The following is a 115,343-nucleotide window of genomic DNA, read 5'->3' as shown; positions in this document are numbered from 1 at the left end:
GGATACGTGAACGGCAACGTGGTACCGGTCGCGATGGGAGGAAGCTGGCCGTACAGATCCCCGCCCCGAGCGAACACCTCTCCGCCGAGCCGGTAGACGTCGAGATCCAGTCGATAATGCTCACCCAACGTTCGCAGCCCGGGAAACCCGTTGAGATGGAAGAGCACACCGACCGCCGCCGCGACGACAACGACGACCCTGCTCGACGCCACCGCCCAACGCGGCCACCGGCGTCGCGTCGGGCCGGCAGGCTCCGACGCTTCGGCGACCGGACGGTTGGTGTCGGACGAAGTCACAACGTTCCCTTTCAGGGCTTGTTCGGCTCGGTTCTGCGGTGTGTGGGGGACGTGCCGGGGCACGCGCTAGGGTGAGCCGCGTGCGCTACTTCTACGACACAGAGTTCATCGAGGATGGTCGCACAATCGAGTTGGTGTCGATCGGTGTGGTGTCGGAGGACGGTCGCGAGTTCTATGCGGTGTCCTCCGAGTTCGACCCCGAGCGGGCGGGCCGGTGGGTCCGGCGCAACGTCTTACCCAAGCTGCCACCGTACTCGTCGCCGTTGTGGATGAGCCGATCCCGAATTCGCGACGAACTGCTCGAATTCCTCGTTCCGCACTACGGTGCCGAGGTCGAATTATGGGCATGGGTGGCGGCGTACGACCACGTGGCGCTCTGCCAGCTGTGGGGATCGATGACCGAATTGCCGCGTTCCCTGCCTCGATTCACCCGTGAGCTCCGTCAGCACTGGGAGGATCGCGGCAGTCCCGAGCTTCCCGCGGTGCCCGACGACGCCCACGATGCCCTGGCCGACGCGCGCCACAATCTGGCCAAGTTCCAGGCGATCGAGGAGTACTCGTACCGCGGTTGAACACCCGTTGTCCTGCGGTGACGGCGGTACGAATATCCTGTAGCGGTGAACTGGACTGTCGACGTACCCATCGATCGCTTGCCCGACCTGCCGCCGCTGTCTCCGACACTGCGCACTCGATTGGACGACGCGTTGGCCAAGCCGGCTGCGCAGCAGCCGCAGTGGGATCCCGAGCAGGCCGGCGAGATGCGCAAGGTGCTCGAGAGCGTTCCGCCGATCACCGTCGCAGGTGAGGTCGAGGCGCTGTCGGACAAGCTCGCTGCCGTCGCCCGCGGCGAGGCGTTTCTGCTTCAGGGTGGCGACTGCGCCGAGACGTTCGTCGACAACACCGAACCGCACATCAAGGGCAACATTCGCACGCTGCTGCAGATGGCCGTCGTACTCACCTACGGGGCGAGCATGCCGGTGGTCAAGGTCGCGCGCATCGCCGGCCAGTACGCCAAGCCTCGCTCGTCGAACATCGATGCGCTCGGCCTGCAGTCCTACCGCGGCGACATGATCAACTCGCTGGTGGCCGACGAGAGCGTGCGCGGCCACGATCCGTCACGGCTGGTGCGCGCTTACGCCAACGCGAGTGCGGCGATGAACCTGGTTCGGGCACTGACCGGAGCCGGGATGGCGGACCTGCACAAGGTGCACGACTGGAACCGTGAATTCGTCGCGCAGTCACCCGCCGGAGCACGCTACGAGGCGTTGGCCGGGGAGATCGACCGCGGCCTGCGGTTCATGGACGCCTGTGGCGTCTCCGACCCCAATCTGCACACCGCCCAGATCTTCGCGAGCCACGAAGCACTCGTCCTCGACTACGAACGCGCGATGCTGCGGCTCGACAACACCGACGATCACCCCAAGCTCTACGATCTGTCGGCTCACTTCCTGTGGATCGGCGACCGCACTCGCCAGCTCGACGGCGCGCACATCGCGCTCGCCGAACTGATCTCGAACCCGATCGGGCTCAAGATCGGACCCACCACGACCCCCGAGATGGCCGTCGAATACGTCGAGCGCCTCGACCCGACCAACAAGCCGGGCCGCCTGACGCTGATCTCGCGCATGGGCAACGGCAAGGTTCGGGACATCCTGCCCGCCATCATCGAGAAGGTGCAGGCCACCGGACACCAGGTGATCTGGCAGTGCGACCCGATGCACGGCAACACACACGAGGCGTCCACCGGATACAAGACCCGGCATTTCGACCGCATCGTCGACGAGGTGCAGGGCTTCTTCGAGGTGCACAACGGCCTCGGCACCCATCCGGGCGGAATCCACGTCGAGCTGACCGGTGACGACGTCACCGAATGCCTCGGCGGAGCCCAGGACATCTCTGATCTCGACCTGGCCGGGCGCTACGAAACTGCCTGCGACCCGCGACTGAACACTCAGCAGAGCATCGAGCTGGCATTCCTCGTCGCCGAGATGCTTCGCGGCTGATCGCCGGCACCGCCCTGGCGGGTCAGGGCAGCGGTGGTCAGGGCAGTGAGACGACCATGACCTCGGAGTCCGGTTCCACCCGTGAACCGGCTCCGGGGCTCTGGGAGATGACCAACGAGCCGTCCGTGTCGACCACCTGACGAACATCGATCGTCAGTCCCAGCGAGTCCAGAGTCGTGCGTGCGGATCCCACCGAACGGCCGAGGAGCGACGGCACGGTGACTGCCGTCGACACGTCGAGGACGGCGGTGGTGCCGGACTTGACGGTCTGGCCGGCCTTCGGATTCGTGCCGATCGCTTTTCCGCCGTCGGTGTCCTCGTCGAACGTCTCGCGGACCTCGTCGACGGTGATGCCGACCGATTCGAGAGTCGTCCGTGCCTGATCGACGCTCTGTCCGCGGACGTCGGGAACCTGCACCGGCGGTGCACCTTTGCTGCGCAGCACGGTGACTGCGGCACCGGTGTTCAACACCGTTCCCGGCGGGGGATCGAGCGCCGCGACGCCGCCGATCGGTGCGGTGGTGCTGAATGCCTCGCCGCCGTCGACCGGGGTGAAGGTTCTGTCGCGCAATTGCTGCTGCATGTCTTCGACGGAGGCGTCGGAGTCGATGGAGGGGACGGTCGGGCTGCCCAGTGAGACGAGCAGGAAGACGGTGTCGCCCTTGGCGATTCGGGAACCACCGACGGGGTCGGTGCCGATGAGCAGATCGGTCGAGACGGTGTCGGAGTACGTTCCCCGAACCGTCGCTTCCAAGCCCGACGCTTCGATCGCGCTCGTGGCACCGGTGGTGTCGAGACCGTCGACCATCGGAACTGCGGTGTATCGGCCCGAGCCCATCCACCAGCCGCCGAAACCGACCAACACGGCCAGCAGTGCAACGACCACCAACCAGACGACGATGGCCCGCCGGGACCGTTGGCGATCGGCGGCGAAATCGGGAAATTCGTAGTGTCGCCGGCCCAGGGGTGCCGCCGGCTGCGGGTCGTCCGGTTGCGGTTCGTACTCGATTTCGCGGGATGTCGGTGACGTGACCACTCGGGTGTGGTGCACGCCGTCGGGCGGCGGTACCGGGGGAGCGCTCTGCACCACCTGGGTGCGGGTGGGCGGCTGTCGATCGCCGGCGACTGTCGTCGGTGCGCCCGCAGCCGCCGAGCTCAGGTGCTGTGCCGAACGCTGAGGAGTGGGCACCCGGTACGCGGGAAGTGCCAGCGCCGACGCGGCAGTGCGCAGCGCGCGGGCCATGTCGTCGGCGTTGCGGTATCGGTGTTCCGGGTCGCGGACGGTGGCGTGTTGGACCACGTCGTCGAACTGTGGTGGCACGCCTGCGATGAGGGTCGACGGGAGCGGAACGTCGTTGTCGATGCGCTGGTAGGCGATGGACAGGGATGTGTCGCCGGTGAACGGGGTGCGTCCGGTGAGCAGCTCGAACAGTACGACTCCGACGCCGTAGACGTCGCTGCTCGCGGATGCGGAGCCGGTGGTGACCTGTTCGGGGGACAGATACGCGGCCGTGCCCAGAATCACACTGCTCGAGGTGACGGTGGATGCGGCGACGGCTCGGACCAGCCCGAAGTCGGCGATTTTGACGTCTCCGTCGTCGCTGATCAGGATGTTCTCCGGTTTGATGTCTCGGTGCACCAGACCGGCGCGGTGTGCGACGGCGAGAGCCTCGAGCACAGGGCGAACCACGGCGACTGCGGCGTGCGGAGGCATGGGCCCGCGCTCCCGCAGCAGCTCGCGCAACGTTCCGCCCTCGACGAGCTCCATGACCAGGAATGCGTGATCGCCGTCCCGCCCGTGGTCGTACACGGCCACCAGGCCGGGGTGGCTCAGCCTGGCCACCGCGCGTGCCTCGAACTCGAATCGCTGAACGAACTGCGGGTCCTCGGCGAACTTCGGATCCATGATCTTCACCGCGACAGGTCGATCGAGTCTGGTGTCGAGTCCGCGGTAGACCGTCGACATTCCGCCCCGTGCGATCGGTGCGTCTATTCGATATCGACGATCGAGCATCGAACCCGGTATCACCGAACCTCCCCTCGTCGTCCTCGATGTGTCCGCTCGAAATCCGGACGCCTGACGACGATGGTATCGGCGCCGTGGGTGCTCACCGACGATCGTGGTTCGTGTCTTCGGTCTCCGTGGCGGGCCGCGTCACTTTTGAAGTCTGGACGCCGGACCCGTTAACGTTACCCGCGTGAGTGCCATTCCCTACGCCGACGACGTGCTCGATCCGTCGGTTTCTCTGCTGCAGTTCGCCGATGTCGCCAAGATCCTCGACGTCCCCAAGACGCGCGTCGAGCAGCTCGTGCGGGATCGTCAGCTGTTGGCTCTCAAGCGTTCCCGCGTCCCCGGCGTGCCCGAGCAGTTCTTCGACACGACCAAGGGCGAAATCGTCAAGGGCCTGCCCGGCCTGCTGGCGGTGCTGCACGACGGCGGCTACGAGGACGAAGAAATTCTGCGGTGGTTGTTCGCCGAGGACGACAGTCTGCCCGGTACCCCGGTCGCAGCGTTGCACGGTGACCTGATGCGCGAAGTGATCAGACGCGCTCAGGCAATGGCCTTCTAGCAGCTGGAACAGCGGTCGTCAGCGGACCGTGGCGCGCTTCCAGCCGGTGACGGCGAACTGCGGTAGCGCGACGCGTGCGCGAGTCCACTGCGGCACGGTCGCACGCTGGGAGAGCACCCGGTAGCCCTGCGCCTCGACCTCGTCGAGAATGCGGCCGTACAGAATGGACGCCGTTCGCATGGACGGACGCACTCGCGGATCCAACATGTCGATCCCGGCGTCCGACGTCCGGTAGATCGACCGGGTGACGGCTATCGAGTGGGCGAGGGCGCGGGTGACTCTGGCATCGACCGAGCCGGTGGTCCGGCACCACCGCAACAGATCCTCGTCGACCCCGAAGGCCGCCAGTTCGTCGGTCGGGAGATAGATGCGGTCGCGGTCGAGGTCCTCACCCATGTCGCGGATGAAGTTGGTCAGCTGAAACGCCTCGCCCAACGCCGCAGCCGACGGCTCCGCCTCGGCTCGCGGAACCACCGTTCCGAGAATCGGCAACATCTGCAGTCCGATGACTGCGGCCGATCCGTACATGTACTCGTTCAACTGCTCCATCGTTCGGTACCGCGAGACGAACATCGCGCTGCCCGGGATGTCCATGCGCATCGAATGCATGAACGCGAAAAAGTAATCGTGGGGAATCTCGTACCGAGCGACCGTGTCGCACAATGCGCTCAACACCTGATCGGATGTGCTGTCGGACAGCGGTTTTCCGGCCAAGGCGTCGCGCACCCGGGATTCGATGATGTCGAGTTCGACGATTCTGCGGGCGTTCAGTTCGTCCGAACCGACCGCGATGTCGGTGCCCTCGAGGTCGACGATGTCGTCGACCATCCGAGCGAAACCGTACAGAGCGTGCACGGCTGCGCGCTTGTCGACGGGCAACAGTCTGGTTGCCAGAAAATAGGTCTTGCCGTGCTGGGCGTTCAGTTCGCGGCAGATGCGATACGCCTCGTGCAGAGCAGGATCGATGTCGGTCAGTTCTCTCGATACGCGGGCACTCATGGCGCGGGACCTCACGGTGTGGCGTCGTCTTCGTTGGAGACGGGCGCGGTCTTGGGGGCGTTGGGTACGGCACGGTGTTCCCGGGAGCGGTCCGATCGCAAACGCAACGGGTCGACTCGGGTCAGCGCCAGCGCGGCAACGACTGCAGCGAAAACTGCGAGGGCCACGTGCACGAACGTGTACAGGCCGATGGATCCGTCGGGTTGGAACACCAGCATCAGCCAGGTCGACAGGCCGGTGAGAACCATCAGAGTTCGGCGGGACAACGCAAAGCCGGCCGCGATCGCCAACGGCCACGAGTAGTACCAGGGCAGCGCGGCGGGGGAGAGAACGACAGTGGCGACGAGAGCGATCAGGATGCCCTTGACAGCGTCCCGCTCGGATCGGCGGCCCAACCACCACGCCCCGGCCAGGATGACCACCAAGGCGATCGCGCACAGCAACCGGGTGACGTCGAGAACCGGTCCGAGACGCAGATCGAGGAACCACGAGGTGCTGACGGTCACCAGATGCGCGAGGATCGTCGGCAGCGACAGCCAGTTGATGATCTTCGCCGAGCCGGACAACGCCGTGAGCCAGCCGATGCCGACTCCGGCGATCACAGACGCGACGGCGAACACCGCGACGAAAACGGACGCTCCGATGCCCGCGGTCTTCGTGAACGCCAGAATCGGTGCAGGCGGTGTGCGGCCTTCTTCGCGCGCCTTGTCGCGGAGGTGCAGCATCCAGATCCACACCAGGAACGGCAGAGCGAGACCGGCAGTTGCCTTGATGGCCACAGCGATCGCCACCAGCGCGATGCCGGCCACGTGGCGACGCTCGAGCGCGAGCACGATGCCCGCGGTCATCAGGCCGACCATGAGCAACTCGTTGTGCACTCCGCCGATGAGGTGGATCAGCACCAGGGGATTGAGCACGGCGAGCCACACCGCCGTCGTGGCGCGCCCGCCCAGATGGGTGGCCAGTCGCGGGACGGCCCACATCATCAGAGCGAGCCCGGGGAGCATGGTCAGGCGAAGCAGCATGGTTCCGGCGATCACATTGTCACCGGTCAGGCTCGTGATGCCGCGACCGAGGAGTAGGAACAGCGGCCCGTACGGGGCAGTGGTCGTGGTCCACACGTTGCTGACGTTGTCGAGCAGGATTCCCGGATTGGCAACGGGCCCAACGGCATACGGGTCGAAGCCGTCCCGTAGCAACGCACCTTGAGCGAGGTACGAGTAAGCGTCGCGGCTGAACATCGGCACCGACAGCAGCAGCGGTGCCGTCCATGCGGGCACGATCCACCGGAGCTCGCCCACTGTGGTGCGGCCGTGCAGCGTGGCGCGGCCGAGCCTGACCCAGGCGGTGATCATCAACAGCACACCGGCCCAGACGATGACGGTCGACAGCACGAAGCCGTGACCGAATCGCAGCCACGACAGATGCATCTCTTCGAGCAACGGGTCACGACGGCGCACGCTGCCCGCGCCGAATCCACCGAACATGATGCAGACCGCACCGAGAACCCCGAGGATCGCTGCTTTGCCCTCGGGACTTCGCAGGAAGTTTCCGGTGGTCGTCAGTCTCGACGGATGCCGCGCAGGCACCGGTGCAGACCCGTCCGACGAGCGCCCTTCGGAGGTGGAGTGCGACGAAACCGAAGACATTGCCGCCTGCTCCTCCTCTGCTGCGAGTCGTGTGTGTCGAGATGTGGCTCCGCGCCGCCGCGTTCTCGCTGTCGGCCGAAGGATCATGGTCGCAGCAAAGATCGCGACCGGCAAACGATCGCGCTCAGCTTAGTTGGTCGACGCAGTCGATCGGACGAACCTACCGTCCTCGCGGCCCTGTCACTCGTTCTGCCGCCAGCTTGCCCGAGACCAAGACGGTCGGCACGCCCACACCGGGAGTGGTTCCGGAGCCGGCGAGAACCACGTTGTCGAGGCCGGCGACCATGTTCTTTCTCCGGAACGGCCCGGTCTGCCGGAAGACGTGCGCGGACGAGAACGGCGAGCCCGACAACATGCCTTTGTCCGCCCACGTCTGCGGTGTGTCGATGTGATCGAGCACGAAGGCGTCGGCGAGTCCGGTGTATCCGCGGCCCTCCAGCGTCGCCAGAATCTCTCGGAGGTACGGCTGAGCCAGTTCGGCCCAGGCGAGGGGAGCGCTGTCGAGGTTGGGGCACGGGGCAAGGATCGAGACCGGCTCGCTGCGGACCCCGTCGCGCACGACCTCGAGGCCCGAATCGCTCACCGACGGCCGCGTGATCAGCAGTGACGGATCGGCCATCAGCGATCCTTTGCCGGAGCGGGCGGTGATCCGGCGGAAGGTCTCGGCCCATTCGTTGCCGAAGTCGATGGTGTGGTGCGCCCGCGCAGGCCACGACGCCGTGAGTTCGACCGGAACCGTTCCGTGGGCCACGACGGCGGACGGCGACACGACGCCGTACCCGTTGCGCCTGCCTTTCTTCGACACCGAGGCGCGATCGAGCAGGCGATCGACGACGGGCAAGTCGGCGGTGAGAATCAATGCGTCGCAAGCGATTCGACGTCCATCGGCAGTGAGGACGGCATCGGCACGGCCGCGGTCGACGGTGATGTCGACGATGTCGGTGCCCAGTTCGAGCGTGCCGCCCGCCGTCACGAACGCGTCGGCCATGGCCCGGCCGATAGCCGCCATGCCTCCCTCGGGGAAGAACACCCCGAGGGAGGTGTCCATGTGTGCGATCGCACCGTAGACGGCCAGCGCCTTCTGCGGTGCCATGCCGGCGTAGAGGGCCTGGAACGTGAACACTCGGCGCAGACGGGTGTCCTTCAGGAAACGATCGACCCGTGGCCCGAGGCGACCGAAGCCGCCCAGCTTCGTCAGCGTTGCGGTATCGGTGATCGCGGCCTTGGATCCCACGAGGTCCAGCGGCGAATCGAAGTTCGAGTCGATGAAGCGGTCGAATTCGGCGTCGAAGATGTCGGCGAGCCAGCGCCGGAGATCGCGGTAGCCCTGCGCCTCGGCCGTACCGCAGGTCCGCTCGACCTCGGTGGCCATTGCCTCCGGGTCCGAGTAGACGTCGATGGACGTGCCGTCGGCGTACCGCGTGTGGTACGACGGCGACAGGGACGTCAGCCGAATCGGCGGCGTCGTGGACTCGAAGTCGGCACCCACGGCGGCCAACGCTTCGAGTACCAGGTTCGGCATCGTGAGTACGCTCGCACCGTTGTCGATGTCGTAGAGATGCGTTCCGTCGGAGTCGGTCACCGGATACACCCCCACCCGGCCGCCCACGGTGTCGTCGCGCTCGACGATCGTGACCTTCTTGCCTGCGCCCAGCAGGTGGAGCCCCGCGGCCAGGCCGGCCAATCCAGCTCCCACGACGACGACCGAGTCGGTGCGGCCGGGAACGGTTCGGATCGTAGACATGACGCTCTCTTTCAGTACTGCCGTTGGATGGCGGCGGTGGCCATGGCACGAAGGTGTTCGGCGGCGATCGGATCGATGGAACTGTCGTCCAGCGCGGCAACGGCCCGGGTGCCCAGTTCGTCGATCTGCCGTTCGACGGCGTCGACGGCGCCCAGTTCGGTGAGTATCGATCGGATGTCGGCGACCTCGCTCTCGCTGAGCTCGGTACCGAGACTGGCTCGAATCTTCGCCGCGTGATCGGGACGGCTCGCGTCCGCTTGTTGCAAGGCCACGGCGATGAGCACCGTGCGCTTGCCCTCGGTGATGTCGTCACCCGACGGTTTGCCGGTGATCTCCGGGTCGCCGAACACGCCGAGCAGGTCGTCGCGCAGCTGGAAGGCAATGCCGATGTCGGCACCGAAGCTGCGGTACGCCGCAGTCAGCGGTTCGCCGGCCCCGGCAAGAACGGCCCCGAGGTGCAGCGGGCGTTCGACCGTGTAGGCGGCGGTCTTGTACCGGTTGACGCGCATGGCTGCCGCGACGCTCTCGTCGGTCCCGGCTTCGGCCTCGATGTCGAGGAGTTGACCGCCGAGCACCTCGGTACGCATCGCGGACCACACGGGCTGCGCCCGCCGCGCCGCGTCCGTGTCGATACCCGACTCGCGCAGCATGTCGTCGGCCCAGCACAGCGCCAGGTCGCCGACGAGAACGGCCGCGGAGACCCCGAAGTGATCTGCCGAGCCCGACCACCCCGCATCGCGATGTCGCTGAGCGAAGCCGACATGCACGGTCGGGAAGCCTCGGCGGGTGCGGGACGAGTCGATGATGTCGTCGTGGATCAATGCGCAGGCCTGGATCAATTCGAGGGCCGAGCACGCACGCAGTACTGCGTCGGCGCGGTCCCCGGTGGGCTCACCGCCCGCGCCCAGCCACGCGGTCCACGCGAAGGCCGGGCGCATGCGCTTACCGCCGCGTAGTACGAACGCCTCGAGGTCGGCCACTGCGGCCGGGTAGCCGCCGCCGACGCTGTCGACGACCGCACGACGCGAGGCGAAGAACTCCGCGAGCTTCGCATCGACGGAATCCCGTAGCGACGTCGCATTCACGGACACAGAGTTGGTGGGCGCGGACAGGTCTCCGGACAGGACGATCCTCCAAGGTCTTCGTGGGAAAGACGCGTTACAGTCCCACAGTAATAGGCACCCGAACCCGGCACCGACGAGCAGCGAACTACGCCGTCGGGGGATGCCCAGCGGGCCGGCGGCGCAGCGCAACCTATGATCTTCGGGTGAGCGAAGATTCCGTCAGGGGGCGGTCGAGCCGAGGATTCGTGACGAGGACGCCGTCGATCGTCGACCGATTGCGGACCGAACCCGAAGCGAGGATCCCGTTCTCGGTGGAGTTCTCGCCCCCGCGCGACGAGGCTGCCGAGGCCAGGTTGTGGCGAGCAGTGCGAGAGTTCGAGCAACTCCAGCCCGCGTTCGTGTCGATGACGTACGGCGCAGGTGGTTCCACCCGCGATCGAACGGTGCGCGTCACCGGTCAGATCGCCGAGGAGACGACTCTGCTGCCAGTGGCGCATCTCACTGCCGTGTCGCACAGTGTCGCCGAGTTGCGCTCGATGGTCGGGTCGTACGCCGACCGCGGCATCACCAACATCCTCGTTCTTCGCGGTGACCCCCCGGGAGATCCACTCGGCGAGTGGGAGAAGCATCCCGAGGGAGTCGAGTACGCGGAAGAGCTGGTGCGTATGGTCCGCGAACTGGGCGACTTTCACGTCGGAGTGGCGTCGTTCCCGGAAGGCCATCACCGCGCCGACGATCTCGAGCAGGACACCAGGTGCCTCGTCGGGAAGCTGCGTGCGGGAGCGGAGTATTCGATCACGCAGATGTTCTTCGACGTGGACGACTACCTGCGGCTGCGTGATCGCGTCAGCGCATACGACCCCGAGCAGGGTGCCAAGCCGATCATCCCCGAGATCATGCCCGTCACCTCGCTGCGTTCGGTGCGCCGGATGCTCGAGCTCTCGGGCACGACATTGCCGTCGCATCTGGACGAGAAGTTCACTCGCGCAGCAGGATCCGGAGCCGAGGAAGACAAGGCCGCGGTTCGAGAGGTGGGTATCGAGCTCGCCACGAACATCGGCGAGCGGCTCATCGCGGAAGGTGCGCCCGCGCTGCACTTCATCACGTTGAATTTCGCGCGCGCGACACGTGAGGTCCTGAGCAACCTGGGGCTGGCAGCCGCGCGCGTCTGACTTGCGATCGGCGTTACGACGTCGGCATCGGACGCGACTTCCAGCTCAGCGCGCCGCGGCGTCGTCGCACGTGGGATTCCGCAACGAGCCCCACGAAGGCGAGAATCGACAGCGGGTGCACCGCGGCGTCGACGACGTCGCGAGCGCCGAATCGGGGTCCCGACTCGCGCCGACGAGATGCCACGCGCGAGATGGTCCCGGCGAGGTAACCGACGACACCCAGTCGCCGCGTCGAACCAGAACCGATGACCGCCGCGACCGGCGGCAACAGGTAGACCGTACCCAGCGCAAGGGCAGCGGTGGCCGAACCGACGGGCCCACCGAACTCGTTCCACAGCCACCGGCTGTAACCCGCCCGAACATCGGCGGCCGAGCGGTACATCCGGCACCGTACGAACCCGGCACCGGAGGCAACCGACGTCGAGAACCCGCGTCGACGCAGGACACGCGCGATGTCCAGATCCTCGGTGGCACTCGACGCGACGCAGCTGTGGCCGCCCACGACGCGATACGCGGCGGCATCGAACGCCATGAACTGCCCACAGGCGACGGCCATCGACGGCAGCAGCGTCGCATTGCCGACCGGCACGGGCAGCGTCGACATCCACGACCACGCGAGCAGCGGTTGGACGAGGCGTTCGGCGAGACCACCCGCCACCTGCTCGGGCCAGGGGCACATCAGAGCGTCGCCGCGGCGGCGCAACCTCCTCGCAGCGGCGGCGACGGCCTCGGGTTCGAGCCGGACATCCGCGTCGACGAACATGACGATCGTCGTGTCCACGTCGACCGAGTCGGCCAGTTCGGCGCACGCGGCGGCTTTACCCGTCCACCCGGGCGGCGGCGACGCGTGGGAGGTCACGACGCGGAATCGCGGATCGCCGTTCGCCGCGGTGACGGCCGCGGCTGCCGTTCCGTCGGTCGAATCGTCGTCGAGGACGACGACCTGCAGGTCGGTGCAGAATCGTTGACGCGTGAGATCGCCGATCAACGCAGGCAGCGTGTCGACTTCGTTGCGCGCGGGGATGCACACTGCGACCCGTTCGGTGACGTCAAGGCTCGGTCGACGCAAACCCGGCACGAACAGCGCATTGAACACCGCGACGGCAGCGGAGGTGGAGGCGAGAACGGCAGTCGCCCGACTCGCCCGGGTCAGGACCGTCATTCGGCGAGATCTGTCGTGCGGGACGAGATGGGGGTGATCACACCGACGTTCGGTCCTTCGACTCGCCCGTCTCGGCAGTGCGCTTACGACGGTTGCCCAACGGTGGGTTCCGCGACACCCAGGCCATGGCACCGACGATGGCGGCCACTCCGACGGTCACGCCGCCCACGATGCCCGCCCAGCCGGCGAAGCTACGAGTGTTGGGGTCCGGGTAGTTGACCTCGGCACGCACCGAGGTGACTTCGCCTGCCGGCAGCTTCCACGAGATCGAGTTGTCGCTCTCGCGAGTGCCGTTGGTGGTCCCGATACGGGCGGGAAATGCAATAGTGAACTGCACGTCGGACCCCTGGACCGGTACCGACGACAGGTCGGCATTACCGGCAAGCGTCACGGTGTCGCCCGAACGCTGCAGGGTCAGCTGAAACGATCCGGCCGCGTTCTGGAAGATCGAACCGAGTGTCTGAACATCACCGAACGAAAGGTCGTCGAAGATGGCCTGCGACCCGACGTACCCGTCCTGGTTGTACGGCTCGACGCGGACCTTGTCCTCGATCGAGGAGGGCACCACGAGTTCGGGGCCGGTGTCGGTGTCGGAGGTGGGGACCGTCGCCGCGACGATCTGACCCGCCACTCGGTCGTTGGCCGACACACCCATCGTGACCTGGACCCGCAAGCAGCCGGCCAGCATCGGCGCGACCAGCAGCGTCAGGGCGAGCACCGAGAGAACTCGGCGTCGGCGGGTTCGAGCGGATGTTCGTGATGTCGACTGCACAGCGACATCGTGCCAGGGCATCGCGTCGGTGTCAGTCGGCAGGGGTTGCCATCGGTGCGTGTCGGCTACGTAGAGATCCGCGACGACGTGCGATCCACAGCAACGGGATTCCGACACTACCCATGACGACGAATCCGTAGACGGCCGAGAATCGTAGTTCGGGGCCGTCGAGGAACACCGCGTGCGCGAGCGCCGAACCCAGCCACGTCCACAGGAACAGCCCGATGGGAACGACGTCGTCGGACGCGCGCGGGGCCACCACGCGGTTCACCGCTTCCATGACTGCGGCCATCAATGTCGCCACCAACAGCCAACCCGCGTAGTTGGTCAACGGGATCGACGACACACCCGGCAGTCCGACGGCACCGGACGTCCAGGTCCACTGGCCGTCGGTGACCATCTGAGGATCGAGATACAGGTCCCAGCCCACCATCCCGACGGCGACCGCGGCGATTCGGGATGCAGAAGCTCGGAGCCGTGTCGCGCCGAGATGGCCGACGATGAACGTGACCGCGCACCAGATCGGATAGAACCCCGCCGTCCAGGCGAGTGGAACCACCACGGGGACCTCGAACAGGCTGGGGCCGAGTCGATTCTGCGCGTAGAAGTACTCGCCGAAGGGAAACCCGGTGGCCGTGCCGACGAGTTCGGACACGAATCCCGTTCCTGCAGTCAGGATCACGAGAGCCGCCGCCCACAGCTTTCCGCGGTACAGCACGGCGTGCGCGATCGACGCCAGCGCGAGTAGCGCGACCACCGCGATGGTCACCGCGTCCCGAGTCGAACCCGATACGAGCGGGTAGCAGATCTGGGCTGCGACGGCACCGATCGCGAAGACCGTCGGGGCAATCTTCATGCTCGTCTCCTGCTGAAGAATGCGCGACGACGCCCCGCGCGTGCGTCCGCGAGTGCGATTCTCGCCGCCGAACGGCCGCTGGCCGCTGTGACGCCGCCTCCCGGGTGAGTCGACGCGCCGGTGAGATAGAGACCGTCTGCTCCGGGAACGCGGTGGCCGGCCAGTTGGGGATGAGGACGCCACATCATCATCTGGTCCAGTGACATGTCCAGGTGCATGATGTTGCCTCCGATCAGTCCGAGTTCCTGCTCGATGTCCGGCGGCGACTGTACGTACCGATCGAGGACCGACGCGGCGAATCCAGGGGCGTAGCGATCGAGCTCGGCGACGATTCGATCACCCTCGACCTCGGCCAAAGAACGTTGCCCCGGTACGTTCGAGCGCCACCGGCGGCCATCGGCGAGAGTGTGCGGATGCCACTGCGACCACAGGGAGATCTGATGCTGACCCGGCGGCGCGATCGTCGGATCGAGGGCGCTGAACGACATGCCGAGAACAGCGGGTTTCGGCGGCAGCTCCCCGGCGAGAGCGTGCCCGTGAGCCAACCGCAATTGCGCGCGGTCGCGGACGAGCAGCGCGAGACCGTGGGTACCGTCCTCGATGCAGTCGGCGCTCGGGTACTGCGGCAGCGCGTCGGTGGCCAACCGAACCGCGGTACCGATCCCCGGACCCACCCGAATGGTGGAGCGCCACCGGGCCAGCTGCGCCGCGTCGTGTCCGCCCTCCGCCAGCAGGTCGAGCGTGGTCAGGATGTGACACCCGGCCACGACGATCGTGCTGTCGATCTCCCGTCCCGACGCGGTCCTCGTCGTCCAGCCATGCGCGCGACGCGTCAGCGATACGGCGGCATCGCCGAGCGTCAGCGCTGCCCCGTCCCGGTGCAGCCGGGCGATCATCGCCTCGGTCAGTGCGCCGCTACCGCCGACGGCGCGGCCCGGTGGGAGCGTGTGCATCAGAGCCGCGAAGCCGACCATCGGGGCGGTGCCCGGCTCGGACATCGGCGGGCCGGACTGCGCTCCGAACCATGCCAGCGCAGCCTTGAGTCGCTCACTCGTGAACATTTCGTCCAGCAGGGAATCTCCGGTGGCAAGAAACTCGCGCGAGAGCGAGCTGCCGCCGTCGGGCGCACCGAGTCCCCAGAAGGATCGGAGCAGTTTGGACCCGGTGGGCGGCCCACCGAATGCGCGCATGGTGCGTTCGCTGCGCGGGCCCCACACCGAGACGAAGGAACGGTAGGCGCGCGCATCGGCGGGCCCGCAGGCGGCAGCGATGGACTCGCACGTTCGATCGAGGCTGCGATGGAAGACGATGGCGCGTTCGGCGGTGTCGACGTCGCCCGGGGCGAATGCCCACGGATCGCAGTCGATGTAGCGCAGCCCGAACTCCTCGAGTCCGAGCTCTTCGACGATCCCGGTGTGCCTGATCATGATGTGCGCGGAGGAGCCGCGGTCGACTCGATGGCCGGGGAAGCGCTCCACCGTCGACACCGCACCGCCCGCGACGGTGTCGCGTTCGACGATCTCCACCGACATTCCGGCATCGGTCAGGTAGCAGGCAGAAGTCAGGGCATTGTGGCCGGAGCCCACCACCACAGCATCGATCACACCTTCAGGCTACGGGCCCGTCGAGCGGCAACCGGCGGCCCAGCACCGCGAAGGGGCGCCGGTCGCCGGCGAACGTGAAGTGCCGCAGTACGTCCTCGAAGCCGAGCCGTCGATACAACCGCCAGGCGCGGTTGCCCTCCTGCGCGACCTCGGGTGTGGACAACATCACAGAGTGCGCTCGAACACCGTCGAGCAACCTGCGGCAGAGACGCCCGCCGAGTCCGTGTCCTTGCGCGCTCGGTAGTACGTGCAATTCGGTCAATTCGAAGTAGTCGCCGAGGGTGGCGTCGACGTGCTGTGTCGAGTGTCCGGCGCGGCGCAATCCGTCGCGGACCTGCTGATGCCACCACTGATGGTGCGCGCCGTGATACCCGTACGCAACGGCGACCAGCGTGTCCGGCTGCGTCTTGTCGGGATTGGGCACCATGGCTCCCACCGCTCGCCAGCCCGGCCGGTGCAGATGCTCCGTCCACATCGGTGCGCGGCTGTGCTCGGTTCCGCGGGGATATCCCATGGCCTCGACGTAGATCGCCAGAGCTTCGAACAAGCGCCGACGGAATTCCTGGGGCGTCAGATCGACCACGTAGGGGGTTGTCTGCGCATCGGTGACGACGGTTCTCACCCTTTCTTCGGCAACTTGTCGGTGGGCACAGCTATATTGAATGTGTCGAACGGGTGTTCGATGATCGGGGCCGAGCGCGCCGGTGGATCACCTCGACGAACGAGGCGGATTCTTCCGGAGTTCGACTGTAAGGCTTCATCACGGTTCCAGGCGTGTCGGTAGCGCGCCCGGAGATTCGAACTGGAGGTGTTCGAGTATGACGATGACGAAGACATTCGATGTCGGCGTGCGGTCACCGGTGTCGCGTCAGGCGCAGGTCCTGCTCGGTCGAGCCGATGCGTTGCTGTCCGAATCCATCGGTGAGCGCGATGCGGGGGACCGCTTCCTCGGAAGCTACATCGCCGCACTCAAGGGTGCTGCCGCAGTCCTGGCATCGCTGCCCGATTCGATCGGCTCGCGGCCACGTTCGCGCAACGCCTGGGTTCTGATGGCGAAGGCTGCGCCGGATCTGGCGATCTGGTCCGAGTACTTCTCGTCCTTCTCCGCAACCCGCGCGGCAGTCGAGGCGGGTGCCTCGTCCGCTGTCGGAGACGTTGACGCCGACGACTTCTATCGACACGTCAGTCGTTTTCTGAACGCGGTCGAGGACCGGTTGGGCGGTCAGTCGAGGTTCCAGCCTGTCGATCCGATGGCGGCACCGCTGTCCGCATAGCCCGCCGCGTCGATTTTTCGAGTCTGGACGGACGTGAACAGCCACGTCACACGGTGTTCGACAAGTGTTTCCGAGACGTCCGTCTCGAAAACTTGGTCGTTTCTCAGGAACACATAGTGCGAGTAGGTGGTAAGCGGCCGATTCAGCTCGTATCATCGTCAGTAGGTAGCCGCCAAGGTCAGCTTCCCGTCGCTTCTGAACCGAAACGACTCTCATTATCTGTGCAGGGGGAGGTACCGTGCCACTCTCCGAGCACGAGCAGCGCATGCTCGATCAAATCGAGAGCGCTCTCTACGCCGAGGATCCCAAATTCGCGTCCCATGTGAGGGGCGGTCGCGTTCGCGCGGCGTCGAGCAAGAGGCGTTTTCAGGCTGCCGCGTTGTTCGTCGTGGGACTCGTGTTGCTCGTCGCCGGTGTAGCACTGTCGACGAACAGTCTGGGTTTTCTCGTCGTCAGCCTCATCGGCTTTCTCTTCATGTTCGGTGCCGGGGCACTGTTCTTGTTCGGCGGCTCCAAGAAGGGAGCTGCCGCGACCGGCGAAGAAGGTAGCGCAAGCGACCGAGCCGGCACGCAAGGTCGTAGTGCTCAGCCGAAATCGAGCGGTGGCCGCAAGGGCGGCAGCTTCACCTCTCGAATGGAAGACCGTTTTCGTAAGCGGTTCGATCAGGAGTGATATGACTCCGCCGTCCGGATCTCCCTGGGCCTGACGGTCACCCACCACAACTTCACCGATTCGACAGCAGCACCTCACCCTCGGGTGAGGTGCTGCTGTCGTTCCACGACTCTTCGATGCGGCAAGCCTTCCGTAGCCCTGTCGCGCGGCGGACTCGATCGAGTGCGCCCCAGCGACGACGCGGGGCGATCGTTCCCGTGCGGTGGTTCCGGGGTGAACTCCCCACTTCCCCCCACAGCCGCCATTGTCCCCACTTCACCCCACCCAGTCCCCACTTTCAGGGTCCAGCTGCGCTTGTCAGGCGGGTTGTCGCACAAAGTGCCTGCTCGCGACGCCGCGCGCCCCGGGGGATTGCGTCGGCCAGATCAGGGCCGACGTCGAACGCGGCAACCTGAACGGGCAATCTTCTTGCGTCTGAGCTGCGGATATGTGGTTGTCCACAAAGTTTTCGGGCTGTCAATGGTTCGAAGTGGGGGAGAGTGGGGTAAAGTGGTCCGCAGCGGAGAGTCGAGGCTGGAGGTGGCGAGTGTTTCTCGGTACCTACACGCCGAAGCTCGACGACAAGGGTCGACTCACGTTGCCGGCCAAGTTTCGGGACGCGCTTGCGGGAGGTGTCATGGTGAGCAAGGGGCAGGATTTCAGCCTTGCTGTCTACACCGCGGCAGACTTCGCAGAGCGTTCTCGAAAGTTGACGGCGGCCTCTCGTGCCAACCCCAAAGCCCGTGCTTATGTGCGCCAGTTCTTTTCGGGAACCGACGAACAGCGGCCGGACGGACAGGGCCGTATCACCATCAGTCCCGAGCACCGTCGGTATGCGGGACTCGAACGCAACTGCGTGGTGATCGGATCGATGGACTTCATCGAGATCTGGAACGACGAAGCCTGGGCCCGCTACTCCGCCGAGAACGAGCAGGATTTCTCCGACGCGTTCGACGAATCCCTCGGAGGGATCTTGTAGACCACCGAGGCCGGCTGCGAGTGCAGCGAGGCCTCTGCCCGATCAGAACCCTGACGTTCTTCCCCAACGCCAGGTTTCGCAGATCAGGACCCTGACGTTCTTCCCCAACGCCAGGTTCCCTATCGGACAGGGACCTCGAAGCATTCGCACCGGCCGCAATGGACGACCCGCAGGGCCCGGACCCGGGCGAGAAGTACGTATACGCAACCGGGAGGGACCATGACGGAGGGAGCCGGGCCGGACGAGAACGACGCGTCCGCCGACCGCACTCACCGTCGCTCCGGCGGCCCGATCCACGTCCCCGTTCGACTCGAGCGTGCCGACGAGCTTCTCGGGCCCGCAGTGGAATCGGCGGACGACCCCGACACGACTCGGGTCATGATCGACGCCACGCTCGGACTCGGCGGTCACGCCGAACACTTTCTACGGAAGTATCCCGGTCTGCACCTCATCGGACTCGATCGCGATCCTGACGCGCTCGACAAGGCGGGTGCCAGACTGGCCCCGTTCTCGGATCGAACGACTCTGGTGCACACCACATACGAGGGCATTGCCGCCGCCCTCGACGAGGCCGGACTTCCCGCGACCTATTCCGTTCACGCCATCCTGTTCGACCTCGGAGTGTCGTCGATGCAGCTGGACGAGTCGGACCGCGGCTTCGCGTATTCCGTCGATGCACCGCTGGACATGCGGATGAATCCGACGCAGGGCATCACGGCAGCCGACGTGCTCAATACGTACTCGCACGGCGATATCGCTCGCGTGCTCAGCACCTACGGAGAAGAGCGGTTCGCAGGCAAGATCGCGTCCGCAATTCTGCGGCGACGTGAGCACACGCCGTTCACGACGAGCGGCCCGTTGGTCGAATTGCTGTATGCCGCAATACCGGCCGCGACTCGCCGCACCGGTGGGCATCCGGCAAAGCGAACTTTCCAGGCGCTGCGTATCGAGGTCAACGGGGAGCTCGATTCGCTCAAAGCCGCGGTGCCGGCCGGACTCGACGCCTTGGCCGTCGGCGGCCGCGTCGTCTTCATGTCGTATCAGTCGCTCGAAGATCGAGTTGTCAAGCAGGAGTTGGCCCCTCGGATCAAGTCTCGAAGTCCCGAGGGGTTGCCGGTCGAACTTCCCGGGATGGGTCCGGAATTTCGGCTGTTGACCAGAGGTGCGGAACGCGCCTCGGACGAGGAAATCGAAGTCAACCCACGCTCGGCCCCGGTGAGGTTGCGCGCCGCCGAACGGATTGCAAGGAGAGCGGAATGACGGTTCCAGGCACAACTGTTGGAACACAACGCAATCGGGTTCCGGCTACTCGACCCGAGCGGGCCGGCCGCGGTGGTCGGTCCGGAGCCGCATTGCGCGCCTACGAGCGCAGGCAGCAGCGTGCCTCGATACATACGTCGGATTCTGCTCGCGGTTCAGCGGCCTCACTTCGTCCGACGCTCAACGGCAGTGCCATTGCGGCTCGAATCCCGTTCGTAGCCTTGGTCATCGGTCTGCTTGCCCTCGGGCTCGGCTTGACGTTGTTGTTGACGACGCGCTCGGCGGGCGACTCCTACGACCTCAGTGCCGCCAAGGCCGTCAACGCCGAGCTCGCACAACAGCGTGCCTCCTTGCAGCGTGACGTCGAGCTCGCGGAATCTGCGCCCGAGCTCGCGCGCAAAGCCGCCGCGATCGGAATGGTCCCCGCCAAGAACCCCGCCCGCCTCGTCGTAGCCCCCGAGGGCGGTGTGCAGGTCGTCGGCACGCCCGCTCCCGCCGACGGTGCGCCGGTTGCACCCCTCGATCCGCCTCCCGCCACCGGCTCGGGGGAGGGCTCGGTTCCGAGTGCGTCGACACAGAATCCCGCACGACAGTCGGCGCAGTCGCAGACTCCGAGGAGTGCGTCGCAGCCCACCAGGCCGACGGGCGCAGGTGACACCCGTGCCGCCACGCCGAGTGCGCCCAATGGTGCCGGAACTGCCGCGCTTGCTGAACAATTGGTTCCCATGAGCACCCCCTCGGCTCCCGCCCCCGGCGAATCCTCCGGTGACGAGCAGTGACCAGGCCGTCGCCTGCGTCACGTCCCCGGCCCGCAGATCGAGCGCGGCCGGGACGAAAGCGTTTGGACTCGTCCACATTTCGTTTTCGGCACGGTACGGGCCGCATCTTGATGTACGTGGCTTTGGCGGTCGTCGCGGCACAGTTGCTGTGGATTCAAGGATTCGATGCGCCGACACTGTCGGCCGAGTCCGCCTCGCAGCGCACCACCACCCTCGTCGATCCGGCGATGCGCGGCTCGATCCTCGATCGCAACGGAAACCCGATCGCTTTCACCATGGAAGCGAAAGCGCTGACGTTCCAGCCGGTCCGGGTTCGTAGAGAACTCGACGAGGCACGCGCGAAGGATCCGACGAAGCCGGAAACCGACAAGTACCTCGACGACATCGCCGAGCGGATCCACAGCGATCTCGGTGACGTCGTCAGCAAGAAGGATCTGCTCGCGAAACTGAAGAGCAACGACGAATTCACCTATCTGGCACGGGGTGTGGACGCCACCGTGGCGTCGAACATCAGCAAGGAATTCAAGCAGGTCGGGCTCGAACGTCAGGACATCCGCGAGTACCCGGGTGGCTCGCTCGCCGCGAACATCGTCGGGGCCACCGGGTGGGACGGACACGGCCTGCTCGGGCTCGAGGATTCGCTCGACGCCACGCTCGCCGGTACCGACGGATCGCAGACCTACGATCGCGGTTCCGACGGGGCCGTCATTCCCGGCAGCTGGCGCGACAAGCAGCCCGCGGTCAACGGCTCGAACGTGGAACTGACCATCGACGCGGACCTGCAGTACTACGTACAGCAGCAGGTGCAGCTGGCGAAAGATCTGTCCGGGGCCAAGAATGCGTCTGCCTACGTTCAGGATTCGCACACCGGCGAAGTGCTGGCCATGTCGAACGACAACACGTTCAACCCCGGAATCGGCGTCGGAAACAACGAACGGACCAAGGAGATGGGCAATCTGCCCGTCACGACGCCGTTCGAGCCCGGTTCGGTCAACAAGATCATCACTGCTGCAGCCGCTATCGAGTACGGGCTCACCACACCCGACGAGGTGCTGCAGGTACCGGGCAACATCTTCATGTCCGGTGTCTCGGTCCGGGACGCCTGGGAACACGGAGTTGCGCCGTACACCTCCACCGGAGTGTTCGGTAAGTCCTCCAACGTGGGGACTCTGATGCTGGCCCAACGTGTCGGCGAGGATCGGTATGCCGACATGCTGAACAAGTTCGGCCTGGGCCAGCGCAGCGACGTCGGCCTCCCCAATGAGAGCGCAGGCAGCGTGCCCAGCCGCGATCAGTGGTCGGGCGGTACCTTCGCCAACCTGCCGATCGGGCAGGGTCTGTCGATGACGCTCCTGCAGATGACCGGGATGTACCAGGCGATCGCCAACGACGGTGTGCGCATCCCGCCTCGGATCGTCGCGGCAACGGTGGACGCCAACGGCGAACGAACCGAGACACCGCGACCCGACGGGGTGTACGTGGTCAGTCCCGATACGGCCAAGACGGTCCGCAACATGTTCCGGTCGGTCACCCAGGACGACAACGGAAATCAGCGCGGTACCGGAGTCGCCGCGGGCGTCGAGGGCTATCAGATCAGTGGTAAGACCGGCACGGCCCAGCAGGTCGATCCCGAGTGCAAGTGCTACTCGAACTCGAAGTACTGGATCACGTTCGCGGGTATCGCTCCGGCGGACGATCCTCGCTACGTGATCGGGATCATGCTGGACGCGCCGTCCCGCAGCGCCGACGGCTCGGGAGGGCAATCGGCCGCACCGCTGTTCCACAACATCGCCAGCTGGCTGTTGCAGCGCGACAGTGTTCCGATGTCCGCAGACCCGGGCCCCAAGTTGGTTCTTCAGGCCGACTGAGGCCCGAATCTGCCGGCCCGGGAATCGGGGCGGCAGCATGCCGATCACGGTCGCCGGTAATCTGACACATCGGCTCGAGGCGTGTTCGTCGATCAGCCACCGCAGCGTGTTCGAGCTGACGCAGTGTGCGGTGGAAGTACAGAGGAAGGGAGCAGGAGTGACTGTGTCATCGGATTCACAACCCGCTCCGGGGTCTCGGCCGGCGAATCCGCCGCACACCGACGTATCCGACGTGGCGTCCGCTGTCGGTGCAACGATCGAGTGGGGACACCTCGACGGAGTGCAGGTCACCGGAATCGATCTGCGAGCGCAGTCCGTTCGTCCCGGCGATCTCTTCGCCGCGCTACCCGGATCCGCTCGGCACGGAGCCGAGTTCACCGCCGACGCGATCGAGCGGGGTGCAGCGGCGGTCTTCACCGACCCATCCGGTGCCGACATCGTCCGCCGCGTCCTCGCCACCGCCGATCGCCAGGTTCCTGTCCTCGTGCACGACCGACCACGCCAGGTGCTCGGAACCGTGTCCGCCCTCGTGTACGGCAATCCGTCGTCGAAGATGACGGTCGTCGGAATCACCGGCACGTCGGGCAAGACGACGACCGCGTACCTCGTGGAGGCCGGCCTGACAACCGCCGGCCGCCGCTGCGGACTGATCGGCACGATCGAGACCCGTGTAGTGGGCCGGCACGTACCGAGCGCTCTCACCACCCCCGAGGCTCCGCAGTTGCATGCGCTCTTCGCCGTCATGGTCGAGGCCGGAGTCGACACCGTGGTGATGGAAGTGTCCTCACATGCGTTGTCCCTCGGCCGAGTCGACGGCACCGACTTCGCGGTCGGCGCGTTCACCAACCTGTCCCAGGATCATCTCGACTTCCACGACTCGCTCGAGGACTACTTTCTGGCCAAGAGCCGGCTGTTCGGGGTCGATTCGCCGGTACGGGCAGACACAGCGGTCGTGTGCGTCGACGATGCCTGGGGCGTGCGGATGGCCGATATCGCCCGGTCGGCCGGATCCACGGTCGTCACGGTGTCCACCGGTGCCGACTCGCAGTGGACCGTCTCCGAGTGGGCCAAGCACGACGACGGAACGCAGTCGTTCACCGTTGCCGATCCGAACGGAACGTCGTCGCCGGTGTCGGTACGTCTGCCGGGTCGCTACAACGTCGCCAACGCCGTGCTCGCGCTCGCGACCTGCGAAGCGGCAGGAGTGGATGCCGCGACGGCGGCGCCCGGAATCGCGACCGTCGACGTGCCCGGTCGAGTGCAACGAATCGATCGTGGCCAGGACTTCCTCGCAGTGGTCGACTACGCCCACAAGCCCGCTGCGGTCGAAGCGGTGCTGGCGACTCTGCGAGAGTCGTCCCGTGGACGTATCGCAGTCGTGTTGGGTGCCGGCGGGGATCGAGACACCGCCAAGCGCCCTCTGATGGGTGCGGCCGGAGCGCGCGGTGCCGATCTGCTCGTGGTGACCGACGACAATCCGCGCAGTGAGGATCCGGCAGCGATACGGCATGCCGTCGAAGACGGTGCACTGTCGGTGCCCGACGACGCTCGTGGCGAAGTACGAAATGTCGAAGGCCGCGCAGCGGCGATAGAACAAGCCGTGGCGTGGGCACGTGAGGGGGACGTTGTGTTGATCGCAGGTAAAGGACACGAGACGGGTCAGGAGGTGGCGGGGGTGAAGTATCCGTTCGACGACCGAGTGGTACTCGCATCGGCCATCGATGCACGACTGGTCACCACGAGCGCAGGCGCACGGTGATACCGCTCTCGATCGCTCGCATCGCCGAGATCGTCGGCGGCGAACTGCACGACGTGGCGGACCCGACGGTGCTGGTTGCCGGGCCGGTGGAGTTCGACTCACGCAAGGTCACACCCGGCAGTGTCTTTCTCGCCCTGCCCGGTGCCAAAGTGGACGGCCACGAGCACGCGGCCGACGCCGTGGCCGCAGGCGCTGCTGTCGTTCTCGCGGCGCGTCCGGTGGGCGTCCCGGCTGTCGTCGTTCGGCCGGCGCCGCACTCGAGCCGTGCGATGGCACTGGAACACGACCCGGAGGGGGCCGGCGCTGCGGTGCTGACCGCGCTCGGTGCGTTGGCCCGGGAATCGGTGCTCGAACTGACCGCGCGCCACGACCTGACCGTGGTGGGCGTGACGGGGTCGTCGGGCAAGACGTCGACGAAGGATCTCATCTCGGCGGTGCTGCGTCCGCTCGGATCCGTGGTGGCCCCACCCGGATCGTTCAACAACGAACTCGGGCATCCATGGACTGCTCTGCGGGCCGACGCCGATACCGACTTCCTCGCCCTCGAGCTGTCCGCCCGGGGAATCGGCCACATCGCCGAACTCGCCAGGCTTGCGCCGCCGCGGATCGGGGTGGTCCTCAACGTCGGAACCGCGCACCTGGGCGAGTTCGGTTCACGTGCCGCCATTGCGCTGGCCAAGGGTGAACTGGTCGAGGCACTGCCCGCTGCTGCGGACGGCGGCGTGGCGATCCTCAACATCGACGATCGTCTGGTCGCCGAGATGGCGACACGCACGAAGGCGGCCGTCGTCACCGTCGGACTCAACGCGGACGCCGACGTCCGGGCTGTCGACGTCGTGGTCGACACCGATGCGCGGGCGTCGTTCACGCTCGTGTGTGCTGCAGGCACGGCGCACATCACCCTGGCGGTGCACGGTGAACATCAGGTGGGCAACGCCCTGGCTGCCGCGGCCGTCGCGCTCGAGTGCGGGGCCGGCGTGGCCCAGGTTGCCGAAGCGCTCTCGACCGCGGTACCCACCTCGATCCGCCGGATGGATGTACGCACCCGCGCGGACGGGGTCACCGTCATCAACGACTCGTACAACGCGAATCCCGATTCGATGCGGGCCGCCCTCAAGGCGCTGGTGTCGATGTCGAGGCGAGACGACGGGCCGAAGCGGCGCAGTTGGGCGGTGCTGGGGGAGATGGGCGAGCTCGGCGGCGAATCGGTGGTGGAGCACGATGCGATCGGTCGGCTCGCCGTCCGCCTGGACGTCGATCGGTTGATCATCGTCGATTCGGGTCGGCCCACGCGTGCGCTCCATCAGGGTGCCGTCATGGAAGGGTCCTGGGGCGAGGAATCGATGCTCGTACCCGATCGCGAGACCGCCATCGCCGTGCTCGAGGACGAGGTTAGCGCCGGCGACATCGTTCTGGTCAAGGCCTCGCAGTCGGGCGCGATGTGGACCGTTGCCGAGGCCTTGTTGGCCGAACCGTCGGCCGGCGCCCTGTTGGCCGAACCGTCGGAGGGCGAGCAGTGAGACAGATCCTGTTCGCCGGAGGGATCGCACTTGCAGTCGCAATTCTGCTGACTCCCGTGCTCATCAAGACCTTCTCGAAACAGGGCTTCGGCCAGGAGATCCGGGTCGAGGGCCCGGCGAGTCATCAGTCCAAGCGCGGTACTCCCACCATGGGCGGCGTGGCGATCCTGGTCGGGATCTGGGCCGGCTACTGGGGCTCGCACCTGATCGGCATCGGATACGACGCCGAGGGGCCGTCGGCCTCGGCTCTACTCGTACTCGGCCTGACCACCGTGCTCGGCCTCGTCGGCTTTCTCGACGACTTCATCAAGATTCGTAAACAGCGCAACCTCGGTCTGAACGCCACCGGCAAATACGTCGGCCAGATCACCGCGGCGGTGCTGTTCGCCATCCTGGTCCTGCAGTTTCGCAGTGACGACGGATTGACTCCGGGCAGCACTCAACTGTCGTATGTGCGCGACATCGCAACGTGGTCGATGTCGGCTGCTGTCTTCGTGTTCTTCGTCTGTCTGCTGGTGATCGCGTGGTCCAACTCGGTCAATCTCACCGACGGCCTCGACGGCCTGGCGGCCGGGTCCATGACATTGGTCCTCGGGGCGTACACCGTCATCACCTTCTGGCAGTACCGGCAGGCGTGTGCAGGACCGGCCGGTCCTGCGCCGGGTTGCTACGACGTACGCGACCCTCTCGACCTGGCCCTGGTGTGCGCGTCGGCGGCCGGTGCCTGCATCGGTTTCCTGTGGTGGAACGCCGCGCCCGCCAAGATCTTCATGGGCGATACCGGATCCCTCGCTCTGGGCGGCCTGATCGCAGGACTCTCCGTGGTCACCAAGACCGAACTGATCATGGTGGTCATCGGCGCGTTGTTCGTCGCCGAAGCAGCGTCGGTCGTCATCCAGGTCGCAGTGTTCCGGTCGAGTCGGCGACGCGTGTTCCGAATGGCCCCGTTCCATCACCACTTCGAGTTGGCCGGTTGGGCCGAGACGACGGTCATCATCAGGTTCTGGTTGCTCGCCGCGATCGCCTCGGCCGTCGGCTTGGCACTGTTCTACAGCGAATACCTCGCGGCTGTGGGCGGCTAAGCGATGACCGAAGCCTCGACCGATCTGTCCTGGTTGCGCGGTAGTTCGGTGCTGGTCACCGGTGCGCGCATCTCCGGGCTGGCCGTCGTACGCCCACTGCTGGACCTCGGCGCACTCGTGACCGTCACCGACTCGAACCGAGCTGCGCTCGACGAGGCGTCGGCGCTCGGTGCTGCCGTGGTGGTTCAGGACGATCTGCTCGCCGATCCGGACGCGATCGCGGCCTTTGCGCTCGTCGTCACCAGTCCCGGGTTCCGGCCGGACTCTCCGGTGCTGTCTGCGGCCGCCGACCACGACGTCCCGGTGTGGGGCGACGTGGAGTTCTCGTGGCATCTCGACCGCGCCGAGGTGTACGGCCCGCGCGCTCGTTGGCTGGTGGTCACCGGTACGAACGGTAAGACGACCACCACCTCGATGCTCGCGTCGATCCTCGACGCTGCCGGAATCGACTCCGTCGCCTGCGGAAACATCGGCCTCCCCATCGCCGACGCGTTGCGCGGTGCCCCGCATCCCCGTGTCCTCGCGGTCGAGCTGTCGTCCTTCCAGTTGTTCTGGGCACCGTCGGTCCGTCCCGCGGCGGGGGTGGTGCTCAACATCGCCGAGGATCACCTGGATTGGCACGGGGGCATGGACGGGTATGTCCAGGCCAAGGCGCGCGCGTTGGGCGGGGACGTCGGGGTCGTGGGACTCGACGACGCGGTGGCTGCCGGTCTGCGAGTGGGGGCACCGGCAGCGACCGTCGTCGGTTTCCGGCTGGGTGATCCCGCCGCGGGCGAGCTGGGAGTGCGGGCGGGAATGCTCGTCGACCGTGCGTTCGGGGATGACGTCGAGTTGCTCCGGGACGACGAGGTGGAACCGAGTGGCCCGTCCGGTGTGCTCGACGCGTTGGCCGCGGCTGCGTTGGCGCGATCGATCGGTGTCGACGCCGAGGCCGTCCGAAACGGATTGCGGACGTACCGGGTGGGACCGCATCGGGCCGCAGTGGTGCGTGAGCTCGGTGGGGTGACGTTCGTCGACGATTCCAAGGCGACGAATCCGCATGCCGCGCGTTCGTCGATCCTCGCGCACGATCGGGTCGTGTGGATCGCGGGCGGGTTGTTGAAGGGTGCGGTGATCGACGATTTGGTCGTCGAGATCGCGGATCGGCTCGTGGCTGCGGTGTTGTTGGGCCGCGATGGGATGCAGATCGCAGAGGCTTTGGCGCGACACGCCCCCGATGTTCCGGTCGTCAGGCTCCCTTCGGGAGACGATGCTGGTGTGACTCATGAGGCTGAAGATGCAGATGCGGTTATGCGAGCGGCCGTCGACCACGCTGCGGGGTTCGCCGCCTCCGGCGATACCGTCCTGCTGGCCCCCGCGGCTGCGTCGTTGGACATGTTCGTCGATTACGGCCACCGCGGCCGAAGCTTCGCCGAGTCCGTCGAGCGCCTCGACATCGCCGCCCTCGGATCGCCGCGATCGTGACTACCGCAGCTCGACCGGCGCGTCCACCTCGTCGCACCACCACGCCGCGCACCCGAATCGGACTGTGGTTCGGTCGGCCGCTGGCGTCGTTCCACCTCATCGTCACGATCGCGGTGCTGCTCACCGTGCTCGGACTGGTGATGGTGCTGTCGGCGTCGTCGGCCGAATCGTTCGCAGCCGACGAGTCCGGCTACGCGCTGTTCACGCAACAGCTGATCGGTGTCGCACTGGGTGTGGTCGCGTTCTATGCGGCGCTTCGGCTGCCGGTGCGATACCTGCGCAAATTGTCGTTCCCGCTCTTCCTGGTCTCGATCACGATGTTGATGCTGGTGTTGATCCCCGGTATCGGTGCCGAGCGTCAGGGCGCACGGCGTTGGTTCGACTTCGGTGTCGTCTCGTTCCAGCCGTCCGAGCTGGCGAAGGTCGCGTTGGTTCTGTGGGGAGCGCACCTGCTGGCCTCCCGTCGCAGCGAGCACGGCAACATCAAGTCACTGCTGGTGCCGTTGCTGCCTGCGGGCCTGCTCATGTGTCTGCTCGTCGTGCTCCAGCCCAACCTCAGTACCGCGATCGCCCTGGGCATCATTCTCGTTGCACTGCTGTGGTTCGCCGGCCTCAACGCCCGGCTGTTCGGAGCAGTCCTGGTGACCGGTTTGGCTCTGGCGACCGTGCTCGCGTTCACCGCCGGCTACCGCTCGAACCGCGTCAAGGCCTGGCTCAACCCGGGGGAGGACACCCAGGGTCTGTCGTATCAGTCCACCCAGGCCAAGTACTCCTTGGCCGACGGCGGACTGTTCGGTCGCGGATTGGGACAGAGTCGCGCGAAATGGAGCTACCTCCCCAACGCGCACAACGACTTCATCTTCGCGATCATCGGCGAGGAGCTCGGCATGATCGGCTGCCTTGCCGTCATCGGATTGTTCGGTCTCTTCGTCTACACCGGCCTACGCATCGCGATGCGGTCGGTCGATCCGTTCCTGCGTCTGTTGACTGCAGGCGCAACGTGCTGGGTGTTCGGTCAGGCCATGATCAACATCGGTTATGTGGTCGGGCTGCTGCCGGTGACCGGTCTGCAGCTTCCGCTGGTGTCCTACGGCGGTACGTCCACGGCCATCACGCTGTTGATGTTCGGGATCATCGCCAGTGCGGCCCGACACGAACCGGAAGCCATCGCCGCACTGCACGCCGGGCAAGAGGGTCGTATAGCCCGAGCTCTGAGATTGCCGCTGCCTGCTGTCTTCTCACCGAAGCGGGCCGCGATGGCACGCTCCAAATCGACTCGGCCCACGTTGGCGGCGCAGGATCGCACACGTCTCGAGTCCCGCAAGAACAATGACGGCCGCGGGGCACGGTCACCCGAGCCCGGACGTACCCGGGTGTCGAGTTCACGGGTGGACACGGCCGGCCCCAACGGGTCGGTCAGGAACGCACCCCGTGGCCACGCCCGCCGTGCCGAGCCCCAACGCCGAGACACCGGCAGCGGGTACGCCGCCGGACCTCGGTCGCCGTATCGGCCGCGTCCGGAACCGCAACCCGGTCGTCCGCCGGTCCGCTCGGGTGAGCGAGGATATCGACGGTGAAGCAGACATCGAGGCCGATATCCGTGGTGGTGGCCGGAGGCGGAACCGCCGGACACATCGAGCCCGCGCTCGCCGTGGCCGACGCCCTACGCGAGCTCGACCCCACCGTCACCGTCACCGCCCTCGGCAGCAGCCGGGGGCTCGAAACGACACTGGTACCCGCCCGCGGCTACGCGCTGGAACTGATACCGCCCGTGCCGCTGCCTCGCAAGCCCACTCTCGACCTGGTGAAGTTACCGGTTCGGGTCGCACGGTCGGTGCGTCGAACCCGGGAGATCTTCGCTGCGGTCGAGGCCGATGTGCTGGTCGGCTTCGGCGGCTACGTCGCGCTTCCTGCGTATCTCGCTGCCCGCGGTCGTCTTCTCGGTCGCGGCGGCCGTATTCCGGTGATCATTCACGAGGCCAATGCCCGCGCCGGCATCGCGAACAAGGTCGGTGCACGCAGCGCCGAACGAGTCCTTGCCGCCGTCGCCGGATCTGGTATCTCTGCACCGGGGTCCGAGGATGCAGAAGTCATCGGAATTCCGGTGCGGCCCACCATCACCGGTCTCGACCGTGCGGCGATGCGGTCGCAGGCTCGCGCTCATTTCGGTCTGCCCGAACACGGGCCGGTGCTGCTGGTGTTCGGCGGTTCACAGGGCGCGCGTTCACTCAACGACGCAGTGTCCGGAGCAGCGGCCGCCCTTGCCGCCGCCGGCATCTCGGTTCTGCACGCACACGGTCCCAAGAACACACTCGACGTGGAGCAGAGCAATCCGGATGCTCCGTACGTCGCAGTGCCCTACATCGACCGGATGGACCTGGCCTACGCGGCGGCCGACCTCGCGATCTGCCGGTCCGGCGCCATGACGGTCGCCGAAGTCTCCGCGACCGGGCTTCCTGCCGTGTACGTGCCTCTATCGCACGGCAACGGTGAGCAGGAGCTCAATGCCCGTCCCGTCGTCGACGCCGGAGGTGGCATCCTGGTAGCCGACGCGACGCTGAGCGCGCAGTACGTGACCGACACGGTCGTCGCTTTGGTGGCCGACACCGAGCGCATCGCCGCGATGTCCCGTGCTGCGGCAGGAGCCGGTCACAAGGGTGCTGCGGCTGCCGTCGCGCAGATCGTGCTCGATACCGCGCACGCGGCGCGGCGCTGAACCGGGCGGCGGCGAGAATGCCACAGAACGAGGGAGACGTCCGCGTGACAACTGAGGGTGCGGCGATGTCGGAGTTGCCGGCAGAGCTCGGACGGGTGCACATGGTGGGAATCGGCGGTGCCGGGATGTCCGGGATCGCACGCATTCTGCTGGCGCGTGGTGGTCAGGTGTCCGGATCGGATGCCAAGGAATCACGCGGGGTGTTGGCGCTGCGAGCCCGCGGTGCGCTGGTGCGAATCGGGCACGATGCAAGCGCGCTGGACATGATCGACGGCGGCCCCACCGTGGTCGTGACGACCCACGCGGCCATACCCAAGACCAACCCCGAACTCGTCGAGGCTCGCGATCGCGGGATTCCGGTGGTGTTGCGGCCGGCCGTCCTCGCGTCGTTGATGGAGGGATACCGCACCTTGCTGGTGTCGGGCACGCACGGCAAGACGTCGACCACATCGATGTTGGTCGTCGCACTGCAGCACTGTGGGTTCGACCCGTCGTTCGCCGTCGGCGGTGAGCTCAACGAGGCCGGCACCAACGCGCATCACGGCAGTGGCGACGTCTTCGTCGCCGAGGCGGACGAGAGTGACGGTTCGCTGTTGCAGTACTCGGCGAACGTGATCATCGTGACGAACATCGAGGCCGATCATCTCGATTTCTTCGGTACGACCGAGGCCTACGTGAAGGTGTTCGACGATTTCGCCGCGCTGCTGCACCCGGGCGGTGTGCTGGTGGCATGCATGGACGATCCGGGTTCGGCAGCTCTGGCCCGCCGCGTGGTCGAGAAGAATCTCCCCGGAGTGACGGTGCTCGGCTACGGGTCGTCCGACGTCGACGCCGGACCGGTGGAGATGGCCGTTCGTCTGTTGGCCTGGGAGCCCGAGGACATCGGCGGCGTCGCGCAGTTGCAGATCGCCGGTGAGGACTCTGCCCGCACGGTTCGGCTGGGAGTACCGGGACGGCACACCGCCCTCAACGCCCTGGCGGCGTTCGTGGCTGCCCGCCAGGTGGGCGCGGGCGTCGAGGAGTTGCTGGCCGGGCTGACCGGATTCGGGGGAGTGCACCGGCGGTTCCAGTTCACCGGACGCGAGCACGGAGTACGAGTGTTCGACGACTACGCCCATCACCCCACCGAGGTGCGGGCCGTGCTGACCGCTGCGCAGGCGTTGGTCGCGGGTCAAGCACTGGAGGGTGGCGAGCGGGCGCGGGTCGTGGTGGTGTTCCAACCGCATCTGTACTCGCGCACTGCGACGTTCGCCGAGGAATTCGGTACCGCACTGTCGTTGGCCGACGAGATCGTGGTGCTCGACGTCTACGGCGCTCGCGAGGAACCCCTGCCCGGTGTGACCGGGGCCTTGGTCGCAGCGTCGGTGACCAAACCGGTGAACTACCAACCGGATCTGTCGTTGGTCGCCAAGCAGGTGGCCAATCTCAGTCGTCCCGGCGACGTGGTGATCACGATGGGTGCGGGCGACGTGACCATGCTCGGCGGGCCCATTCTCGACGCCCTTCGTTCCAAAACCGATTTCGGTGCCACGACCGGCCGCGCGGTACCGAAGGATCGGCCGTCGACGTGACTCGTCGGTCCGATCGAGACCGAGCTTCCAGATCGGAACCCGTTGCCGGGCAGGGTGATTCGACGTCGTCGGTCGCAGACAGGCAAGCTCGCGCGCAGGCCAGGGAAGAAGAGCGCGCTCGCGTGAAACGGTCACGCCGTCGCGCGGTGCTTGCCGTCGTGGCGGTTGTCGCAGTGATCGTCGGGTCGGCATTACTGGTCTACTTCACGCCGCTGCTGTCGGTTCGGACGATTTCGGTCGTGGGAGCCTCGTCGGTGTCCGAACAGGAGATCCTCGACCGACTCGAGGTGCCGACCGGCCTGCCGCTGGTCCGGGTCGACGCCGCGGCCGCGGCCCAGCGTGTTGCATCGATACCGGAGCTGGCATCGGTTCGGGTGCAACGGAAATACCCGTCCACCGTGCAGGTGACCGTCGAAGAACGTGTGCCGGTGGCGTTCGTCGATTCTCCCGACGGCACTCACTTGCTCGATGCGACCGGCGTGGACTTCGCTGTCGCACCGCCTCCGCCCGGGGTGGTCCGACTGGTGACCGACAATCCTGTCTTCGGCGATCCGGTGACGAAAGATGCACTGGCTGTGCTCGATTCGCTGCCGCCGCTGATTCGAGGTCAGGTCGGCGAAGTGCGCGCGAGCACGCTGTCCGACATCTCGATCCTGCTGTTGGACGGGCGTACCGTCGTGTGGGGGAACAAGAACAACTCGGAGCGCAAGGGGGCGGTGGCGATCGCGCTGCTGTCGCAACCGGGTCAGATTTTCGACGTGTCCAGTCCCGATCTTCCGACCACGAAATAGCAACGGGTCCGAAAGGCTCATATTTTCGGCGCGGCATCGGCGCGCCTAATGGCGATCGTGGCCGTCGGTGAATAGCGTTCCGATCAGTCGAGTACTTGACATAACTCTAAGCCTGTGGTTTAGGTTGAGGGTTTTCCACATTTTTCGAGCAACAATCCACGGAAGGCGAGAGCCCATGACGCCCCCGCACAACTACCTCGCCGTAATCAAGGTCGTCGGCATCGGCGGCGGCGGCGTGAACGCGGTCAACCGGATGATCGAACAGGGACTCAAGGGAGTCGAGTTCATCGCCGTCAACACCGACGCTCAGGCCTTGCTGATGAGTGACGCCGACGTCAAGCTCGACGTCGGCCGTGAGCTGACTCGCGGACTCGGTGCCGGTGCCGACCCCGAGGTGGGTCGCCGCGCAGCGGACGACCACAAGGACGAGATCGAAGAGGTCCTCAAGGGTGCCGACATGGTCTTCGTCACCGCAGGTGAGGGCGGCGGAACCGGTACCGGTGGCGCTCCCGTCGTCGCCAACATCGCGCGCAAGCTCGGCGCGCTGACCGTCGGCGTCGTGACGCGCCCGTTCTCTTTCGAGGGCAAGCGCCGTGGTGGCCAGGCCGACACCGGTATCCAGCAGCTGCGTGAATCCTGCGACACGCTCATCGTCATTCCCAACGATCGTCTGCTTCAGCTCGGCGACGCGGCCGTCAGCCTCATGGATGCGTTCCGCAGTGCCGACGAGGTCTTGCTCAACGGTGTTCAGGGCATCACCGATCTGATCACCACCCCCGGGCTGATCAACGTCGACTTCGCCGACGTCAAGGGCGTCATGTCCGGCGCAGGCAGTGCGCTGATGGGCATCGGTTCCTCCCGCGGTGAAGGCCGCGCGATCAAGGCCGCGGAATCCGCGATCAACTCGCCGCTGCTGGAAGCGTCCATGGAAGGTGCCCGCGGAGTGCTGCTCTCCATCGCGGGTGGCTCGGATCTCGGCCTGTTCGAGATCAACGAGGCCGCCTCGCTGGTCCAGGAAGCTGCGCACATCGACGCCAACATCATCTTCGGAACCGTCATCGACGACTCTCTCGGTGACGAGGTTCGTGTCACCGTCATCGCCGCCGGGTTCGACGGAGGAACGCCCACGCGTCGTCCGGTCGAGGCAGCGGCATCCACCCGTGGCCCGATCGGATCGGCGCGCTCGGGGGAGGTCTCCTCACGCTCCAACGACAGCTCCGAGGGCGCTGTGTTCCGCGACCCGGTCGGCGCACCCAGCGGATCGAGCCTGCCCCCGCTGAACTCGTCCAGCTCGTCGAACCGCGAATCGTCCAGTCGCGAGTCCGCAGCCGGTCACGGCCGGGATTCCGGTGGTCAGGGCCGCGAGTCGGTCGGATCCGGACGCCGCGTTCCCGTCGCCGAGGACGACGGCGAAGACGAGGTCGACGTACCGTCCTTCATGCGGCGGTGAGTGACTCCTTTCGGGTCAGGCGGGTGTCGACGACGCGAGCAGGCGGCGTGTCGGCCCCGCCGTTCGACACCTTCAATCTCGGTGACCACGTAGGCGACGACCCGGCTGCTGTCGAGGCCAACCGTCGACGCCTCGGTGACCGGTTGGGTATGGGCATGGAACGCATGGTGTTCATGGAGCAGGTCCACGGCCGCACCGTCACGGTGGTGGACGGGCCGGTGTCCGAGCCCGTTCCCATGACCGATGCGTTGGTGACGACGCAGCGCGATCTCGCGCTCGTGGTGTTGACCGCCGACTGTGTCCCGGTATTGCTGTCCGACGAAGAGGCGGGCGTGATCGCCGCGGTACACGCCGGCCGCGTCGGTGCCCGCATCGGCATCGTTCCTCGGGTACTTGCGTCGATGGTCGAGCTGGGCGCGGTCCCGGAGAGGATCGGGGCCTTCCTCTGCCCGGCGGCCAGTGGGCGTCAGTACGAGGTACCCGCACACATGCGTGCCGACGTCGACAAGCACCTTCCCGGAAGCGCGACGACGACGGTTCGGAACACCCCCGGTCTCGATATTCCGGCAGGTGTGCGCGCGCAGCTGATCGCCGCAGGACTGCACGGAGTGGCTCAGGATCCCCGGTGCACCATCGAGGATCGCACCCTGTTCAGCCATCGCCGGGAAGGTTCGACCGGCCGTATCGCGAGCGTCGTGTGGATGGATTCCGCATCCGCAGACGAGGTTCCCGACTCCGGCCAGGAGAGGATGTCGTGAGCGAGCCCACCGACCGAGCTGCCGAGATCGCCGCCGCGTTGGCGTCGGTACGCGAACGACTGGCGCGAGCATGTGCGGACGCAGGTCGTGAAGACTCGACCGTGACTCTGCTGCCGGTGACGAAGTTCTTCCCCGCGTCCGACGTTCGGATCCTGTACGAGCTGGGCTGCCGTGAGTTCGGCGAGTCCAGAGAGCAGGATGCGTCGCCCAAAGTGGCCGAGACCGCCGAGGACTTCCGCGGTGATCCGCCGCGATGGCACATGATCGGGCATCTCCAGCGAAACAAGGCGAAGTCCATCGCTGCGTGGGCGCACTCCATTCACTCGGTGGACAGTGCTCGATTGGTCACCGCGCTGTCCAAGGCCACCGAGACAGCACTCGACGACGGCGCTCGGACGACGCCGCTCGACGTCCTCGTTCAGGTCAGTCTCGACGGCGATGTCCACCGCGGCGGCGTCGAACGCGGGGACCTGTACGAGTTGGCCGACGCGGTGTCGACCGCACCCGGCTTGCGTCTGGCGGGACTGATGGCCGTACCTCCGTTGGACGCCGATGCGGACGCTGCGTTCGGTGATCTCGAGGTGCTGCATCAGCGACTTCTGCGTGATCATCCCGATGCCCGCGAGTTGTCGGCCGGCATGACGGGGGACCTGGAAGCTGCTGTGCGACACGGATCGACGTGCGTGCGTGTCGGTACCGCAATACTCGGTGCGCGGCCGATAGCCTCCCAATAACAGTCCACGGATCACATCAGTCACAACAGACACTTGCGAACCTGGAGATGGACAGTAGACACGGCCACGGAAGGCAGAACGATGAGCACCCTGCACAAGTTCAAGGCGTACTTCGGCATGGTTCCGCTCGCGGACTACGAGGACGACTACCTCGACGATCCGGACACCCGCCGCAGTCCCCGTGGTGGCCGTGACGGTTACGACGACATCGACGATCGTGACTTCGTCAAGCCGTCGTTCGGTGGCTCGCGGCACGCGCAGGCCGAGGACGACTACGACGATTACGAGGCTCCTCGCCCCGCTGCCACGCTCGCTCCGATCGGTGGACGCGCACGCGGCACAGCAGGACCGTCGACCCGAGGCGCTGCCACTCGTGGCGCGCTGGCGATGGACACCCGCATGGACGTGCGGGCCGAGACGCGACGCAGCCCGATCGTCGACGACGGCGGCCCACTCTCGAAGATCACCACCCTGCGCCCGAGGGACTACAGCGAGGCGCGCACCATCGGTGAGCGTTTCCGTGACGGCACTCCGGTCATCATGGATCTCGTCGAAATGAGCAACGCCGACGCCAAGCGACTCGTCGACTTCGCTGCCGGATTGGCCTTCGCGCTCCGTGGATCGTTCGACAAGGTGGCCACGAAGGTGTTCCTGCTTTCGCCGGCCGATGTCGATGTGTCCCCGCAGGAGCGCCGGCGAATTGCGGAAACCGGCTTCTACAGCCAGCAGTGATCGTTTCTCCCCTTGGGGCGGCAAGTCGGAGCTGTGACCAGCGCACTTTGCTCAGCCCGGCGAAGTCAGGCAGAGTATAGCCGTGATCGTGTTCACGGTGATCAACATCGTATTGTTTCTTTTTTGGCTCCTCCTCATCGGTCGAATCATCGTCGAGTTCATCAGGACTTTCGCGAGAGATTGGCAACCGACCGGGCTGGTCGTCATCCTTCTGGAGGCGATCTTCACGGTCACCGACCCGCCCGTGAAGTTCCTACGCAGGATAATTCCGCCGCTCAACCTCGGTGGTGTGCGACTGGACCTGTCGATCATGGTCTTGCTGTTCGTCGTGTTCATTTTGTGGAATGTGACCAGCAGCCTCGCGGCCTGAGGCCGAAGATGGAATGTTAGAACTCGGGACCCAGCGCAAGCTGCGTGTCCCGTGTGACAGAATGGACGCCAGTTACAGTTTGATTGTTCTGCACTCGCGCGGAATGGCATATAACTGAATGCTTGCTCTACCGCCCCAAGACGCGTGAAGGGATCCTTCCATGCCGCTGACTCCAGCTGATGTGCACAACGTTGCGTTCAGCAAGCCGCCCATCGGTAAGCGCGGTTACAACGAAGACGAGGTCGACGCATTTCTCGACCTCGTCGAGCAAGAGTTGTCCCGACTGATCGAAGAGAACGCCGACCTGCGCCAGCGCGTCGGTGAGCTCGACCAGGAGCTTGCGGACGCCAAGAACTCTGCGCGCCAGAGCCCACAGTCGGCTCCGGTCGCCGCACCGAAAGCCGAGCCGCAGCGGCCGGTCGATCCCCCCAAGCCGCCACCGGTGGTTCAGCAGCCCGCGCCGGTCGCTCCCGTGGCCGCAGCACCGCAGCAGAGTGGCGACTCCAACATGCAGGCCGCGAAGATTCTCGGTCTCGCGCAGGAGATGGCGGATCGCCTCACCGGCGATGCGAAGACCGAGTCCGAGCAGCTGCTCGGCAATGCGCGCACCAACGCCGAACGGCTGGTGTCGGATGCCCGCGCTCGCTCGGAGTCGATGATGTCCGAAGCGCGGCAGAAGTCCGAATCGCTGCTCACCGATGCACAGACTCGCTCCGAAACCCAGCTTCGCCAGGCCAAGGAGAAGGCCGACGCATTGCAGGCCGACGCCGAGCGCAAGCACACCGAGATCATGGCGACGATCAACCAGCAGCGGTCGGTGCTGGAAGGTCGCATCGAGCAGCTCAAGACGTTCGAGCGCGAATACCGGGTGCGCCTCAAGTCGTACCTCGAATCGCAGCTCGAAGAGCTCGAGAACCGTTCCTCGGCGCTGCCGGTGGACAACGGCCAGGACAACTTCAACCAGGACAACCAGACGTCCGGCTACAGCCAGTCGTACGCCAAGGGCAACAACTGACGCGATCGTTCTCCGACGCTGCCTCTCGGGGCAGCGTCGGGCTCGGTTGTAGCGTCGAGTGGTGAGCGAGGAATCCTGTGCTGATTCTGACTCTCGGCGCGGCGGCTGTCGGGTTCGGGTTCCTGGTGTTGGCCCTGATGACCGGATCGGTCGTCTGGGCCTGGGCCTGCATCGTGATCTGCATAGTCGGGGCGGTGCTGCTCCTGGTCGGGGCCCTGCTCGGGCGACGGCCACCGCCCGAGATCGACAGGTAGCATCTACGCGGTAGTGCATCCGGCGGCAGTGCATCAGGCGGTAGTGCATCAGTTCGACGGTTGTCAGACGAAAGAACAATCAGGCGTCGATCCGGCCATCACCGGGGAGCCTTCGGAAGAACGACAGTGACGATTCGGTCTGCAACGACCGAAATGGGCTGTTCAGTAGAACCGAACGGGTGAGCCCGTCACAGCTCGTGTGGAGAGGCTCGGTCCGACGAGTTCCATCGGTCCGAGCAAGCGGGGTGGTACCGCGGTACTCGGCGTCCCCATCGCCGAATGTCGTCCCCGTGCCAATCGATGTCGCGTCCTGTACGCGTCCGGCACGGAGGAGACAGATATGACAGATTCGAGCGCACGCACCGAGAACGCGTCGTACCCGCTGGTGGATCTGGCCGAAGGTCGATCGGGAAGCGTTCCGTTTCCCGATCTCGAGCGCATCGTGCTGCACGAATGGGCCGAGGACGGCACGTTCCGCGCCAGCATCGACAACCGCGCCGATGCCGAGGAATTCGTTTTCTACGACGGACCTCCGTTCGCCAACGGTTTGCCGCACTACGGCCATCTGCTCACCGGGTACGTCAAGGATCTCGTGCCCCGGTTCCAGACCATGCGCGGCAAGAAGGTCGAGCGTCGTTTCGGGTGGGACTGCCACGGCCTTCCCGCCGAATTGGAAGCGGAGAAGCAACTCGGCATCAAGGACAAGTCCGAGATCGACGAGATGGGTCTGGCGAAGTTCAACGCCTACTGCAAACAATCGGTGTTGCAGTACACCGACGAGTGGCGGGATTACGTCACTCGGCAGGCGCGGTGGGTCGACTTCGACAACGACTACAAGACCCTCGACGTCGACTTCATGGAGTCCGTCATGTGGGCGTTCAAGACGCTCCACGACAAGGGCCTGATCTACCAGGGCTACCGAGTGCTGCCGTACAGCTGGTACGAGCAGACGCCGCTGTCCAACCAGGAGACCCGGCTCGACGACGCCTACAAGATGCGTCAGGACCCCGCGGTCACCGTCACCATGCCCCTGACGGCACCGGGCACACCCCTGGACGGCGCGAACGCACTGATCTGGACCACCACTCCGTGGACTCTGCCGTCGAACCTCGCGATCGCGGTGCATCCGGAGGTGCACTACGTTCAGGTCCGCGGTGCCGACGGTGAGCGTTACGTGCTCGCCTCTGCCCGACTCGCGCACTATGCGAAGGAACTGGGGGAGGAGCCGGAGGTGCTCTCGGAGCACACCGGCGCGGAGTTGGTCGGCCTCGCCTACGCACCGCCCTACGACTTCTTCCTCGGCCACGAGAATGCGCATCGCGTTCTGGAGGCCGATTACGTCACCACCGACTCCGGCACCGGAATCGTCCATCTCGCACCGGCATTCGGTGAGGAGGACATGGACGTCGCCACCGCGAACGGTATCGAGGTCGTGCAACCGCTCGATGCGGGCGGCAAATTCACGTCGTTGGTGCCGCCCTACGAGGGCCTGATGGTGTTCGACGCCAATCCGGTGATCATCAAGGATCTCAAGGCCTCGGGCCGCTTGCTGCGGCACGAGACCATCGAGCACTCGTACCCGCACAGTTGGCGTAGTGGTCAGCCGCTGATCTACATGGCGGTTCCGTCGTGGTTCGTCGCGGTCACCAAGTTCCGCGATCGGATGGTCGAGCTCAACCAGGAGATCACCTGGGTGCCCGAGCACATCAAGGACGGTCAGTTCGGCAAGTGGCTCGAAGGTGCCCGCGACTGGAACATCAGCCGAAACCGGTACTGGGGCAGCCCGATCCCGGCCTGGACGTCCGACGACCCCGCCTACCCTCGTCTCGACGTGTACGGCAGCCTGGACGAACTCGAGCGTGACTTCGGTGTGCGTCCCACCGATCTGCATCGGCCGTACATCGACGACCTGACGCGTCCCAACCCGGACGACCCGACCGGCAAGTCGACCATGCGTCGCGTTCCCGAGGTGCTGGACTGCTGGTTCGAATCGGGCTCGATGCCGTATGCACAGGTGCACTTCCCGTTCGAGAACGAGGAGTGGTTCCAGACGCACAACCCGGGCGACTTCATCGTCGAATACAACGGTCAGACGCGCGGCTGGTTCTACACCCTGCACGTGCTCGCGACTGCTTTGTTCGACCGGCCTGCCTTCAAAACCGTTGCTGCCCATGGCATCGTGCTCGGTGACGACGGTCTGAAGATGAGTAAGTCGAAGGGGAACTACCCGGACGTCAAGGAGGTCTTCGACCGCGACGGCTCGGATGCCATGCGGTGGTTCCTGATGTCGTCGCCGATCCTGCGCGGTGGCAACCTGATCGTCACCGAGCAGGGCATCCGCGAGGGAGTCCGGCAGGCGCTGTTGCCGATCTGGAACGCGTGGAGTTTTCTGCAGCTCTACGCGTCGACGCCGGGGCAGTGGCGGACCGATTCTCCGCACGTTCTCGATCGGTACGTGCTTGCCAAACTGTCCGCCACGCGGGATGCGATCACCGATGCGCTCGAGGGCAACGACATCGCCGGGGCGTGCGACGAACTGCGTACGTTCTGTGACGCGCTGACCAATTGGTATGTGCGACGGTCGCGTTCACGCTTCTGGGGCGAGGACGCCGACGCGATCGACACCCTGCACACGGTGCTCGAAGTGCTCACCCGCATCGCCGCTCCGTTGTTGCCGCTGATCAGTGAGGTGGTCTGGCGCGGATTGACCGGTGGCCGATCGGTGCACCTCACGGATTGGCCGACGGCCGACGAGTTGCCGTCCGACCCGGAGCTGGTCGACAGCATGGACGAGGTTCGTACCGTGTGCTCCACGGTGCTCGGTCTGCGCAAGGCACAGAATCTGCGCGTGCGGCTGCCGCTGCCCGAGGTGACCGTCGCGGCCGCCGACGCCGAGCGTCTGCGTCCGTTCCTCGACATCATCGCCGACGAGGTCAACGTCAAGAAGGTGGATCTGACCGAAGACGTTGCCGTGCACGGCAAATTCGAGCTCGTCGTGAACGCACGCGCTGCCGGGCCCCGGATCGGCAAGGATGTCCAGAAGGTCATCAAGGCAGTCAAGGCCGGTGACTGGTCCGAGGACGAAGACGGCGTCGTGAGCGCCGCGGGCATCGCGTTGCTGCCCGAGGAGTACACCCGCAGACTCGTTGCCGCGGAGCCGGAATCGACGGCACCGCTGCCCGGGAACGCGGGACTCGTGGTGCTCGATTCGGCGGTCACCGAAGAGCTGGAGGCCGAGGGTTGGGCCAAGGACCGCATCCGTGAGCTGCAGGATGCGCGTCGTGGCCACGGACTCGATGTGTCCGACCGTATCGACATCGTCATCGAGGTACCCGAACATCGACGGGCGTGGCTGGACGCTCATCGGGATCTGATCGCGCGCGAAGTACTCGCGTTGTCGCTGGTCGACGGCTCGGTCGGCGACGACGGCAGCGATCTCGGTGAGGGAGTTCGGGCAGCGATCACGAAGTCGTCGTGACCGAGGGCATATGAGCGAGGGGCACCGGGTCGTCGTGACCGAGGAGGAGGTGGTCGATGCCGTGCACGAGCGTCTCTCCGAGGCTCGCGCCGGCGTCGTTCCCATCGTCGCCGCCGGCCATCCGGTGCTGCGTGCCCCGGCGCTGCGCTACACCGGTCAGCTCGAGCGTGATGTGTTGACGGAGTTGATCGAGGTGATGCGTGCGACGATGCACGATGCGCCCGGTGTCGGCCTTGCTGCACCGCAGATCGGAATTCCGTTGCAGATCGCGGTGATCGAGGATCTCTTCGATGTCGCGGAGGGCGTCGCCCGGGTCCGGGAGCGCACCCCGTTGTCGTTCCGAGCGTTGATCAATCCTCGGTACACCCCGGTAGGGCGACGCACGGCCTCGTTCTACGAGGGCTGCCTCAGTGTGCCGGGGTATCAGGCCGTCGTCACCCGCGCCGCGGAAGTCCGGCTTCTGTGCACCGACGAGACCGGCCGAGAGATCGACGAGGTGGTGCGTGGCTGGCCCGCACGGATCGTGGCCCACGAGAGCGATCACCTCGCCGGCACGCTGTACATCGATCGTGCGCACACACGGTCGCTGACCACGACGGAGCAGTACTCCGCACGGTGGTCCGATCCCGGACCGGAGCGGGCCGCACGTGTGCTCGGCTTCGGTGCCGACGCCCCGTCCGAGCCGCCCGACGGCCGTCGTTGACCATGCCCGACAGTGTCGATCGGACTCTGCGGAGCCGGCGTTGGGTGTTGCATCTGGACATGGACGCGTTCTTCGCGTCTGCCGAGCAGCTGACTCGGCCGACGCTGCGGGGTCGGCCGGTGTTGGTCGGCGGTGCAGGCGGCAGAGGCGTGGTGGCCGGGTGCAGCTACCAGGCCCGGGCGTTCGGGGCTCGTTCGGCGATGCCGATGCATCAGGCCCGTCGACTCGTCGGTGCGAGCGCAGTGGTCCTGCCGCCGCGGTTCCCGCTGTACTCGGAGCTGAGCAGACGTGCCTTCGAGGCGCTTCGGGTGCGCATGCCCGTGCTGGAACAGCTCTCGATCGACGAGGCCTTCGGCGAGCCGCTCGAGCTGGCGGGCGCGACGGTGGCCGAGGTCGAGCGCTTCTGTGCCGATCTGCGGGCGCTGGTACTGGCAGAGACCGGGCTCGTCGCCTCCATCGGTGCCGGGTCCGGGAAACAGATCGCCAAGATCGCGTCGGGTCTGGCCAAACCCGATGGAATCACGGTGGTAGCGCCCGGCATCCAGGCCGAGTTGATGGCCGATCTGCCGGTGCGCAAGTTGTGGGGGATCGGCCCTGTTGCCGGGGAACGGTTGCACCGCTTGGGGATCGACACCATCGGCAAGTTCGTGGCTACGCCCGAGTCGGAAGTGGCGTCGATTCTCGGTGCGACCATGGGCCCGAGCCTGCATCAGCTGGCGCGCGGCATCGACAACCGGATGGTGGCCGAGCGGGCCGAGGCCAAGCAGGTCAGTGCCGAGACGACGTTCGCGAACGACCTGACGACTCTCGCTCAACTACGCCCGGCGATCGAGTCCATCGTCGAGTCGACTCATCGCCGGTTGCTGAAGGACGGCCGGGGGGCCCGCACGGTCGTGCTCAAGTTGCGTAAGTCCGACATGAGCATCATCACCAGATCGGCGACATTGCCCTACGCGACGGTGGACAAGCAGACGATCGTGGCCACTGCTCAGCGGTTGGCGGTCGATCCGGTGGATGTCGGACCGATCCGGCTCGTCGGTGTAGGGCTCGCCGGTTTGTCCGCGGTTCGGCAAGGATCGTTGTTCCCCGAACTCGAGTACGAGCCGGTTGCTCCGGTCCCGGACGAGCCGTTACCCGCGACGGAGGAGGCCGCGAATCTCGCCGTCGTCGAGGACGGTCCGCGGTGGCAACCGGGTATGGACGTTCGGCATGTTCGGTACGGTCACGGGTGGGTGCAGGGCGCGGGACACTCGGTGGTGACGGTCCGTTTCGAGACACGGACCACCGGTCCGGGAACGGCCCGCACCTTTGCAGAATCGGACACCGACCTGGTCGTGGCCGATGTTCTGGACAGCTTGGCGTGAGTTGTGGCGCGGCTGAGGAAACTCTGTGAGGTTTCACAGGTATGCCCTTCGCGTTGTGACTCGGGCGAGTCGAGCTGACATAGTGGACTCGGTCCGAGACGACCCCAATACAGACGACCGACGAGTCACAGAACGATCGATACGTGACTCAGAGTGAAAAGGACAAGCACTTGAAGCTTCGCAACACCCGACGGGCCATGGTTGCCGGTATCGCCATCGCCGGTGCACTGACGATGTCTGCCTGCAGCTCCGGTGGCGGCGACGAGCCGACGGCCACGACGACGACGGCTGCCACCACCACCGCCGCGCCACCCGCGGGCGGGGACTACCCGCCGGTGCCCACCGTCGAGCAGCTCAACACCGAGCTCAACCGCGGACTCGATCCCAACGTTCCGGTCGAGGAGAAGGCTGCTCTGATCCAGGGTGCGTCCGAGGATCCGGGTCTGATCAACCAGGTTGCCGCCGCTGCTGTGGCCAACAACGCACAGATCGAGATCACCAGCATCGACGATCTGGGCACCGGTGAGCTCAACGCCGGAATCACCATCACCCTCAACGGCCAGGCCAACCCCGGCACGTTCAAGTTCGTCCCCGAGGACGGTGTGTGGAAGCTCTCCAAAGAGAACGCCTGCGGCATCGTTTCTCTCGCGCAGCTGACCAGCCCGGCGTGCCCCGCACCCTGAGTCCTGCCGATCGTCTCTGACCAACCGCGAACTGCCGGTGACACCCTTTTTCGAGAGGGCGTCACCGGCAGTTCGTCTTGTGTAGGGACGGCGGTCAGGCGCTGGGCACGGCCGATCGAATGCGATCCGCTGCAGAACCCGCGACGGCGGTGACGGTCTCCGGTTCGAGTCCGCTCTGGTCGGAGACGACGATCTGCACCACGGTCGAGTCGACCACCGCCACCACGACGTCGGAGACCAGCGTGAAGCCCTCGCTCGTGGTGGTCAGTCGAATCGATGCGGACGCGTCGCCGATGGTCGTCTGGTCACGCCCCGCCACCGAGTAGTCGACGCCGATACCGTCCGCGTCGGTTCCGGTGAACGTCGAGCACTCGGCCCACGCTCGCTGAATGTTCGCGAAAGCCTCGGCGGCTCCCGGCACGGGATAGCTCGCCGCGTCCTCGTCGATCGACGAGAAATTCGGACCGGAGAAGCGGACCACCGCGCTCGACGCGGCTCCGGCCTGCTGTTGCGATACCGGCGCGAGGACGGCGGCGCACTCGGCCGGGTCGGTGCTCGAGCGATCAGGCGAGTCGTACTCCGGCGCCGGATCCAATCCCAGATCTCGAACCGGATCGGGAATCGAGGAGAAGCCGTCCGGCAGGTCTGCGAGCCCCAGCATCGCGGCAGTCAGCGCGGCCGGATCGGTGATGGGCGGACCGCGCAGCGGGTCGGGAGCCGCGACGGTGGTGACGGCAGGCGTGGCCGTTTCGGCAGGCTCGTTCGTGCTGCATCCGGTGGCAGCGATCCCGAGAATCGACAACGTCGCCAGTACTCGGGTGGCAGCGCGCGTCATCGGGCGGTCCAGGTGATCGAATCGCCGACGGTTTGCCGAAGCACCGTGGTGCTGTCGGGGTCGGTGTACATCTGCTCGCCGCCCGCGGTGATCGCACCTCCGACCGGAAGTGGTCGGGAGAGATCGACGTCGAGTGTTCCCGCGCCCGTGAAGGTGTAGGACGCGATGTTGAGCGTGCCCGCATTGTCGGGCAGATTCCACACCGACGATTCGGGCGTCTGGGTGATGGCCACGTCGAGGGTCGCGCGGTCGCCGTCGAGTGCACGCAAGGTGACCGTGGTGCGCTGGTTCAGTGTGATGCCGCTGAGCACTTGCTGATCGACGGTCCAGACCGCGCCGACCCCCACTTCCGCGTCGGGAAAGTCGATGGATCGGTACACGGCCGCGTTCAAGGAGCGTTCGATCGCGGCTCGGGCGGTATCGAGGGCATCGTCGGCCGGCGTGATGTGCAGAGCGGTGATCGCTCCGGAATCGGTCCTGGCCAATCGTGCAGTCGATCCATCGGATGCGGAGAGTGCGTCGGTCAGTCCAGCGTCCGGTGACGTCGCCGCCCCGATGGTCAGCTCGACGGAGGTCGTGGCCCCGCTCGACGCGTCCTCGTCCGGCACGGTGTCGGACGCCGAGGCAGTCAGCGGCACGGTCAGTTCCGGACTGGAGAAGTCTTGCGGCGCAGCAGCATTGATCTGTTGCTGCACGGTCGAGGTGGTGGTGAGGTCGACGCTCTGGTTCTGCGCGTCCGTGTCGGAGCTGTCGAAGGTGAGCGCGCGCCGTGGCTCGCTACCGGGATCGACGACGGTGGTGGTCGTGGGCGTCACCGCGATCGTGACCTCGTTCGAAGCCGGGGTCTGTTCGGGTGCGGGATCCGAATCACCGCTCGAGCATCCGGCCAGTAGAGCCACTGCGCAGGATGCGGCCACGAAGCCGGAGCGGACGGTGCGGGTGCGTTCGGTCGACTTCACGGGCACCAGGCTACTGATGACACCGTGTGCGCAGACCGCTACCACGCGGCTCGGATGCGGACCGAAGGTTGTCGATGCGCCATGATGGACGGGTGAGTGACGACCGACCCGACGATCCGACCACCGAGACCAGTGCAACCCCCGAACCCAGCGAGGCTGCAGACGGGCAGGTGTCCGACGCCGGCAGTGCTGTGCTTCGGCCCGCCGCACCTTTGCGGACCCGACTCCTGGTGGCGATCGCTGCAGTGATTCTGCTGTTCGACCTGATCACGAAGATCGTGGTGGTGCACTTCGTGAAGCCTGGAAACCCGATCGAGATCATCGGCGACGTCGTGACACTGCGGCTGGTGCGCAATCCCGGAGCGGCGTTCTCCATGGCCACCGGAATGACGTGGTTGTTGACGCTGGTCGCCGTGGCCGTGGTGATCGGGGTCGTGAAGATCGGTCGAACGCTGCGTTCGCCGTGGTGGGCGCTGGGTCTGGGTCTGGTTCTCGGCGGCGCTCTGGGCAACCTGATCGACCGGTTCTTCCGCGCACCGGGCCCGTTCCAGGGTCACGTGGTCGATTTCGTATCGGTGGGATGGTGGCCGGTGTTCAATGTCGCCGACTCGTCCATCGTGTGCGGGGCCATCCTGCTCGTCGCGCTCAGCCTGTTCGGTTTCGAGCCCAACGGCGAACGGGTGACGAAGTCCACGTCCGATGCCCCGCAGAAGGCCGACTCGTGAGGGAATCGCGTTCCATGCCGGTGCCCGACGGTTTGGACGGCATGCGCGTCGACGCCGGCCTGGCGCGACTTCTCGGGCTCTCGCGCACGGTCGCCGCAGCCTTGGCCGAAGAGGGCTCGGTGCTGGTCGATCACAGTGCCGTCGGGAAGTCCGATCGCCTCTCGGGTGGGTCGTGGCTCGAAGTGACTCTGCCCGAACCTGCACGTGAGCTGACGATCGAGGCCGAGCCGGTCGAAGGTATGGAGATTCTCTACGCCGACGACGACGTCGTGGCCGTGGACAAGCCCGTGGGCGTCGCCGCGCACGCCAGTGTGGGCTGGACCGGGCCGACCGTCATCGGCGGCCTCGCGGCCGCCGGTTTCCGAATCTCCACGTCCGGCGCGCACGAGCGTCAGGGCATCGTGCACCGACTCGATGTGGGAACGTCCGGGGTGATGGTGGTCGCGACGTCCGAACGGGCATACACCGTGCTCAAGCGGGCGTTCAAGGCTCGTACGATCGACAAGCGTTATCACGCCCTGGTGCAGGGACATCCGGATCCGAGCAGTGGAACCATCGATGCTCCGATCGGACGGCACGGCAGCAACGACTGGAAGTTCGCCGTCCGCGCGGACGGCAAGCCCAGCGTCACCCACTACGACACGGTCGAGGCCTTCCAGGCCGCGAGCCTGCTGGACGTCCACCTGGAAACCGGTCGCACACACCAGATCCGCGTGCACTTCTCGGCGCTGCGGCACCCGTGTTGCGGCGACCTGACCTACGGGGCCGACCCGCGGTTGGCCGAACGGTTGGGCCTGGAACGTCAGTGGCTGCACGCTCGTTCGCTCGGCTTCGCGCACCCGTCCGACGGCCGCTGGGTCGAGATCGAGAGCAAGTACCCGGCAGACCTCGAACACGCTCTCGAGGTGCTCCGGAAGGCGTGATGCGCGGAGTCTCGGGTGTGGTCGGTGTCGTCGTCACGATCGCTCTGGTGGTCGGTGGCCTGGCCGTCGTCGGCCATCTGAACCCGCAACGGCAGCTGCGCGTGGGCACCGACCGGCTCGGCCCGGAGAGCGGCGAGCAGGTGACCGACTACCTGGCTCGCGCCGAGGCGAGTCTGCTCGGCAACGATGCCGAACCTCGCTGGGGATCGGTGTCGTTCGATCGCGAACTCACCGCCGAACAGGCCTACGCCGCCGCGAACGGCGTGCGCATCTCGATGGTGCTCTTTCGAGTACCGCTCGATCGCGTGCAAACTCCGATCCTCACAGTCGGTGTTCCCGGCAGTGAACGGTCGATACTGAATGCGACCGCGCGCGCTGCCGGCCAGATCCAGGAATCGTTCGGCGTGGAGGACCGGCAGGCTCAGATAGACGCTGTGTCGCAGCGCCGGTTGCTGAGCGGATGCGCATGCGTGGTGACGGTGGTCGTGCGGGGCACCGCGGCCGAGTTGAGCGAGGTGGCAGGCCGCGACGGGGTGCGGGCGGTGGAGGCACTTCCGCCCGACGCGGTGTCCGGGAAGTTCGCCGTCGAGCCGTTGCTTCCGGAGTACATCGACGTCGTCGGGCCGCTGCCGGACGACGGGCCGGTTCCCGCCGAATGAGGCAACTTCAGTCTCGTTCGTCACACCCGTCACGTCCTCCCAGGACACACCGTCGGCCTGAAAAATCTGTCGGTTCCACCGCCTAGAGTGGGTGCATTCGCGGCTCGTATTTTCGAAAACGCACGACCTTCAGGAGAGAACCTTCGTGGCCGATTCGTTCGTTCATCTGCACAACCACACCGAATATTCGATGCTCGACGGTGCCGCCAAGATCGGGGCCATGTTCGCGGAGGCGGCGCGGTTGGAGATGACGGCGGTCGGCATGACCGACCACGGCAACATGTACGGAGCCAGCGAGTTCTACAACGAGGCCAAGAAGGCCGGCATCAAGCCGATCATCGGTATCGAGGCCTACATCGCTCCCGAATCCCGATTCAACAAGAAGCGCGTGCTGTGGGGCGACCGAAGCCAGAAGTCCGACGACGTCTCCGGTAGCGGTGCGTACACGCACATGACGATGGTGGCGGAGAACGCGACCGGCGTGCGCAATCTGTTCAAGCTGTCCTCGCTGGCGTCCATCGAGGGTCAGCTCGGCAAGTGGGCCCGGATGGACGAGGAGATCATCGCTCAGCACGCCGAGGGCATCATCGCCACCACCGGATGCCCGTCCGGTGAGGTTCAGACGCGCCTACGTCTGGGCCAGGACCGCGAAGCACTCGAGGCCGCGGCCAAGTGGCAGGAGATCTGGGGACCGGACAACTTCTTCCTCGAGTTGATGGACCACGGTCTGTCCATCGAGCGACGAGTCCGCGAAGGCCTGCTCGACATCGGCAAGAAGCTGTCCATTCCGCCGTTGGCCACCAACGACTGCCATTACGTCACGAAGGACGCCGCCGAGAACCACGAGGCTCTGCTGTGCATCCAGACCGGTAAGACGCTCAGCGATCCCACGCGCTTCAAGTTCGACGGCGACGGCTACTACCTCAAGTCCGCTGCCGAGATGCGTGCCCTCTGGGACGACGAGGTACCCGGTGCCTGCGACAGCACGCTCCTCATCGCCGAGCGAGTCCAGCCCTACGACGAGGTGTGGGCGCACCGCGACCGGATGCCCATCTTCCCGGTTCCCGAGGGATACACGCAGGGAACGTGGCTGCGGCACGAGGTCATGACCGGACTCGAACGTCGGTTCCCCGACGGTCCGGCCGAGGATTACCTCGCGCGTGCGGAGTACGAGATCAAGGTGATTCTGGAGATGGGCTTCCCGGCCTACTTCCTCGTGGTCGGCGACCTGATCAACCACGCGAAAGCGGTCGGCATCCGCGTCGGACCGGGCCGTGGTTCCGCCGCCGGATCCCTGGTTGCCTACGCCATGGGCATCACCAACATCGATCCGCTCCCGCACGGGCTGCTCTTCGAGCGATTCCTCAACCCCGAGCGTGTGTCGATGCCCGATATCGATATCGACTTCGACGATCGTCGTCGCGGTGAGATGGTGCGCTACGCCACGGAGAAGTGGGGTAGCGACCGGGTTGCGCAGGTCATCACCTTCGGCACCATCAAGACCAAGGCTGCCATCAAGGACTCCGCACGTGTGCAGTTCGGCCAGCCCGGTTTCGGCATCGCCGATCAGATCACCAAGGCTTTGCCGCCGCCCATCATGGCCAAGGACATCTCGGTGGCCGGCATCACCGATCCGTCGCACGAGCGCTACAAGGAGGCCGTCGAGGTCCGAGCGCTCATCGACTCCAACCCCGACGTGGCCACGATCTACAAGACGGCCAAGGGCCTCGAAGGCCTGATCCGCAACGCGGGCGTACACGCCTGCGCGGTCATCATGTCCTCGGAGCCGCTCACCGACGCCATCCCGGTGTGGAAGCGCGCCCAGGACGGCGCGATCATCACCGGCTGGGACTACCCGTCGTGCGAGGCCATCGGCCTGCTGAAGATGGACTTCCTCGGTCTGCGAAACCTCACGGTCATCGGCGACGCGATCGACAACATCAAGGCCAACCGCGGCATCGACATCGATCTCGACGCGTTGCCGCTCGACGATCCGGCGACCTTCGAATTGCTCTCTCGCGGAGACACTCTCGGTGTTTTCCAGCTCGACGGCAGCGCGATGCGAGACCTGCTGCGCCGCATGCAGCCCACCGGTTTCGAGGACATCGTCGCCGTGCTCGCGCTGTACCGCCCGGGTCCGATGGGCATGAACTCGCACAATGACTACGCCGACCGCAAGAACGGGCGGCAGGAGGTCAAGCCGATTCACCCCGAGCTCGAAGAGCCGCTCAAGGTGATTCTCGGCGAGACGTACGGCCTGGTGGTCTACCAGGAGCAGATCATGCAGCTCGCGCAGAAGGTCGCCGGGTACACCCTGGGCCAGGCCGACCTGCTGCGTCGTGCCATGGGAAAGAAGAAGCTCTCCGAGCTCGAGAAGGCCTACGCCGGATTCCGGCAGGGCATGTTGGACAACGGCTTCTCCGAGGCCGCGATCAAGGCGCTGTGGGACACCGTGCTCCCGTTCGCCGGCTACGCGTTCAACAAGTCGCACTCGGCCGGCTACGGCCTGGTCTCGTACTGGACGGCGTACCTCAAGGCCAACTACCCGGCCGAGTACATGGCCGGCCTGCTCACCAGTGTCGGTGACGACAAGGACAAGGCCGCGATCTACCTGGCCGACTGCCGCAAGCTCGGCATCACGGTGCTGCCACCGGACGTCAACGAATCCGAGCTCAACTTCGCATCGGTGGGCAAGGACATCCGATTCGGTCTCGGCGCGGTGCGCAACGTCGGCACTAACGTGGTCGCATCGATCATCAGAGCGCGGTCGGAGAAGTCCAAATACACGGACTTCTCGGACTACCTGGGCAAGATCGACGCGATCGCGTGCAGCAAGAAGGTCACCGAATCTCTCATAAAGGCAGGCGCTTTCGACTCTCTCGATCATCCGCGCAAGGGTCTGATGTTGATCCATGCCGACGCGATCGATGCGGTGATGGGCACCAAGAAGGCCGAGGCGATCGGACAGTTCGATCTGTTCGGCGGTGAGGACGCCGACGAGTCCATTTCCTCGGTGTTCAACGTCCGCGTGCCGGACGAGGAGTGGGAGTCCAAGCACCGTCTGGCCCTCGAGCGCGAGATGCTCGGTCTCTACGTCTCCGGCCACCCACTCCTGGGCGTCGAGCACATGTTGGCCGCGAAGTCCGACTGCAACATCCCGACCATCCTCGAAGGTGACATCAAGGACGGCACTCAGGTCACCGTCGGCGGAATTCTGGCCTCGGTGAACCGGCGGATCAACAAGAACGGTCTGACGTGGGCGTCGGCTCAGCTCGAGGACCTCGCCGGCGGCATCGAGGTGCTGTTCTTCCCGCAGGCCTACTCGGTGTTCGGTGCCGACGTCACCGAGGACTCGGTGGTGCTCGTCAAGGGCCGCGTGTCGGTGCGTGACGACCGGGTTTCGTTGATCGCGAACGATCTTGCGGTGCCGGATCTTTCGGCGATCGGTATCGACAAGCCGCTCGCGGTGAGTTTGCCGACGCGACTGTGCACGGCCGACAAGGTCGGCGCGCTCAAGCGGGTGTTGATCAGCCACCCTGGGACCTCGGACGTCCACCTGCGTCTGGTCAGTGGCGACAAGATCACCACGATGAAACTCGACGACAGTCTGCGGGTCACGCCGACATCTGCGCTGATGGGAGACCTGAAGGCGCTACTGGGGCCCGGCTGCCTGACGGGGTGAGCCGGTCCGGGCGGGGTGGACCTCGGTCAACCGCAGAGTCCACCACGCGGCGACTGCGACTGCCGCGCCGCCCAGAACGGCTGCCTGCAGCGATCCGACCAGCGCGAGCGTGGCGACGAACACGACGAGCCCGACGGCCACGGCCTCGAGCTTGTACAGAGGCCAATCGACTCCGGCGACATCGACCGTGCGCAGGGCGGGGACAGTTCGACGGCTCACCTGGTTGCTCGTGTAGGTCATCGCGTCCTCCTCGGGTACGCCCGTCCGGTTCGATGATTCGGGTGTCCGGCGGGTGAAGTTCAGACTATACCCACGCAAAGATTCGGTCCACCGAACTCACGGTTCCGACCTGCGACGACCGAGATTCGGTGGCGTCCCGGCGGCCGTGGGTGTTGACTGAAACCATGCCATTGACAGGAGAATACGAACCGAGTTCATCCGACTGGGCCCGCAAGCAGGCCGAGCTGTACGAGAACTCCGGCGGAACCGAAGGCACGACGATGAACGGGATGCCGGTCGTGCTGCTGACCACCAAGGGAAACAAGAGCGGGAAGCTGCGCAAGTCGCCGTTGATGCGGGTGGAACACGATGGGGAGTACGCCATCGTGGCCTCCCTCGGCGGTGCGCCGAAGCATCCCGTCTGGTACTTCAACGTCAAAGCCGAGCCGCTGGTGGAGTTGCAGGACGGACCCGAAAAGCATGATTACGTCGCTCGGGAGGTAACCGGCGACGAGAAGGCCGTGTGGTGGGAGCGCTCGGTCGCGGTCTACCCCGATTACGCGGATTACCGGAAGAAGACCGACCGGGAGATCCCGGTGTTCGTCCTCGCGCGCGCCTGAGCGCGATCGGCCTGCCCGTGGAACGGTCCCGAGTGGGTGACCGTTCCACGCTGGTGGCAGCATGTGCTGGTGTCTTCATCACCTGAGCTCGCCTCCCAGCACCCCTCGTCGGTAGCCGTCACCGCGGCCGACATCGATGCAGCTGCGATGCGAATTTCCTCGGTGGTCGCCGCGACACCCCTGCAGTTGTGCGAGCGCCTGTCGGCAGAGACCGGAGCGACGGTCTACCTCAAACGCGAAGACCTGCAGATCGTCCGCTCGTACAAGATTCGCGGCGCGTACAACCTGATGGATCAGTTGACCGAGGCCGAGCGCAGCGTCGGCGTGGTCACGGCGAGTGCCGGGAACCACGCGCAGGGTGTGGCATTCGCCTGTCGGTCCATGCAGGTGCGAGGTCGGATCTACGTGCCGGCCAACACCCCCAAGCAGAAGCGTGACCGAATCAGGGTGCACGGAGGCGACTTCGTGGAGCTCATTGTCATCGGCGACACGTTCGACGCCGCAGCTGCCGCGGCTGCCGCGGACGTGGCCCGTACCGGTGCCACCATGGTCCCGCCGTTCGACGATCCACGAACGGTGGCGGGCCAAGGGACGATCGCCAAGGAAATCGTCGATCAGCTCGGCGGCGCACCCGATGTGGTGGTGATGCCCGTCGGCGGGGGCGGCTGCATCGCGGGTATCTCCAGTTATCTGCGTGAGCGCGCTCCGCAGACATCGTTGGTCGGCGTCGAACCATCCGGTGCTGCGTCGATGACCGCTGCGTTGATTGCTGGTGGGCCGGTGACGCTGTCGGATATCGATCCGTTCGTCGACGGGGCGGCGGTCCGGCGTATCGGCGATGTTCCGTACTCGGCGCTGCAGTCGTTGGGCGCGACGGTGGTGTCCCATGCATCGTTGCCCCTGATCACCGCGCCGGTGTTCGAAAGCTCCGGCCCCGGTGCGTTCCTGATCACCCAGATCGACGAGGGCGCGGTCTGTACCGCAATGCTCGAGCTGTACCAGAACGAAGGGGTCATCGCCGAGCCCGCAGGCGCATTGGCGGTCGCCGCGCTCGAGCATCTCGACATCGCACCGGGAAGTACCGTCGTGTGCCTGGTGTCCGGGGGAAACAACGACGTCTCACGGTACGGCGAGATTCTCGAACGATCGCTCGTCCACCTCGGCCTCAAGCACTACTTCCTCGTGGACTTTCCGCAGGAGCCCGGCGCACTGCGTCGGTTTCTCGACGAGGTACTCGGGCCCGAGGACGACATCACCCTGTTCGAGTACGTCAAGCGAAACAACCGGGAGACCGGTGCCGCGCTCGTCGGCATCCAACTCGGTGCGGCGCACGGCCTTTCGGCCCTCCTCGAACGTATGCGGTCCTCGCACCTTCAGGTGGAGCAGCTGGAGCCGGGTTCGCCGGTCTACCGCTACTTGACCTGAGTCACCGACCCAGCAGGCGGTCGACCACCCGCTTGTGCAGTTCGGGGTCGACGGCGGGCAGGTCGAGGACGGCTCCGAGGTATATCCCGTCGCCGACGAGTCGGATGATCTCGGCCTGCACCGGATCGTCGATCTCGGTACGTAAGCCCTCGTCCCACTGCTGCATCATGTCCGTGACGGCGTCCTGCACCTCGCCGGAGTTTCCGTCGACGCTGCGCAGTGCCGCCAGCGTGGAGCGGTAGAGCGCGATTTCCTTCTCCGAAATGCAATCGGGTGGTTGCAGATACCACTCCGCCACGGAGGTGCCACCTGCGCCGGCGTCGGCTCGCTGCTGATCGGCCTGAACGGCGAGCCGTCGGACCATGGCAGCGACCAGAGCGTCCTTGGTCTTGAAGTGGTACAGCAAGCCGCCCTTCGATACCCCGGCGGCGGCAGCGACGCTGTCCAGGGTCACTTTGGTCATGCCGTGTTCGAGAAGCAATGTCTCGAGCGAATCCAGAATTCGGTCGCGTGTGTCAGATGACATGAAACTCACTTTACCGGCTGGACGGTTCGAGGTAGCCTTCGGAGCTGTACCGGCTGGACGGTTGGTATCGAGAATGTGCCCGGTCGCGGACCGGGCGGGCGAAATGGAGTCATGGTGAGCGACGTGCGGACCGGTGCGGTGCACGAGATCGACGGCGGATCGGCCTCCAGAGCCACCGCGCGCGACTGGTTCGGGTTGGTGGTGCTCGCGTTTGCCGTCCTTCTCATCGCGGTCGATGGAACCGTGCTCGATCTCGCCCTGCCGTTCATCAGCGCCGATCTGGCACCGTCGAGCAATCAGCTGCTGTGGATCATCGACGTGTACTCGTTCGTACTGGCCGGCTTGCTCATCACGATGGGCACGCTCGGTGACCGGATCGGTCGGCGTCGCCTACTGCTGATCGGAGCAGCGGGCTTCGGAATCGCCTCTCTCGTTGCGGCTGTCTCGACCAGCCCGGAGATGCTCATCGCGGCGCGAGTTCTGCAGGGTATCTCCGGCGCGACCTTGATGCCCGCCACTCTCGGCTTGATTCGCACGATCTTCCTCGATCCGCGCCAACGGGTGACCGCTATCGGCGTCTGGGGCGCGATGGCGGGCGGCGGCGCGGCCGCCGGTCCGCTCGTGGGCGGGTGGTTGCTCGAGCACTTCTGGTGGGGCTCGGTGTTTCTCATCAACATTCCCGTCATGATCGCGCTGATCGCGCTGGGGCCGTTGGTCATTCCCGAGTCCAAGGATCCGAACCCGGGCCGTTTCGACCTACCCAGCTCGGCGTTGTCGATGCTCGCTATCGTTCCGATCGTGTTCGCGGTCAAGGAGATCGCAGCGCACGGCCTTCACCCGGCCTACGTGGTCTCCGCCGTCGTCGGCGTGATCGCCGGTGTGGTGTTCGTGCGGCGACAGCGGATTCTGGACGCCCCGATGATCGACATCCGGCTGTTCGCCAACCGTGCCTTCTCGACGGGTGTGGCGACGAACTTCCTGTCCGTGTTCGCACTCGCCGGCGTGCTGTTCTTCGGTTCGCAGTACCTGCAGCTCGTCCTGGGCAACAGCCCGCTCGAAGCCGGACTGCTGTTGCTGCCGGGCACGGCCGCCAGCATCGTGACCTCATTGCTCGCTGCGGTTCTGGTTCGGTACTTCACCGCAGGCACGGTCCTCGGCGCAGGCATGATCGCAGCTGCTGCGGGCGCGGGCATCCTGGTCGGTCTCGGTACCGACACCAGCCCGGCGTTGTTCATCGCCGGATTCGTCCTGGTGGGTGCAGGCGTCGGCTTCGCGCTCACTCTGACGTCCGACCTGGTGGTCAGCGCCGTCGAACCCGAGCGAGCCGGGGCTGCGTCCGCGGTGTCGGAAACCGCGTACGAGCTGGGCATCGCGCTGGGAGTGGCGATCCTCGGCACGGTCGTCATGGCCATCTTCCGACGCGGGATCGACACCTCGCAGCTCACACCCGAGCTCGGTGCCAGAGCAGCCGAAACGCTCGGCGGCGCAGACGCGGTGGCCCGTGAACTACCGGACTCGGTGGCGACGGTCCTCCTGGACTCCGCGCATGCCGCGTTCGTCTCGGGCATGCACGTTGCGGCCGTCGCCACCGCGGTGGTCCTTGCGGTCACCGCCGTGTTCGTGCTGGTGAACCTACGGGTTCGTCAGGATTGGAGCACCGCGAAGGAGTGACCGGGAACCGTGGTGGCAGACCCGGTGTCGTTCGAGGTCGTCGGCTCCCACTCGAGCAGTGTGGAGCCGCCGACCGGTACCGTCACCGCGGACTCGGACAGATTGCACACCACGCTGACGCGGCCGCGGCGAATCGCGATCCACTGGGCGTCCTCGTCGTACTCGACCTTCACGTGATCGAGCCACGGGTCGGTCAGTTCGGTCCGCTCGCGGCGCAGGGCCAGTAGGTCTCGATAGACAGCCAACAGTCGGGCATGGTCGCCGTCGCCCAGTTCCGACCAATTCAATTTCGATCGTGTGAACGTCTCGGGATCCTGTGGGTCGGGGATGTCGCTCTTGTCCCACCCGTGTTCGGCGAACTCGGCTTTGCGTCCTTCCGCCGTGGCCTTGCCGAGCTCGGGTTCGGGGTGCGAGGTGAAGAACTGGAACGGAGTCGACGCTCCCCATTCCTCGCCCATGAACAGCATCGGAGTGTAGGGCGAGGTGAGTACCAGAGCTGCCTTGATCGCGAGCTGTCCGGGGGAGAGGTAGAAGCCGGGGCGATCTCCGATCGCACGGTTGCCGACCTGATCATGGGTGGTCGTGTAGGCCACCAGAGAGCTGGCGGGAATGCGGCGGGTGTCCAGTGGTCGCCCGTGGATTCGGCCGCGGAAGCTGGAGTACGTTCCGGCATGAAAGAAGCCCTGCCGCACCGTGTTCGCCAGGCCCTGCAACGACCCGAAGTCGCCGTAGTAGCCCTGCCGTTCGCCGGAGACCGCAGCATGGATCGCGTGGTGAATGTCGTCGTCCCACTGTGCGTCGAGTCCGTAGCCGCCACCCGACCGTGCCGTGATCAGCGATGGATCGTTGAGGTCGCTCTCGGCGATCAGGGTCAGTGGACGGCCGAGATGCGCTGACAGGGTGCGCGTTTCGATCGAGAGTTGCTCGAGGAGATGCACAGCGGTGTGGTCGACGATGGCGTGCACCGCGTCGAGACGCAACGCGTCGATGTGGAACTCGGAGAACCAGCGCAACGCGTTGTCCAGGGCGTAGCGCCGCACCTCGCCCGAGTTTGCATCGGCATAGTTGATCGCCTGGCCCCAGCTGTTGGCCCCTTCGGTCATGTAGGGACCGAAGCGTTCCAGGTAGTTGCCGGACGGGCCGAGATGGTTGTAGACGACGTCGAGAACGACACCGATCCCGCGGCCGTGGCATGCATCGACCAAGCGCTGCAACCCTTCCGGGCCACCGTAGGCCTCGTGCACGGTGTACCAGAGGACGCCGTCGTAGCCCCAGTTGTGCACGCCGTTGAATCCGTTGACCGGCATGATCTCGACGAAAGATACGCCGAGGTCGACGAGGTGATCGAGCTTGTCGATCGCCGCGTCGAACGTTCCCTCGCGAGTGAAGGTGCCGATGTGGAGTTCGTAGATCGACGATCCGGGGAGTTGACGACCGGTCCATGCGGAATCGGTCCACAACGACGGATCGACCTCGAACACCTGGGACAATTCGTGCACACCGTCGGGTTGCCGAGGCGAGCGTGGATCCGGCAGCGCCTTCTCGGCGTCGTCGAGGAGGAATCCGTAGCGACTGTCCGCGGCGGCACTCACCTCTGCTCGCCACCAGCCGTCCGAGGATTGCTCCATGTCGTGGACCGAGTCGTCCAGTTGCAGCCGTACTCGTTCCGGGGTCGGTGCCCACACTGCGAATTCACGGGTCGTGGCCGAAGGCGTCGTGGCCGGGGATGTAGTGGTCGAGGATGTCATCGTGCTGACTCTCCTTCGTTGTCGCGCACCAGAAGTGCAACCGGCAGGGAGGCGAACAGCTCGGCGACCGCAACGGTCCCGCTGTGTTCGACGTCGGTGATGCGGTCGCGCCACCGACCGTCGGGCAGCGTCACGGTCGTCTCGCCCCACCCTGTCTCGGCCACACCGAGGGACAGCCTCGTGGCCAGCGCAACCACATCGGAGTTGCCGGGCAACGGACCTCGGGCAAATCCGACGACATGCTCGGCCGCGGCCCCGTCCGCGACGATCGGCGTGTAACTACCGCCGACGAAGCTCGCAGGCCGTTCGCGTCGTACCGTCAGCGCGGAACGAACCACGGCCAATTTCGCAGCACCGGTATCGACCGACGGCGCGGATCCGTTCAGTCCGGCCAGAACGGACCGGCGTACCGAGTAGTCGACGGGTCTGCGGTTGTCGGGGTCGACGAGCGAGTCCTCCCACAGCTCGGTGCCCTGATACACATCCGGGATTCCGGGACCGACGAGTGTGAGCAACTTCTGCCCGAGTGCATCGGAGTGTCCATGGGGCGAAAGCTTTTCGACGAGCATCGTCATCGAACGCGCCACCGGACCGTCGAGAATTGCGTCGAGCCAGTTGTGAACGGCAGTCTCGAACTCCTCGTCCGGATCGGTCCACGTGGTACGGAGAGCGGCCTCGCGAATGGCCTTCTCGGCGTAGGCGTGTAGCCGTTCCCGCAGGGTCGAGGTGATCACCCCGTCGACCGGCCAGACACCGAAGACGTTCTGCCACAAGAACATCCCTGTGGTGCCGTCGGGGCTCGGGGCCAGCTCCTCCCAATCGGCGATCGACCGGGCCCACAGCTCCGGCGTCTGCGAGAGCACGCCGATACGCGCCCGCACGTCCTCACCGCGTTTGGTGTCGTGTGTGGACAGTGTCGTCATCGCGGCTGGCCAGCGCTTCGCGCGGTCGGCGTTCTTCAGATGGAAGTATGCTGGGCTGCAACCGAACCGAGCGGGATCGCCGCCCACCTCCTGCAGCGAGATCAACCGGTTGGCGCGGTAGAACAGGCAGTCCTCGACGCCCTTGGCCGTGACGGCACCGCACACCTGATCGAAACGCACGGGGGATTCGGTACCGGCGATCAGGGCGGTTGTCAGAGCGTCGAGACCGCCGGCCAGTTCCGGCTGCTCTTCACCGATGGCGGCGACGACACCCGGAAGCACACCGGCCAGCGGCGCGTAGTCGGTGCGGTACACCGGAACTGCGGCAACAACGGCAACGATGGCGTCGATCACCGATTCGAGCTCGATGGAGGTACCCGATTCACGAACCACGGCGCGGGCGAGGCGTCGCACCTCGGGGGACAGGTCGCCGCGCGCGACAGCGGTCTTGAGATCGAGTTCTGTCTCGTGCAACGTCTCGTCGTCATAGGCGATGCCGGAGCGCACCTGGGACAGCGCGGTCAGTGCCGGCGCCCCTTCCGGGTCGACGAATATCCCGCCCACGGCCGCCAACGCGTCGTACCCTGTCGTGCCGTCGACGGGCAGCGACTCGTCCGACGGTTCGCCGTCGGCCAAGATCTTCTCGATCACCAGCCAGCGGTCGGGACCGAGCAGCCCGCGTAGTTCGGTCAGATATCCGGCAGGATCGGCCAAGCCGTCGGGGTGATCGACGCGCAATCCGTCGATCAGCCCGTCCTCGATCCAGCTCGCCACCTGGCGATGCGAGTCGGTGAAGACGTCGAGGTCTTCCTGCCGGACACCGGCCAGGCCGTTCACCGAGAAGAAGCGCCGGTAGCCGATCAGCCCGGCGGACCAACTGACGAGGCGGTAGGCCTGACGGTCGTGCACGGCCTGGGCGTCGTCGCCGTCGGTACCGTCGGCGATGGGGAAGCGGTGCTCGTAGAACGCCAGCAGAGGCTCGTCCTCGGAGCGGTCGACGGTGAGCTCGGCGACATCGCTCGCGCTGCCGAGCACGGGGATGGCGATCTTGCCGTCCACTCCGTTGTCCGCTGCGAAGTCGATGTCGAAGTAGGTGGCGAACTCCGAGTCACGACCGCGCCGCAGAACGTCCCACCACCACGCGTTCTGTCGTGGATCCTCCACCCCGACGTGGTTGGGAACGATGTCCACGATGATCCCCATGCCCACCTCGGCAGCCCGAGAGTGCAAGCGAGTCAATGCATCTCGCCCGCCGAGGGCGGCGGAGACGGTCGAGGTGTCGGTGACGTCGTACCCGTGCGTCGAACCGTCGGTCGCGGTCAGTATCGGCGAGAGATAGAGATGGCTCACTCCGAGGTCGTGCAGGTAGTCGACCACGTCCGAGGCGTCGGCCAGGGTGAAGGCATCGCCCCGCAGTTGTAACCGGTATGTGCTGGTGGGCAGCGGCATGAGTCAGGCAGTCTTTCGTAGAACGAGTAGGGATCGAGCGGTGACCTCCACCGGTGTACCCGCTTCGATCGATTTCTCACCCGCTCCCGTGCGCGCTGCCGTATCGAGGGCGACCGTCCATTCCTTGGCGTAGTTTCCGTCCGGGGTGACGAATTCGATCGTCTCGTGATGTGCGTTGAAGCACAACAGGAACGAGTCGTCGACCACCCGCTCCCCGCGCTGATTCGGCTCGGGAATGCCCTCACCGTTGAGGAACACGGTGAGCGATTTGCCGAAACCGCTGTCCCAGTCCTCGGGAGTCATCTCCTCGCCTGCGGGGGTGAGCCAGGCGATGTCACGTGCCTGTTCGCCCGATCGGATGGGCCTGCCCTCGAAGAATCGGCGACGGCGAAATACCGGGTGCTCGTTGCGCAGCGCAATTGCGTTGCGGGTGAACTCGATCAGGTCGGCGTTGGTCTCGGCCAGGGACCAATCCATCCACGCCAGTTCCGAATCCTGGCAGTAGACGTTGTTGTTGCCCTGCTGAGTTCGGCCGAGTTCGTCGCCGTGCGCGATCATCGGCGTGCCCTGGCTGAGCAGCAGCGTGGCCATGATGTTGCGAATCTGGCGGGCACGCAGATCGAGGATCTCGGGATCGTCGGTCGGACCCTCGACGCCGCAGTTCCACGACCGGTTGTGGCTCTCGCCGTCGTTGTTGTCCTCGCCGTTGGCCTCGTTGTGCTTGTCGTTGTACGAGACCAGGTCGTTGAGGGTGAAGCCGTCGTGTGCGATGACGAAGTTGATGCTGGCACCGGGGCGGCGGCCCGTCGCCTCGTAGAGATCCGACGATCCGGTCAGGCGCGACGCGAACTCGCCCAGCGTCGCGGGCTCACCACGCCAGTAGTCGCGAACGGTGTCGCGGTACTTGCCGTTCCATTCGGTCCACAGACCGGGGAAGTTGCCCACCTGGTATCCGCCCTCGCCGACATCCCACGGCTCGGCGATCAGCTTCACCTGGCTCACGACCGGGTCCTGTTGCACCAGATCGAAGAACGCGCTCAGCCGATCCACGTCGTGCAGTTCACGGGCCAGGGTGGATGCGAGGTCGAACCTGAATCCGTCGACGTGCATCTCGGTGACCCAGTAGCGCAGCGAGTCCATGATGAGCTGCAGCGTGTGTGGGTGTCGCGCATTGAGACTGTTGCCCGTCCCGGTGTAGTCCATGTAGTGCTCGAGATCGCCGTCGACCAGTCGGTAGTAGGCCGCGTTGTCGATGCCGCGGAAGCTGATGGTGGGGCCCATGTGGTTTCCCTCGGCGGTGTGGTTGTAGACCACGTCGAGGATCACCTCGATGCCGGCGGCGTGGAACGAACGGACCATCGCCTTGAATTCGGTCACCGCGGCACCGGGCGACTGATGCGAGGAATACTCCGCATGAGGCGCGAGGAATCCGAAGGTGTTGTAGCCCCAGTAGTTTCGCAGCCCCTTGTCCAGGAGTACCTGGTCCTGCATGAACTGGTGCACCGGCATCAGCTCGATCGCGGTGACGCCCAGGTGCTGCAGATGCTCGATGATCACCGGATGTGCCAGACCGGCATAGGTGCCGCGCTCGGCCTCGGGGATGTCGGGGTGGGTGATCGTCATGCCCTTGACGTGGGCCTCGTAGATCACCGTCTCGTGATACGGCCTCTTCGGTGCGCGGTCGGCCTGCCAGTCGAAGAAGGGGTTGATCACCACGGTGGTCATCGTGTGCCCCAGCGAATCGTGCTGAGGGAAATCGTTGTTCGGCTCGTCATCGTGGGCGATCGGTGCCTCATCGACGATTTCGCCGTCCGGATCGGCGAGGTCGGCCGCGTCCTCGAATTGGCCCTCGGCGTCGAGTGGATCCGCGGCTGCGGAGTCCGTGGACTCCACGGGCTCGGGTTCGGCGGCCGGGATGTCGATGTTGTAGGAGAAGAGCGATCGGTCTCCGTCGAACGACCCCTCGAATGCTTTTCCGTAAGGATCGACCAGCAACTTGCTGGGATCACAACGATGTCCGGCAGCGGGATCCCACGGCCCGTGGACGCGGTAGCCGTAGCGTTGTCCCGGCACCACCGTGGGCAGGTACGCGTGCCACACATAGCCGTCGGACTCCTCGAAACGAATACGAGTTTCGGTACCGTCCTCGGCGATCAGGCACAGGTCCACGGCCTCGGCGACCTCGGAGAACAAGGCGAAGTTGGTTCCTGCTCCGTCGTAGGTCGCTCCCAGTGGATAAGGGGATCCCGGCCATACGGCGATGGCGGGCGTGTCGTCGGAGGCGTCGTGCAGCATGGATCAACCCTACTGTGACCGGTGGGACCAGGCTTACCGAGCGCGAGCCGTTCCGCTCACGGTCCGGCCCACCAGCCGGTCGCAGATCCGAGCTGCCGGCCGAGCTCGGTGGTCAGGGTTCGCACGTAGGTGGCGGTCAGATGATGCTCGTCGCGATAGATCAGTACGTTCCCCTGCTCGACGCGACAGACGGTGTCGTCGCACACCGCGTCCGAGAGGTCGAGGGCGGAGAATCCGCTCAGCTGGAACGAGGACGCCAGAGCGGGGTTGACCGAATCGAGCGCCTCGTCTCGCGGGATGCCGCACGAGGTGGCCGAGCCGCCGTCGGCCAGGCAGTCGATGGCTCGATACGCGAGCCACGGGGTGTCCCTGATGCCGAGGACGCCGACACCGTCGGCGATCAACTGCTGCCAGACCGAGACGTACCAGGGCGGGGTGAAGTCGCCGGGGAAGTCGTCGCGGGGCCGGGTGGCCGTGGTGAACACGTATTCCGGTTGCATCGATGCGACGTCGTCGAGCACGGTCCGGGTCCAATCCAGACAATCCGGGTACTCGTTCTGCCCGAGCATCGGCATCGTGTCCAGGCTGAGCGGGCACCCCATCTTCACGAACGTGACCACCTTGAAGCCGTGCCGCCGCCCCAGAGTGTCGAGAGCGGTCACCCAGTGCTCGGCGTGTGAGCTCCCCGCCAGCACGATCGTTCGGGCCGCATCGACGTCGCCGTAGGTACAGGACAGCGCGTCGCGAGTCTCGAAATCCGCGATGCAGCCCTCGAGGGTGGTGACGGGAAGATCCTCGGGAGCGGAGTACAGGGGAGGCGTCATCTCCGCCGGTTCGACGCGAATGCCGTCGGTCAATTCCAGCGCCCCCGGGTGCGTGGCTTCGTCGACCGATTCGTCGGCCTGCACGGCCGAGATCGATCGTTCGATGTAGGCGTTCCAGCCGACCGAACCGGCTGTCACCGCCACGGCAGCAACGAGGGCGACGGCCGTGACTGCGATGCGGCCGGGAGTGAATGTGGTGGCCTGCGTAGGCCGCTCCACGAAGCGGACGGTGAGCCACGCGAGTGCGACCGATGCACCGACGATGCCGAGTCCGCCGGATATGTCCGCGTGGGACCTGCCGGTGGCCGACAGGTAGAAGATCAACAGCGGCCAGTGCCACAGGTACAACGGAAACGCGATCGAGCCGACCCAGGCGAAGAACCGGTTGGACAACGTCGCGGCGACCACGGTGTTCGAGCCTGCGATGATCAGCGCCACAGTGGCCAGTACCGGAATCAGCGCCAGGGGACCGGGGAACGCGGTCACGCCGTCCACCACGAATCCACAGACGACGATGACGAACATCGCACCGGCGGCGAGCGCGCCCCGGGCGGTCGATCCCACCCGACTCACGCGGGCATCGGCCCCGGTGTTTCTGCCGGCGAATGCCGCGAACGTGGCCGCGACCGCCGCACCGAGCATGATCTCCCAGAGTCGCGCGCCCGTGTCGTAGTAGTTCCACGCTTGATGGCGTCGAGCACCGTCCGCTGCATACACGAACGACAACACCGCGATGACGGCGAAGATCACGGCGAAGGTCTGTGGTCGCAGACTTCGCGGTCCTTCCGGTCGCATCGTGCGCAGAATCCACGCCAGACCGAACACGACGGCAATCGCGAGCAGATAGAACTGGAATTGCACCGCGACGGACCACAGGTGCTGGACCGGGCTCACCGAGGGGTCGGCCGCCAGGTAGTCGTTGGCCGTCGTCGCCAACTGCCAGTTCACGAAGAAGAAGACGCCGGAGACGAGTTGGTCGCCCACGTCGGCCCAGCGGGTCCGCGGTAGCAGGAACACCGACGCGGCCGCTACCGCCAACAGAGTCAGCGCCAGCGGCGGTCCGAGTCTGCGGAGCACGCGAACGATGCGGGTGATCGGGTTCAGGCTCGCGCCGGCCTCGGCCGATCGAAGCAACGACGCAGTGAAGAAGAAGCCGGACAGCGTGAGGAAGACATCGACTCCGCCCGACACCCGGCCCATCCAGATGTGGAACACGACCACCAGGGCGATTGCGACACCACGCAGACCGTTCAGATCGTGGCGCTGCGGCGGTCGCGGCACGACGGGAGCCGACACCGAACTCGGGGCCGCGGAATCGGTTGCCGATTCGTGATCGGTTCCGCTCGGGTGTACCTGCATGAAAGGGGAATGGCTCCGGCTGTCGATCGACCACTGGTCGGGCGGTCACGGTCGGTGGTGTTCGTCTCGGAAGCTGCTCGGCAGACGACGAGGTTCGTCGCAAACAAGAAGACGTTCTGAGCAAACAATACGTGTACGCGCGGTGACGCACTCCTCGGAGTCCGTACTGCGGTGCCGGTCCCAGCTCGTCGCCGGTTTCTCACAGCGTGGTCTCACCGGTCCCGCGGCAGTTCGGGTTCACATCCCACCGTCGGCCGGAACCGAGGACAACGCGGCGACCAGGGCCACGGGATCGTCCACGTACAAGCCGATGGACGTCGCGGTGCCCTCGACCCGCCACCGACGTGGGGGTGCGGGTACGACGACTGTGGTGCGGGTCGACAACGTGATGTCGACGTTCGTGCCGTCCTGGTTCGGTAACACGGCTCGGTCGTCGCGGACAGTGGGAGCCACCACGCCGAACCGGCGATGGAGTCGGGCCGAGACGATCGTCGATCTCTCCACCGTGGTGACGACCTCGCCGGAGGTGCGCAGGACGAGTGCTTCGGGCGTGAGGACATGGGGGTGCACCCGGCCGACGGCTAAAGCCGACACCAGCAGAACGATCGATACGACCGAGAGCGCACCGAGCACGATATCGAGCCACAACCACGGAACCAGGAGATGCACGACGACGATCTCGACGACCGAGGCCACACCGAACATCAACGGCATCGAACCCGTTCCGCGCACCGCGGCGAACTCGGCAGAGTCGGCCCCGATCGGAGCGTGGCGGCCGCGTGCCCACAACAGCAGTGCGTGCCATCTGCCGACCCGGGCACCCCGATCCGGGGTCACTGTGAGGTTCCTGCCGGATGCGCACCGTCGAGCAGACGAGTTGTGGTGCGGAGGACGACGGCGCGTTGGGCCGCGTCGGGAACGATGTCCTCGATGTCGAGCAGCGCGGTCGATTCGCTACCGAGCGCAGCGGACTCGGGCGCCTGAGCGAAGGACTCGACATCGAGTACGGACACCAACTCGTCGGCCAACGCGTCGATGTCGTCCTCGGATTCGGCGACGCTTCGGCCCTCGAGGGCACCGAAGCGTCGTAGCAACACCAGGTATCTCCGACGTAGGTCGTGATCGCCGAGCGCGGCGGACATCGTCTCGAAGAATGCCGCCGGGACGCGGCCCGAAATTGCCATCACTTCGAGTAGATCGCGTTCGCGGATCAGCGCGGGCCGGTCCCGTTCGTCCGCTGCATCGAGCAAGGACCCGAACGTCGCGGCCACATCTCGTGGGAGCGCGGTCAGAGGACGCCGTGCGACAGCGTCGTCGAGCAACGCCGACAAGCGACTGTGCTTGTGTGCCAATGCCGTCTGCTCGGTCTCGATGCCGGCCAGCAGGGCTCGCAGGTCCGCGACCACGTCGGGCTCGTCCGTCGCGATTCCGTCGAGCACTGCCGCTATCGCGCCCAGCGGCATTCCGCACTCGGCCAACCATCGGATTCGCATCAGCCGAACGACGTCGTCGATCGTGTACTCGCGGTAGCCGTTGGACAGCCGCCGAGGCTCGGAGAGCAAGCCGAGTCGGTGGTAGTGGCGCACCGTCCGCGGGGTCGTTCCGGCGGCATCGGCGAGGGATCCGATTCTCATGCGTCCAGTGTGAACGTTGACGTAGCGTCAAGGTCAAGACCGATCGCCGGATACCGTTCGGGCCCCCGCGGCGGCGTATCGTCGGTGTGTCGTGTGAATCGATGTGGCTCGCACCGTTCGAGGAAGTGAACCGGACAATCATGGTCGACGCCGATGGCTGGTATCGGGAGATGTTCGAGGCCAGCACGGTGGGAATGGCACTCGCCGACGAACACGGGCTGCTGTTACTCGCGAACGAGGCGTATGCGGCCATCGTGGGGTGCCCCAGGGACCTACTGTGGGGCCGATCCTCCCGTGAATTCACCCACCCCGACGACCTGGGCCAACACGCGGCGATGGAACAGATGATGGACGACGCCGAGGCCCGTGGTGAATCCGTACACGTCGAGAAGCGATACCTGCATCCCGACGGCACAGTGCGGTGGGGTTGGGTGTCGGCCAGTGAGGTCCCCGGCCCGGACGGCCGACGATGGACCATGGCGGTGGTCCACGACGTCACCGACCGGCGGCGGTTGGAGGACGACCTACGGGAGGCTGCGCTGACCGATCCCTTGACCGGGCTGCTCAATCGGCGTGGATGGCGAGATCGGTTGTCTCAGTTGACGACTCCGCGCGGAGTCGAGGTGTCGCTGGCGATGGCGATGATCGATTTCGATCGCTTCAAGTCGTTCAACGACAAGTACGGACACGGCCGCGGCGATCGCCTGTTGGTCCAGTTCTCCACTGCCGCAATGCAATTGCTTGCAGGGCGAGCGTATGTCGCCAGGTGGGGCGGGGAGGAATTCGCCATCGCGATGCCCGATACCGGGTCGACGACGATGGCAACCGTGCTGACCGAACTCGCAGCCGTCGTCCCGGACGAGCAGACATTTTCCGCCGGTTACACGACATTGCGTCCGGGGGAATCGCTCTACGACTGTTTCGACCGAGCAGACCTGTTGCTGTACAGAGCGAAGAGAGACGGAGGGGCGCGATCACTCGGCGACCGTTCCAGCACCCCGTCGCAATGACGGCCCTCAGGATGCCAATCGGCCGAATCCGACTACACCCGAGTCGGATTCGTAATTCAGAGTGTGAATCCTGATCTTGCCGGCTTCGTTCCCGCCCACGGTGACGGCCTCGCTGCCGTCGACAGCCACGATGACGTTGGTGTGTTGGCCGACCCAACTGGAGTTGTCGTACAACACCACATCACCCACCGACGGCGTGTAGTTGCCGACGGTCTCGAACCGTCCCTGTTGCTGGTAGTACTCCTGCAGCGTGTAGACGCCGGGAATGCGCCACGAACCCGAGTTGGGATTCGACAACGGCAGGCCCGCTTCCTTCATGATCCAGCTGACGAAGTCGGCGCACCAGGCCTCGTCCACGCCCTCTGCATAGAAGGTTCCCGGACGCTGCTTCTCGTGCTCGACTCGCAGCAGGTCCACCACACGTGCCTGGTCGACGGTCAACTCGGCGCTGTTCACCTCGGGGAACGATTCGGTGTCCCACGGTAGATAGCGACTGGGGGCGAGCCACAGAACACCGACGGCCACCACCACGACCACAGCGGTGACCGCTGCGGTCCACAGGGGCCAGCGTCGCCGCGTGCGGGTATCGGTGTCGATGCTCATGCCCACACGGTAGCGCGTGAGCGAACACCGGTTGGCACAATAGCTGTGTGACCCATTTGCACGAGCAGACGGTCGACGCCGTTCCACAACCCATCGTGGACGCCGCACGAGCGGCGTCGCGCATCGTCGTTCTGACCGGGGCCGGCATGTCGGCCGAATCCGGAATTGCAACGTTTCGCGACGCCCGGACTGGTCTGTGGCAGGACTTCGATCCGAAGGACCTCGCCAGTCCCGAGGGCTGGCTCGCCGACAGCGACCTCGTGTGGGGTTGGTACCGGTGGCGTGCAGCATTGGTTCGTCGTTCCGAACCCAACGCCGGTCACCGCGCCGTCGCGCAATGGCAGCAGCAAGCGCAGGTGGACATCGCCACGCAGAACGTCGACGATCTGCACGAACGAGCCGGATCCACAGTGCTCGCACACGTACACGGAAGCCTTTTCGAGCCGTACTGCAGCGAGTGTGGAGTGCGCGCGGAACTCGACGACCCCGACATTCTGGACGACGGCATTCTGATCGACGCAGATCAGCGTGTTCCGCCGCCGGACTGTCCCCGGTGCGGCGGACTCATCCGTCCTGGGGCCGTGTGGTTCGGCGAATCGCTGCCCGAACAGGCGTGGGAAGCAGCCGAGAATGCTGTGCGCGCTGCAGATCTGGTGCTCGTGGTCGGTACGTCGGGCGTGGTGTACCCGTTCGCCGGACTGCCCGCCGTCGCACGCAGTGCGGGCGCAACCGTGGTCGAGATCAACCCGGTCGAGACCGAGGTATCCGACATGGCCGACCACCGATGGCGCACAACGGCCGCGGTGGGTCTGCCACTGCTGGTCGCACAATTGTGAACGGACGGGCGGCACGCGAACTACCCTGATCACACCATCGACTTCGAGGAGGCCGAGATGGCGGAGTACTGGTTGCTCGTGTGCGCCCTCGCGTGTTCGTCCGTCGGTGCGTGGTGGGCAACCTCGGATCCGACATCCCGACGCGTTCGCCGAATCGAATTTCTCGCCTGGATCCTCGGCATCGTCGGCGCGGTCACCCTGGCCGATCAGCTGGGGGTGTCCAGGCCGTGGTCCACTGCTGCACTCGTAGTCGGAATCATGGTTCTGGTCCTCGGCCTCCCCGCCCTCGTGGCCACTGTGATCAGGAATCGGAAACCGCTCGGGATTCCAACGCAGAGGTAGCTGCGGCAGACCTGCCCTAGGGACGCAGCCTGCGCAGCAGCAGGAGTGACACGCCGCCGAGAAGCCCGGCAACCACCAACGACAACGCCGACTCGATCGCCTGGAACCGCCAGAACGATCTGTCCTCGTGATAGCGCGTCTCGTAGGCCTCGGCACCCTGATCCCGAATGCACTGGATCTCGATGTTGCGACGTTCCACGCTCTGGCGGTCGGAGTACTCCTCGTACTCGGCGACAGTCTCGAATTCGCTCAGATCCCTGTAGTTCTGGGTCCAATTGCAGTCCATCAAGTCGACGGGCACCGGACTGCCGTTGCTGTCGACGTAGTCGGCAGAGAATTCCCATCGTGGGAACAAACTGATCGAGTCGCCTGGTCTGTAGTAGTCCGGAGTGCCGCCGTACATGTCGTCGACCTTCTGCTCCACCGATACTCGGTCTGTCTGGGGAGTCGCATAGTGCTCGCGTAACTGCGTCGGCAGCAGTGCAAGGAATGCAGTCGACACGATGACGGTGGTGATCATCGCAGCGATCGTGTTCCGCATCGCAAGTGCGCATGCCGAACCGACCATCAATCCGACGGCCGTGTACGCGCCTGCGACGAATCCCGTGGCCCCGAAGATGGGAAAGTCCAACCGCGATGCGCTCGACCCCGCGAAGGACATCGCGAAGGAATCGGGTGCAGTGTTGTACTTGGCTGCGAACAGCACGCATCCGAGCACCGTCATCGCCCCGACGATCGGTGTGAACACGACCAGAATGCGCACGGTGTACCAGCGGCGTCGGCTCACGGATTGAGTCAAACCGAGTACGTGGGTGCGACGTTCGAGATCGCGGGAGAAGACGGTCACCCCGACGAATGCCCCCAGGACGACGGGCAAGACGATCGTCGTGAGTATCGCTATCGTCTGCACGGTCCCGACGGTGCAGTCGGACGAACCGAAGGATCGACAACCCTGCAGATACGGAGACGGAATCACACCGCCGCCGATCACCGTGACGGCAATCGTGATCGCAGCCAACAGCAGTGGCGTCAACGCCCCGAACAGGATGGTCGTGCGAAATTGTCTCCAAGTCACCCAGATCATCAGGTGGTCTCCGTTCCGAGGTGGGCGAGTACGACGTCGTCGAGGGTGGCGTTCTCGACTGTCCACCCCGGTGGTGTCGTTGTCGGTTGTTTGCCCTGTACGACGAATGTTGTTGCGCCGGAACCGAACACCTCGGACACGATGGTGCCGTCCTGGACCGTCGGGTCGGCGTCGGAGCTGCCGACGAGAAGGTAGTGGTCGGCGGTGATGGCGTCGAGGTCCCCGTCGAGTCGCATTCGCCCACCGCGTAGTAGCAACAGCCGGTCGGCGACGTCGACGAGCTCGGACAGCACGTGTGAGGACAGCACGATCGTCGTACCGTTCTCGGCTGCATCGCGCATCAGGGTGCGTGCCACCGCCCTGCGAGCGACCGGATCGAGATCGGCAAGCGGCTCGTCGAGCAGCAGTACTTCGGGTCGACGCCCGAGTGCCAGTGCGAGGGCAATCCGCGTGCGGTGGCCGGGGGAGAGGGACTTGACCCGAGCGGAGGTGGCGATTCCGGCGGCGTCGACGATTTCCTTCGCGTACGCATCGTCCCAGTGCGAGTTCGTGTTTCGGCCGAATCGCAGCAGTTCGGCGACGGTGAAGTGTGGGTACAGGGGCTTGTGCTGCGCCAGATAGGACAGGCCGGGCGAGATTTCGCGTTGGGTAACGCCCTCACCCAGAACCCGAATGGTTCCGCTGTCCGGTGTCAGCAGGCCGACGGCCAGCGACAGCAGCGTCGACTTTCCGGCACCGTTGGAGCCGACCAACGCTGTGACGCTTCCTCTTTCGACTGCGAACGAGCATCCGTCGAGGACGGTCTTCCTGCGAAACGATTTGGCCACCTCGTCCATGGTGAGCACCGCGTCGGTCATGTTTCGTCTCTTTCGGTTCGGTCGAATTGCTTGTCGAGTGCGGCGGTGACGATGGCTTCGAGGTCAGGTCTGTCCAGTCCTGCGGCCGTGCAGTGTCGGATCCAGCGGTCGAGTTCGGTCTCGAGCGCCGATCGTTCGGCCATGCCGGGTTTTGCGAGCGAGGCGACGACGAAAGTCCCGGAACCGGTTCGTGGTTGGACCAGCCCGTCGCGTTCGAGTTCTCGGTACGCCTTGAGGACGGTGTTGGGATTGATGGCCAGCGCCGTGACCACTTCTTTTGCTGTCGGCAGTCGGTCACCGACGGCGAGTGTTCCCAGTCGTAGGGCCTGTTTGGTCTGCAGTATCAGTTGGACATAGGTGGGAATGCCGGACTGACGATCGATACGGTAGGCGATCACCAGAAACCTTTCACTAGTTGATTAGTGAAAGACGTTAATGCGTACCCCTCGGTTTGTCCATGCTCTGTTCGGGTCTCGATAGTCGGAGGGCGATCAGCGCGGTGACAGTGGCTGCGCGGGAGCGAGTCGTAGCGTTCTACGACATGACACCCGACACCGAAACGATCGACCAATTCTTCGCTCGCTACACCGCCTACTTGTCGGCCGGAGATCTGGACGGGCTAGCAGGTATTTACAACTACCCGGCGTTGGCCGTCACGGCTGGGGGATGCGCCGCCATCTCCGACCCGCAGCAGACCCGAGACTTCTTCGCCCAGGGCCAGTCCTACTATCGCTCGCGCGGGATCGAGGGCGTTCGCGCACGTGGCATCGTCACCGAGATCGAGACGCCCGGTGTGTGGGTCGGGCATCTGCTGTTGGAGAACCTCGACGCCGACGGCTCGCCCGTGGGAACCGAGCGCAACGCCTACCAGGTGGTGACGTCGGCCGACGGCACGCGCAGAATTGCAGTGACAACGCCGCTCGACGCGGGGTAGTGGGCAATCGGCACTCGGTACTGTGGGAAAGAAGATCACGTACTTTCTCGAGTAGGGATGACAGATGGCTGTGGGCTCCGACCGATTCTGGCGTGTACTCGGCCGCTCTGCGCAGAAGGCGCAGAGCGCGTCGCGTCGGCGCGTCGAGCAGGCCGGAGACCATGCGAGCTGGGCTTCGGGCTTGTCGGACGCCGAATTGGCCACCGAGGCCGCTGCGTTGCGGGCCCCGAGCGCGTCGAAACTCGACGTTCCGCGGTACCTGGCGTTGACGCGTGAGGCGAGCGACCGCACGCTCGGCATGCGACCGTTCGACGTACAACTTCTGGGAGCCGAGCGACTTCTCGCCGGTGACGTGGTGGAAATGGCGACCGGCGAAGGAAAGACGTTGTCCGGGGCCGTGGCGGCGGTGGGATACGTTCTGTCCGGTCGCAGGGTTCACGTCATCTCGGTCAACGACTTTCTCGCACAACGTGATGCGCGGTGGATGGCCCCACTGTTCGAGGCTCTGAGTATCACCGTCGGTTCCATCGCCGAGTCGTCCTCCGCGCAGGAACGTCGTGATTCCTACGCGTGCGACATCACGTACGCGTCGGTCAACGAGGTCGGATTCGATGTTCTCCGTGACCATTTGGTCGACGATCGTGCCGATCTGGTGTCGCCCGTTCCGGATGTCGCACTGATCGACGAGGCCGACTCGGTGTTGGTCGACGAAGCGTTGGTGCCGTTGGTGTTGGCCGGCTCGGTATCGGGTGACGTGTCGACCTCGACGGTGATGGACGCAGTCCGCCTGTTGGACAAGGGGATCGACTTCGACACCGATGCCGAAGGACGCAATGTGTTCCTCACGGACGAGGGCGCGCTTCGGCTCGAGAAGGAACTCGGCGGAATCGATCTCTACTCCGAGCAGCACGTCGGATCGACCCTCGTTGCGGTCAATGTCGCGCTGCACGCTCAGGTGCTGGTGCAACGCGATGTCGACTACATCGTGCGTGACGGACGTGTTCAGCTGATCAACGCTTCCCGTGGCCGAGTGGCGGACTTGCAGCGTTGGCCTGACGGGTTACAGGCGGCCGTGGAGATCAAGGAGGGGCTCGAGCCCACCGAGACCGGTGAAATTCTCGACACGATCACGGTTCAGGCGCTGATCAACCGGTATGCCACCGTATGTGGAATGACCGGCACGGCAATGGCGGCGGGGGAGCAGCTGCGTACGTTCTATGGGCTCGGCGTCTCGGTCATCGAGCCGAACGTACCGACGGTGCGGGTCGACGAGGTCGACCGGGTGTACGACACGGTCGAGCACAAGAATGCCGCAATTGCGCAGCAGGTCAAGGAAATTCACGAGACCGGGCAACCGATACTCGTCGGCACGCACGATGTCGCGGAGTCGGAGACGCTGGCGGCGATCCTCGCGGAATCCGGTGTGGACGCCGTCGTACTCAACGCCAAGAACGACGCCGAGGAGGCCGCGGTCATCGCTGCCGCCGGAGTGCACGGCGCGGTCACCGTCTCGACGCAGATCGCCGGGCGCGGAACCGACATCAAGCTCGGGGGACCGGAGGGGACCGACCGCGACCGCATCGCCGAGTTGGGTGGGCTGTTCGTCGTCGGCACCGGCCGCCACACCACCGAGCGGCTCGACAATCAATTGCGAGGACGTGCGGGCAGGCAGGGCGACCCGGGCCGTTCGGTGTTCTTCGGCAGTTGGGAGGACGACGTCGTCAAGAACAACATCGGTGACAAGGACGCACCGAAAGGCATCGACGACAGCGGCCTGTTCACCTCTGCCGCCGCAGCCGATCGAGTCGATCATGCCCAGCGCATCGCCGAAGGACAGATGCTCGAAATACACTCGCGTACCTGGCGCTACAACCAACTGACGGCGCAGCATCGGGAGATTCTGGACCGTCGTAGGGCAGCGTTGCTGGACACCGGAGAGGCGTTGGCTCTGCTCGAGGAGCAGTCGCCGACGCGATCGAAGGAACTTCGCGAGAACGTGTCGGAGGAGACCCTCGTGGTGGTCGCCCGCCGAATCGTTCTTCACCACCTCGACCGCGCGTGGTCGGACTACCTAGCGCACCTGGCCGACGTGCGCGAGAGCATCCACCTCCGTGCGCTGGGTCGCGAGAATCCACTCGACGAGTACCACCGAATTGCGGTCGAGGCCTTCAAGACTGTCTCCGCCAAGGCCATGGATCTGTCCCACGCGACATTCGAGTCGGCCGAGATCACCTCCGACGGCATCGATCTCGACAATGCCGGTATGCGCCGACCGACGTCGACGTGGACGTACATGGTGCACGACAACCCGTTTGCCTCCCGCGGAAATGCCGGTGCGGCCGGTCTGGGGCCGATCTTCGGTGGCTGACGCGCGCCGGGCACTGCTCGCTCTCGCCTGTGGCGTGAGCGTGTTGGCCTCGGGCTGCACCGATTCGTACGGGGAATTCCCGGCAGACAAGAATTACACCTCCGTCGATGCCGACGGTTCCTACACCCCGGTCTCGGGTACGACGATCCGGCTCGAGTTCGCCGACGACCGCATCTCGGCCGAAGCCGGATGCAACAGGTTGTTCGGCACCGTCGACACTTCGCTGGGGACGCTCACCGTCGATTCCCTGGGTGCCACGCGGATGGGGTGCCCGGCCGAGCTCATGGAGCAGGATCGGTGGCTGTCGGAGTTTCTGTCCTCGAAGCCGAAATGGTCCAGAGAAGACGACACGATGACTCTGGACAACGGACGCGACCGAATCGTGTTCACCGAATCCTGACGGAGCGTGGTTCGGACGCGGCGTGGCGCACGCCGTCCAGAAAGAGCCGGAGACCGAAGTCGAATTTGCTGGTGGGATCGGGGCGCTCGAACATCGGGGACGCGTCGGCGGTCAGCGCCCCGGCCGAGTCCATCTGGAGCCGAGCCTGTTCGTCCACGGTATGGCCGAGCACGTAGTACAGCAGCGTATCGGCGGTCAGTTCGGCGTCGACTCTGGGCAACCCGGCACGAATGCAGACCGCGGCGATGCGTTCACGGATGCGGTTGGTGGTGAGCCGCGAGGCGTAGGTGGAGGCGACCAGTTCGGCTCCGTCGCGCCGGGAGAGCAGCGCGTCGCGAAGTCGATGTGCGATCTGCGAGATCTGCGCGTCCCACAGTTCTTCCGTCGACGGTGCGTCGGCACCGGACAGTATGTGATCTGCGATCGCTCCCAGCAGCGTCTGCTTGTTGGGGAAGTGCCAGTACAGCGCTCCGGGTTGGACGTGCAGTGAGGTCGCCAGGCGGCGCATGGTCAGATCCGCGAGGCCGTACTCGTCGAGAATGGCTATTGCACCGTCCAGGACGTCCTGCCTGCGTAGCTGCACTTCCTACCCCTGCCGTTCGACGCGGTGTTTCGCTTTGACAGTAGCCGAGTGCGGTGCCTAACGTGAACGCCGTTCAACTTGAACGGTGTTCAATTCCGAGACCGTTCGACGACGAGGGGACCGGTATGGACATATTGCGTACGGCGCGCCTGCAGGTGCTCGACAACGGCATCGCGCTCGATCGATCCCAGGTGCTCGAGGTACTCGAGCTCGGAGAGGACCGTCTCGAAGAGACGATGCAACTGGCGCACGAGGTTCGGATGCGATGGTGCGGACCGGAAGTGGAGGTCGAGGGGATCGTCAGCCTCAAGACCGGAGGCTGCCCCGAGGACTGCCACTTCTGCTCGCAGTCGGGCCTGTTCGCGTCTCCGGTGCGGGCGGCCTGGCTCGATATTCCGTCGTTGGTCGAGGCGGCGCAACAGACCGCGAAGACCGGAGCCACGGAGTTCTGCATCGTGGCCGCAGTGCGGGGTCCGGACGCTCGACTGCTCGCGCAGGTCGCCGCGGGAATCGAGGCAATTCGCGGCGAGGTCGACATCGACATCGCTTGTTCGCTGGGCATGCTGGACCAGGATCAGGTCGACCAACTCGCGGCAATGGGTGTGCATCGCTACAACCACAACCTCGAGACCTCGCGGTCCTACTTTCCGAACGTGGTCACCACCCATACCTGGGAGGAACGCTGGAACACACTGCGGATGGTCCGCGAGGCCGGCATGGAGGTCTGTTGCGGAGGCATCCTCGGTATGGGCGAGACGCTGGAGCAGCGAGCCGAGTTCGCAGCCGATCTCGGCGCTCTCGAACCCGACGAGGTCCCCCTGAATTTCTTGAACCCACGTCCCGGAACGCCGTTCGCAGATCTGGACGTGCTGCCTGCATCGGATGCGTTGCGGGCCGTTGCCGCCTTCCGGCTGGCCCTGCCGCGGACGATTCTCCGATTCGCGGGCGGCCGCGAGATCACTCTCGGTGATCTCGGAGCTCAGCAGGGAATTCTGGGCGGCATCAACGCGATCATCGTCGGAAACTACTTGACGACGCTCGGTCGTCCCGCCGAGGAGGATCTCGATCTTCTCGGGGAACTGCAGATGCCGATCAAAGCGTTGAACTCGACGATCTGATGCGCGTATTAAGGTGGGTCGAATGACGAGCGAGAGCCGGTACGACCCGCACACCGGTCGGCCTGTCGAGGTCGGTACGGATGCGGGGGCACCGTCGTTCTCGGTTGCCGTCGGTCTCGGGCTGGAGCCGCCGAGGTACTGCGACCGGTGCGGTCGCAGGATGGTGGTGCAGATCGTGCCCGACGGATGGACGTCGGTGTGCTCGCGGCACGGCCTGATCGATTCCGCCGCGACGGGTAGGCGTTAGGTGACGACCTCGTCTGCCGTCGAGACTCCGGAGCGGCGTCGAACGCTTCGCTTTGTGGCTCTGGTCGGCGGTGTGACGATCGCGCTGTCCGCCGTCGGCGGTCTGCTGTGGGGATTCCTGGCACCGAGCCAGCAGTTGCTCGTCGTCGCGCAGGACAGAGGAGCAACACTGACCGGGGAGAGTCTGCATCGATTCGACGCTCTCGCCCTGTTCGTGCTCGTCTCGTTCGCTCTCGGCATTCTCGTGCCGATCGGGTGGTGGCTGTGGATTTCCCAGCGGGGTCCACGGCTGTTCGTGGCCGTGTTCGTCGGGTCGTTCGTCGGCTCGATCGCAGCAGTGCTGGTGGGCAACGGCGTTGCGGCGCTGCGATTCCCGAGGGCGGACGAGCCGGCCGTCGGATCGATCGTCCGGGTTGCACCGAGTATCGACACGCCAACGGCACTGATCGTGCAGGCGCTGACGGCGTCGTTGGTGATACTGCTGCTCGCGGCGATGAATCCCAACGACGATCTGCAGCCCCCCGATTCCGATCCCGAGCTCGACGAGATCGAATTCGACGTCGCTCCGCCGCCGCCGTCGTTCGACTCGCGGGTGCCCGACTGACGGCGGATCTCGTTCATGCCTGTGGTGGCCGCAATGCCGCGAACTCGTCGGTAACGCGAATGCTGTTGTCGGCGAACCGGAACAATGCTGGAGGCCGTCCACCCGCTCGACCCGACGGTGCACGCCGTCCGGTGGGTTCGATGACGCCGCGGCGGCTCAGTACCCGTTGCAGATTGGTGGCGTCGACCTGATAGCCGAGGGCTGCGCCGTAGATTTCGCGGAGCGTCGAAATCGCGAATTCTGCAGGAGCGAGGGCGAATCCGATGTTGGTGTACGACAGTTTGGCGACCAGTCGATGCCGTGCGTGCTCGACGACCGTTCCGTGATCGAACGACATGGCGGGCAGCTCCGACACCGGGTACCAGGTCGTATCCGCGGGCAGGGTGGGCTCGGCCGCAATCGGTACGAGGCCGAGAAACGTCGACGCGATTCGGCGATCTCCCGGCACTCTGTCCGGCTCGCTGAAGATGGACAGCTGCTCGAGGTGTGCCACCTTGCGTACGTCGACCTTCTCGGCGAGCTGCCTCCGCGCGGACGTGGCCAGGTTCTCGTCGTCGCGCAGGGTGCCCCCGGGGAGTGACCAGGTGCCCGCCTCGGGGTCGAGCGCACGCTGCCACAGCAGGACCGCCAGTTCAGGGGTGTCGGGGTCGGAAAAGACCCGAACTTGGAACACCGCAATGAGTACTTCGTGGACGGTGCTACGATGAATCATGTTTTCGATCATAAGTCGAAAACTCACTCGGAGGAAATTCGGTCACCGACGACCGGATGATCGGTGAAGGAGAACCGTCATGACCAGCAGCGCTACCCAGGTGAACTTCCTGGACTCGGCTTTCGCCGGAGTCCGCGACATCGTCGATGGAGCCGGTGGTTACGGGGGAGTCGACGCGTCGGCTGAATGGGCCGCGGAAGTGCGACGGCTCGCCGATCTGCGAGGTGCGACCCTGCTGGCGCACAACTACCAGCTGCCTGCGATTCAGGACGTTGCCGATCACGTGGGTGATTCGCTCGCGCTCTCGCGCATGGCCGCCGAGGTATCCGAGGACACCATCGTGTTCTGCGGCGTGCACTTCATGGCCGAGACCGCCAAGATACTCAGCCCGCAGAAAACGATCCTGATCCCGGACCAGCGTGCGGGTTGCTCGCTCGCCGACTCGATCACTGCCGAGCAGTTGCGCGAGTGGAAAGCAGACTTCCCGGATGCCGTCGTCGTCTCCTACGTCAACACGACAGCCGAGATCAAGGCGCTCACCGACATCTGCTGCACCTCGTCCAACGCGGTCGAGGTCGTGCAATCGATTGATCCGAGCCGCGACATCCTCTTCCTGCCCGACCAGTTCCTCGGGGCTCATGTCAAGCGCGTGACCGGGCGCGAGAATCTGCACATCTGGGCCGGTGAATGCCACGTCCACGCAGGCATCAACGGCGACGAGCTCGCCGAGAAGTCTCGAACCCACCCCGATGCAGAGCTCTACGTGCATCCCGAATGCGGTTGCGCCACCTCGGCTCTCTACCTCGCCGGCGAAGGATTCGTGCCCGCCGACAAGGTCAAGATCCTCTCCACCGGCGGCATGCTCGACGCGGCCCGCGCCACCGAATCCAAGCAGGTTCTGGTCGCCACCGAGATCGGGATGCTGCATCAACTCCGCAGGGCTGCACCCGATGTCGACTTCTTGGCCGTCAACGACCGCGCGTCGTGCGGATACATGAAGATGATCACGCCCGCCGCGCTGTTGCGCTGCCTCGTCGAAGGGCGCGACGAGGTCCACGTCGACCTCGAAACGGCGAACATCGCCAGCAAGTCGGTGCAACGCATGATCGAGATCGGCACACCCGGCGGCGGCGAGTGAACCCGTCGGTCGCCTGGGAAACCGCGGCCGACCTCGTCGTCGTCGGCGGCGGAATCGCCGGACTGACCGCGGCTCGCACGGCCGCCGCTCGCGGTCTGCGCGTGCTGACGGTCAGCAAGGGCAGTTCGGTCGACACCGCGACCAAGTATGCGCAGGGCGGAATCGCAGTCGTCGGCACCGATCTCGGCGACTCGATCGATGCGCACGTGTCGGATACCTGCGCAGCAGGCGCGGGCCTGTGCGACGAGGATGCGGTGCGTTCCATCGTGTCGGGCGGCCGCGCGGCGATCGCGTCGCTCGAAGTCGCCGGCGCACATTTCGATCGCGCGCCCGACGGTTCGGTTTCCCGCACCCGAGAGGGTGGCCACAGTGTTCGCCGAATCATCCATTCCGGCGGCGATGCCACCGGAGCGGAGGTACAACGCGCACTGGACTCCGCAGTGCCATCGGTGGAATTCGACACCACCGCGCTGCGTGTACTGACCACCGACGGCGAGGTGGCCGGACTCCTCGTGCGCGGGCCTCGCGGTGTCGGCGTCGTTCGCACTCCGACGGTGTTGCTCGCGACAGGCGGCCTGGGACAACTGTTCTCGTGCAGTACCAACCCGGCCGGTGCCACGGCCGACGGCATTGCACTGGCACTCGATGCGGGCGCACGGATCGCGGATCTGGAGTTCGTTCAGTTCCACCCGACCGTGCTGTTCGCCGCAGGGTCGACGGGCCGTCGCCCGTTGATCAGCGAAGCGGTGCGCGGAGAGGGTGCACGCTTGGTCGATGCCACCGGCCGCGCATTCATGGACGGTGTTCATCCCATGGGCGACCTCGCTCCACGCGACGTGGTCTCGCGTGCCATCGCCGAGTTGCTGTACCGCAGCGGCGACGACCACGTGTTGCTGGACGCCCGTCGCGTGGAGCACGTGCGTGAGCGTTTCCCGACCGTGACGGCATCGTGCCTGGACGCCGGCATCGATCCCGCAACGGATCTCATCCCCGTGGCACCCGCCGCGCACTACTCGTGCGGGGGAGTCGTGACCGACACGTTCGGACGGACGTCCGTCTCGGGATTGCTCGCTGCGGGTGAGGTGGCGCGCACCGGGCTGCACGGTGCCAACCGGCTGGCGTCGAACAGTCTGCTCGAGGGTCTGGTGGTCGGCGAACGCGCTGCGCTCGTCGCCGCGGAGCGGGTCGGAACCACGGTCGCGGTGTCCGATACCGCACTGCCTGTCTACCGGCGGATCGATCGCGCGGTACTGCAGCGAACCATGACCACGCACGTCGGTGTCGTCCGCGATGCGTCCGGTCTTGCGGACGCACAGAACGTGCTGGCACACGGCGTGGTGTCGGAACCGCCGGTCGACGGCGTAGCGGTCGAGGATGCCGCCCTGACGGCAGCGGCAGACGTGATCGTGCTGGCTGCGGCGCACCGCCGAGAGAGCCGAGGGTGTCACACCCGACGGGATTTCCCGGACAGCAGGCCCGAGTACCGACGGAGCCTGTATGTCGAACGCGACGAGAACGGACGACTGACGATCGTGAACGATGACGTGATGACGGGAGCAAGCTGACATGACCGGTACTGCCGACGAAGTGAACCCGGGAGTCGACCGCGACGAGGTTCTCGCACTCATCCGCACCGCGCTCGACGAGGATCTCCGGTACGGGCCGGATATCACCACCATGGCAACGGTTCCCGAGGACGCCGTGGCCACGGCGTCGGTGGTGTCTCGACAGTTCGGCACCCTCGCGGGCCTCGATGTCGGACTGCTGGTTCTCGACGAGGTGATCGGTTCGGGCGCGTACTCGATCCGCCACAGGACCGCCGACGGATCGAATGTCGAACCCGGACAGGCTGTTCTGACGGTCGAAGCTCCCAACCGTGGATTGCTCACCGCCGAGCGCACCATGCTCAATATCGTCTGTCACCTGTCGGGTATCGCAACTGCCACGGCCGGCTGGGTCGCCGAGGTCGCAGAGACCGAGTGTCGCATTCGAGACAGTCGAAAGACGTTGCCCGGACTGCGATCGCTGCAGAAGTACGCGGTACGGGCGGGCGGCGGTGTCAACCATCGGATGGGTCTCGGTGACGCCGCGCTGATCAAGGACAACCACGTCGCGGCGGCCGGCTCCGTCGTCGCTGCCCTGCGAGCCGTGCGTGCCGCTGCGCCGAACATCGCCTGCGAGGTAGAGGTCGACAGTCTCGAACAACTCGACGAGGTGCTCGCCGAGAACGTCGAACTCGTTCTGCTGGACAACTTCGCGCTGTGGCAGACGCAGATGGCAGTGCAGCGCCGCGACAAGTTCGCGCCGGACACCAAGTTGGAATCCTCGGGTGGACTGACCGTCGACGTGGCTCGGGATTACGCGCGTACGGGGGTCGACTTCCTGGCGGTGGGCGGTCTGACACACTCGGTGACAGTGCTCGACCTCGGCCTGGACATGTAGCCGAGCCTCACGATTCGAGGAAGACGTTCGAAGATGGAATTGCAGAGTGCCCGTCTGGACAGCTGGATCTGGGCGGTGCGACTGTTCAAGACGCGGTCTGCCGCTGCCGCAGCCTGTCGCGGTGGGCATGTCCGCGTCAACGGCACCCCCGCAAAGCCCGGCCAACGCATCGGGCCGGACGACGAGATCCGGCTGCGCGTGGAGGGCGTGGAGAAGATCGTCGTCGTCGTACGTGCCATCACCAAACGCGTCGGCGCATCGGTGGTACCCGAGTGCATGATCGATCGCAGTCCGCCGCCACCACCGAAAGAGGTTCTGGCGTCGGTTCCCCGGCGCGACCGCGGAACGGGCCGTCCGACCAAGCGGGATCGACGTGACATCGATCGGCTACGGCTGCGCCCCTCGTAGTCGTGAGCGTTGTGCGTACCTCCGGGGGCACACAACGCGCACGAGGGCGATGCCCGGCTAGCGTCTCTTTCCGCTGCGGCGTGCGTTCGTTTTGGTCTTGACGGCCGGTCGAGCCGGTTTGGAGGGCTGCGCCTTCTTCTTCTTGGCGGGCGCGTCGTCCGAAGATCCGCGTGAACTTCGCGTGGACCGGCCACGCACGATGCCGATGAATTCTTCGATGCGGTCGTCTTCCCGCTCCGCCACCCAGGCCAGTGCGATCTGTGTCTGCTCGACGTCGGTGACCGGGCGGTACACGAGATCTTTGCGAGCGTTGAATCGCGCAACCGAGTGCGGGACGATCGCCACGCCCAGCCCAGCGGCCACGTACTCGAAAGTCTCCGCTGTGCTGGTCATCGGTGGCAGTGCGGGACGATCGCCGGTGCTCAGTTCTGTTGCAACAGCAGCCCATTCGGGCACCGTGGTCGGATCGGCGAGCAGGTGTTCGTCCGCGAGGTCCAGCGCGGTGACCGAGTCGAATGCTGCGACCGCATGGTCTTTGGGCACCACCACGACCTGGACTTCCTGGTACAGCCCGATGGCGTTCAGACCTTCACGATCGATCGGCGGCCTGACGAAGCCGACGTCGACCGTTCCATCACGCAGATGAGACACCTGCGTGTCCGGAGTCGTGGCCACGACGGACAAGGCGACATCGGGAAACCGATCGGCCCAGATTCGCGTCCACTTGGTCAGTGTTACGCCCTCGGCGTATCCGATGGTGAAACTGCGCGGCTCGCCGGCAGCAACCTGTGCAACCTCCGAACGCCGATCGTCCTCGGCGATCTCGACCAACGCGCGTTCGAGCAGATCGCGTCCGTCGGCGGTGAGTTCGGTGGGGGAGGCACCCGGCACGAACAGGTCGACGCCGAGCAACTCTTCGAGTTCCACCACGGTCTTGCTGAGGCGGATTCGGGAGATTCCGAGCGACTGAGCAGCGCGGGCGAAATGCAGTTGTTGCGCCACTGCCGCATACCAGCGCAGTGTCTGCACATCGATGTTCACGGAGTCGAGCCTATGGGACGGTGCACGAAGCGCGGGACGGTGGCGTCGGGACCGCCGATTGCCGGATAAGCTGGTCCGGTGAGCCCGGAGAACAAACAGCAGACCATGAAGCCATTGACCGCGGCGAACAAGCTCGGCATCTATCTACCCGCAGCGCCGGAAGAGTTCCAGAACTCGATGATCAGCAGATCCGACCTGGACGCCCTGCGCAGCGATCCGCCGCAGTGGCTGACCGACTTGCAGACCGACGGGCCCTTCCCCCGCGACGTGATCGCGAAGAAGCTCGACGTGTCCATCGCCGGATTGGCACGCGGCGGAGTCACCGAAGCGTTGACCAGTGTGGAGATCGAGGAACTGATCGCCAGCCCACCGCAGTGGCTGGTACGCGAGCGTCGGACTCAGATCCAGGTTCGCAAGGATGCCGAGCGCATCAAGGAGAAGCAGGAAGCGCGTCGCACCGCGGGCAATCGGCCCACGAAACTACGCAACCTCTAGGGAGCGACGACTCCGTCGAGGTAGCGCCACCGGCCGTCGACCCGGACGAAACGGCTGATCTCCGACATCGTGCCGGCACCGTCGGGATGCTTGTACCGTGCCTCGAACTGCACGGTGCCGGTCTCGTCGAAAAGTCCGCCTGCGTCGGCAGCAAGGATGTCGAGTCGATACCACCGTTGGTCGGGGTCCAACTCCAGGTCGGCCGGTGCGGTGTCGGGATGCCAGGACGTCCGCAGGTAGGCAACGTCACCGACGGCGAACGCGGTGAAGCGCGAGCGCATCAACTTCTCGGCCGTCGGCGCATCGACGGGGCCCGTCAGGTACGGCTCGCAACAGGCATCGAACGTGTCCCCACTCGAACACGGACACCGTGTACTCACTCGTCGACCTCCACTTCGACCGAGTACGTGCCGAGTTCGTGCTCGTCCCGCTTACCCACGTCCTGAATCCAGGTGTTGGCTTCGAGCAGAGTGTCGAAGAGCCCCAACGGAATCGGATCTCCGCCGAGCGCATTCTTCATGATCACGCGGTATTTCCTCATGGGGTCACCCTTCGTACCGTGGCCAGAAATGTTGCGGCGGCAAAGAATAGGCCGGCGAACGTGCGGTTCATGGTCTTCTGCTGACGGTGGGACCGCATCATGCGGAGGGCTCGCGATGCCAAGGAGGTGTAACCGGTCATCACCAGCATGTCGACGACGACCATGGTCGCCGCGATGGCGAGGTACTGGGTGGTCAGCGGCCGCGTCGGGTCGAGAAACTGGGGCAGCACAGCGACCATGAACACGACGGCTTTCGGGTTGCTCGCGTTGACGAGAAATCCTCGCGCGAGCATCGTCGTGCCTCGATCCGCCACTGCGGGGGCGTCCGCGACTTCGGACGGAGCCGACCGCCACTGGCGAATGCCGAGGTAGACCAGATAGGCGACACCGAACCACTTGATCGCGGTGAAGGCCAGGGCCGAATTGGCAAGGACGGCACCGAGTCCGACTGCGACGATGCCGATCTGGACAAGCAGGCCGATCTGCAGCCCGAAGATGTTCCAGTACCCGCGGCGCAGGCCGTAGCGCAGACCTGTGGACATCGACGCGATGGCTCCGGCTCCGGGAGACAGACTGATGACGATGCTCGCGCCGAGGAAGGCGAGCCACACTGACCAGGACATGTGTTCATTGAACTACGCCCGTCAATTCGCATTCTGCGCGGTGGCCGGGTGTCGATACGGTCATTGTGGGGTAGACGCTGCAGATGGCAGACATCAGAACCATCGACACCGGTCCCCAGCAGGTCACGAGACAGACCGAGGTTCGGGCACCGGCAGCCGAACTGTTCGACATCGTGGCCGATCCCACCCGGCACGGCGAGCTGGACGGATCCGGCACAGTCAAGGACACCGTCCGTGGACCCGAGAGGCTGAGCAGCGGCGCGAAATTCTCCGTCGGCATGAAGCAGTACGGCGTGCCGTACAAGATCACCAGCACCGTGACCGAGTTCGTGGATGCGGATCGACACAAGATCATCGAGTGGCAGCACCCGATGGGCCACAGCTGGCGCTGGGAATTCGAGGAGAAGCAGCCCGGCCTGACCACTGTCACCGAGAGCTTCGTCTACGGCACCGCCAAGGTTCCGAAAATGCTCGAGTTGTTCAAGATGCCGCAGAAGAATGCGCAGGGGATCAAGCGCACACTGCACAATCTGGCTGCTCGTTACGCCTGACGAATCGAACGACAGCACTGTCCACATTTCACGCCTGGGAACGGCTTCGCCGTTCGGGGACGCGGATTGTGGACAGTGTCGTCAGCGGGCCCTGCTCTACAGTGACCCGCATGCCGATCGAACCCGATACCAAGAACTGGACGTGGGTCCTCGAGAGTGCCTGCCCCGATTGCGGGTTCGACTCGAGCGCCGTCGACTACGACGCCGTGCCCGGGTTGATTCGCGGCGACGTGGATCGATGGATCGCAGTGCTCCATCGCGAGGACGCGTCAGTGCGGCCCGACGATTCGACGTGGTCGGCGCTCGAATACGGCGCACATGTTCGGGATGCACACCGCATATTCCGCACTCGGTTGGCGCTGGTGCTGACCGAGGACGACCCCGAGTTCGACAACTGGGACCAGGACGCCACGGCCGTGGCCGAGAACTACAACGCGCAGAATCCGGCGACGGTGGCGTCGGAACTCGGGGAAGCGGCACATGCATTGGCCGACGCCTTCTCGGCTGTGCCGCCGGAAGACCGTGATCGCAGAGGGCGACGCAGCGACGGTTCCCATTTCACCGTCGAGACTCTGGCGGCCTACTACATTCACGATCCCATCCACCATCTGTGGGACGTGCGGGGCTGAGCCGAATTCGGTGGAACTATCCTGGTGGTTCGGACAACACTGATTCGACCGAACCCCGGCACCGAACCGACTCCACGAAGGGGCCCACTATGCCTGCCCGCATCGAGCTCGCCCGCGTCGATCTACGCGGACGAACTCCATCCACTGCCGAACTACGCGGCGCTCTTCCCCGAGGCGGAGTGGATGTCGATTCGGTGCTGCATCAGGTTCGGCCCGTCGTCGACGCCGTCAAGGACCGTGGGGCCGACGCGGCCCTCGAGTTCAGCGAGAAGTTCGACGGAGTCCGTCCGGACCGCGTTCGGGTTCCGCAGCAGGAATTGGTTCGAGCTCTCGACGAGCTGGACCCGGCCGTCCGGGCCGCCCTCGAGGTCGCGATCGAGCGAACCCGACTGGTGCACTCGGATCAACGTCGCACCGACCACACCACCCAGGTGGTGCCCGGCGGCACGGTGACCGAGCGCTGGATTCCGGTCGATCGCGTGGGTCTCTACGTGCCCGGTGGCAACGCTGTGTACCCGTCGTCGGTCGTGATGAACGTGGTGCCTGCGCAGATCGCTGGCGTCGGTTCGCTGGTGGTGGCGTCGCCGCCGCAGAAGAACTTCGGTGGATTACCCCACCCGACGATCCTGGCGGCCGCGCAGCTCCTCGGGGTCGACGAGGTCTGGGCCGTCGGCGGCGGTCAGGGCATCGCTCTGCTCACGTACGGCGGTGTCGACACCGACGGCGAAGAACTGGCACCGGTCGATCTGATCACCGGGCCGGGCAACATCTACGTCACGGCGGCCAAGCGACTGTGTCGTTCGCTCATTGGAATCGACTCCGAGGCAGGCCCTACCGAGATCGCGATTCTCGCCGACGCCACCGCAGACCCGATCCACGTGGCAGCAGACCTGATCAGTCAAGCCGAGCACGACGTGATGGCCGCCAGTGTGCTGGTGACCGACAGCCTCGAACTCGCCGATGCCGTCGACGAGGCTGTCAATGCGCAGATGGCGTCCACCCGGCACGCGGAACGCGTCACCACGGCGCTGAGCGGTAGCCAGTCCGGAATCGTTCTGGTCGACGACGTCACACAGGGCCTGGCCGTGGTCAACGCCTATGCGGCCGAACACCTGGAGATTCAGACGAAGGACGCGTCCGACGTCGCCGCTCGCGTGCGCAGCGCCGGCGCTGTATTCGTGGGGGCGTGGTCACCGGTCAGCTTGGGTGATTACTGCGCCGGGTCGAATCACGTACTGCCGACGGCCGGGTGCGCTCGGCATTCGTCCGGCCTGAGTGTGCAGACGTTCCTGCGGGGGATCCACGTGGTGGACTACAGCGAGGCCGCACTGAAAGATGTTGCTGCGCACGTCATTGCGCTGGCCAACGCCGAAGATCTCCCGGCTCACGGTGAGGCCGTTCGGCTGCGTTTCGAGGGGTTGCGGACCGGTGGTACATCATGAGTGATGCTCTGGGGCAATCAATTTCGCTCGACGATCTGCCGTTGCGCGAGGCGCTGATCGGCAAGTCGCCGTACGGCGCGCCGCAGCTCACCGTGCCGGTTCAGTTGAACACCAACGAGAATCCACACCCGCCGACGCAGGCACTGATCGACGACGTTGCCGAATCGGTGCGCATCGCCGCGGCGCAGCTGCACCGGTATCCGGATCGCGACGCAGACGACTTGCGAGCCGACCTGGCGCGTTATCTCACCGGGCAAACCGGCTTTGCGGTCGACACTGCCAACGTGTGGGCGGCCAACGGCTCCAACGAGATTCTGCAGCAACTCCTCCAGGCCTTCGGTGGGCCGGACCGTACCGCGCTGGGTTTCGTGCCGTCGTACTCGATGCACCCGATCATTTCGTCGGGGACTCAGACCGAGTGGATTCCGGCGCAGCGTCGGGCGGATTTCTCTCTCGACGTCGACTACGCCGTGCAGGCGATCGAGGAGCGTAAGCCGGACGTCGTGTTCGTGACCAGCCCCAACAATCCGACCGGGCACAGTATCGACGAGGCAGATCTACGTCGAATCCTCGACGCCGCACCGGGAATCGTCGTGGTCGACGAGGCGTACGCCGAATTCTCTTCGGCGGCAAGCGCAATCGGATTGATCGAGAGCTACCCCAGCAAGATCGTCGTCAGTCGGACCATGAGCAAGGCGTTCGCGTTCGCCGGCGGACGGCTGGGATACCTCGTTGCGGCCCCGGCCGTGATCGACGCAATGCTGTTGGTGCGCTTGCCCTATCACCTCTCGGTGGTCACACAAGCCGCCGCTCGGGCGGCGTTGCGGCATGCCGACGACACCCTCGCGAGCGTGGCCGAACTGTCGGCCGAACGCGATCGTGTTGCCGAAACACTTGCCGACCAGGGATGCGACGTGATCCCGTCCGACGCCAACTTCCTGCTCTTCGGCCGATTCGTCGATGCCGCCCGGACGTGGCAGCGATATCTCGACGACGGCGTCCTCATTCGCGACGTCGGTATTCCCGGGTATCTGCGTGTCACCATCGGACTCGCCCACGAGAACGACCGATTCCTCACCATCAGCTCGGAACTCGCATCGACCGAAAGAGCAGAGGCACTGCAGTGACCACACCCGCTCCCCGTATCGCCAAGATCGAGCGCACCACCAAGGAATCCGACATCTCCGTCGAGCTGAACCTCGACGGCACCGGCATCGTCGACATCTCCACCGGCGTGCCGTTCTACGACCACATGCTCACTGCCCTCGGCACCCATGCCCGCTTCGATCTCACCGTGCGGGCCAAGGGCGACATCGAGATCGAGGCGCATCACACGGTCGAGGACACTGCGATCGTGCTCGGGCAAGCGTTGGGCCAAGCCCTCGGCGACAAGTCCGGCATCACCCGCTTCGGCGACTCGTTCATTCCGATGGACGAGACACTCGTGCATGCGGCGGTCGACGTGTCCGGCCGTCCCTACTGCGTGCACACCGGCGAGCCGGACTACATGGTGCACTCGGTGATCGGCGGCTACCCGGGTGTTCCTTACTCCACCGTGATCAACAAGCATGTGTTCGAGACCTTGGCGTCCAACGCTCGGATCGCGTTGCATGTCCGCGTCATCTACGGCCGCGACCAGCACCACATCACCGAGGCGGAGTTCAAGGCCGTCGCTCGGGCGCTGCGTCAGGCCACCGAATACGACCCTCGGGTCACCGGAATTCTCTCCACCAAGGGCAGTCTGTGATCGGTCGAGCGGTGCTCGTGCGTTGAGTGGTCTGAGTTCGATTCGTGGCCTCCCGGCCGCGATGGCCATGGGTGCGGCCGCGTTCGGCGGCTGGGGCCTGTTGCTCCCGGTGGTTCCGCTGGCGGTGTCGCAATCGGGTTCGTCCGACGCGGTGGCGGCAGCCAGCACCGCGATCTTCATGGCCACCACGGTCATCACCCAACTGTTCGTTCCCTCGATGCTGGTTCGCGTCGGCCATCGGCCCGTGCTTGCGGCCGGTTGCCTGCTTCTGGGTGTTCCCGCGTTGCTGTTCGTCGTGTCGGTGCAGGCCGTACCGGCATTGGCCGTATCGGCGCTGCGGGGCACGGGTTTCGGAATGTTGACGGTCGCCGGGGCCGCCATCGTCGCCGAGTTGGCACCGACCCACTTGCTCGGCCGCGCGACGGGAGCACAGGGGATCGCGGTCGCGCTGTCGCAGATGGTGACGTTGCCGCTGGGCCTGGTGATCTTCGCGGCCAGCCCGACGGCGGTGTTCGTACTGGGGGCTCTGGTTCCCGCTGCGGGCTTGATCGGGGTGGCTCTGTTGCCGCCTACCCGGCCCGCACCGCAACCGGCTCGGGTCGACCGGGTCCGCCTCGACGCCCGGCGATTCCTGGTGCCGTGCCTCGTCGTTGCGTCGGTGTCGGCGTCGTACGGTGGCATCACCAGTCTGCTGCCGATCGCCGAATCCGACCGAGCCGCGATGATCGGCGTGGCCCTCGCCGTGGTCAGTGCCGCGATGTTGGTCGGTCGATATGCCGCCGGCTCGGTTGCCGATCGCATCGGAATCGGCCGGTCGGTGGTGCCTGCGCTCATCTCCGCCGCCCTGGGCGTCGGTTTGTTCGCCGTTGCCGCCGCGGGTGCCATGCCTGCCGCACTGTTCTTCGTTGCCGCGGTGTTGTTCGGAATCGGTTACGGCGCATGCCAGAACGACAGTCTGGTGATGGCCTTCGACGCGGCGGGGCCCGCGCGGTACAGCAGCGCCAGTGCCGTGTGGAACATCAGCTTCGATGCCGGTACCGGCGCAGGGGCGCTCGCCCTCGGTGTGATCGCGACGAGTGTGGGCTACACCGCCGGGTTCACTGCAGGTGCAGCCACCGTTGCCGTTGTCGCGGCGGTGGCACTGATCGCGCGTCCACGTCCCCGATAGACTCGTTCCATGACTTCTGTGGTGTTGCTCGACTACGGCTCGGGCAATCTGCACTCGGCGAAAAGGGCGTTGGCCCGCGTCGGTGCCGACGTGACGGTGACCTCCGACTTCGACGAAGCCCTGAATGCAGAAGCGCTGGTGGTTCCCGGGGTCGGTGCATTCGCCGCCTGTATGGAGGGTCTGACGGCCGTTCGAGGTGAGCGCATCATCGGGCGTCGTCTCGCGGGTGGCCGCCCGGTACTGGGAATTTGCGTCGGCATGCAGATCCTCTTCGATCGCGGTGTCGAGTTCGGCGTCGAGGCGGACGGGTGCGGCGAATGGCCAGGCACTGTCGAACGCCTGAAGGCCGAAGTGCTCCCGCACATGGGTTGGAACACCGTCGACGCTCCGGAGAACAGCGTGCTGTTCGACGGCATCGACCGCGAGACACGGTTCTATTTCGTCCATTCCTACGCCGCGCAGCAGTGGGAGCTCGAACCGAGCGAAACCATCGCCGCGCCGTTGCTCACGTGGGCCGATCACGGTGGCCGCTTCCTCGCTGCCGTGGAGAACGGCGCGCTCTCGGCCACGCAGTTCCACCCCGAGAAGTCCGGCGACGCCGGTGCCGCGTTGCTCGAGAACTGGGTTCGATCGGTGTGAGCGAACGCGAGTTCTCGCTCGGCCGGTTGGCGTTTCGAGCGCTCGGGGCGGCAGTTGCGGTACTTGCCCTCGCGACCGTGTCGATTGCTGTGTGGCAGCCCACCGCCGGCGTTGCTCTGCTCATCGCGTTGGCCGGAGTTGTCGGGGCCATCACGGCCATGGGGGTCGTGTCCACGCGCATGACGCGCAAGGAACTCGGTCCCGACAGCTGACGGTTCGTCCCGGCGGCCTGCGGATCCAGGCAGTGCTGACCCGTTTTGAATTCGACGCGAGTCGGCCCGTAGCATAACCGCACGTGAGCCTGGTCTTATTGCCTGCTGTCGATGTCGCAGGCGGCGAAGCTGTCCGTCTCGTTCAAGGGGAAGCCGGTAGCGAAACGAAGTACGGTTCGCCCCGTGATGCCGCCCTGGCGTGGCAGAACGACGGCGCCGAGTGGGTCCATCTGGTGGATCTCGATGCAGCGTTCGGGCGCGGGTCCAACCGTGAACTGTTGGCCTCGGTGGTCGGTGAGCTCGATGTGAAGGTCGAGCTCTCGGGCGGAATTCGCGACGACGATTCCCTGCGCGCCGCCCTCGCAACCGGATGCGCACGCGTGAACCTGGGTACGGCGGCTCTGGAAGACCCCGAGTGGTGCGCTCGGGCGATCGGCGAATTCGGCGATCGTGTCGCGGTCGGCCTCGACGTGCTGATGGTGGACGGCGCGCCTCGTCTGCGTGGCCGCGGTTGGGTCAGCGACGGCGGTGGCCTGTGGGAGGTACTCGAGCGGCTCGAACGTGACGGCTGCTCGCGGTACGTCGTCACCGACGTCACCAAGGACGGCACCCTGACCGGCCCGAATCTCGAACTTCTGGCCGACGTGTGCGACAGGACCGACAAGCCGGTCATCGCGTCCGGCGGCGTGTCGACGATCGCCGACCTCGAAGCGATCGCCGGACTGGTCGACCGTGGCGTGGAGGGATCCATCGTCGGAAAAGCCTTGTACGCCGGGCGTTTCACACTGCCCGATGCCCTCGCGGCAGTGTCTCGGTAACGACGAATGACCCTTCCCGAGGAACCGAGTCGTCTGCTCGAGATCGCCGGTGGGTTGCTCGACGGCATCCATGATCGGTTCCTCGCGGGCGTCGGCGCACCGAGTGCCGTGCAGAAGGGGCCCGACGACTTCGCCACCGCGGTGGACCTCGAACTCGAGCGTCGTCTGGGCGCGGAACTGTACGACGCCACCGGAATCTCCGTTCACGGTGAAGAGTTCGGCGGTCCCGATCTGAACTCCGGTCTCGTATGGGTACTCGACCCGATCGACGGCACGTTCAACTACTCCTCCGGATTGCCCTCTGCCGGAACGTTGTTGGCGTTGCTCGACGACGGGGTGCCGGTCCTCGGGCTGACGTGGCTACCGCTGGTGAATCAGCGATTCTCTGCCGTGGCAGACGGCCCGTTGCTTCTGAACGGGGCCCCGCTGCCCGCACTGCAACCGAAGTCGTTGCGCGAGTCGATGATCGGGTTCGGTGCGTTCAACGTTGCCAGCCGTGGATCCATCCCCGGCCGCTTCCGGTTTCGCATTCTCGAAGAGTTGTCGATGCACTCCTCGCGGCTGCGCATGCACGGTGCCACCGGAGTCGATTTGGCGTACACCGCCAGCGGCGTACTGGGCGGTGCGGTGGTCTTCGGGTACCGCGCCTGGGACAACGCGGCCGGGGCCCTGCTGGTTCGTGCTGCGGGCGGAATCGTCACCGATCTCGCAGGCCGACCGTGGACCATCGATTCGAAGTCGGTGCTCGCGGCCGGCCCAGGAGTACACGGCGAACTGCTGAAGGTGATCACCGAACTCGGTGCACCCGGCGACTATCTGGAAGGACCGGTGCGATGAGCGTTGCGGTCAGAGTGATCCCGTGCCTCGATGTCGACGCCGGACGTGTCGTCAAGGGCGTCAACTTCGAAAACCTCCGCGACGCAGGTGATCCCGTCGAGCTCGCGGCAGCGTACGACGCACAGGGAGCCGACGAACTGACGTTCCTCGACGTCACGGCGTCCACATCCGATCGAGGAACCATGCTCGACGTCGTCAGCCGCACCGCCGAGCAGGTGTTCATTCCCCTGACCGTCGGTGGGGGAGTACGCACTGTCGCCGACGTCGACCTACTGCTGCGGGCCGGTGCCGACAAGGTCAGCGTCAACACCGCGGCCATCGCTCGGCCGGAGTTGCTGCGCGAGCTCAGTGAGCGATTCGGGTCCCAGTGCATCGTCCTGTCGGTCGATGCACGCACCGTCCCGCAGGGTCAGCAGGACACCCCGTCGGGCTGGGAAGTCACCACCCACGGCGGCAAGCGTGGAACCGGTATCGACGCCGTCGAATGGGCAGTACGCGGTGCCGAACTGGGAGTCGGTGAGATCCTTCTCAATTCGATGGATGCCGACGGCACGAAGGCCGGATTCGACCTGCCGATGATCGCGGCGGTCCGGTCCGCCGTGCACGTTCCCGTCATCGCCAGCGGAGGAGCAGGCCGCGTCGAACATTTCGCGCCCGCCGTCCACGCCGGAGCCGACGCCGTCCTTGCCGCAAGCGTGTTCCACTTCGGGGACCTCACCATCGGCCAGGTCAAAGAATCGATGCGCGCCGAGCGCATCGTCGTCCGCTAGCGAAGAGGTTTTCGATGACTCTCGACCCGACGCTGTCCGCCCGGCTCAAGCGAAACGAGGCCGGGCTGTTCAGTGCTGTGGTGCAGGAGCGCTCGACCGGCCAGGTACTGATGGTTGCCTGGATGGACGACGAAGCGTTGTCGCGCACGCTCGCGACGCGCAAGGGTACCTACTACTCCAGGTCCAGGCAGCAGTACTGGGTCAAGGGCGAGACCTCGGGGCACACGCAGTACGTGCACGAGGTGCGGCTCGATTGTGACGGGGACACAGTGCTGTTGGTCGTCGACCAGATCGGCGCGGCATGCCACACCGGCACCCACACCTGCTTCGACTCCGACGTGCTGTTGGGGCCCGCGGCTCAGGCGTGACCGGTTCCTGCGGCAATTCCCTTGTCCAGCTGAGTGAGTAGCGTCGTGCTCAGAGTCGACAGTCGACCCACCTCCGCGTCGGACAATCCGTCGAATATCAGAGCCTGCACTGTCTCGACGTGTCCTGGCGCCGATGCCACGACCTTCTCCATGCCGGCGTCGGTCAGCACCGCATAGGAACCGCGGCTCCCCGGAATACTCTCGCGGCGAACCCATCCCGCTTTCTCGAGCTTGGTGACCACGTGCGACAGACGTGACAGTGACGCGTTGGCGTACTCCGCGAGATCGCGCAGTTGAATTCGTCGCTGTGGATTCTCGCTGACGACCGCGAGGACGAAGTAATCGAAGTGGGTCAACTGCGAATCGCGTTGCAGCTGGGCGTCCAATGCTGCGGGCAGTCGGGTGACCAGGGCGACGAGCGCGCGCCACGCCTCTTGCTGGCTCTCGGTGAGCCAGCGGGGATCCACCGCATCATTCGGTGTCGCCGACGTGTCCATCGCGGGTACCTCTCGATCGAGACAGTTGTGTTCTGCACATGATGCCTCGAGCATCCCCGGGCCCGAGGCATCGCGTCGAACAATCGACCTAGCTGCGGTGCGCGCGCAGGTATTCCAGCGCCTTGTCCGCGTGGGCCTCGAATCGCACCTCACTGGAGAAACTCTCGAGGACCTTGCGGTCGGTACCGATGACGAACGTCGCGCGCTTGACCGGGGAGAGCTTGGCGAGCAGGCCGCGCTTGACCCCGAATGCGGTCGCGACGGCACCGTCCTCGTCGGAGAGCAACGGATAGTCGAACGATTTGGCGGCGGCGAACTCGGCCTGCTTGGCGACCGCGTCGGCGCTGATGCCGACCCGGGTGGCACCCACCTCGGCGAATTCGCCTGCGAGATCGCGGAAATGGCAGGCTTCGGCGGTGCATCCGGGGGTGAATGCAGCCGGGTAGAAGAACAGCACTATCGGACCGTCGGTCAGCAATTCGGTCAGCGTTCGCAGCTTTCCGGTCTGGTCCGGCAGGGAAAAATCGGGAACGAGCTCGCCTGGTTTCATGGTCGGCAGGTTACCGCGCGCGAGGGTGTCGCCGCCGAACCTGGGAGGATGGGGTCATGCACGGCGAGACGACTCCCCACACGAGCCCCACCGAGACCGCATCCATGGACGCCGCACCCATCGACGCCCAACCCACCGATGCCGCGGACTCGACCACGTCCCGGGAGGTGTTCCGCCAGCTCGCCGCCGAGCATCGAGTGGTGCCGGTGACGCGAAAGGTGCTCGCCGACTCCGAAACTCCGTTGTCGGCGTACCGCAAGCTTGCCGCCGACCGACCCGGAACGTTCTTGCTCGAATCCGCGGAGAACGGGCGGTCGTGGTCGAGATGGTCGTTCATCGGTGCGGGTGCGCCTGCGGCGCTGACGGTGGTCGACGGCGAGGCCGCGTGGCGCGGCAACGTGCCCGCAGGTGTCCCGAGCGGCGGTGACCCCCTCGACGTGTTGGCTCGAACCTTGGAGCTACTCCATTCCGAGCGCGTGCCGGGCCTGCCGCCGTTGACCGGCGGAATGGTCGGATATCTCGGATACGACTCGGTGCGGCGCATCGAGAAGCTGCCCGAACATGCGCAGGACGACCTCGGCATCCCCGAGATGGTCATGTTGCTGGCCACCGATCTGGCGGCCGTGGACCATCACGAAGGATCGATCACCCTGATCGCGAACGCGGTCAACTGGAACGGCACCGACGAGCACGTCGACCGGGCCTACGACGACGCGGTGAGTCGCCTGGACCGGATGTGCGCGGATCTGTCCGAGCCTGCTGCGTCGACGGTGTCGGTCTTCTCCAAGTCCGCGCCCCGTTTCCGCAGGCAGCGGACATCGGAGGGATTCGGTGCCGATGTCGAGCGGCTGGTCGAGGAGATCGAGGCCGGTGAAGCGTTTCAGGTGGTGCTCTCGCAGCGCTTCGAGATGGACACCGAGGCGTCTCCTCTCGACGTCTATCGCATGCTGCGGGCCTCGAATCCCAGCCCGTACATGTATCTGATGCACGTGCCGGGGGAGAACGACGAGACGGCGTTCTCGATCGTCGGATCCAGCCCCGAAGCTCTCGTGACGGTCAAGGACGGTCTCGCGACCACGCACCCGATCGCCGGTACGCGCTGGCGCGGTGCCTCCGAGGAGGACGACGTGCTGCTCGAGAAGGATCTGCTGGCCGACGAGAAGGAGAACGCGGAGCATCTGATGCTCGTCGATCTCGGTCGCAACGATCTCGGCCGAGTGTGTGCTCCCGGGACGGTGCGCGTGGGCGACTACCGCCATATCGAGCGCTACAGCCACGTCATGCACCTGGTGTCGACGGTGACGGGACGTCTCGCCGAGGGAAAGCGGGCTCTGGACGCAGTCAAGGCGTGCTTCCCCGCGGGCACGCTGTCGGGTGCACCCAAGGTGCGGGCGATGGAACTGATCGACGAGCTCGAGCCGACGCGGCGTGGCATCTACGGCGGCATCGTCGGCTATCTCGACTTCGCCGGGGACGCCGATACCGCAATCTCGATTCGCACCGCGCTCATCAAGGACGGCACGGCGTACGTGCAGGCCGGTGCCGGAGTCGTGGCCGACTCGGTAGCGGAGTACGAGGACGACGAAGCGAGGAACAAGGCCATGGCCGTGCTGAGTGCCGTCGCAGCAGCCGAAACGCTGCGTGAGGTCGGTGGCCGATGACCGAACGCTCCGGCGGCCGCGGATCGGCCGTTCTGCCTGTCGTGCTGCTCGTGGTTGCGGCCGCATGCCTGTGGGGTGCGTCCAGAATGACGTGGGTGAGCGTGACGTCCTCCGACGGTCTCGGCGAGAGCCGGACCGACGATCTCGTCGGCAGTACCTGGGCCGCGGCGACGACTCCTCTCGCCTTGGTGCTTGTCGCTGCTGTGGCGGCCTCGTTCGCGGTGCGCGGGTGGGCATCTCGGGTTCTGGCATTGCTCATCGCGGTGGTTGCGATCGCTGCGGCGATTCCGGCCGTTCGGCTACTCGCCGCGGGGGCTTCGGACTCGGAGGCGGCTGCGCTCGCCGAGCTCCCGGCTCGTGCCGAGGTGACGATGACGACGGCATCGACACTGCCCGCGCTGATCACGCTCGCAGGGGCCCTGTGTGCGTTCGCGGCGGCTGCCCTGTCGATTCGGAAATCTTTTGGCCCACAGGTACTCTCGTCCAAGTACGCAGCTCCGGCTGTGCGGCGCGACGAAGTGGCTCGCCGGGCCGCTGGAACCACGTCCGCCGTGGGTGCACAGGACGAGGGTGAAGACCTGACCGAGCGCATGATGTGGGACGCGCTCGATGCCGGTGAAGACCCTACCGACGAGTCCGGTACCCGGCGTTCGTCGGATTGATTCGGCCCTCTACGCTAGGTTCCGACCTCGATGAGATTCCTCACATCGAATGTCGACGCTCAGAAAGGACTGGGGCACCATGACTGTTCTCGACTCGATTCTCGACGGTGTACGAGCCGACGTCGCCGCGCGCGAATCGGTGATCGATTTCGCTGCGGTGAAGGCAGCAGCGAAGCTGGCCCCGGCACCTCTCGACGCGGCGGCTGCCCTCCGCGAGGACGGCATCGGCGTCATTGCCGAGGTCAAGCGTGCGAGCCCGTCCAAGGGCGCGTTGGCCGACATCGGTGATCCTGCGGTGCTCGCGCGTGCCTACGAGCAGGGTGGCGCCCGCGTCATCAGCGTGTTGACCGAAGAGCGTCGATTCCGGGGATCGCTCGCCGATCTCGACGCGGTGCGAGCCGCAGTCTCGATCCCTGTGCTGCGCAAGGATTTCATCGTCGGTCCGTACCAGATCCACGAGGCCCGAGCCCACGGCGCGGACGTCATCCTGCTGATCGTCGCGGCCCTGGAGCAGGACGCACTCACGTCTCTTCTCGATCGCACGGAGTCACTCGGCATGACGGCACTCGTCGAGGTCCACACCGAGGCCGAGGCCGATCGCGCACTCGAGGCGGGTGCCAGCGTCATCGGTATCAACGCCCGCAACCTCAAGACCCTTGAGATCGATCGCGACAGTTTCGGCCGTATCGCGCCCGGTCTGCCCAGTGAGATCATTCGCGTTGCCGAGTCGGGAGTGCGGGGCACCGCCGACCTTCTCGCGTACGCCGGAGCCGGCGCCGACGCAGTGTTGGTCGGAGAAGGTCTGGTCACCGCGGGCGATCCGCGCACTGCGGTCTCGGACCTGGTGACGGCGGGCACGCACCCGTCGTGCCCGAAACCCGCACGCTGAACCGGCACCCCACCCGAACGCGGCGACGGTCCGCCGTTGGGGCACACTGGAGCGGTGAGCACCAGCCAAACTTCTTCCGCCGCGGACGCCCCTCAGGTAGTCCGCTTCAAGGGCGCTGATCTGCCGCAGAGCAGCATCGGCCTCACCGATCGCAGCGCGCACGAGCCCGATGTGGGCGGTCACTTCGGCGTGTACGGGGGCAGGTTCGTGCCCGAGGCGTTGATGGGTGTGATCGAGGAAGTCACCGCCGAGTACGAGAAAGTGCGCAGCGACAACGAGTTCCTCGGTGAGCTGGATCGGCTGCAGCGCGATTACACCGGTCGCCCATCTCCGGTGTTCGAGGCGACCCGGTTGTCCGAGCACGCCGGTGGCGCTCGGATCCTGCTCAAGCGAGAAGACCTGAATCACACCGGTTCTCACAAGATCAACAACGTGCTCGGGCAAGTTCTGCTCGCGAAGCGAATGGGCAAGACTCGTGTCATCGCAGAGACCGGTGCCGGTCAGCACGGCGTCGCGACCGCCACGGCCTGTGCCCTGATGGGTCTCGACTGCGTCGTCTACATGGGTGAGGTCGACACCGAGCGCCAGGCCCTCAACGTTGCCCGGATGCGTTTGCTCGGGTCGGAAGTCGTCGCAGTGAAGTCCGGTTCGCGCACTCTCAAGGATGCGATCAACGAGGCACTGCGAGACTGGGTCACCCACGCCGACAACACTTATTACTGCTTCGGAACCGTCGCGGGGCCGCATCCGTTCCCGGTGATGGTCCGCGATTTCCAGCGCATCATCGGCCTCGAAGCGCGGCAGCAGGTCCTCGCGTCCACCGGCCGCCTGCCCGATGCCATCGCGGCCTGCGTCGGCGGCGGGTCCAACGCCATCGGAATCTTCCACGCGTTCATCGACGACGCCGATGTCCGTCTCGTCGGGTTCGAGGCTGCCGGCGACGGAGTCGAGACCGGTCGTCACGCGGCGACCATCAGCGGTGGTACGCCTGGAGCCCTGCACGGTGCCTACTCGTACCTGCTGCAGAACGAGGACGGCCAGACCGTTGAATCCCATTCCATCTCAGCAGGATTGGACTATCCCGGGGTCGGACCCGAGCATTCGTACCTGCACGACATCGGGCGCGCCGAGTACCGCGGCGTGACGGACACCGAGGCGATGAACGCCTTCAAGCTGCTGTGCCGCACCGAGGGCATCATCCCGGCCATCGAATCGTCGCACGCCATCGCCGGCGCACTCACCCTCGGCAAGGAACTGGGTGAAGGTGCCATCATCCTGGTCAACCTGTCCGGTCGCGGCGACAAGGACGTCGACACCGCAGCCGAGTGGTTCGGTCTGATCGACGGAGACGGCGAAGCGAACGTGGACGACGAAGCAGGTATCAAGCCATGAGCAACAACGACTCTCGCCTCTCCGGGACGTTCGCCCAGTGCCGTGCCGAAGGGCGCGCTGCACTCGTCGGATACCTGCCCGCCGGCTTTCCGACCGTCCCCCGGTCGATCGAGGTCTTCAAGACCATGGTCGATGCCGGGTGCGACATCGTCGAGGTCGGCATCCCGTACTCCGATCCCGTGATGGACGGCCCCACGATCCAAGCTGCTGCAGACGTGGCGCTACGAGCCGGTGCCCGGGTCAAGGACGTCTTCGCCGTCACCGAGCAGGTCGCCGCCGCGGGTGGTAAAGCGGTCGTCATGACCTACTGGAACCTGGTGCTCAAATACGGCATCGAGAATTTCGCCCGGAGCCTCGCCGATGCGGGTGGACTCGGCATCATCACTCCCGACCTGATCCCCGATGAGGCTCAGGAATGGATCGAGGTCTCGGATCGGTACGGACTCGACCGAATCTTCCTCGTCGCACCGTCGACGACGGAGGAGCGACTCGTCAGCACCGTCGAAGCCAGCAGCGGCTTCGTCTACGCCGCCTCGACGATGGGCGTGACCGGTGCCCGCGACGCAGTGTCCTCGATGGCACCGGCGTTGGCGGCGCGTATCCGCGAGCATTCCGACATTCCGATCGGCGTCGGTCTCGGCGTTCGGTCGGGTGCACAGGCTGCCGAGATCGCGAAGTATGCCGACGCGGTTATCGTCGGCTCGGCTTTGGTGACCGCTGTCGACAACGGTCTCGACGCGGTTCGTGACCTGACGACCGAACTCGCCGAGGGTGTCCGCTCCGCTAACGTAGCGTCGTGACTTCGACCGCCTTCCTGGCCTACATTCCCAGTCCCGCGCAGGGGGTGTGGCACGTCGGACCGCTCGCGCTCCGTGCCTACGCCCTGTTCATCATCATCGGCATCGTGGTGGCCGTGGTGTGGGGAGATCGCCGGTGGGTCGCTCGCGGCGGAACCAAGGGCACGGTCCTCGACGTCGCCGTGTGGGCCGTACCTTTCGGGCTTCTCGGTGGCCGGCTGTACCACGTGGCCACCGACTGGAAGACGTACTTCGGTGCCGGCGGTCGGCCGATCGAGGCGCTCTACGTGTGGAATGGCGGCCTCGGAATCTGGGGCGCGGTGTTCCTCGGCGGAGTCGGCGCCTGGATCGCGTGTCGTCGACGCGGCATCCCACTCCCGGCATTCGGTGACGCGGTAGGCCCGCCGATCCTGCTGGCCCAGGCAATCGGCCGCATCGGCAACTACTTCAACCAGGAGCTCTACGGTCGCGAAACCACGCAACCGTGGGGTCTCGAGATCTACGAGCGACTCGATGCGAACGGCCGGCTCGATCCGCTGAACGGCGTGTCCACCGGAATGGTCGAGAAGGTCGTCCACCCGACGTTTCTCTACGAACTGCTGTGGAGCGTCCTGATCGTCGTCCTCCTGGTACTCGTCGACCGGAAGTACACGATCGGCCACGGTCGACTGTTCGCGCTCTACGTGGCCGGATACTGCGTCGGTCGGTTCTGGGTGGAACTCATGCGAGACGACTTCGCGACGAAGATCGCCGGCATTCGCGTGAACTCGTTCACCTCGGCGATCATCTTCGTGCTCGCGGTCGCGTATTTCGTTCTCGCCACCAAGGGTCGCGAAGACCCGGCGGCATTGAAGTCGAACGACGACGACGGTCGCGACAGCGAAGACAAGACGGGTGGCGAGTCCGCCGACGGCGATACGCAGGAAGGCACGGGCGAGACATCGTCCGAGAAGAAAGCCGAGGAAGAAGGCAGTACCCGTGGTTGATTTCGAGAAGAGGGCACACCCCGACCCTGCTGATTCGGGCGGCGGCACCGACAAGTCGGCCGGCTCTTTCGGTACACCGTTCGACTACGACGCAACGGCCGAGGCGTCGCTCTCCGAGCCGCCCGCGACATCCGAGTCTGCACCCTCGCACGGTCCCGCCGGTTCTACCGGACCGGGCTGGGACACCTATTCGGGTATCGGCAACGGGCCCGGCTGGTCCAGTACTCCTAGCTATCCGGCCCCCAGCCCGGACGGCATTATCGACAATTCGATCGGTGGCCTTCCGCCGTCCGCCGGTTACCCGACACCGGGATCCGAGTACCAGGGATACGGTCAGCCGGGTTACGGCCAACAGTCGCCCTACGGTCCACCACAGGGGTACGGCCAGACCGGGGGATACGGCCAACAGGGGTATGGCCAGCAGTCGGGCTACGGCCAGCAAGGGTATGGCCAGCAGCAGGGTTACGGCCAGCAGGGCTATGGCCAGCAGAATTATGGCCAAGCACAGGGCTTTTCGGCCGGGCCCGGTTTCGGTGTCGGACCCGACGCGCCGTACGGGCGGGATCCGGTCACCGGTGAACCGTTGTCGGACAAATCGAAGATCGTCGGTGGACTACTTCAGCTGTTCCTCGGCTGGCTCGGCGTGGGTCGTTTCTACATCGGTAGCACCGGAATCGGCGTCGCGCAGTTGCTGCTGTTCTTCTTCGGCGTGCTGCTGACCGTGGTGTTCGGCCTCGGCCTGATTCTGTTGTTCGGACTGTTCGTGTGGCATGTCGTGGACGCCGTGCTGATTCTCGTCGGCAATGTTCCCGACAGTCGCGGGCTCAAGCTGCGAGACTGATCGACCTACCCGTAGCGCGTCGTCGAGGGAGTTCGTTGTGAGTGATTCAGGTACATCGTCATCGGACGGATCGACACCGGGCGGATCGGCGGGAGACGGCTCGGGTTCGGAGCCCACCATCTCGTTCGAGAAGAACGCGGCACCGGGTCCGGTATACGGCGCACCCGACCCCGGGTACGGCCCGCCGAATTGGGGCAGTGATCCGTACGACGCGTCCGGAAGTGACGACCGTAGCTCCGGTGCACCGGACGGTCCACCGCCCGGTGCGGGTTACCCGCCGCCCCCGTTCCCGGGCGGCGGTCCCCAATACGGCGGTCCCCAGTACGGAGGACCCCAATACGGCGGTCCCCAGTACGGAGGACCCCACTACCCAGGCCCCCAGTACGCCGGTGCCCCTGGTTGGGTGGATCCGAGCGCTCCTTACGGACGGCATCCCGTCACCGGGGAACCGTTCTCGGACAAGCAGAAGCTCACTGCCGGGCTGCTGAACATCCTGCTGGGTGTTTTCGGGGCAGGACGCTTCTATTTGAATCAGCCGGGAATCGCGGTGGCACAGATCGCGGTCACGTGGCTCACGTGCGGCATCGGCGGTATCTGGCCGCTGATCGACGGGATCATGATGCTCACGGGCAGCGTGCGCGATGAACACGGGCGCCCCCTGCGCGACTGAGCCCAGCGCCGTTCGCGATTGCATCGTTGCGATCGGCAACTGATACGATTCCGCCATCCGAGAGCGATCTCGGATTCTTTCGCGGGCCAGAGCTGTCCCGGTGAATTCCCGATAGGCATCGAATTCGGTCGATCCGGCACTTTATGTCGGTTCGGGCGACCAGCCGGCGGGGTAGCCGAGGCTCACAGTGCAGCGTGTCGACACTGCGCCATCCGAAGCACCTACCGGTCTACGTGGAGGTGATCGTGGTGTTGTTTTCTCGGATGCCTGCCGAGCAAGGACTGTACGACCCGAGCGCGGAGAAGGACTCCTGCGGTGTGGCGATGATCGCCGACATCGCCGGACGACGTTCGCACTCGATCGTGTCCGACGGTGTACTGGCACTGGAGAACCTGGAACATCGTGGTGCTGCCGGTGCCGAGCCCAACAGTGGTGACGGCGCGGGCATTCTGATCCAGCTGCCCGTCGAACTTCTCGATTCGTTGTCGTCGTTCGAGCTACCGTCCGCCAACGCCGACGGTGAGAACACCTTCGCCGCGGGTGTCTGCTTTCTGCCGCAGGGCATCCGCGAGCGCGGGTCGGCCGTGCAGCGTGTCGAATCCATTGCAGCCGAAGAGGGTCTCGAGGTCCTGGGTTGGGTTCCGGTCGAGGTCGATCCCGATCGTGCCGATGTCGGACTGACCGCGCTCGGATGCATGCCGTACATGAGCTATCTCTTCGTCGCGGCCCCCGAGGTCGACGGTTCACGTCCGGCCGGTCTCGAACTCGACCGATTGGTGTACGGGCTGCGTAAGCGGTCGGAGCGCGTCACCCCGGAGATCGAGGCAGAAGGCTCGGGCCTGTTCTTCCCTTCGCTGTCCGCACGCACCATCGTCTACAAGGGCATGCTCACCACCATGCAGCTGCCCCTGTTCTTCCCGGAGCTGCGTAACCCGTTGTGTACGAGTGCAATTGCCATCGTGCACAGTCGTTTTTCCACCAATACCTTCCCGTCGTGGCCGTTGGCGCACCCGCACCGCTACGTAGCGCACAACGGAGAGATCAACACGGTCAAGGGCAACAGGAACCGGATGCGAGCTCGGGAAGCGATGCTGTCCAGCGATCTCATCCCCGGCGATCTGGAGCGGCTTTTCCCCATCTGTAATCCCGATGCATCCGATTCGGTGTCGCTCGACGAGGTCCTCGAATTGCTGCACCTGGGCGGCCGGAGCGTTCCCCACGTCGTGATGATGATGGTGCCGGAGCCGTGGGAGAACCATCGCACGATGGATCCGCGGGTACGGGCGTTCTATCAGTTCCACTCGTCGATGATGGAAGCGTGGGACGGTCCCGCCTGCGTCACGTTCACAGACGGTAGCTACGTCGGAGCCGTCCTCGATCGCAACGGTCTGCGACCCGGTCGGTGGTGGCAGACGGCCGACGGTCGGGTGATCCTCGCGAGCGAGGCGGGTGTGCTGGACGTGCCGCAATCTCAGGTCGTCGCCAAGGGTCGCCTCGAACCGGGCAAGATGTTTCTGGTCGACACCGTCGCCGGGCGTCTCGTTCCCGACGAGGAGATCAAACTGCAACTGGCGCAGGAACATCCGTACCAGGAGTGGCTGCACGCCGGCTTGCTGGAGATCAAGAGCCTGCCCGAGCGCGCCCACATTCAGTACAACCACGAGTCCGTGATCCGCAGACAGATCGCGTTCGGCTACACCGAGGAAGATCTCCGCGTCGTGCTCACCCCGATGGCCGCCTCCGGGGGCGAGCCACTGGGGTCGATGGGGACCGACACCCCGTCCGCGGTGATGTCCCAGCGATCTCGTCAGCTGTACGACTACTTCATCGAACTGTTCGCGCAGGTCACGAACCCGCCACTCGACTCCATCCGAGAAGAGATCGTGACGTCGTTGTCGCGAGTGATGGGACCGGAGCAGAATTTGCTCGAGCCCACTGCCGCGTCGTGCAGGCAGATCGTGTTGCCGTGGCCGGTGCTCGACAACGACGAACTCAACAAGATCATCCACATCGACGACGACGGTGATCATCCCGGTCTGTCGGCGATCGTGCTGCGCGCACTGTACGAGGTCGAGCGTGGTGGGGAAGGTCTGGCCGAGGCCATCGAAGAACTGCGCATGCGGGCATCGGAAGCCATCGCTGCCGGCTACCGCACGCTGATCATCTCCGATCGCGATTCGGACCACACTCGGGCACCGATTCCGTCCCTGCTGGCCACCTCAGCTGTGCACCACCACTTGGTGCGCACCAAGGAACGCACCAAGGTCGCTCTCGTCGTCGAGTCCGGCGATGCACGAGAAGTGCACCACCTGGCCTTGCTGATCGGATTCGGTGCGGCGGCGGTCAACCCGTACCTGGCCATGGAGTCGATCGAGGACCTGGTCGGCGAAGGTGAGCTCACCGGGGTCGAACCCACTGTCGCGGTGCGCAACTACCTGTACGGGCTCGGCAAGGGCGTGCTCAAGGTCATGTCCAAGATGGGAATCTCGACCGTCGGGTCCTACACCGGCGCACAGGTTTTCGAGGCGGTCGGTCTCGATCGCGAGGTCGTGCGCGAGTACTTCAAGGGCACCGTCAGCAAGCTCGGCGGAGTCGGTCTCGACGTCCTCGCCGAAGAGGTCAAACTCCGTCACCGGAAGGCATACCCGGAGAATCCTACCGACCGTGTTCACCGCCGCCTCGAGATCGGCGGCGAGTACCAGTTCCGGCGTGAGGGCGAACTCCACCTGTTCACTCCCGAGACGGTGTTCCTGTTGCAGCACGCAACACGCACCGGTCGCTACGACGTGTTCCAGAAATACAGCGACGAAGTGAACCGGCTCGCCCGTGAGGGGGGCGCACTCCGGGGCCTGTTCGAGTTCAAAGACCATGTGCGCACGCCTGTTCCGCTCGACGAGGTGGAGCCGGTCGAGTCCATCGTCACTCGGTTCAACACCGGCGCGATGAGCTACGGATCCATCTCTGCCGAGGCGCACGAGACCATGGCCGTTGCGATGAACAATCTGGGTGGGCGCTCCAACTCCGGTGAGGGCGGAGAGGACGTCGATCGCCTCTACGATCCGAGCCGGCGCAGTGCCGTCAAGCAGGTCGCGAGTGGACGGTTCGGGGTGACCAGCGATTATCTGGTCAACGCCACCGACATTCAGATCAAGATGGCGCAGGGTGCCAAACCCGGTGAGGGCGGGCAGCTGCCCGGTTACAAGGTGTACCCGTGGGTGGCCAAGACTCGGCACTCGACGCCCGGGGTCGGCCTGATCTCCCCGCCTCCGCACCACGACATCTATTCCATCGAGGATCTCGCGCAGTTGATCCACGATCTCAAGAACGCCAACGAGAACGCGCGCGTCCACGTCAAACTCGTCAGCTCGGTAGGAGTGGGCACGGTGGCCACGGGAGTGAGCAAGGCGCACGCCGACGTCGTACTGATCTCGGGATACGACGGTGGCACGGGCGCGGCTCCGTTGACGTCTCTCAAGCATGCCGGTGCGCCCTGGGAAATCGGGCTGGCCGACGCCCAACAGACGTTGGTGCTCAACGGACTTCGCGATCGCATCACCGTCCAGTGCGACGGCGGAATGCGCACCGGCCGTGATGTGATCATCGCGGCGCTGCTCGGTGCCGAGGAATTCGGGTTCTCGACGGCACCTTTGATCGTCGCGGGATGCATCATGATGCGGGTCTGCCATCTCGACACCTGCCCAGTGGGTGTCGCGACTCAGAACCCCGAACTGCGCAAGCGATTCACCGGCAAGCCCGAGTTCCTGGAGGACTTCTTCAGGTTCGTCGCCGAGGATGTGCGAAAGTACCTCGCGCAGCTCGGGTTCCGCAGCATCGACGAGGCCGTCGGCCATGCCGACGTGCTCGAGACCGCTGCCGGCGTCGCACATTGGAAGAGCAAGGGACTCGACCTCGCACCCATCTTCGCGATGCCGGTGGATCGACACGGCGCGCCCATGACACAGCGTCGACGCCTACGCGATCAGGACCACGGCCTCGATTTCGCGCTGGATCGCACGCTGATCCAGCTGGCCGAGGGCGCACTGGAGGACGCGCATCCGGTGACGCTGGAGCTGCCCGTGCGCAACGTCAACCGCACGGTCGGAACACTTCTGGGGTCCGAGGTCACGCGACGCTACGGCGCGGCCGGGTTACCCGACGACACGATTCGCGTGTCGTTCACCGGCTCTGCCGGGCAATCGCTCGGTGCATTCCTGCCGCCCGGAATCACGATCGATCTCGTCGGGGACGCGAACGACTACGTGGGCAAGGGCCTGTCGGGAGGACGCATCGTCGTCCGACCGGCCGAGGACGCACCGTTCGTTGCCGAGGACAACGTCATTGCCGGAAACACGATTCTCTACGGAGCCACGTCGGGGGAGGTGTACCTGCGCGGTAAGGCGGGGGAGCGGTTCGCCGTGCGCAACTCCGGAGCCGTTGCGGTCAACGAGGGCGTGGGAGATCACGCCTTCGAGTACATGACGGGCGGACGGGTGGTCGTGCTCGGGCCGACCGGACGCAACATGGCGGCCGGCATGTCGGGCGGTATCGCCTTCGTTCTGGGCCTCGACCCCGCGGACGTGAACACGGCGATGGTCGAGTTGCAGGTTCCCGATCCGGACGATCTGGTGTGGCTGCGTGAGACGGTCGAGAACCACGAGCGCTGGACCGGCTCCACCGTCGCGGCATCGCTGCTCGCCGACTGGCCCCGCCGGTCCGCTCTGTTCACCAAAGTCATGCCCGTCGACTACCAGCGAGTGCTGGAGGCGACACGAATGGCGCGCGCCGAGGGGCGCGACGTCGACGCTGCGATCATGGAGGCTGCACGTGGCTGATCCACAGGGATTTCTGAAGGTCGTCAAGCGTGAGGCCGCCAAGCGTCCTATCGACGAACGGGTCAGGGACTGGAACGAGGTGTACTCGGATCAGCCCAGCAGCGAACGCGCCGCCGAGGTCTCGGAACAAGCGCGCCGCTGCATGGATTGCGGAATTCCGTTCTGCCACTCCGGAACTGCCGGCTGCCCGCTGGGCAACCTGATCCCGGAATGGAACGATCTCGTGCGCCGCGATCGGTGGGACGCGGCCAGTGATCGGCTGCACGCCACCAACAACTTTCCGGAGTTCACCGGCCGAGTGTGTCCGGCTCCGTGTGAATCCGCCTGTGTCCTGTCCATTTCCGAGGCCGCCACCGGCGGAAGTGTGACGATCAAGCGGGTCGAGCAGACCATCGCAGACCTGGCCTGGGAAGAGGGCAGCGTCGTTCCCCAGCCTCCGACGATCACCACCGGTAAGCGAGTGGCCGTCGTGGGTTCGGGTCCGGCGGGACTGGCTGCGGCGCAACAGCTCACCAGGGCCGGGCACGATGTCACCGTGTACGAGCGCGACGATCGGCTCGGTGGATTGCTTCGATACGGGATCCCCGAATTCAAGTTGGAGAAGTCGGTGCTCGATCAGCGGCTGATGCAGATGCGGGCCGAGGGCACGCATTTCGTCACCGAGTGCGAGGTCGGCATCGACTTCACCGTCGAGCAACTGCGCGCGAGCTTCGATGCGGTCGTGCTCGCCGTCGGCGCTCTGCGGGCTCGCGACAACACCGAGGTGATCGGCCGCGAACTCGACGGCATCCACCTGGCGATGGAGCATCTGGTGCCGTCGAACAAGGAATGTGAGGGCGACGGGCCGACGTCGATATCCGCTGCCGGCAAGCATGTGGTGATCATCGGCGGCGGAGACACCGGGGCCGATTGTCTGGGCACGGCTCACCGTCAGGGTGCCGCGTCGGTCACTCAGCTCGACTACAACCCTGCTCTTCCCGGTGCCCGTGACGACGGTCTTTCGCCATGGCCGTCGTGGCCGTTGGTGCTCCGGACGTCGCCTGCTCATGCGGAGGGTGGCGTCGTGCGTCATCAGGTCGCGGTGCAGCGATTCCTCGGCGACGAGCGTGGACATGTGCGCGCCATGGTGCTCGCCGAGGTCGAGGTGCAACGCGACGCGGACGGGCGACGCATCGTGACGCCCATCGGTGAGGAGGTCGAATTGCCCTGTGATCTGGCATTGTTCGCCATCGGATTCGAGGGTGTCGAGCATGGACCGCTGCTCGACGACTACGGCCTGGCGCTGACCAAGCGCGGCGCGTTGTCGTGTGGTCCCGATTGGCAGACGACGGCCCCGGGTGTGTTCGTCTGTGGGGATGCCCACCGCGGTGCGTCGTTGGTCGTATGGGCGATCGCAGAGGGGCGTTCGGCTGCCAACGGGGTCGACGCATTCCTCACCGGACACTCGGAATTGCCGTCCCCGGTGCACCCCACGGCACTGCCTCTGGCGGTGGTGTGACACTCGTCTCTGTACCGGTACAGGTGCTTTCAGCAGCGGCCCGACGAGGCTACCCGTCGGTAGTATTCGGCCGGGTTCCTCTGCGATAGAGAACAAGGCGTCCAGCGGCTACGCTCGCAACCGTGAGCCGACGTACGAAGATTGTCTGCACCCTTGGACCCGCAACCGCAACCACAGAGCGCATCCGCGAACTCGTCGAGAGTGGAATGGATGTCGCACGACTGAACTTCAGCCATGGCGATCACCCCGATCACCAGGCCAACTACGAGAGAGTTCGCGCCGCATCGGACGCCACCGGCAAAGCCGTGGGCATCCTGGCCGACCTGCAGGGACCGAAGATTCGACTCGGCCGATTCGCCGAGGGCTCCACCACCTGGGCCGCCGGTGAACTCATCCGCATCACCGTCGAGGAGTGCGAGGGCACCCACGATCGCGTGTCGACCACGTACAAGGAGCTGGCTCAGGACGCCAAGGAAGGCGACCGCCTGCTCGTCGACGACGGCAAGGTCGGCCTCGTCGTCACCGGCGTCGAAGGCAACGACGTGCTGTGTCGGGTCACCGAGGGTGGTCCGGTCAGTAACAACAAGGGCGTCTCCCTGCCCGGCATGGACGTCTCTGTTCCTGCCATGAGCGAGAAGGACATTGCGGACCTCGAGTTCGCCCTCGCGCTCGGATGCGACTTCATCGCGCTCTCGTTCGTGCGCTCTCCTGCCGATGTCGAACTCGTCCACGCAGTCATGGACCGCGTCGGCCGCCGAGTTCCGGTCATTGCCAAGCTCGAGAAGCCCGAGGCCGTCGACAACCTCGAAGCCATCGTGCTCGCGTTCGATGCGATCATGGTCGCCCGCGGTGACCTCGGTGTCGAGTTGCCGCTCGAGCAGGTGCCCCTGGTGCAGAAGCGCGCCATCCAGATCGCCCGCGCCAACGCCAAGCCCGTCATCGTTGCGACCCAGATGCTCGAATCGATGATCGAGAACTCCCGTCCCACCCGCGCCGAGGCGTCCGACGTCGCCAACGCAGTGCTCGACGGTACCGACGCGGTCATGCTGTCCGGCGAGACCTCGGTCGGCAAGTACGTCATGGAGACGGTGCGGACGATGGCTCGGATCGTCGAGACCGTGGAAACCGAAGGCGACAGCGTTCCTCCTCTGACCCACGTTCCTCGCACCAAGCGCGGTGTCATTTCCTACGCCGCCCGCGATATCGGCGAACGTCTGGACGCGAAGGCCCTCGTGGCCTTCACCCAGTCGGGCGACACCGTGCGACGGTTGGCTCGCCTCCACACCAAACTGCCGTTGCTCGCATTCACCTCGATCTCCGAGGTCCGCAGTCAGCTGTCCCTGAGCTGGGGCACCGAGACGTTCCTGGTTCCCGATGTGGGCTCGACGGACGCGATGGTCAAAGAGGTCGACAAGGCGTTGCTCGAACTCGGTCGTTACAACCGAGGCGATCAGGTCGTGATCGTCGCCGGTGCCCCTCCCGGCACAGTAGGCTCGACCAACTTGATCCATGTGCACCGAATCGGAGAAGAGGACCGGTAAGTGGTCGAAGCGGGGGGAACCGGCGTCAGCGAGAGCGCGCCGAGCAGTACAGCAGTACGCGGAACCGATCTCGAGACCCTTCTCGGTCTCCTCGCCCTCGAGGAGACCGAGGAGGATGTGTTCGTCGGACAGCATCCGGAGCAGGTGGGGAGCCGGACGTTCGGTGGGCAGCTCGTCGCTCAGGCGCTCATCGCCGCCGGCCGGACCGTGTCCGGAACGTCCCGGGACGTTCATGCGATCAATGCGCACTTCATCCGCGGTGGTGACGTCAAGAAGCCCATCGAGTACCGGGTGAGTCGTCAGCGCGACGGCCGGGCGTTCGCCAACCGGCAGGTCACTGCGCTGCAGGACGGTAACGAGCTGTTCGTCATGCTCGCTGCTTTCCAGGATTTCGGTAAGGGCCTCGAGCACAGCGTCGAGGTGCCCGAGGTTCCGTATCCCGATGCTCTGCCGCCTCTCGGCGACCACTTCGTGGGGTTCGAGGACCGCCTGCAGATGTTCGTCGACGCACTCAAACCGATCGACATGCGGTACGCGAACGATCCGGCGTGGATCATGCACGGCACCGGTGAGAAGCTCAACCACAATCGAGTGTGGATGAAAGCGGACGGCGATCTGCCGGACGAGTCGATCTTTCACGCCGCGACCATGGGCTACGCGTCGGACACCACGGTGCTCGATTCGATCATCACCACCCATGGACTGTCCTGGGGACTCGACCGCATCGTGGCGGCGACGGTCAACCACTCCATCTGGTTTCACCGACCGTTCCGATTCGACGAGTGGGCTCTGTATGCGACCGAATCGCCGGTCGCGGCCGGATCGCGGGGACTCGCCACCGGCCGATTCTTCTCGATGGACGGTCAGTTGCTCGCAACCGTCGTGCAGGAGGGCCTCATTCGCCACTTCCCGAAACGCGTTCGCGCCTGAGTGCTGCCGACCACAGTCGAGTCTTGGCTTCGAGGGTGAGTGAGGCGTGCGCTGGACTGGTGGACGGCAGACGGATGCACTCGATGTCCGGCTGCACCGCGTTCGCGACGTATCTGCGATAGCTGTCGGCAGCTTTTGCTCCGTTGAACAGCACGGTGTCGATGCCGGGATGACCTGCGATGAGGTCCGCGACATCATTTGCCACGATGGATGATTCGACTATGGCCGAGTCCAGGCTTCCGGTCCGAGTACACAGCTTCAGTACGTCCCATACGGCAATCCCGCTGCGCGCCAGTCGCTCTGTTCGCGCCTCGTACGGTAGTTCGGGACCGGCACCGAACAGCGCGCCCATGATCGGCCAGAACGCATTTCGGGGATGAGCGTAATACTGCTGAGCAGCAAGCGATGCGACACCGGGCATCGAACCGAGTATCAGCGTGTGAGCGTGCTCGTCGACTATCGGTTCGAAGCTGTGCACGACGTTCATGTCGCGATTACAGCAAACAGCCCGCGCAGGCACTCGGGTGGGACCACAATGGAGAGATGTTGGATCCACGCGTACTCGACAACAACGAACTCGAAGCCGAACTCGCCGCCTTGCGCAGAGGACGCGACGCCGCGATGGACGAAGGCGCGCGAGATGTGTCCACTGCCGATACCGATCATCTCATCGCCCGCTTCGAGGACGAGATTCGCAGGCGTCACCAGGACGGTGAGTCCGATCAGCCCAGCGCGGATCTGCCCTGACCGAGGATCAGCACGGCGCACGCCGCCGTCGACGAGATGATCCGGACGGTGTTCCACCGCGTCCAGTTCGACGTGAACGTCTGCCACATGTCGGCTCCCGACGGACCTACCGGATCCACCGCTGCCAGTGCATCGTTGAGTGGGACGTTGAACGCAACCGTGACCACGAAGCAGCCCACGACGTAGAGCGCGGCTCCCGCGCCGACCCAGGTCGATCGCCCACCCTCCGTGGTGATCGCGAGAACGGTTGCGAGAGAACAGGTCAACGCCGTACCGACGAACAGCGTCAGGAACAGTGGGTTGAGGATCGCGGCGTTCGATCTCTGCATCGCGGCGATCGCGTCGGGCACCGGTAACGACGCCAGGCCGGGAAGAACACTGACCGAGAACGCGAGCATGACGCCCGCGACGAGGCCGCATCCGACTGCTGCGACCAGGGTGGCGATCGAGGAGATCTTGTCGATCATCGGTTTTCCTTCCCGGGGATTCGTCGTGCGCTTCCGACCTTTCCGCGTCACGGGTGGATGGACAATGCGCGCAGGGCTCGAATTCATGTCCGATCGTCCCGGCCGTGGGGGACAATTGTCCGGTGCGTGGAGCCGACCCCTGGAAGTCACCCGATCCGCTCGGTGAGGCTTTGCATTTCCTCCGAATGACCGGGTCCTTCTACGTGCGTTCCGAGATGAGTGGCTCGTGGGGGCTGGCCCTGCCCGCGATGGACGACGCTGTGTGGTTCCACACCGTGGTCGACGGGTCGTGTGTGCTGTCGGTCCCCGGGGAGTCGACGCGTGAGCTCGTTCCCGGCGACTTCGCGTTGGTTCCCCACGGGCGTGGGCACGTATTGGCGGCCGACATCGAGTCTGTCGGCGACGCGACCAGCGTGTACGAGGTGCCACACGACTACGTCAGCGACCGGTACGCGTTGATCGCCCAGTGCGATGCGAGCGGACCCGACACCGTGTTGGTCTGCGGGGCCGTCCGGATGGATCATCCTGCGGCGCAGCAGCTTCTTCGGCTGCTACCGGCGGTGATCGTGATCGACGCAGACAGCGAACCACGGCGCGCACGTATGCAGAACATCCTCGCCATGGTGGCCGACGAGGCACGATCGCTCGAGCCCGGGGGAGAGGCAGTGATCACGAGGCTTTCCGACGTTCTGGTGATTCAGGCGTTGAGGTCATGGATTGCGGACACCCCGAGCGCGCAGTCCGGTTGGCTGGGAGCGTTGCAGGACGAGCGCATCGGGGGCGCGCTGGCTCGCATTCATCGAAATCCCCACGAGCGATGGACCGTTGCGGCCCTGGCGTCGAGTGCACACATGTCACGTTCGGCGTTCTCGGCTCGATTCACCGCATTGGTCGGCGATTCGGTGATGAGTTACCTGGCGACGTGGCGGATGCAGGTCGCGTACGACACATTGCGGTCCGAGGACGTGGTGCTGGCCGAATTAGCCAGGCGCAGTGGCTATTTGTCGGAGGCAGCATTCGGCAAAGCGTTCAAACGGGCGATGGGAGTCTCTCCGGGGAGTGTGCGTCGTCGTCGGGACGTGGCGTTGGTGCCGGTTCAGTCGAGTAGATGACGGAGATACACGTTCGGATCGTCGAGATATCGCCGCCAGTGCTGGACCAATTCGAGTTCGTCCCAGGTGCTTCGGCGCAGAC

At 65.6% G+C, this 115,343-nt stretch carries 112 protein-coding genes (2 of these 112 cut by a window edge); 76 read left to right on the top strand and 36 right to left on the bottom strand.

The window, feature by feature from the left end; translation table 11 throughout:
• Positions 1-296, bottom strand: the start of a protein-coding gene (locus tag JLZ96_RS17400; protein ID WP_201010834.1) for a glycosyltransferase 87 family protein. 997 nt of this gene lie to the left of the window's left edge; 296 of the gene's 1,293 nt are visible here — the first part of the coding sequence; the start codon lies at positions 294-296; the stop codon falls past the left edge of the window.
• Positions 297-376: 80 nt separating this feature from the next.
• Between JLZ96_RS17400 and JLZ96_RS17395 the strand changes: the two genes are divergently transcribed.
• A complete protein-coding gene (locus tag JLZ96_RS17395) occupies positions 377-868 on the top strand; it encodes a polyadenylate-specific 3'-exoribonuclease AS (protein ID WP_032370301.1) in 492 nt (163 codons plus the stop codon).
• A gap of 45 nt (positions 869-913) precedes the next feature.
• Positions 914-2,299 (top strand): class II 3-deoxy-7-phosphoheptulonate synthase, encoded by a 1,386-nt coding sequence (locus tag JLZ96_RS17390; protein ID WP_027497364.1) that lies wholly within the window; start codon positions 914-916, stop codon positions 2,297-2,299.
• A 37-nt stretch (positions 2,300-2,336) separates the two neighbouring features.
• On the opposite strand, the gene pknB is transcribed toward JLZ96_RS17390, so the two are convergent.
• A complete protein-coding gene (gene pknB / locus JLZ96_RS17385; RefSeq protein ID WP_201011020.1) occupies positions 2,337-4,313 on the bottom strand; it encodes a Stk1 family PASTA domain-containing Ser/Thr kinase in 1,977 nt (658 codons plus the stop codon).
• Positions 4,314-4,497: 184 nt separating this feature from the next.
• Here pknB and JLZ96_RS17380 point away from each other — a divergent pair, with 184 nt between their 5' ends.
• A complete protein-coding gene (locus JLZ96_RS17380) occupies positions 4,498-4,869 on the top strand; it encodes an Rv2175c family DNA-binding protein (protein WP_027497362.1) in 372 nt (123 codons plus the stop codon).
• Positions 4,870-4,887: 18 nt separating this feature from the next.
• Here the strand turns inward: JLZ96_RS17380 and JLZ96_RS17375 are convergent, their stop codons facing one another.
• The 4 genes from JLZ96_RS17375 to JLZ96_RS17360 all read right to left on the bottom strand — a co-directional run bounded on the left by JLZ96_RS17375 (position 4,888) and on the right by JLZ96_RS17360 (position 10,391).
• A complete protein-coding gene (locus JLZ96_RS17375) occupies positions 4,888-5,868 on the bottom strand; it encodes a phytoene/squalene synthase family protein (RefSeq protein ID WP_032368109.1) in 981 nt (326 codons plus the stop codon).
• Positions 5,869-5,879: 11 nt separating this feature from the next.
• Positions 5,880-7,517: an alpha-(1->6)-mannopyranosyltransferase A gene (locus JLZ96_RS17370; RefSeq protein ID WP_201010833.1), complete on the bottom strand. Its 1,638-nt coding sequence runs from the start codon at positions 7,515-7,517 to the stop codon at positions 5,880-5,882.
• A 160-nt stretch (positions 7,518-7,677) separates the two neighbouring features.
• Entirely contained in the window at positions 7,678-9,261 is a 1,584-nt protein-coding gene (gene crtI / locus JLZ96_RS17365; protein ID WP_201010832.1) for a phytoene desaturase family protein, read from the bottom strand.
• Positions 9,262-9,272: 11 nt separating this feature from the next.
• Positions 9,273-10,391, bottom strand: coding sequence for a polyprenyl synthetase family protein (locus JLZ96_RS17360; protein ID WP_045841359.1), 1,119 nt, complete (start codon positions 10,389-10,391; stop codon positions 9,273-9,275).
• Positions 10,392-10,528: 137 nt separating this feature from the next.
• Between JLZ96_RS17360 and metF the strand changes: the two genes are divergently transcribed.
• Complete coding sequence (gene metF, locus JLZ96_RS17355; protein WP_236254138.1) at positions 10,529-11,497, top strand: methylenetetrahydrofolate reductase [NAD(P)H]; 969 nt, start codon at positions 10,529-10,531, stop codon at positions 11,495-11,497.
• Between the two features lie 13 nt (positions 11,498-11,510).
• Here the strand turns inward: metF and JLZ96_RS17350 are convergent, their stop codons facing one another.
• From JLZ96_RS17350 to JLZ96_RS17330, 5 genes are read right to left on the bottom strand one after another with little or no spacing between them, the layout of a single operon-like run.
• Positions 11,511-12,659, bottom strand: coding sequence for a glycosyltransferase family 2 protein (locus JLZ96_RS17350; protein ID WP_201010831.1), 1,149 nt, complete (start codon positions 12,657-12,659; stop codon positions 11,511-11,513).
• Positions 12,660-12,696: 37 nt separating this feature from the next.
• Complete coding sequence (locus tag JLZ96_RS17345) at positions 12,697-13,452, bottom strand: LppM family (lipo)protein (RefSeq protein ID WP_201010830.1); 756 nt, start codon at positions 13,450-13,452, stop codon at positions 12,697-12,699.
• 10 nt (positions 13,453-13,462) lie between these two features.
• Entirely contained in the window at positions 13,463-14,287 is an 825-nt protein-coding gene (locus JLZ96_RS17340; RefSeq protein ID WP_201010829.1) for a carotenoid biosynthesis protein, read from the bottom strand.
• A complete protein-coding gene (locus JLZ96_RS17335) occupies positions 14,284-15,891 on the bottom strand; it encodes an NAD(P)/FAD-dependent oxidoreductase (protein ID WP_201010828.1) in 1,608 nt (535 codons plus the stop codon). The genes JLZ96_RS17340 and JLZ96_RS17335 overlap by 4 nt, the downstream gene beginning before the upstream one ends.
• A gap of 4 nt (positions 15,892-15,895) precedes the next feature.
• A complete protein-coding gene (locus JLZ96_RS17330; RefSeq protein ID WP_201010827.1) occupies positions 15,896-16,513 on the bottom strand; it encodes an N-acetyltransferase in 618 nt (205 codons plus the stop codon).
• Between the two features lie 202 nt (positions 16,514-16,715).
• Between JLZ96_RS17330 and JLZ96_RS17325 the strand changes: the two genes are divergently transcribed.
• The 25 genes from JLZ96_RS17325 (at position 16,716) to JLZ96_RS17205 (ending at position 45,147) form a co-directional block, all read left to right on the top strand.
• Complete coding sequence (locus tag JLZ96_RS17325; protein ID WP_235579979.1) at positions 16,716-17,165, top strand: SAV_6107 family HEPN domain-containing protein; 450 nt, start codon at positions 16,716-16,718, stop codon at positions 17,163-17,165.
• A 238-nt stretch (positions 17,166-17,403) separates the two neighbouring features.
• Positions 17,404-17,838, top strand: a complete 435-nt coding sequence (locus tag JLZ96_RS17320; protein ID WP_027497353.1) for a DUF3040 domain-containing protein — start codon at positions 17,404-17,406, stop codon at positions 17,836-17,838.
• Between the two features lie 526 nt (positions 17,839-18,364).
• Positions 18,365-18,796 (top strand): division/cell wall cluster transcriptional repressor MraZ, encoded by a 432-nt coding sequence (gene mraZ, locus JLZ96_RS17315; RefSeq protein ID WP_027497352.1) that lies wholly within the window; start codon positions 18,365-18,367, stop codon positions 18,794-18,796.
• 219 nt (positions 18,797-19,015) lie between these two features.
• A complete protein-coding gene (gene rsmH, locus JLZ96_RS17310) occupies positions 19,016-20,056 on the top strand; it encodes a 16S rRNA (cytosine(1402)-N(4))-methyltransferase RsmH (protein WP_027497351.1) in 1,041 nt (346 codons plus the stop codon).
• A complete protein-coding gene (locus JLZ96_RS17305; protein ID WP_230074472.1) occupies positions 20,053-20,835 on the top strand; it encodes a hypothetical protein in 783 nt (260 codons plus the stop codon). Before rsmH ends, JLZ96_RS17305 begins: the two co-directional genes overlap by 4 nt.
• Positions 20,832-22,703 carry a penicillin-binding protein 2 gene (locus JLZ96_RS17300; RefSeq protein ID WP_027497349.1) on the top strand — a complete coding sequence of 624 codons (1,872 nt, stop codon included), beginning with the start codon at positions 20,832-20,834 and terminating at the stop codon, positions 22,701-22,703. Before JLZ96_RS17305 ends, JLZ96_RS17300 begins: the two co-directional genes overlap by 4 nt.
• Before the next feature lie 157 nt (positions 22,704-22,860).
• Entirely contained in the window at positions 22,861-24,462 is a 1,602-nt protein-coding gene (locus JLZ96_RS17295; protein ID WP_236254137.1) for a UDP-N-acetylmuramoyl-L-alanyl-D-glutamate--2,6-diaminopimelate ligase, read from the top strand.
• Positions 24,459-25,982 (top strand): UDP-N-acetylmuramoyl-tripeptide--D-alanyl-D-alanine ligase, encoded by a 1,524-nt coding sequence (murF, locus tag JLZ96_RS17290; protein ID WP_201010825.1) that lies wholly within the window; start codon positions 24,459-24,461, stop codon positions 25,980-25,982. Before JLZ96_RS17295 ends, murF begins: the two co-directional genes overlap by 4 nt.
• Positions 25,979-27,064, top strand: a complete 1,086-nt coding sequence (gene mraY, locus JLZ96_RS17285; protein WP_032374350.1) for a phospho-N-acetylmuramoyl-pentapeptide-transferase — start codon at positions 25,979-25,981, stop codon at positions 27,062-27,064. The genes murF and mraY overlap by 4 nt, the downstream gene beginning before the upstream one ends.
• Before the next feature lie 3 nt (positions 27,065-27,067).
• Entirely contained in the window at positions 27,068-28,528 is a 1,461-nt protein-coding gene (gene murD, locus JLZ96_RS17280) for a UDP-N-acetylmuramoyl-L-alanine--D-glutamate ligase (protein WP_201010824.1), read from the top strand.
• Positions 28,525-30,105 (top strand): putative lipid II flippase FtsW, encoded by a 1,581-nt coding sequence (ftsW, locus tag JLZ96_RS17275; RefSeq protein ID WP_201010823.1) that lies wholly within the window; start codon positions 28,525-28,527, stop codon positions 30,103-30,105. The genes murD and ftsW overlap by 4 nt, the downstream gene beginning before the upstream one ends.
• The gene (gene murG, locus JLZ96_RS17270; RefSeq protein ID WP_201010822.1) at positions 30,102-31,244 is read left to right on the top strand and encodes an undecaprenyldiphospho-muramoylpentapeptide beta-N-acetylglucosaminyltransferase; all 1,143 of its coding nucleotides are present in this window, start codon (positions 30,102-30,104) and stop codon (positions 31,242-31,244) included. Before ftsW ends, murG begins: the two co-directional genes overlap by 4 nt.
• A 65-nt stretch (positions 31,245-31,309) precedes the next feature.
• On the top strand, positions 31,310-32,815 hold the full coding sequence (murC, locus tag JLZ96_RS17265) for a UDP-N-acetylmuramate--L-alanine ligase (RefSeq protein WP_201011018.1): 1,506 nt from the start codon (positions 31,310-31,312) through the stop codon (positions 32,813-32,815).
• Positions 32,816-32,937: 122 nt separating this feature from the next.
• On the top strand, positions 32,938-33,606 hold the full coding sequence (locus JLZ96_RS17260) for a cell division protein FtsQ/DivIB (RefSeq protein ID WP_236254136.1): 669 nt from the start codon (positions 32,938-32,940) through the stop codon (positions 33,604-33,606).
• A gap of 175 nt (positions 33,607-33,781) precedes the next feature.
• Positions 33,782-35,056 (top strand): cell division protein FtsZ, encoded by a 1,275-nt coding sequence (ftsZ, locus tag JLZ96_RS17255; protein ID WP_027497341.1) that lies wholly within the window; start codon positions 33,782-33,784, stop codon positions 35,054-35,056.
• Positions 35,053-35,814: a peptidoglycan editing factor PgeF gene (gene pgeF / locus JLZ96_RS17250; RefSeq protein ID WP_201010820.1), complete on the top strand. Its 762-nt coding sequence runs from the start codon at positions 35,053-35,055 to the stop codon at positions 35,812-35,814. Before ftsZ ends, pgeF begins: the two co-directional genes overlap by 4 nt.
• On the top strand, positions 35,811-36,548 hold the full coding sequence (locus JLZ96_RS17245; protein WP_048318678.1) for a YggS family pyridoxal phosphate-dependent enzyme: 738 nt from the start codon (positions 35,811-35,813) through the stop codon (positions 36,546-36,548). Before pgeF ends, JLZ96_RS17245 begins: the two co-directional genes overlap by 4 nt.
• Positions 36,549-36,629: 81 nt before the next feature.
• Positions 36,630-37,280 (top strand): cell division protein SepF, encoded by a 651-nt coding sequence (locus JLZ96_RS17240; protein WP_032368101.1) that lies wholly within the window; start codon positions 36,630-36,632, stop codon positions 37,278-37,280.
• A gap of 82 nt (positions 37,281-37,362) precedes the next feature.
• Positions 37,363-37,650: a YggT family protein gene (locus JLZ96_RS17235; RefSeq protein WP_027497338.1), complete on the top strand. Its 288-nt coding sequence runs from the start codon at positions 37,363-37,365 to the stop codon at positions 37,648-37,650.
• A gap of 160 nt (positions 37,651-37,810) precedes the next feature.
• Positions 37,811-38,665, top strand: a complete 855-nt coding sequence (locus JLZ96_RS17230; RefSeq protein ID WP_027497337.1) for a DivIVA domain-containing protein — start codon at positions 37,811-37,813, stop codon at positions 38,663-38,665.
• Positions 38,666-38,742: 77 nt separating this feature from the next.
• Positions 38,743-38,919, top strand: a complete 177-nt coding sequence (locus JLZ96_RS17225) for a hypothetical protein (RefSeq protein WP_027497336.1) — start codon at positions 38,743-38,745, stop codon at positions 38,917-38,919.
• A 340-nt stretch (positions 38,920-39,259) separates the two neighbouring features.
• Entirely contained in the window at positions 39,260-42,397 is a 3,138-nt protein-coding gene (gene ileS, locus JLZ96_RS17220; RefSeq protein ID WP_201010819.1) for an isoleucine--tRNA ligase, read from the top strand.
• A gap of 10 nt (positions 42,398-42,407) precedes the next feature.
• Positions 42,408-43,100, top strand: coding sequence for a peptide deformylase (locus JLZ96_RS17215; RefSeq protein WP_201010818.1), 693 nt, complete (start codon positions 42,408-42,410; stop codon positions 43,098-43,100).
• Between the two features lie 2 nt (positions 43,101-43,102).
• Positions 43,103-44,464, top strand: coding sequence for a DNA polymerase IV (locus JLZ96_RS17210; RefSeq protein WP_052060551.1), 1,362 nt, complete (start codon positions 43,103-43,105; stop codon positions 44,462-44,464).
• 197 nt (positions 44,465-44,661) lie between these two features.
• Complete coding sequence (locus JLZ96_RS17205; RefSeq protein ID WP_174557287.1) at positions 44,662-45,147, top strand: hypothetical protein; 486 nt, start codon at positions 44,662-44,664, stop codon at positions 45,145-45,147.
• A gap of 94 nt (positions 45,148-45,241) precedes the next feature.
• Here the strand turns inward: JLZ96_RS17205 and JLZ96_RS17200 are convergent, their stop codons facing one another.
• The gene (locus tag JLZ96_RS17200) at positions 45,242-45,982 is read right to left on the bottom strand and encodes a hypothetical protein (protein ID WP_032368098.1); all 741 of its coding nucleotides are present in this window, start codon (positions 45,980-45,982) and stop codon (positions 45,242-45,244) included.
• Positions 45,979-46,941: a hypothetical protein gene (locus JLZ96_RS17195; RefSeq protein WP_236254135.1), complete on the bottom strand. Its 963-nt coding sequence runs from the start codon at positions 46,939-46,941 to the stop codon at positions 45,979-45,981. Before JLZ96_RS17195 ends, JLZ96_RS17200 begins: the two co-directional genes overlap by 4 nt.
• Positions 46,942-47,033: 92 nt before the next feature.
• Between JLZ96_RS17195 and lspA the strand changes: the two genes are divergently transcribed.
• The 4 genes from lspA to dnaE all read left to right on the top strand — a co-directional run bounded on the left by lspA (position 47,034) and on the right by dnaE (position 52,930).
• Positions 47,034-47,666 carry a signal peptidase II gene (gene lspA / locus JLZ96_RS17190; RefSeq protein ID WP_032368097.1) on the top strand — a complete coding sequence of 211 codons (633 nt, stop codon included), beginning with the start codon at positions 47,034-47,036 and terminating at the stop codon, positions 47,664-47,666.
• Positions 47,663-48,589: an RluA family pseudouridine synthase gene (locus tag JLZ96_RS17185; protein WP_027497328.1), complete on the top strand. Its 927-nt coding sequence runs from the start codon at positions 47,663-47,665 to the stop codon at positions 48,587-48,589. Before lspA ends, JLZ96_RS17185 begins: the two co-directional genes overlap by 4 nt.
• Positions 48,589-49,248 carry a hypothetical protein gene (locus JLZ96_RS17180; protein ID WP_032374345.1) on the top strand — a complete coding sequence of 220 codons (660 nt, stop codon included), beginning with the start codon at positions 48,589-48,591 and terminating at the stop codon, positions 49,246-49,248. Before JLZ96_RS17185 ends, JLZ96_RS17180 begins: the two co-directional genes overlap by 1 nt.
• A gap of 145 nt (positions 49,249-49,393) precedes the next feature.
• Positions 49,394-52,930 carry a DNA polymerase III subunit alpha gene (dnaE, locus tag JLZ96_RS17175; protein ID WP_027497326.1) on the top strand — a complete coding sequence of 1,179 codons (3,537 nt, stop codon included), beginning with the start codon at positions 49,394-49,396 and terminating at the stop codon, positions 52,928-52,930.
• Here the strand turns inward: dnaE and JLZ96_RS17170 are convergent.
• Positions 52,901-53,170, bottom strand: a complete 270-nt coding sequence (locus tag JLZ96_RS17170) for a hypothetical protein (RefSeq protein WP_052054873.1) — start codon at positions 53,168-53,170, stop codon at positions 52,901-52,903. The two genes, dnaE and JLZ96_RS17170, sit on opposite strands and share 30 nt — an antisense overlap.
• 164 nt (positions 53,171-53,334) lie before the next feature.
• Here JLZ96_RS17170 and JLZ96_RS17165 point away from each other — a divergent pair, with 164 nt between their 5' ends.
• Together JLZ96_RS17165 and ilvA are read left to right on the top strand one after the other, a co-directional pair.
• Entirely contained in the window at positions 53,335-53,769 is a 435-nt protein-coding gene (locus JLZ96_RS17165; RefSeq protein ID WP_201010817.1) for a nitroreductase family deazaflavin-dependent oxidoreductase, read from the top strand.
• Positions 53,770-53,838: 69 nt separating this feature from the next.
• Positions 53,839-55,194, top strand: a complete 1,356-nt coding sequence (gene ilvA / locus JLZ96_RS17160) for a threonine ammonia-lyase IlvA (protein ID WP_027497324.1) — start codon at positions 53,839-53,841, stop codon at positions 55,192-55,194.
• A gap of 1 nt (position 55,195) precedes the next feature.
• On the opposite strand, the gene JLZ96_RS17155 is transcribed toward ilvA, so the two are convergent.
• Complete coding sequence (locus JLZ96_RS17155) at positions 55,196-55,720, bottom strand: TetR/AcrR family transcriptional regulator (protein ID WP_027497323.1); 525 nt, start codon at positions 55,718-55,720, stop codon at positions 55,196-55,198.
• A gap of 114 nt (positions 55,721-55,834) precedes the next feature.
• Between JLZ96_RS17155 and JLZ96_RS17150 the strand changes: the two genes are divergently transcribed.
• Positions 55,835-57,391, top strand: a complete 1,557-nt coding sequence (locus JLZ96_RS17150; RefSeq protein ID WP_236254134.1) for an MFS transporter — start codon at positions 55,835-55,837, stop codon at positions 57,389-57,391.
• Here the strand turns inward: JLZ96_RS17150 and treZ are convergent.
• The 6 genes from treZ to JLZ96_RS17120 form a co-directional block, all read right to left on the bottom strand.
• Entirely contained in the window at positions 57,364-59,139 is a 1,776-nt protein-coding gene (gene treZ, locus JLZ96_RS17145) for a malto-oligosyltrehalose trehalohydrolase (protein ID WP_201010815.1), read from the bottom strand. The genes JLZ96_RS17150 and treZ overlap by 28 nt on opposite strands.
• On the bottom strand, positions 59,136-61,511 hold the full coding sequence (gene treY, locus JLZ96_RS17140) for a malto-oligosyltrehalose synthase (RefSeq protein ID WP_201010814.1): 2,376 nt from the start codon (positions 61,509-61,511) through the stop codon (positions 59,136-59,138). Before treY ends, treZ begins: the two co-directional genes overlap by 4 nt.
• Before the next feature lie 3 nt (positions 61,512-61,514).
• Positions 61,515-63,806, bottom strand: coding sequence for a glycogen debranching protein GlgX (gene glgX / locus JLZ96_RS17135; protein ID WP_201010813.1), 2,292 nt, complete (start codon positions 63,804-63,806; stop codon positions 61,515-61,517).
• 56 nt (positions 63,807-63,862) lie between these two features.
• Positions 63,863-65,989, bottom strand: a complete 2,127-nt coding sequence (locus JLZ96_RS17130) for an acyltransferase family protein (RefSeq protein ID WP_201010812.1) — start codon at positions 65,987-65,989, stop codon at positions 63,863-63,865.
• A gap of 237 nt (positions 65,990-66,226) precedes the next feature.
• Positions 66,227-66,826, bottom strand: coding sequence for a hypothetical protein (locus JLZ96_RS17125; protein ID WP_201010811.1), 600 nt, complete (start codon positions 66,824-66,826; stop codon positions 66,227-66,229).
• Positions 66,823-67,623, bottom strand: a complete 801-nt coding sequence (locus tag JLZ96_RS17120) for a MerR family transcriptional regulator (RefSeq protein ID WP_201010810.1) — start codon at positions 67,621-67,623, stop codon at positions 66,823-66,825. The genes JLZ96_RS17125 and JLZ96_RS17120 overlap by 4 nt, the downstream gene beginning before the upstream one ends.
• A gap of 101 nt (positions 67,624-67,724) precedes the next feature.
• Between JLZ96_RS17120 and JLZ96_RS17115 the strand changes: the two genes are divergently transcribed.
• A complete protein-coding gene (locus JLZ96_RS17115) occupies positions 67,725-68,633 on the top strand; it encodes a GGDEF domain-containing protein (protein WP_094644257.1) in 909 nt (302 codons plus the stop codon).
• A gap of 6 nt (positions 68,634-68,639) precedes the next feature.
• Here JLZ96_RS17115 and JLZ96_RS17110 read toward each other — a convergent pair whose 3' ends face one another.
• Positions 68,640-69,236: a CHAP domain-containing protein gene (locus tag JLZ96_RS17110; RefSeq protein ID WP_027497315.1), complete on the bottom strand. Its 597-nt coding sequence runs from the start codon at positions 69,234-69,236 to the stop codon at positions 68,640-68,642.
• A 47-nt stretch (positions 69,237-69,283) separates the two neighbouring features.
• On the opposite strand from JLZ96_RS17110, the gene JLZ96_RS17105 reads away from it, so the two are divergent.
• A complete protein-coding gene (locus JLZ96_RS17105) occupies positions 69,284-70,072 on the top strand; it encodes an NAD-dependent deacylase (protein WP_308436830.1) in 789 nt (262 codons plus the stop codon).
• A gap of 57 nt (positions 70,073-70,129) precedes the next feature.
• Positions 70,130-70,414, top strand: coding sequence for a hypothetical protein (locus JLZ96_RS17100; RefSeq protein WP_201010809.1), 285 nt, complete (start codon positions 70,130-70,132; stop codon positions 70,412-70,414).
• 16 nt (positions 70,415-70,430) lie between these two features.
• Here JLZ96_RS17100 and JLZ96_RS17095 read toward each other — a convergent pair whose 3' ends face one another.
• From JLZ96_RS17095 to JLZ96_RS17085, 3 genes are read right to left on the bottom strand one after another with little or no spacing between them, the layout of a single operon-like run.
• Positions 70,431-71,498, bottom strand: a complete 1,068-nt coding sequence (locus tag JLZ96_RS17095; protein ID WP_201010808.1) for an ABC transporter permease — start codon at positions 71,496-71,498, stop codon at positions 70,431-70,433.
• Positions 71,498-72,355, bottom strand: coding sequence for an ABC transporter ATP-binding protein (locus tag JLZ96_RS17090; RefSeq protein WP_201010807.1), 858 nt, complete (start codon positions 72,353-72,355; stop codon positions 71,498-71,500). Before JLZ96_RS17090 ends, JLZ96_RS17095 begins: the two co-directional genes overlap by 1 nt.
• The gene (locus JLZ96_RS17085; protein ID WP_027497311.1) at positions 72,352-72,753 is read right to left on the bottom strand and encodes a GntR family transcriptional regulator; all 402 of its coding nucleotides are present in this window, start codon (positions 72,751-72,753) and stop codon (positions 72,352-72,354) included. Before JLZ96_RS17085 ends, JLZ96_RS17090 begins: the two co-directional genes overlap by 4 nt.
• 143 nt (positions 72,754-72,896) lie before the next feature.
• Between JLZ96_RS17085 and JLZ96_RS17080 the strand changes: the two genes are divergently transcribed.
• From JLZ96_RS17080 to JLZ96_RS17070, 3 genes are all read left to right on the top strand, one after another.
• Positions 72,897-73,289: a hypothetical protein gene (locus JLZ96_RS17080; protein ID WP_201010806.1), complete on the top strand. Its 393-nt coding sequence runs from the start codon at positions 72,897-72,899 to the stop codon at positions 73,287-73,289.
• Positions 73,290-73,353: 64 nt separating this feature from the next.
• On the top strand, positions 73,354-75,657 hold the full coding sequence (gene secA2, locus JLZ96_RS17075; RefSeq protein WP_201010805.1) for an accessory Sec system translocase SecA2: 2,304 nt from the start codon (positions 73,354-73,356) through the stop codon (positions 75,655-75,657).
• Positions 75,650-76,057, top strand: a complete 408-nt coding sequence (locus JLZ96_RS17070) for an META domain-containing protein (protein ID WP_052054876.1) — start codon at positions 75,650-75,652, stop codon at positions 76,055-76,057. Before secA2 ends, JLZ96_RS17070 begins: the two co-directional genes overlap by 8 nt.
• Here JLZ96_RS17070 and JLZ96_RS17065 read toward each other — a convergent pair.
• Complete coding sequence (locus tag JLZ96_RS17065) at positions 76,044-76,640, bottom strand: TetR/AcrR family transcriptional regulator C-terminal domain-containing protein (protein ID WP_027497309.1); 597 nt, start codon at positions 76,638-76,640, stop codon at positions 76,044-76,046. The two genes, JLZ96_RS17070 and JLZ96_RS17065, sit on opposite strands and share 14 nt — an antisense overlap.
• A gap of 125 nt (positions 76,641-76,765) precedes the next feature.
• On the opposite strand from JLZ96_RS17065, the gene bioB reads away from it, so the two are divergent.
• From bioB to JLZ96_RS17050, 3 genes are read left to right on the top strand one after another with little or no spacing between them, the layout of a single operon-like run.
• A complete protein-coding gene (gene bioB, locus JLZ96_RS17060; protein WP_201010804.1) occupies positions 76,766-77,758 on the top strand; it encodes a biotin synthase BioB in 993 nt (330 codons plus the stop codon).
• A 22-nt stretch (positions 77,759-77,780) separates the two neighbouring features.
• Positions 77,781-78,005: a hypothetical protein gene (locus tag JLZ96_RS17055; protein WP_032382834.1), complete on the top strand. Its 225-nt coding sequence runs from the start codon at positions 77,781-77,783 to the stop codon at positions 78,003-78,005.
• The gene (locus tag JLZ96_RS17050) at positions 78,006-78,608 is read left to right on the top strand and encodes a DUF2567 domain-containing protein (protein WP_094621171.1); all 603 of its coding nucleotides are present in this window, start codon (positions 78,006-78,008) and stop codon (positions 78,606-78,608) included.
• A 13-nt stretch (positions 78,609-78,621) separates the two neighbouring features.
• On the opposite strand, the gene JLZ96_RS17045 is transcribed toward JLZ96_RS17050, so the two are convergent.
• Complete coding sequence (locus JLZ96_RS17045) at positions 78,622-79,320, bottom strand: NUDIX domain-containing protein (RefSeq protein WP_032406822.1); 699 nt, start codon at positions 79,318-79,320, stop codon at positions 78,622-78,624.
• A 79-nt stretch (positions 79,321-79,399) separates the two neighbouring features.
• On the opposite strand from JLZ96_RS17045, the gene nadA reads away from it, so the two are divergent.
• Genes nadA through JLZ96_RS17025 form a run of 4 tightly spaced genes read left to right on the top strand, consistent with a single transcriptional unit; the run spans position 79,400 to position 83,308 of the window.
• Positions 79,400-80,458, top strand: a complete 1,059-nt coding sequence (gene nadA, locus JLZ96_RS17040) for a quinolinate synthase NadA (protein ID WP_048318691.1) — start codon at positions 79,400-79,402, stop codon at positions 80,456-80,458.
• A complete protein-coding gene (locus JLZ96_RS17035; protein WP_201010803.1) occupies positions 80,455-82,023 on the top strand; it encodes an L-aspartate oxidase in 1,569 nt (522 codons plus the stop codon). The genes nadA and JLZ96_RS17035 overlap by 4 nt, the downstream gene beginning before the upstream one ends.
• 1 nt (position 82,024) lies before the next feature.
• On the top strand, positions 82,025-82,900 hold the full coding sequence (nadC, locus tag JLZ96_RS17030) for a carboxylating nicotinate-nucleotide diphosphorylase (RefSeq protein WP_201010802.1): 876 nt from the start codon (positions 82,025-82,027) through the stop codon (positions 82,898-82,900).
• Between the two features lie 33 nt (positions 82,901-82,933).
• Positions 82,934-83,308 carry an RNA-binding S4 domain-containing protein gene (locus tag JLZ96_RS17025; protein WP_032386923.1) on the top strand — a complete coding sequence of 125 codons (375 nt, stop codon included), beginning with the start codon at positions 82,934-82,936 and terminating at the stop codon, positions 83,306-83,308.
• Positions 83,309-83,365: 57 nt separating this feature from the next.
• Here the strand turns inward: JLZ96_RS17025 and JLZ96_RS17020 are convergent, their stop codons facing one another.
• Entirely contained in the window at positions 83,366-84,349 is a 984-nt protein-coding gene (locus tag JLZ96_RS17020; RefSeq protein WP_201010801.1) for a LysR family transcriptional regulator, read from the bottom strand.
• A gap of 78 nt (positions 84,350-84,427) precedes the next feature.
• On the opposite strand from JLZ96_RS17020, the gene JLZ96_RS17015 reads away from it, so the two are divergent.
• Positions 84,428-84,844: a DUF5997 family protein gene (locus JLZ96_RS17015; RefSeq protein WP_027497299.1), complete on the top strand. Its 417-nt coding sequence runs from the start codon at positions 84,428-84,430 to the stop codon at positions 84,842-84,844.
• Here the strand turns inward: JLZ96_RS17015 and JLZ96_RS17010 are convergent.
• The 3 genes from JLZ96_RS17010 to rhtB are packed head-to-tail and all read right to left on the bottom strand — an operon-like array spanning position 84,841 to position 86,008.
• Positions 84,841-85,224, bottom strand: a complete 384-nt coding sequence (locus JLZ96_RS17010; protein ID WP_201010800.1) for a YchJ family protein — start codon at positions 85,222-85,224, stop codon at positions 84,841-84,843. The genes JLZ96_RS17015 and JLZ96_RS17010 overlap by 4 nt on opposite strands.
• Positions 85,221-85,370, bottom strand: a complete 150-nt coding sequence (locus JLZ96_RS17005) for a hypothetical protein (protein WP_162269907.1) — start codon at positions 85,368-85,370, stop codon at positions 85,221-85,223. Before JLZ96_RS17005 ends, JLZ96_RS17010 begins: the two co-directional genes overlap by 4 nt.
• 11 nt (positions 85,371-85,381) lie before the next feature.
• The gene (gene rhtB, locus JLZ96_RS17000; RefSeq protein ID WP_201010799.1) at positions 85,382-86,008 is read right to left on the bottom strand and encodes a homoserine/homoserine lactone efflux protein; all 627 of its coding nucleotides are present in this window, start codon (positions 86,006-86,008) and stop codon (positions 85,382-85,384) included.
• Positions 86,009-86,091: 83 nt separating this feature from the next.
• Here rhtB and JLZ96_RS16995 point away from each other — a divergent pair, with 83 nt between their 5' ends.
• The 12 genes from JLZ96_RS16995 (at position 86,092) to hisI (ending at position 95,189) form a co-directional block, all read left to right on the top strand.
• Positions 86,092-86,559: an SRPBCC family protein gene (locus JLZ96_RS16995; RefSeq protein WP_201010798.1), complete on the top strand. Its 468-nt coding sequence runs from the start codon at positions 86,092-86,094 to the stop codon at positions 86,557-86,559.
• A 110-nt stretch (positions 86,560-86,669) separates the two neighbouring features.
• Positions 86,670-87,188, top strand: coding sequence for a DinB family protein (locus JLZ96_RS16990; RefSeq protein ID WP_032386918.1), 519 nt, complete (start codon positions 86,670-86,672; stop codon positions 87,186-87,188).
• Positions 87,189-87,277: 89 nt separating this feature from the next.
• The gene (hisD, locus tag JLZ96_RS16985; protein ID WP_048318774.1) at positions 87,278-88,630 is read left to right on the top strand and encodes a histidinol dehydrogenase; all 1,353 of its coding nucleotides are present in this window, start codon (positions 87,278-87,280) and stop codon (positions 88,628-88,630) included.
• Positions 88,627-89,757, top strand: a complete 1,131-nt coding sequence (locus JLZ96_RS16980) for a histidinol-phosphate transaminase (RefSeq protein ID WP_201010797.1) — start codon at positions 88,627-88,629, stop codon at positions 89,755-89,757. The genes hisD and JLZ96_RS16980 overlap by 4 nt, the downstream gene beginning before the upstream one ends.
• On the top strand, positions 89,754-90,377 hold the full coding sequence (gene hisB / locus JLZ96_RS16975; protein WP_027497292.1) for an imidazoleglycerol-phosphate dehydratase HisB: 624 nt from the start codon (positions 89,754-89,756) through the stop codon (positions 90,375-90,377). The genes JLZ96_RS16980 and hisB overlap by 4 nt, the downstream gene beginning before the upstream one ends.
• A gap of 61 nt (positions 90,378-90,438) precedes the next feature.
• Entirely contained in the window at positions 90,439-91,545 is a 1,107-nt protein-coding gene (locus tag JLZ96_RS16970) for an MFS transporter (protein WP_032400002.1), read from the top strand.
• A gap of 9 nt (positions 91,546-91,554) precedes the next feature.
• Positions 91,555-92,184 carry an imidazole glycerol phosphate synthase subunit HisH gene (gene hisH, locus JLZ96_RS16965; protein WP_201010796.1) on the top strand — a complete coding sequence of 210 codons (630 nt, stop codon included), beginning with the start codon at positions 91,555-91,557 and terminating at the stop codon, positions 92,182-92,184.
• On the top strand, positions 92,181-92,396 hold the full coding sequence (locus JLZ96_RS16960) for a hypothetical protein (RefSeq protein WP_027497289.1): 216 nt from the start codon (positions 92,181-92,183) through the stop codon (positions 92,394-92,396). The genes hisH and JLZ96_RS16960 overlap by 4 nt, the downstream gene beginning before the upstream one ends.
• An 83-nt stretch (positions 92,397-92,479) precedes the next feature.
• Positions 92,480-93,214, top strand: a complete 735-nt coding sequence (gene priA / locus JLZ96_RS16955) for a bifunctional 1-(5-phosphoribosyl)-5-((5-phosphoribosylamino)methylideneamino)imidazole-4-carboxamide isomerase/phosphoribosylanthranilate isomerase PriA (protein ID WP_027497288.1) — start codon at positions 92,480-92,482, stop codon at positions 93,212-93,214.
• A 6-nt stretch (positions 93,215-93,220) separates the two neighbouring features.
• Positions 93,221-94,051, top strand: a complete 831-nt coding sequence (locus tag JLZ96_RS16950) for an inositol monophosphatase family protein (RefSeq protein WP_201010795.1) — start codon at positions 93,221-93,223, stop codon at positions 94,049-94,051.
• Entirely contained in the window at positions 94,048-94,821 is a 774-nt protein-coding gene (gene hisF, locus JLZ96_RS16945) for an imidazole glycerol phosphate synthase subunit HisF (protein WP_027497286.1), read from the top strand. Before JLZ96_RS16950 ends, hisF begins: the two co-directional genes overlap by 4 nt.
• Positions 94,822-94,835: 14 nt before the next feature.
• Positions 94,836-95,189 (top strand): phosphoribosyl-AMP cyclohydrolase, encoded by a 354-nt coding sequence (gene hisI / locus JLZ96_RS16940; RefSeq protein WP_027497285.1) that lies wholly within the window; start codon positions 94,836-94,838, stop codon positions 95,187-95,189.
• On the opposite strand, the gene JLZ96_RS16935 is transcribed toward hisI, so the two are convergent.
• Both JLZ96_RS16935 and JLZ96_RS16930 read right to left on the bottom strand, forming a co-directional pair.
• Positions 95,180-95,686, bottom strand: coding sequence for a MarR family winged helix-turn-helix transcriptional regulator (locus JLZ96_RS16935; protein ID WP_045841353.1), 507 nt, complete (start codon positions 95,684-95,686; stop codon positions 95,180-95,182). The genes hisI and JLZ96_RS16935 overlap by 10 nt on opposite strands.
• Before the next feature lie 88 nt (positions 95,687-95,774).
• Positions 95,775-96,236, bottom strand: a complete 462-nt coding sequence (locus JLZ96_RS16930; RefSeq protein ID WP_032400005.1) for a peroxiredoxin — start codon at positions 96,234-96,236, stop codon at positions 95,775-95,777.
• Positions 96,237-96,340: 104 nt separating this feature from the next.
• Between JLZ96_RS16930 and JLZ96_RS16925 the strand changes: the two genes are divergently transcribed.
• The 12 genes from JLZ96_RS16925 (at position 96,341) to JLZ96_RS16870 (ending at position 112,935) form a co-directional block, all read left to right on the top strand.
• A complete protein-coding gene (locus JLZ96_RS16925) occupies positions 96,341-97,897 on the top strand; it encodes an anthranilate synthase component I (protein ID WP_228139413.1) in 1,557 nt (518 codons plus the stop codon).
• Positions 97,894-98,559, top strand: coding sequence for a TIGR02234 family membrane protein (locus JLZ96_RS16920; protein ID WP_027497281.1), 666 nt, complete (start codon positions 97,894-97,896; stop codon positions 98,557-98,559). Before JLZ96_RS16925 ends, JLZ96_RS16920 begins: the two co-directional genes overlap by 4 nt.
• A 79-nt stretch (positions 98,560-98,638) precedes the next feature.
• Positions 98,639-99,448 (top strand): indole-3-glycerol phosphate synthase TrpC, encoded by an 810-nt coding sequence (gene trpC / locus JLZ96_RS16915; protein WP_027497280.1) that lies wholly within the window; start codon positions 98,639-98,641, stop codon positions 99,446-99,448.
• Between the two features lie 120 nt (positions 99,449-99,568).
• Entirely contained in the window at positions 99,569-100,840 is a 1,272-nt protein-coding gene (gene trpB / locus JLZ96_RS16910) for a tryptophan synthase subunit beta (protein ID WP_045841352.1), read from the top strand.
• Positions 100,837-101,640, top strand: coding sequence for a tryptophan synthase subunit alpha (gene trpA / locus JLZ96_RS16905; RefSeq protein WP_027497278.1), 804 nt, complete (start codon positions 100,837-100,839; stop codon positions 101,638-101,640). The genes trpB and trpA overlap by 4 nt, the downstream gene beginning before the upstream one ends.
• Entirely contained in the window at positions 101,637-102,623 is a 987-nt protein-coding gene (lgt, locus tag JLZ96_RS16900) for a prolipoprotein diacylglyceryl transferase (RefSeq protein ID WP_032368071.1), read from the top strand. The genes trpA and lgt overlap by 4 nt, the downstream gene beginning before the upstream one ends.
• A complete protein-coding gene (locus tag JLZ96_RS16895; protein WP_201010794.1) occupies positions 102,616-103,464 on the top strand; it encodes a TM2 domain-containing protein in 849 nt (282 codons plus the stop codon). Before lgt ends, JLZ96_RS16895 begins: the two co-directional genes overlap by 8 nt.
• A 37-nt stretch (positions 103,465-103,501) precedes the next feature.
• Positions 103,502-104,134 carry a TM2 domain-containing protein gene (locus tag JLZ96_RS25025; RefSeq protein WP_236254133.1) on the top strand — a complete coding sequence of 211 codons (633 nt, stop codon included), beginning with the start codon at positions 103,502-103,504 and terminating at the stop codon, positions 104,132-104,134.
• Positions 104,135-104,397: 263 nt separating this feature from the next.
• Positions 104,398-108,966: a glutamate synthase large subunit gene (gltB, locus tag JLZ96_RS16885; protein WP_374758054.1), complete on the top strand. Its 4,569-nt coding sequence runs from the start codon at positions 104,398-104,400 to the stop codon at positions 108,964-108,966.
• A complete protein-coding gene (locus JLZ96_RS16880) occupies positions 108,959-110,464 on the top strand; it encodes a glutamate synthase subunit beta (protein ID WP_201010793.1) in 1,506 nt (501 codons plus the stop codon). Before gltB ends, JLZ96_RS16880 begins: the two co-directional genes overlap by 8 nt.
• 122 nt (positions 110,465-110,586) lie before the next feature.
• A complete protein-coding gene (gene pyk / locus JLZ96_RS16875) occupies positions 110,587-112,005 on the top strand; it encodes a pyruvate kinase (protein WP_027497274.1) in 1,419 nt (472 codons plus the stop codon).
• A complete protein-coding gene (locus JLZ96_RS16870; protein WP_032374325.1) occupies positions 112,006-112,935 on the top strand; it encodes an acyl-CoA thioesterase II in 930 nt (309 codons plus the stop codon).
• Here the strand turns inward: JLZ96_RS16870 and JLZ96_RS16865 are convergent.
• Complete coding sequence (locus tag JLZ96_RS16865) at positions 112,901-113,422, bottom strand: DNA-deoxyinosine glycosylase (RefSeq protein ID WP_201010792.1); 522 nt, start codon at positions 113,420-113,422, stop codon at positions 112,901-112,903. The genes JLZ96_RS16870 and JLZ96_RS16865 overlap by 35 nt on opposite strands.
• A gap of 56 nt (positions 113,423-113,478) precedes the next feature.
• Here JLZ96_RS16865 and JLZ96_RS16860 point away from each other — a divergent pair, with 56 nt between their 5' ends.
• Positions 113,479-113,682 (top strand): hypothetical protein, encoded by a 204-nt coding sequence (locus JLZ96_RS16860; protein ID WP_027497271.1) that lies wholly within the window; start codon positions 113,479-113,481, stop codon positions 113,680-113,682.
• On the opposite strand, the gene JLZ96_RS16855 is transcribed toward JLZ96_RS16860, so the two are convergent.
• Complete coding sequence (locus JLZ96_RS16855; RefSeq protein ID WP_032368066.1) at positions 113,658-114,149, bottom strand: DUF1772 domain-containing protein; 492 nt, start codon at positions 114,147-114,149, stop codon at positions 113,658-113,660. The genes JLZ96_RS16860 and JLZ96_RS16855 overlap by 25 nt on opposite strands.
• Before the next feature lie 122 nt (positions 114,150-114,271).
• Here JLZ96_RS16855 and JLZ96_RS16850 point away from each other — a divergent pair, with 122 nt between their 5' ends.
• Positions 114,272-115,261: an AraC family transcriptional regulator gene (locus JLZ96_RS16850; protein ID WP_032368065.1), complete on the top strand. Its 990-nt coding sequence runs from the start codon at positions 114,272-114,274 to the stop codon at positions 115,259-115,261.
• Here JLZ96_RS16850 and JLZ96_RS16845 read toward each other — a convergent pair.
• Positions 115,246-115,343: the final stretch of an AAA family ATPase gene (locus tag JLZ96_RS16845; RefSeq protein WP_032400010.1), read on the bottom strand. It continues 634 nt past the right edge of the window; 98 of the gene's 732 nt are visible here — the last part of the coding sequence; its start codon lies off the right edge, out of view; the stop codon is at positions 115,246-115,248. The genes JLZ96_RS16850 and JLZ96_RS16845 overlap by 16 nt on opposite strands.

This window comes from Rhodococcus sp. NKCM2511 (assembly GCF_014905595.1).
Taxonomy (GTDB): Bacteria; Actinomycetota; Actinomycetes; order Mycobacteriales; family Mycobacteriaceae; genus Rhodococcoides; species Rhodococcoides fascians.
Note: the sequence above shows the minus strand (reverse complement) of the source record. Positions and strands in the feature narration are given on the sequence as shown.

Bases quoted from the DNA above. Each gene is read 5' to 3' on its own strand.
- trpA (WP_027497278.1), top strand. From the start codon at position 100,837: ATGAGCAACAACGACTCTCGCCTCTCCGGGACGTTCGCCCAGTGCCGT.
- JLZ96_RS17180 (WP_032374345.1), top strand. From the start codon at position 48,589: ATGCGCGGAGTCTCGGGTGTGGTCGGTGTCGTCGTCACGATCGCTCTG.
- rhtB (WP_201010799.1), bottom strand. From the start codon at position 86,008: ATGTCCTGGTCAGTGTGGCTCGCCTTCCTCGGCGCGAGCATCGTCATC.
- JLZ96_RS17210 (WP_052060551.1), top strand. From the start codon at position 43,103: ATGCCCGACAGTGTCGATCGGACTCTGCGGAGCCGGCGTTGGGTGTTG.
- nadA (WP_048318691.1), top strand. From the start codon at position 79,400: ATGACCAGCAGCGCTACCCAGGTGAACTTCCTGGACTCGGCTTTCGCC.
- JLZ96_RS16970 (WP_032400002.1), top strand. From the start codon at position 90,439: ATGGCCATGGGTGCGGCCGCGTTCGGCGGCTGGGGCCTGTTGCTCCCG.
- JLZ96_RS17090 (WP_201010807.1), bottom strand. From the start codon at position 72,355: ATGACCGACGCGGTGCTCACCATGGACGAGGTGGCCAAATCGTTTCGC.
- JLZ96_RS17240 (WP_032368101.1), top strand. From the start codon at position 36,630: ATGAGCACCCTGCACAAGTTCAAGGCGTACTTCGGCATGGTTCCGCTC.
- JLZ96_RS17055 (WP_032382834.1), top strand. From the start codon at position 77,781: ATGACGAGCGAGAGCCGGTACGACCCGCACACCGGTCGGCCTGTCGAG.
- JLZ96_RS16860 (WP_027497271.1), top strand. From the start codon at position 113,479: ATGTTGGATCCACGCGTACTCGACAACAACGAACTCGAAGCCGAACTC.
- JLZ96_RS17230 (WP_027497337.1), top strand. From the start codon at position 37,811: ATGCCGCTGACTCCAGCTGATGTGCACAACGTTGCGTTCAGCAAGCCG.
- JLZ96_RS17095 (WP_201010808.1), bottom strand. From the start codon at position 71,498: ATGATCTGGGTGACTTGGAGACAATTTCGCACGACCATCCTGTTCGGG.
- JLZ96_RS16980 (WP_201010797.1), top strand. From the start codon at position 88,627: ATGAGTGATGCTCTGGGGCAATCAATTTCGCTCGACGATCTGCCGTTG.
- JLZ96_RS16930 (WP_032400005.1), bottom strand. From the start codon at position 96,236: ATGAAACCAGGCGAGCTCGTTCCCGATTTTTCCCTGCCGGACCAGACC.
- JLZ96_RS16920 (WP_027497281.1), top strand. From the start codon at position 97,894: ATGACCGAACGCTCCGGCGGCCGCGGATCGGCCGTTCTGCCTGTCGTG.
- ileS (WP_201010819.1), top strand. From the start codon at position 39,260: ATGACAGATTCGAGCGCACGCACCGAGAACGCGTCGTACCCGCTGGTG.
- hisD (WP_048318774.1), top strand. From the start codon at position 87,278: ATGCCTGCCCGCATCGAGCTCGCCCGCGTCGATCTACGCGGACGAACT.
- murD (WP_201010824.1), top strand. From the start codon at position 27,068: ATGACCGAAGCCTCGACCGATCTGTCCTGGTTGCGCGGTAGTTCGGTG.
- JLZ96_RS17080 (WP_201010806.1), top strand. From the start codon at position 72,897: ATGACACCCGACACCGAAACGATCGACCAATTCTTCGCTCGCTACACC.
- JLZ96_RS16865 (WP_201010792.1), bottom strand. From the start codon at position 113,422: ATGAACGTCGTGCACAGCTTCGAACCGATAGTCGACGAGCACGCTCAC.
- crtI (WP_201010832.1), bottom strand. From the start codon at position 9,261: ATGTCTACGATCCGAACCGTTCCCGGCCGCACCGACTCGGTCGTCGTC.
- JLZ96_RS17340 (WP_201010829.1), bottom strand. From the start codon at position 14,287: ATGAAGATTGCCCCGACGGTCTTCGCGATCGGTGCCGTCGCAGCCCAG.
- glgX (WP_201010813.1), bottom strand. From the start codon at position 63,806: ATGCTGCACGACGCCTCCGACGACACGCCCGCCATCGCCGTATGGCCG.
- hisF (WP_027497286.1), top strand. From the start codon at position 94,048: ATGAGCGTTGCGGTCAGAGTGATCCCGTGCCTCGATGTCGACGCCGGA.
- JLZ96_RS16855 (WP_032368066.1), bottom strand. From the start codon at position 114,149: ATGATCGACAAGATCTCCTCGATCGCCACCCTGGTCGCAGCAGTCGGA.
- hisI (WP_027497285.1), top strand. From the start codon at position 94,836: ATGACTCTCGACCCGACGCTGTCCGCCCGGCTCAAGCGAAACGAGGCC.
- JLZ96_RS17205 (WP_174557287.1), top strand. From the start codon at position 44,662: ATGGTTGCCGGTATCGCCATCGCCGGTGCACTGACGATGTCTGCCTGC.
- hisH (WP_201010796.1), top strand. From the start codon at position 91,555: ATGACTTCTGTGGTGTTGCTCGACTACGGCTCGGGCAATCTGCACTCG.
- JLZ96_RS17100 (WP_201010809.1), top strand. From the start codon at position 70,130: ATGGCGGAGTACTGGTTGCTCGTGTGCGCCCTCGCGTGTTCGTCCGTC.
- murC (WP_201011018.1), top strand. From the start codon at position 31,310: ATGTCGGAGTTGCCGGCAGAGCTCGGACGGGTGCACATGGTGGGAATC.
- JLZ96_RS17215 (WP_201010818.1), top strand. From the start codon at position 42,408: ATGAGCGAGGGGCACCGGGTCGTCGTGACCGAGGAGGAGGTGGTCGAT.
- pknB (WP_201011020.1), bottom strand. From the start codon at position 4,313: ATGCTCGATCGTCGATATCGAATAGACGCACCGATCGCACGGGGCGGA.
- JLZ96_RS17350 (WP_201010831.1), bottom strand. From the start codon at position 12,659: ATGACGGTCCTGACCCGGGCGAGTCGGGCGACTGCCGTTCTCGCCTCC.
- trpC (WP_027497280.1), top strand. From the start codon at position 98,639: ATGACTGTTCTCGACTCGATTCTCGACGGTGTACGAGCCGACGTCGCC.
- JLZ96_RS17170 (WP_052054873.1), bottom strand. From the start codon at position 53,170: ATGACCTACACGAGCAACCAGGTGAGCCGTCGAACTGTCCCCGCCCTG.
- JLZ96_RS17325 (WP_235579979.1), top strand. From the start codon at position 16,716: ATGACGAAGACATTCGATGTCGGCGTGCGGTCACCGGTGTCGCGTCAG.
- treZ (WP_201010815.1), bottom strand. From the start codon at position 59,139: ATGACATCCTCGACCACTACATCCCCGGCCACGACGCCTTCGGCCACG.
- nadC (WP_201010802.1), top strand. From the start codon at position 82,025: ATGACCGGTACTGCCGACGAAGTGAACCCGGGAGTCGACCGCGACGAG.
- JLZ96_RS16995 (WP_201010798.1), top strand. From the start codon at position 86,092: ATGGCAGACATCAGAACCATCGACACCGGTCCCCAGCAGGTCACGAGA.
- JLZ96_RS17110 (WP_027497315.1), bottom strand. From the start codon at position 69,236: ATGAGCATCGACACCGATACCCGCACGCGGCGACGCTGGCCCCTGTGG.
- bioB (WP_201010804.1), top strand. From the start codon at position 76,766: ATGGACATATTGCGTACGGCGCGCCTGCAGGTGCTCGACAACGGCATC.
- JLZ96_RS17370 (WP_201010833.1), bottom strand. From the start codon at position 7,517: ATGTCTTCGGTTTCGTCGCACTCCACCTCCGAAGGGCGCTCGTCGGAC.
- JLZ96_RS17120 (WP_201010810.1), bottom strand. From the start codon at position 67,623: ATGAGAATCGGATCCCTCGCCGATGCCGCCGGAACGACCCCGCGGACG.
- JLZ96_RS16935 (WP_045841353.1), bottom strand. From the start codon at position 95,686: ATGGACACGTCGGCGACACCGAATGATGCGGTGGATCCCCGCTGGCTC.
- JLZ96_RS17130 (WP_201010812.1), bottom strand. From the start codon at position 65,989: ATGCAGGTACACCCGAGCGGAACCGATCACGAATCGGCAACCGATTCC.
- rsmH (WP_027497351.1), top strand. From the start codon at position 19,016: ATGACGGAGGGAGCCGGGCCGGACGAGAACGACGCGTCCGCCGACCGC.
- JLZ96_RS17045 (WP_032406822.1), bottom strand. From the start codon at position 79,320: ATGATTCATCGTAGCACCGTCCACGAAGTACTCATTGCGGTGTTCCAA.
- JLZ96_RS17115 (WP_094644257.1), top strand. From the start codon at position 67,725: ATGTGGCTCGCACCGTTCGAGGAAGTGAACCGGACAATCATGGTCGAC.
- JLZ96_RS17155 (WP_027497323.1), bottom strand. From the start codon at position 55,720: ATGTCATCTGACACACGCGACCGAATTCTGGATTCGCTCGAGACATTG.
- JLZ96_RS16990 (WP_032386918.1), top strand. From the start codon at position 86,670: ATGCCGATCGAACCCGATACCAAGAACTGGACGTGGGTCCTCGAGAGT.
- treY (WP_201010814.1), bottom strand. From the start codon at position 61,511: ATGCCGCTGCCCACCAGCACATACCGGTTACAACTGCGGGGCGATGCC.
- JLZ96_RS17025 (WP_032386923.1), top strand. From the start codon at position 82,934: ATGGAATTGCAGAGTGCCCGTCTGGACAGCTGGATCTGGGCGGTGCGA.
- JLZ96_RS17305 (WP_230074472.1), top strand. From the start codon at position 20,053: ATGACGGTTCCAGGCACAACTGTTGGAACACAACGCAATCGGGTTCCG.
- gltB (WP_374758054.1), top strand. From the start codon at position 104,398: ATGCCTGCCGAGCAAGGACTGTACGACCCGAGCGCGGAGAAGGACTCC.
- ftsZ (WP_027497341.1), top strand. From the start codon at position 33,782: ATGACGCCCCCGCACAACTACCTCGCCGTAATCAAGGTCGTCGGCATC.
- JLZ96_RS17165 (WP_201010817.1), top strand. From the start codon at position 53,335: ATGCCATTGACAGGAGAATACGAACCGAGTTCATCCGACTGGGCCCGC.
- JLZ96_RS16925 (WP_228139413.1), top strand. From the start codon at position 96,341: ATGGACGCCGCACCCATCGACGCCCAACCCACCGATGCCGCGGACTCG.
- JLZ96_RS17200 (WP_032368098.1), bottom strand. From the start codon at position 45,982: ATGACGCGCGCTGCCACCCGAGTACTGGCGACGTTGTCGATTCTCGGG.
- JLZ96_RS16950 (WP_201010795.1), top strand. From the start codon at position 93,221: ATGACCCTTCCCGAGGAACCGAGTCGTCTGCTCGAGATCGCCGGTGGG.
- JLZ96_RS17345 (WP_201010830.1), bottom strand. From the start codon at position 13,452: ATGCCCTGGCACGATGTCGCTGTGCAGTCGACATCACGAACATCCGCT.
- JLZ96_RS17375 (WP_032368109.1), bottom strand. From the start codon at position 5,868: ATGAGTGCCCGCGTATCGAGAGAACTGACCGACATCGATCCTGCTCTG.
- secA2 (WP_201010805.1), top strand. From the start codon at position 73,354: ATGGCTGTGGGCTCCGACCGATTCTGGCGTGTACTCGGCCGCTCTGCG.